We start from the raw sequence: 115,343 nt of genomic DNA on the forward strand, positions 1-115,343 counted from the left end.
GGTTCGGCGTGCGGGCGCCTATGCCCTGCTCCCGGGCTCTGCAAGCAAATGGCACAGATGTCGTCCTCCTAGTATGGCGGCGAAGAACAAACAGCGCACAATCGGGGGCATGTTCCATGTACATGGGAGGACGCCTCGTCCACCGGATCACCCCGGAGGACGTCGGCCGCAGGGTCTCTGTTCGCATAAGCCTCCCCGACGGAGGGTTCACCGATATCGTCGGTGTCGTGGAGTCCTGGGCCGACGGCGTCATCACCGTCCGCCGGCGCGACGGTTCCGCGGTGGAGGTCGAGGAGTCGACGGTCGCGGCCAGCCGTGTCGTTCCCCCCGTGCCCCCGCGCCGCCGCGGCGGGCGTCCCCCGCGGACGCCCTGAGCTCCGCGCCGTCCCGGCCCCGGTCTCCCCGACGAGCGAACCCGTCCGCCCCGCGGACGGGGCCGGGCGCCCACGCCGCGCCCGGACGGAGGAATTCTTCGCCCCGTGCGGGGTAGGAGACGCACAGTCCCGGAGCGGGTCCCTCAGCCCGACCCGCCCGGGGACCGACGAACGAAGCATCGCGCCCCCCGGCGGCACACCACGCGGCCCGGGTGCGGGTACGCGGGGAGGTGGTGAGCGCCCGTCATGCGCGAAGCAGTTGCGTCCGCCCTCGCCGAGCTGGCCCGGCGGGACGAACGGGCCGCCGACATGGCACGGTCCGCGTTGGACACGCTGGCTCCGGAGCAGGAGCTCGAGAGGCTCAACCAGCACGCCGTCCAGCGGTTCTGCTGGTTCGAGCTCCCGGCCCGCTTCCAGAACTCCACCGGCGAGCAGCTGTTCGCCGTCCGCTCCCTGGGCAACCTCTTCTCCCTCCTCCAGCTGTACCGCTACGCGCAGATCTGCTCCGCCCCGGAGACCGCCGCACTGCTCACCGCCTACACCGACGACCACGCGGCCGGGCTGGCCATGTACGAGCGGCTCATGTGGGAGTCCGGGGTCGAGCCGCCCGACCTTCCCGAGCTCACGTGGGGCACCGCCGTCGGCGACGCCGAGATCCGCGCCCGCGACGAGACCTCGGCCGCCCTGGAGCTCGCCATCTCGCTCGGCGACGTCCGTCCCGGCAAGCGGGGGTGGCGCCCCGCCCAGGAGCAGTTCACCCGCTCCTTCCTCACCCGGCCGGACCAGCGGGGGCTGAGCCACCTGGACCTGGTGCGGGAGGAGCGCGTCCGCGCGTGGCTCAGCTCGTCGGCGCACCCGCACCGGCAGCGGCTGTGGCCGCTCGTCGGGCAGATCATCGCCGGCGCCGACGTACCGCGCGCCGCCGACCGGGCCATGGCCCCGCTGCAGCGGCTGCTGGACCTGGCCGCCGACGGCATCGCCCTCACCCAGATCGGCTACATCTCGCCGAGTGTGGTCCGCCAGATGTGCGCGGACTTCGGGTGGCGGACCACACCGGAGACTCCGCGCAGCGAGACCGACGCGACCCAGCTGATCGCCCTGCACCAGGCACTGCGGGGCATGCGCGCGCTGCGCAGGTCGGGGCGCCGGCTCGTCCTGACCCGGCGGGGGCGGCAGCTGCGCACGGACTCCGAGGCCCTGTGGCAGGCCTCGACCGAGACCCTGTGCCGGACCGGGGGCCTGGAGCAGGCGGCGGCGGAGACGCTGCTGGGCATGCTGCTGTCCCGCTCCCCGCAGGGCAGCGGGTCGCACGCGCGTCGGCGCGAGTCGGACGTGGAGGCCGCCGAACGGACCCTGACGGAGTCGGGCTGGGTACCGCTGGAGCCGCCGGTGGCGGCGGGTCGCCACGCCGCGTCGCACCGGCGGGCCGCCGAGACGGCGTCGGACCAGATGCGCGCGCTGGTGATGTCGGTGAGCTGGCTGCTGGAGACACTGGGTCTGCTCGGCGAGGACGACGGCGCCGGGCACCGGGAGCTGACCGCGCCCGGCCGGGCCTTCGCGGTCGCCTGCCTGCACCAGTCCGCGGTGGCTCCCCGGGCCGTCGTGTAGACGACGGCCGCGGGCCCCTCCCGGGGCCCCGGGCGCCCGCCCCTGGACGGCACCCGCTGCGAACGGGTACGGCCCAGGGCCTAATCTGGAGCGCGAACCACCCGCGACCAGCAGGAGCGCCATGCCCACGCCCGAACCGCCCCAGAAGGCGGAGACGACCGACGTGCCCGAACCCGAGCGGGGCGCGGACGAGGCACCCGGCGTCGACCCGTGGGACACGATGCCCGAGGGCGCCCTCAACCGCCCCGACCTGGATGACTCCGACGACGCACCCACCGCGTCCGGGGCGGGGGCCGACGGTGCGCCCGCGGCCGAGCAGGGCACGGGCGGCGCTGCGACCGGCCCCGGGGACGGCGAGGCGTCCGGTGGGAGCGCCCCGGCGCCGAGCTGGGTCGACTTCCTGCCCAGCCCGGTGTTCGTCCTGCTGCTGGGCCTGACCGGGTTCGCCGGCTGGCTCTCGTGGCGCGCCGTCGAGCTCGACTGGGCCGCCGAGGGCACCGGCGTCACGCCGCTGATCCCGCCGCTGCTCATCCTGCTCGGGTGGATCGTCTCCGCGGCCGTCCACGAGTTCGCGCACGCGCTCGCGGCCTACCTGGCCGGTGACCGCTCCCTGCGCGGCAGCGCGTACCTGAGGCTCAACCCGTTCGCCTACCAGCAGGCCTTCGCCGGGCTGGTGCTCCCCTCGCTCTACCTGGGCCTCGGCGCCTTCGGTATGACCGGTCCCCCCGTCCACGCCGACCCGGACCGCGTCCCGAGCCGGGGCCGCCGTGTCGTGGTGGCCCTCGCCGGGCCGCTGGCGAGCCTCCTGCTGTCCGCGGTGCTCGCCGTCGTCGTGACCGTCCTGGTCCCCCCCGGCAACGACACCACCAACTGGGCGATCGCCGCGATGGCGTTCCTGTCCTTCGCGAACCTGACCGCCGCGCTCGTGAACCTCCTGCCGGTCCCGGGCCTGGACGGCTTCGAGGTGCTGGCCGCCGCGGCCGGGCGCGCCCGCTGGGTGCCCGCCGCCCGCCGCAACGCCCTGTTCGGCTCCGTGGCCGTGTTCGCCGTCCTCTGGTTCCCCGGGGTCAGGGACGTCCTCGTGAACCTGGTGTACGCCCTGTTCGACCTGGTCCTGCCCAATCCGGTGTTCCCCGGCATCGCCTTCTACGGAGAACTCCTCCTCCAGTTCTGGGCCTGAGTCGGCGAGCGGTGACGGAAGGACCCCGGGGGATCGCCCCCGGGGTCCTTCGCCGTCGTGTCCCTCGGCCGGGTCAGCCCTCGTGCCACGGGCGCGCGCCCGCCGAGGGGCCCACCTGCGGGCGCGCGCCGTCGGGCGCGTTCGCCTGGGGGACGCGCACGGCGGGGAACGGGAGGGCCCCGCTGCGGATCACGGAGACGACCAGGACCAGCATCGTCCCGAAGAGGTAGGCGTTGTGCATGATGTGGTTGGTGAGGACGACGTCGCCGCCGGGCATGAGGCCGACGAGGGCGATCAGCACCGACAGGAAGCCCAGTGCGAAGGCCAGCCCCCCGGACGTCCGCCGGCTCCCCCACGCGCAGAGGCGGCACGCCGTGTACAGCAGTGCGAGGAAGACCAGCAGCCCCGCCGCGGACAGCAGGGGCACGGGCGGACCCGCGTCCCAGTAGCGGGTGAGCCAACCGGCGCCGGTCGTGGACAGCAGGCCCACGAGCGCGCCGAGCAGCAGCAGGACCGCGAAGGTGGCCACGGTGAGCAGCGGCGACAGGAACTCCCGTGCCGGCCTCCGCTCACGGATGTCAGTGGACTCAGGTGTGCTCACAGCAGACGAGGGTAGACGGTCGCCGGCACCGCTCGGGGTCACAGGCCCGCGAACAGGTCCGTCTCGTACTCCCCCGGGTGCACACGCGGAGCCGGTCCCATCAGCAGGGTGAAGTACTCGACGGCGTCGATCTCCTGCGCGATGCCGTTCGACAGGGCGAACCGCTCGCCGTCCACGGTGATCTGCGTGGAGTGCGCCCGCATCGCCATCGCCTTCTCCGGCCAATACGCACCCGCGTCGACGCGTGTGGTCACCAGTGAGTCCGGTGTCCCCCGCGCGATGTCGGAGACCTGCGCGGGCGGTGTGAACGGGCCCGCCTCCTCGTTCAGCCGGGTGATCGACGCCTCGATCACGGACACCGGCTGCGCGATCGCGTAGAGCTTGCCGACCTGCCAGGGCGTCCCCGCCATCGAGCGCTCGCCGGCCCGGACGCACGCGCGCCGGGTGATCCGGTGCGCCCGGACGTGGTCGGGGTGCCCGTAGCCGCCGTGCTCGTCGTAGCTGACCAGCACATGCGGCCTGACCTCGCGGATGACCTCCGCCAGCATCGTCGCTGCCGCCTCGGGGTCGGCCCCCGCGAACGCCTTCGGGTGGTCGGCCGCGGGACCGCCCGCCATGCCGGAGTCGCGGTAGTGGCCGGCGCCGCCGAGGAACCGGTGGTCGCGTACGCCCAGGGCGACACAGGCCTTCTCGAGCTCACCGATCCGGTGGGCTCCGAGAGTGTCGTCGCGGTCGGCGGTGAGGTGCGCGAGGTCGTCGGGAATGACCTCGCCCTCCTCACCGAGGGTGCAGGTCACCAGGGTGACGCCGACCCCCTCGGCCGCGTACTTGGCCAGCGTGGCACCCGTGACGATGCTCTCGTCGTCGGGATGTGCGTGCACCATCATCAGTCGCCTGTCAGTCACATAACGAACGATACCGGCCACATCGGGACACGGCGGGACCTTCGCCCAACCCGTGTCTCCGGGTCGGGGGCACCGCCCGCCCTCCCGCCCCCGGGACCGCGGGAGCGCGGGAGCGCCGCGTGTCGTGGCTGGTGGGCCGAGGGCACGCCTCCCGCGCGTCCGCGACATGGGACACAATCCCCCTATGAGTTTTCCTCGCCAACAGGCCCGTACCCAACGCTTCACGATCGGTGTTCCGCGCGCGTTCCAGATCTCGCCGGACGGACAACGCGTCGCCTTCCTGCGGGGACGCGACGGAGTAGACACGGGCACGTGCCTGTGGGTGCACGAGACGCAGGCCGGGACCGAGTCGGTGGTGGCCGACCCCAAGGCCCTGGGCGCCGACGACGAGAACCTCCCCCCGGAGGAGCGGGCACGCCGTGAGCGGCTCCGTGAGAGCGGCGGCGGCATCGTGTCGTACACGGTGGACGACGCCTTCACCCGGGCCGTGTTCACCCTGTCCGGGCGGCTGTTCTACGTCGACCTGGTCGGTGACGGCGCCGCACCCCGCGAACTGCCCGCGGTCACCCCCGTGGTGGACCCCCGGATCAGTCCGGCGGGCGACAGGGTCGCCTACGTCAGCGGCGGCGCCGTGCACGTCATCGACGTCTCCGCCGCCGAGGCCGACCACGGGGACCGCGTGATCGTGGAGCCCGACGGCGACCACGTCTCGTGGGGGCTGGCCGAACTGGTCGCGGCGGAGGAGATGGGACGCTACCGGGGATTCTGGTGGGCTCCGGACGGCTCCTCGCTCGCCGTCACCCGCGTGGACGAGTCCGCGGTGAACACCTGGTACGTGTCCGACCCCGGCCGCCCCCACCAGGAGCCGACGGCGCTGCGCTACCCGCCCGCCGGGGGCGTCAACGCGGATGTCCGCCTGGCGGTGTTCCCGGTCGGCTCGGCGGGGGCCTACCGGCGGGACGGCCGCCCCTCCCCCGCCTGGGTCGAGTGGGACCGGGACGCCTTCCCCTACCTTGCGACGGTCGGTTGGACCAGCGGCCCCGACGGGAACCCCACCGTCGTCCTCACCGCGCAGGACCGCGGCCAGCGTGCGCTCGCCCTCCTCAGCGCCGACCCCGCGACCGGCCTGGTCGCCGAGGTGCGCACCGACACCGACGACGTGTGGGTCGAGCTGATGCCGGGGGTGCCCGCCCACACCGGGTCGGGGGAGCTGGTGTGGATCGCCCGCGAGTCCGCGTCCGGCGAGCGCCGCGTGTACGTCGGCGGCGCACCCGTGAGCCCCTCCGACGTGTACGTGCGCGGGGTCGTCGACGTGGACGGCGACCGGGTCCTGTACACGGGTTCGCCCGTGGAGAACCCGGGTGACGTGTCCCTGTGGCTGGTGGACCTGGCGACCGGCCTGTCGGCTCCGGTCGAGTTCCCCGGGCACGGCAGCTCCCTGGACGCCGACCCGGGCGCCCACGGCGGCCTGCGGTCGGGACGGCTGCGCGGCGACACCCTCGTCGTCCAGCACCGGTCGATGGACTTCGCGGGCGTGCGCACGGTGGTCCTGCGCAACGCCGGCACCGAGACGCGGCGGGCGCACTCCGAGATCCCCAGCCTCGCGGAGACGCCCGACCTCCCCGAGCCCCGGGTGGAGTTCTGGCGCGCCGGCGAACGGCGGATCCCGACCGCGCTCGTGCTGCCGTCCTGGTACCACGACGACCTCCGCCGGCTTCCCGTGCTGGTCGCCCCCTACGGCGGTCCGCACGCCCAGCGGGTCCTGAACGCGCGCGGGGCCTACCTGACCGCGCAGTGGTACGCGGAGCAGGGCTTCGCGGTGCTCATCGCGGACGGCCGCGGCACCCCGGGGATCGGTGTGGAGTGGGAGCAGGCCGTCCACCTCGACCTCGCCGAGCCGGTCCTGGAGGATCAGGTGGAGGCCCTGAGGGACGCGGCGGCCCGCTTCCCCTTCCTCGACACCTCGCGCGTGGGCATCCACGGCTGGTCGTTCGGCGGTTTCCTCGCCGCGCTCGCGGTGCTGCGCCGCCCGGACGTGTTCCACGCCGCGGTGGCGGGCGCACCGGTCATCGACTGGGCGCTGTACGACACCCACTACACCGAGCGCTACCTGGGCACCCCCGGGGGGAACCCGGAGGCGTACGAGCGCAGCTCGCTCCTGGAGGAGGCGGCCAAGCTGGAGCGCCCGCTCATGATGATCCACGGCCTGGCCGACGACAACGTGGCGTTCGCGCACACCCAGCGGATGTCGTCGGCGCTGATGGCGGCGGGCCGCCCGCACACGGTGCTGCCGCTGTCGGGGGTGACGCACTCGCCGTCCGACCCGACGGTCGCGGAGAACCTGATGCTGCTCCAGGTGGAGTTCCTCAAGGGGAACCTCCGGGGCGAGTAGCGGCGCGGTCGGCGGCCTCCGGCACCCACCGCCGGGGGCCGGGGCCCCGGGCCTCGCGGCCGGACGGAGCGTCCGCGGGCGGCCCGGGGCTACCCGGGGTCAGGGCGTCGGGTACCCGTCGCCGATCTCCGACTCCTGCGGGACCTCCGCCTCCACGGGCTCGTCGAACTGGATGAAGACGAGCTCGTAGGTGTCGACCCGCGGCTCCCCGGACTCGGCCGGCACCCCGGCGTCCTCCGAGGTGTGGAAGCGCAGGGGGCGGCCGTCCTCCCCGATCCACAGGTCGAACTCCAGCTCCCGTGCGGGGCCGCCCTCCTCGCGGGGCTCCTCGGGGAAGGTCCCGGAGTAGTGGTGGCCGGTGCGGGCCGCCATGTCCCGGTCGCCGACCAGGTCCTCCGGAATCCAGTCCGCGGGCACGGCGCTGACACCCTGGTAGGCGGGCTCCGCCCCCGGTCCGACGGTCAGCTCCATGCGCCGCACCTGGCGCTCCCACACGGAACGGGGCCCGCCCTCCATCGTCTGCGTCCGGGCCTCGTCCCGGTAGAACGCGCGGGACGGGCCGTCGCCCGCCCCCGTGTTCAGGTCCACGAAATGGACCACCTCGGACAGGTCTCCTCCGAGCAGGACGTGCCCGGCGACGATCGCCCCGAAAACGTCCGTCTGGTGGTAGACCGGCTCGGGCTCCTCCGTGTAGACGTAGTCGCGGGAGAGCTGGTCGCCGATGTCGTTGGAACCCTCGTGGTCGAAGCCGACGAAGCTCGACGCCCCCAGCGCCAGTTCGACCGCCTCCGGGACCACCGCCCCGACGTCCTCGGGGTCCGCCGCGACGGCCGTCCCCCCGCCGCCCGCGCCTGGGCCCCCGTCTCCGGCCGCGGACCCGTCACCCGCCGCGGATCCGTCCGCACCGGTCGTCTCCGTACCGCCCCCGCCGGCGCCCGGAACGGACTCCGGGGCCACGAGGAACCACCCGCCGAGGAGCACCAGCACCGCGAGGACCGCCGCCCCCGCCAGCAGCGGGGTCCGGGGCCGGCCCGCCCCGCGCACACGGCGCGGAACCGGCGCCTCGATGCCCCGCCACTCCGTCGCGAGCAGGTCCGGAACCACCCTGGTGGGGTGGACGGCCTGAGGGGAGGGGGCGCCCGCCGGCCCGGCCGCCGGTCCCGGAACACCGGTCGGATGGGCAGGGCCGGCTGTCCCCGGGCCACCGGTCGGGGGGACGGGGCCGTCCGGCGCCCCTCCGTCCTCCGGCGGCAGCGCCCCGACCGGCGCGCCCGCGCCCGTGTGCCGTACCCGGGTCGCGCTCCAGCCGTCGGTGATGCGGGCGAGCGCCTCGTCGGCCGTGGGGCGCTCCGCCGGGTCCTTGTCGAACGCGCCGCGCACCACGTCCGCGAGTTCGGCGGGCAGCCCGTCGAGGTCGGGCCGTTCGTTGCGGATCCGGTAGGACACGACGTCGACCGGCCCGGTCCCGAAGGGGTCGCGCCCGGTGGCGGCGAAGACGACCAGCCCGGCCCACGCGAACATGTCCGACCGCTCGGTGGCGGCCTGCCCCTCGTACTGCTCGGGCGCGATCCAGCCGGGCGTCCCGAGGAGCCCTCCGGTCCGTGTGAGGGCGGTGCCCTCCATCGCGCGGGCGATCCCGAAGTCGAGCACCTTCGGGCCGTCCGGGGCCAGGATCACGTTGCCGGGCTTGAGATCGCGGTGCACCACCCCCGCCCCGTGGACGGCGACGAGCGCCTCGGCCAGCCCGGCCGCGAGGGCGACGAGCATGCCGCCGGCGAGCGGCCCGTTCTCCCTCACGTACTGGCGCAGGGTGCGTCCGGGCACGTACTCGGTGGCCATCCAGGGGGTCTCCGCCTGGACGTCCGCCCCGTGGAACGCCGGGGCGCAGGTGGCGCGCACACGGGCGACCATGCCGACCTCGCGGGCGAACCGGGCGAGGAACTCCGGGTCCACGGCGAACTGGGGGTGGATGACCTTGACGGCGGCGCAGGTGCCGTCGGGCGCCAGCCCCGCGTACACCGCGCCCATGCCGCCGGCCCCGATCCGTCCGACGACCCGGTAGTGCCCGAGCTGCCGGGGGTCCGTCTTCTCCGGTGGGGTGATGCCGGGGGGCAGGTGGTGGAGGCTGAACGGGGGTGGGGTTCCTGGGAGCACGCGGGCGCCTTCGTGTCGGAGGGTGGGGCGGGAGGCCCGGATCGGACCTCCCGCCGACGGCGGACGGAAACGGGGGCGGGCGGGCCCGGGCGTGGCGGGCCCGCTTCGGTGACGGGACCGGTCAGGCCCCGCCCCGGTGGACACAGCTGTTCGCGAGGACGCCGTCGACGGGTGAGAGGTCGTGCGGCCCGAACGGGGACCCGCCGGGGAACGTGGCGCCCCCGTCCGCGGCGTGGAGGCAGAAGCCGCCGGAGTAGTCCACGGCGACCCTGCCCTCCGCGTCCGCGACGTCGGAGGGCAGGTAGTAGACGGCCCTGGTCCGGATCCCCTCGATTCCGATCATCGGGAGCTCGACGGTGGGGTTCCGGGGGCTGAGCACGTAGGCCAGTCCCGCCCCCTGGCGCTCGAACTCCAGGGACCCGTGTTCGGGCCGGATCTCGTCGACCCACCCGAAGTCGCTGGTGCGCAGCTGGATCTCGCCGAAGTCCGGCAGGTACTCCACCGTCGCCGCCATGGCCATCCAGTCGTTGGAGAAACCGCCGTCCGAGGCGAAGGTGATCGACAGCTGGTCCAGCGGTTCGCCGTCGCCGCCCTCGGGCACCAGCGTGCGGGTCAGCACGGGCGCCTCGGAGGACGGCTCGACGACCACGCTGCCGTTCTCGTACAGGTCCCGGTAGGCGGCCGGGGCTCCGTCCAGCTGGCCGGAGGCGTCTCCCGGCCCGGCGCCGGCCGAGGTCGTCCCCGTCCCTCCCGCCGGGTCCTCCCCGCCCTGCCCTGGCCCTTCCCCGGCACCCTCCCCGGCGGCCAGGTACCCGGCGCCGGTCCCGGCGAGGACCACGAGCGCGACCGCCGCCGAGGCGACCGCCAGCGGTGTGCGGTGCCGCACCGCCCACGGCCTCCGCCGGGGGGCGTGGGCTCGCCAGAGCTCGATCCCACCTCCCGGTTCGGCGGACACGCCGGACCACGCCCGGCCCATGGCGCGGTCGGCGCCGTCCGCGTCCGCGGTTCCGGGGCCCTCCCGGAGGAGCGCGGCCGTCGCGGCCATCGCCCCGGCCGCGTCGGGACGGCCGCCGGGGTCCTTGTCCAGGGCCCTGGCGAGCAGCCCCCTCAGGTCGGCGGGGACCCCGTCCAGCTCCGGCGGGTCGGAGAGGATGCGCGACGCCATGACGTCGGGGCCGCCCGCACCGAAGGGCCCCCGGCCCGTGGCGGCGAAGGCGACCAGACCCGCCCACGCGAACATGTCCGAGTGGGGGCCGGCGTCCTGCCCGAGGTACTGCTCGGGCGCGATCCAGCCGGGGGTCCCCACGAGCCCGCCGGTGCGGGTCAGGGCGGTCTCCTCCACCGCTCGGGCGATCCCGAAGTCCAGCACCTTCGGGCCGTCCGGGGCCAGGATCACGTTGCCGGGCTTGAGATCGCGGTGCACCACCCCCTCCGCGTGGACCGCGCCGAGCGCCTCGGCGACACCGCAGGCGAAGGCGGTCAGGTGCGGACCGGTCAGCGCGCCCCTGGCCCTCACGTGCGCGTCCAGGGTGAGACCGGGCACGTACTCGGAGGCCAGCCAGGGGAGGTCCGCCTCGGTGTCGGCGCCGAGGAAGCGCGGCACGCAGGCCGCGCGGACCCGGCGCACCAGCGAGACCTCGCGGGCGAACCGGGAACGGAAGTCGGGGTCGGCGGCGAACGTCCTGTGCACGCACTTGACCGCCACCCGGTTGTCGTCGTCGTCCAGTGCCGCGTAGACCACGCCCATGCCGCCCGCCCCGAGCCGTCCGACCAGACGGAACGGGCCGACGCGGTCCGGCTCGCCCGCGGCGAGGGGGGCCACCCCCTCGGGGAGCGGTGGGGGCACGGGACCGTGGCCGGCGGGAGAGGGGGGAGCGCTCATGACTGCGGGCAACCTTCTGGCGTGGGGGTGCGGCGTGCCGGGCGTGGTCGGGCTGTCTCCTTCCGCGACCGGCACCGAGCTTAGGACACCGGCCCGACGGGGGTCCCCCTCCCGACGCGGGCTCCGCCCCGCCCCGTCCGACGGCGCGACCGCCGGAGCGGACTCCGACCGGACCGCCTCCGGGCCCGGAACGGCGCTGCCGCCGCCGGGCCCCACCCGGCGGGAGGAGCGCGGGCACCGGGTCTAACCTGGCGTCATGCGTTCGTATGCGGCGCCGCTCGCCTTCGCGGCCGACCTGATCTGTGTGCTCGCCTTCGTCGTGATCGGCAGGATCGACCACGAGTCCGGCACCGCCCTCGCGGGGATCTGGGGCACGGCGTGGCCGTTTCTGGCCGCAACGGCCCTGGGCTGGGCCGTCACCCTCGCCTGGAGGTCTGCTGGCCGGATCTGGCCGGTCGGCGTGTTCGTCTGGGCCGTGACGGTGGCGGGCGGGATGGCGTTGCGCGTGTTCACCGGCGAGGGGGCGCCGCTCAGCTTCGTCGTGGTCACGTCCCTGTTCCTCGCGGCCACCATGCTCGGCTGGCGCGTGGCGGCGCTGCTCGTCGCGCGGGCCCGGGGGGACAGGCGGCAGGGCGCCGCCTGAGGGGGACCGCCCGGGTTCCGCCGCGGAGGCGGTCCCGCCGCCGCGGCCGTCGTCACCGGCGCGAGACCCGGGAGACCCGGGCGGGGGACGCCGTGCTCCACGGCTCCGCGCACGGCGGACCACCGGCGCGCAGCCCCGCGGGGACACCGGCCCGTGGTCTCCTCACGCCGGGACCGGCGGCTCTCCCCAAGGAGGTGACGGGGGTTCGTAAGCTGGAACGGATGAACGAGCACCCCGCACCCCAGGCCACCCTCCCCTCCGCGGCCGCGCCCGCCGCGCCCGACGGCAACGGCGAGGACGAGGCACGCGAGGTGGGGGTGGGCCCCTGGTCGGGCCCCTGGCCCCAGGGCGACCACTACGACCCCGAGCTCCTGGCCGGCGGCGACCGCCGCAACGTCGTGGACCACTACCGGTACTGGCGGCGCGAGGCGATCGTCGCCGACCTCGACGCGGTCCGGCACCCCTTCCACGTCGCCGTGGAGAACTGGTCGCACGACTTCAACATCGGCTCGGTCGTGCGCACCGCCAACGCGTTCGGGTGCGCGGCGGTCCACATCGTGGGCCGCCGCCGGTGGAACAAGCGGGGGGCCATGGTCACCGACCGCTACCAGCACGTCCACCACCACCCCGACACGGACGCCCTGGTGGCGTGGGCCGGGGAGCGCGGGCTGCCCCTGATCGGGATCGACAACCTGCCCGGCGCGGTGCCGTTGGAGACCTACCCGCTGCCGCGCGACGCCGTGCTGGTGTTCGGGCAGGAGGGGCCCGGGCTGTCGGAGGAGGCGCGGAAGGTGTGCCGGGCGGTGCTGTCGATCGCCCAGTTCGGTTCGACGCGGTCGATCAACGCCGGCGCCGCCGCCGCGATCGCGATGCACGCCTGGGTACGGGCCCACGTGTTCGACCAGCCGGTGGCCGGAACGCCCGCCGCGACACCCACCACCGCACTGCCGTGATGGTTCCGTGATCTACCATGTGCGAGAGGCCGCCCCCTACCAGAGAGCAGTGCGAATGATCGTCACCTCCGCAGCCCGTCCCGCCACGATCGACGACGTCGCCGGCATCGCCCGCGTCCTGAGCAGGTCCGCCCACGACGACCCGTTCTTCCGCTGGCTGTTCCCCGACGACGAGCTCCGTATGGCCAGGACGCGGCGCTTCTTCGCCCTGACCGCAGGGTTCGGCTACGTCCCCGCGGGCGACACCCGGGTCGCCGAGACCAGGGACGACCCGGAGTCCGCGCCGGTGGTGCGGGGGGCGGCGCTGTGGGCGCCGCCCACGGCGAACCCCGAGGGGCAGCTGGTCTCGCTGCGCACATGGCCGCACTGGGGTTCGCTGGTCGGCCGGTCGCGCATCACCGCGTTCGTGCGGGTGTTCGCCGAGTGGAAGCTGGCCGCACCCCAGGAACCCCACCTGTACCTGGCCACCCTGGGGGTCGATCCCGTGGTCTCCGGAACAGGCGTGGCGGGCGCCCTTCTCGCCGACGGGCTGGACCGCGCGGACTCCGAGGGGATCCCCGTGTTCACCCAGACCCTCGACGACAAGGCCGTCGGCTTCTACGAGCGGTTCGGCTTCCGCGTGTCCCGCGAGGTGGAGAGCCCGGACGCGGGGACCCACTACTACCTGCTCCGCGACCCCTCCTGATCCGCGGCGGGGCCGGGGGCGCCCGGCCTCCGTGACGGGGCCGGGCCCGGCGGGTCTGTCGGAATCTTCCTGGAAAACACCCCACCAGTGACGATTCGGCGATCTACCATGAACGGTGACCAGAGCCCCGTGACGAGGGAAGAGGCACCACCCGTGACTCCCACGGCATCGGCGCGGGCCGTCCGCACCGCGACCATGAACGACGTTCCCGGAGTGGCCCGGGTCCTGGGGCGCGCCTTCCAGGGCGACCCGTTCTTCCGCTGGTTCTTCCCCGACGAGAACCTGCGCATGGCGCAGACCACGCGCGCGTGCGCGCTCATGGCGGGGTTCGGCTACGTCCCCAGCGGTTACACCACGGTCGTCGAGCGCCGTGAGGACTCCGCGCGCGGACCGGTGGTCCGGGGCGCGGCCCTGTGGGCGCCGCCCGGCGCGTCCTCGGAGGGGTTCGCCGTGATGCTCCGCTCGCTCCCCCACTGGATCCACCTGGTCGGCCTGTCGCGCCTGCCCGAGATCGCCCGGTACACGGCCGAGCTCAGGGCGGCGGCCCCCGACGAACCGCACTGGTACCTGTCGATGCTGGGAACCGACCCGGTGGCACGCGGGACAGGAGTGGGCGCGCACCTGCTGCGCGCGGGCCTCGCCCGCGCCGACGCGGACGGCGTCCCCGTCCACCTGGAGACCATGAACTCCGCGAACCTCGGATACTACGAGCGGTACGGCTTCCGGGTGGTACGGGCGATCAACGACCCGCGGGCCCCGTCGGCGTACTGCATGGTCCGCCCCGCGGCGTCCTGAGGCGGGCGCCGTCCGGCCCCTCGCGGCAGGCGTCCCCGATCCCGCGGGCAGGCGCGTCCTGTCGCCCGCGACCGCTCACGCAGCCCCAGCCGTCTCCGCCCCGACCGGGACCGGGACACGCGACGGGGCCGCACCCCGCAGGGGTGCGGCCCCGTGTGACCGGACCGGGGTGTTCCCCCGGAAGCGGTCGCGCCTAGCCGATGCCCTTGCTGAGCGAGCCCAGCAGGTCACGGTTGAGCTGGGAGATCGTGTCCAGCGGGATGCCCTTCGGGCAGACCGCGGCGCACTCACCGATGTTGGTGCAGCCGCCGAAGTCCTCCTCGTCCTGCTGGTTGACCATCTTCACCACGCGCGACGCCCGCTCCGGCTGCCCCTGCGGGAGCATGCCGAGGTGGGTGACCTTCGCGGCGGTGAACAGCATGCTGGACGCGTTCGGGCAGGCCGCCACGCACGCGCCGCAGCCGATGCAGGTCGCGGCGTCGAAGGCGCGGTCGGCGTCCGGCTTCGGGATCGGGTTGGCGTGGGCGTCCGGCGCGGTACCCGTCGGGGCGCTGATGAAGCCGCCCGCCTGGATGATGCGGTCGAACGCGCCCCGGTCCACGACCAGGTCCTTCACGACGGGGAACGCCGTGGCGCGCCACGGCTCCACCGTGATGGTGTCGCCGTCCTTGAAGCTGCGCATGTGCAGCTGGCAGGTGGTGGTGCGCTCGGGACCGTGGGCCTCGCCGTCGATCACGACGCCGCAGGCTCCGCAGATGCCCTCGCGACAGTCGTGGTCGAACGCGACCGGGTCCTCGTTCTCCAGCGTGAGCTTCTCGTTGAGGACGTCGAGCATCTCCAGGAAGGACATGTCCGGCGAGACGTCGGTGAGCTTGTAAGTGACCATGCGACCTTCGTCGTCACGGCCCTTCTGGCGCCACACGCGCAGGGTGATGTTCACTTGTAGCTCCGCTGCTTCATCTCGACGTACTCGTACTCCAGGTCTTCCTTGTGGAGCACGGGCTTGCTGTCCACGCCACCGAACTCCCAGGCCGCGACGTAGGCGAACTCGTCGTCGTGACGCAGGGCCTCCCCGTCCTCGGTCTGGCTCTCGGAGCGGAAGTGACCGCCGCAGGACTCGCGCCGGTGCAGGGCGTCGATGCACATGAGCTCGCCCAGCTCCAGGAAGTCGGCCACGCGGTTGGCCTTCTCCAGAGCCTGGTTGAACTCCTCGTTGGCCCCGAGCACCTTGACGTCGCGCCAGAACTCGGCGCGCAGCTCGCGGATGAGCTCGATGGCCTTGCGCAGGCCCTCCTCGTTGCGCTCCATGCCGCAGTAGTCCCACATGATGTGGCCGAGCTCCTTGTGGAAGGAGTCGACGGTGCGGGAGCCGTTGATGGAGAGCAGCTTGTCGATCCGCGCGGTCACGTCCGCCTTGGCCGCGACGGCCTCGGGGTGGCTCTCGTCGATCGGATCGAAGGGGCCGGCCGCGAGGTAGTCGTTGATGGTGTTCGGCAGGACGAAGTAGCCGTCCGCCAGACCCTGCATCAGCGCGCTCGCGCCCAGGCGGTTGGCGCCGTGGTCGGAGAAGTTGGCCTCACCCGTCACGAACAGGCCCGGGATGGTGCTCTGGAGGTCGTAGTCGACCCACAGCCCGCCCATCGTGTAGTGCACGGCCGGGTAGATGCGCATCGGGAGCTCGTACGGGTTCTCTCCGGTGATGCGCTGGTACATGTCGAAGAGGTTGCCGTACTTGGCCTCGACCGCGTCGCGGCCCAGGCGCCCGATGGCGTCCGCGAAGTCCAGGTACACGCCGAGGCCGCCGGGGCCGACGCCGCGGCCCTCGTCGCAGACGTTCTTGGCGGCACGGGACGCGATGTCACGGGGCACCAGGTTGCCGAAGGACGGGTAGATGCGCTCCAGGTAGTAGTCGCGCTCCTCCTCGGGGATCTGGCGCGGGTCCCGGTCGTCACCGCCCACCTTGGGCACCCAGATTCGGCCGTCGTTGCGCAGCGACTCGCTCATCAGGGTCAGCTTGGACTGGTAGTCGCCGCTGACCGGGATGCAGGTCGGGTGGATCTGCGTGTAGCAGGGGTTCGCGAAGTGCGCGCCCTTGCGGTGGGCGCGCCACGCGGCGGTGACGTTGGAGCCCATGGCGTTGGTCGACAGGAAGAACACGTTGCCGTAACCGCCGGTGGCCAGGACCACGGCGTCGGCGAAGTGCGTCTCGATCTCGCCGGTGACCATGTCACGGGCGATGATGCCGCGCGCCTTGCCGTCCACGACGATGACCTCGAGCATCTCGTGGCGCGTGTTCATCTGGACGGTGCCGGCCGCGATCTGCCGCTCCTGCGCCTGGTAGGCGCCGATGAGGAGCTGCTGACCCGTCTGGCCGCGCGCGTAGAAGGTGCGGGACACCTGCACGCCGCCGAAGGAGCGGTTGTCCAGGAGGCCGCCGTACTCGCGGGCGAACGGGACGCCCTGGGCCACGCACTGGTCGATGATCTCGACGCTGGCCTGCGCCAGGCGGTAGACGTTCGACTCGCGGGAGCGGAAGTCACCGCCCTTGACGGTGTCGTAGAACAGCCGGTAGATGCTGTCGCCGTCGTTGCGGTAGTTCTTCGCGGCGTTGATGCCGCCCTGCGCGGCGATGGAGTGCGCGCGCCGGGGGCTGTCCTGGTAGCAGAACGAGGTGACCTTGTAGCCCGCCTCGCCCAGGGTCGCGGCCGCGGAGGCGCCGGCGAGGCCGGTGCCGACGATGATCACCGAGAGCTTGCGCCGGTTCGCGGGGTTGACCAGCTTGGCGCCGAAGCGGCGCTTGTCCCAGCGCTCGTTGATCGGTCCCTCGGGGGCCTTCTCGTCCCGGATCGGGGCGCCCTCGATGTACAGGTCGTTCTCAGACAATTAACTCACCAGTCCAAAGGTGACCGCCAGGGGCGGAAGCAGGAAGCCGACGGTCACGACCACGGCGATCGCCACGGCGACCGCGTTGATCTTGCCCTGGCGGCTGGCCTTGTTGAGGCCGAGCGTGGCCATCCCGCTCCACACACCGTGCCGCAGGTGGAAACCGACCGCGATCACGGAGGCGACGTAGAACAGCGTCACGTACCAGAACTCGGGCTGGAAGCCGTTCACGAGCCGCTCGAACGGGCTGTCCGACTTGCCGCCGGGAGCGATGACGTTCACCGTCAGGTGCAGGATGTGGAAGATCACGAAGAGCGCGATGAGCACGCCGCCGTAACGCATGGTGTACGAGGCGTAGGTGCGCTGCACCCGCTTCTTCACCTGGTAGCGCTCGGTGCGGGCCCCGCGGGCGCGGATCGTGAGGACCGCGGCGGAGTAGATGTGGATGAGGATGCTCGCCAGCAGGACGATGCGCGCGATCCACAGGAAGCCGCTCTCGGGCAGGAGCGGGTAGCCGAGCTCACGGAGGCCGTGCGCGTAGCCGTCGAAGGCTTCCTGGCCCGAGAAGACTTTCAGGTTGCCGTACATGTGCGCGATCAGGTACAGCACAAGGATCACGCCGGTGACCGCCATCGCGGACTTGAGCGCCACCGTGGACCTGTAGGCCGTAGATCGCTTCTTGGTCAAGGTACTGTTCGCCACAGCCTGCCACTTTAAATTCGAGTTCACCCTGACGTCCAAGTCATCAGGACCCTGGTGTCCATAGACGTAGGCTATGAAGCATGCAGTTCCAGCAGCTGGCGTACTTCGTCGCCGTGGCCCGCACACGCCATTTCACCCGCGCAGCCGAGCTTTCACGCGTCGCCCAGCCGAGTTTGAGCAAACAGATCCGCAGTCTTGAGCGGGAGTTGGGCGCGCCGTTATTCAGTCGTGCCCGGGGAAACATCACACTCACTCCGGCGGGCGAGGCGCTGCTTCCGCTCGCTCAGCGCATGCTCACGGACTTGGAGACGGCCCGCCGGGAGGTGGCGGAGCTGGCCGGCGTGCGCCGGGGCCGGGTGCGTCTCGGCGCGACCCCGTCGCTGTGCGCGGGGCTGCTGGCGGACGTGCTCGCGGACTTCCATACCCGCTTTCCCGGGATCGAACTCCAGGTGGAGGAGAGCGGTTCGCGCGACCTCATCCGCGACCTGGGGCGGGGCGAGCTGGACCTGGCCCTGATCATCCTGCCGCTCCAGAGCAGCGACCCCGACTTCTCGACCACGCCGATCCTGCGCGAGAACCTGGTCGTGGTGAGCCCGATGTCGCAACCCTCCCCCAACGGGAGGGCGTCGATCCGCATCACGGAGCTCCGGCAGCGGGCGCTGGTGATGTTCCGGCGCGGCTACGACGTCCGGGAGGCGACGCTGCGGGCGTGCCGGGCGGCGGGATTCGAGCCGGACCTGGCGGTGGAGGGCGGGGAGATGGACGCCGTCCTGCGGTTCGTGGAGGCGGGGCTGGGGCTGGCGGTGGTGCCCAGCATGGTGCTGAAGAACCGGCCCGGCCTGCGGGGGACGCCGCTGGCCAGGCCGCGCCTGCTCCGGACCGTGGCTCTGGCGCGGCGCAAGGACGTGGAGCCCTCGCACTCGGCGGACGCGTTCCGGCGGCACTTCAACGAGTACCTGCTGGGGATGTCGAAGGAGGACCTGGGGCCGGACCTGGAGGTGCTGATCTCGGACGCGGGCGCGGGCGGACCCGAGGAGGAAAGGCTCTCCGGCAGGAATGCCGAGGAAAGCAACTGAGCGTCCGCCGAGGGGACACAGGGCAATATCGCCCCCACCCGCCACTCAGTTGTCAAAAGCAACGAACATGACATTCATGGACGTTCATTTGCTTTTAATGACAAAAGGCCACAAATAAAATGCTAAAAGTGGCCTATTTCACATAGGCCTCCCAGGGGTTTCTCCGAAGCCGGGACGTGACCGTGATCACAACGTCCTAACGTTGCGTTGCAGACCGGTCCTACAGCTTCTCCCGCAGCCGTCCAGCACTCACGGAGAGCGTTCACCGCCGGGGAACGGGGTCCCGCCCCCGTTCCGGTCCCGACGGCGCCCTCTCCACAGGAGGTGGAGACCTCGGTGACCCCGAACGACAGCGCGCGCCCCGGCGGCGTCCGGGCGCGCATCCCCCGACGAACCCTGCGCACCGACCGATGGTGGCTCAGCCCGGTCCTCACGACCCTGGGCCTGGCCACCTTCGTCGTCTACGCCACCCTCAGGGTGCTCCAACAGGACCACTACTGGGTGGCGGAGCACCACTACCTGACCCCGTTCTACTCACCGTGCCTGGCCCAGCAGTGCGCACCCGAGGCCGCGCTGTTCGGGCGGCTCCCCTTCGAGTTCCCGCCGCTCATCCCCTACGCCCTGCTCAGCCTGCCGTTCCTGCTGCTGTTCCGGGTGACCTGCTACTACTACCGCAAGGCCTACTACCGGTCGATCTGGCAGGCGCCCACCGCGTGCGCCGTCCGCGAGCCGCACGCACGCTACACCGGTGAGACCAGGCCGCTGATGCTCCCCCAGAACGGCCACCGCTACTTCTTCTACGTCGCCCTCGCCATCACCCTGGTCAACACCTGGGACACGGCGGTCCCCTTCTTCCACGGGACGGACGGCGGCTTCGGCATCGGCCTCGGCAACCTGATCATGGTCGTCAACGTGGTGATGCTCTGGGGCTACACGCTCAGCTGCCACTCGTGCCGCCACATCATGGGCGGGCGCCTGCGCAGCTTCGACCGGCACCCCGCCCGCTACTGGATGTGGAGCCGGATCTCGACCCTGAACAACCGGCACATGTACTTCGGCTGGTTCAGCATCGCGTCCCTGATCGCCACCGACGCCTACGTCGCCCTGCTCGCCGGCGGCGCCATCACCGACCTGAGGATCCTCAACTGAGCCCCGGGGAGGGCCGTCCCCTGGAAAGGCACACCCACATGCCCCCCACAGCAGACACCGGCATCACCCGGTACACCTACGACGTCGTGGTGATCGGGGCGGGCGGAGCCGGGCTCCGCGCCGCGATCGCCGCCCGCGAGCAGGGCAAGCGCACAGCGGTGATCTCCAAGTCGCTGTTCGGCAAGGCCCACACGGTGATGGCCGAGGGCGGCGCCGCCGCCGCTCTGGGCAACGCCAACCCCGACGACGCGTGGCGCGTGCACTTCCGCGACACCATCCGCGGCGGCAAGTTCCTCAACGATCCGAGGATGGCGGAACTCCACGCCCGCGAGGCGCCGGAGCGCATTCTCGAACTGGAGCACTGGGGGGCGCTGTTCGACCGCACCGAGGACGGGAGAATCAGCCAGCGCAACTTCGGCGGCCACGAGTACCCGCGGCTGGCGCACGTGGGCGACCGCACCGGGCTGGAGATGATCCGGACCCTCCAGCAGCGGATCGTCGCACTCCAGCAGGCCGACGCGGCCGAGCTGGGAGACCCGGAGGCCCGGCTGCGGGTGTTCGCCGAGACCGCGGTCACCGAACTCGTCACCGACGGGGGAAGGGTCGTCGGCGCGTTCGGCTACCGCCGGGTGGACGGCGGGTTCGTGGTGTTCGAGGCGCCCGCGGTCGTCCTCGCCACCGGCGGCATCGGCAAGGCGTTCCGCACCACGTCCAACTCCTGGGAGTACACCGGGGACGGCCACGCCCTGGCCCTGCGGGCCGGGGCCTCCCTCATCAACATGGAGTTCGTCCAGTTCCACCCCACCGGGATGGTCTGGCCGCCGTCGGTCAAGGGCATCCTCGTCACCGAGTCGGTGCGCGGCGACGGCGGTGTGCTCCGCAACTCCGAGGGCGCGCGGTTCATGTTCGGCTACGTGCCGGACGTGTTCCGCTCCCAGTACGCGGAGACCGAGAAGGAGGCGGACGGCTGGTACGACGACCCCGCGAACAACCGCAGGCCTCCGGAGCTGCTGCCCCGTGACGAGGTGGCACGGGCCATCAACAACGAGGTCAAGGAGGGGCGCGGCTCACCGCACGGCGGCGTGTTCCTGGACGTGTCCACGCGGCTCCCGGCCGAGGAGATCCGCCGGCGGCTGCCGTCCATGCACCACCAGTTCAAGGAGCTGGCGGACGTGGACATCACCGCCGAGCCCATGGAGGTGGGGCCGACCTGCCACTACGTGATGGGCGGGGTGCGGGTGGACGCCGACACCGCGGCCTCCGACGTGCCCGGGCTGTACGCCGCCGGTGAGGTGGCGGGCGGCATGCACGGCTCCAACCGGCTCGGCGGCAACTCGCTGTCGGACCTGGTGGTGTTCGGCCGCCGCGCGGGCCTGTCCGCGGCCGCGTACGTGGACGGGCTGGGCGGCGGGGGAGTGCCGAGGGAGGCCGTGGACCGGGTCGCGGCCGAATCAGCCAGGTACGCGCTGGACTTCCTCAAGCAGGGCGGCGGCGAGAACCCGTACACACTGCACTCCGAGCTCCAGGACACCATGAACGACCTGGTGGGGATCATCCGGCGCGGGCCGGAGATGGAGGACGCCATCGGCCGGCTGGCCGCCCTGGAGGAGCGGGCGCACCTGCTCAGCGCGCCCGGGGACCGCGTCTACAACCCGGGATGGCACCTGGCGCTCGCCCTTCCCAACATGATCCTCGTGTCGCGGGCGATCACCGCGGCCGCCCTGGAGCGCGAGGAGTCGCGCGGCGGGCACACCCGGGACGACTTCCCGGCCATGTCGGCCGAGTGGCGGCGGGTGAACCTGGAGGTGAGGGCCGACCGGGCCGACCGGGTGGCGCTGTCCCGGCGCCCGGTCGCCGACATCCCGGCCGAGCTCCTCGCCCTCTTCGAGCGCGAGGAGCTGTCCAAGTACCTGACGGAAGCGGAGCTGCCCGAGGAGGGCCGGTCATGAGCGAGCGCGTGTTCAGGGTGTGGCGGGGTTCCGGCGAGGGCGGACTCGCCGAGTACCGGGTCGAGGTCAACGAGGGCGAGGTGGTGCTGGACGTCCTGCACCGGCTCCAGGCCACGCAGACCCCGGACCTCGCGGTGCGGTGGAACTGCAAGGCGGGCAAGTGCGGCTCGTGCTCGGTGGAGATCAACGGGCGGCCGAGGCTGTCGTGCATGACCCGCATGAGCGTCTTCGACGAGGACGAGGTGGTGACGGTGACGCCGATGCGCACCTTCCCCGTGGTCCGGGACCTGGTGTGCGACGTGTCGTACAACTACCGGAAGGCGATGGAGATCCCGTCGTTCACCCCGGACCCGAAGTCGTCCCCGGGTGACTTCCGCATGGCGCAGGTGGACGTGGAGCGCTCACAGGAGTTCCGCAAGTGCATCGAGTGCTTCCTGTGCAACAACGTGTGCCACGTGATCCGGGATCACGAGGAGAACAAGGAGCACTTCTCGGGTCCGCGCTTCCTCATGCGGGTGGCCGAGCTGGAGATGCACCCCGAGGACACCGCCGACCGCCGCCTGATCGCGCAGGACGAGTTCGGCCTGGGCTACTGCAACATCACCAAGTGCTGCACGGAGGTGTGCCCGGAGGGCATCCACATCACCGACAACGCCCTGATCCCGATGAAGGAGCGCGTCGCCGACCGCAAGTACGACCCGCTGGTGTGGCTGGGCTCGAAGATCGGCGTCCGCCCGAAGGACACGCCGATCGTGCCCAACCTCCGCCCACCGACGGACGGCTGACCCGGGACGCCGTGGTCCGACGACGGCCGCCGGGGGCCGGCCCCCGGTGGTCGTCGTGCGCGGCCCTCCCCCGGCACGGCGGGGGCGGCGCACGGCGGGATCAGCGGGCCGCCGACCCCTCGTCGGGGCACGGGGACGGCGGCCCTGCGGCTGTCCCGAACAGCCGGCCCGCGTGTCAGAAGCCCCGCGCGGCCCAGGAGTCCAGGTGTTCGGCCGCCTCGGCGATGGTCGTGGACTCGCCGTGGCCGGGGTGGACGACCGTCTCCCCCGGCAGGTCCACGAGCTGGTCGCGGATCGAGGAGATGATCGTGGGGAAGTCGGAGAAGGGCTGCCCCGTGGCGCCCGGACCGCCCGGGAAGAGGGTGTCCCCGGTGAAGACCGCGCCCAGTTCCGGCGCGTAGAGGCACACGCCGCCGGGGGTGTGGCCCGGGGTGTGCAGGATCTGGAGTTCGACGCCCCCGGCCAGCAGCGCCTCGCCGTCCAGCAGCGGGGCGTCCGGTTCGCGGTGCGGGTGGGCCTGGTGCCACAGGTCCGCGTCGTCGGGGTGCAGCAGGATGGGGCAGTTCGTGAGGTCGGCGAGCGCGACGGCGGCGTTGACGTGGTCACTGTGCCCGTGGGTGGACACGATGGCCATCAGCTCACGGTCGCCGAGACCTCGCGCGATCGCCTGGTGGTCGTGCGCGGCGTCGATCACGATCGCGCTGTCCTCGTCACCGACGATCCACACGTTGTTCTCGACATCGAACTCGCCGCCCTCCAGGCTGAAGATGCCTGAGGTACGCAGGCGTTGGATGGGAGGAAGCACGCTCACAGGGCTCATCACCTGACGTCTTGTGGGCCGGTACGGCGGTTCCGAGCCTATCCCTCCCGCACCGCCCGCACATGCCGGTTCGGTAAGAGGGGAGTGAGAGTCAGAGCCCCGTGGGCTCGAAGTTGCGGCGCAGCGCGTAGGGCTGGATGAGCCCGAGCCCGTGCGCGTGACGCGCCCTCACCCTCACCACCTGGAGGCCGTCCTCGTCGGCGAGGCTCTCCGCCAGGCTCTCGTCGATGAGGACCGTGCCGGGGCGGGCGAAGGAGGTCAGTCTGCTGGAGCGGTTGACGGTCGTGCCGAACACGTCGCCGTGGAGGGTGAGCACCGGCCCCGCGGCCAGACCGACCCGCACGTCGGGCACCTCCACATGGGTCTTGACCCCGGAGGCGAGGCGAAGGGCGATGTCGGCGGCCTCGGCCGGGGAGTCCGCCACGTAGAGCACCTCGTCGCCGAGGGTCTTGACGACGCGCCCGCCGCCGGAGGCGACGATGTCGGCCGCGGTGGCCTCGAAGCCCTCCACCACCCCGGCCAGCTCCACCTCGTCCAGTTCGCGGCTGAGCGTGGTGAAGGAGACCAGGTCGGCGAAGCCGACGACCAGCGGGTAGTAGTTGGGCACCCCGTCGTTGCCGTTGGACATCACGGCGAGGGTGCGGGCGGTGGAGGCGGAGAGCTGACGGCGCCAGATGTGCAGCAGGAGGCGCTCGACGTCGGGCAGCAGCTCCTTGACCTGGTTCATCAGGGGGGTCGCCGAGTCCACGCCCTCCTTGTATATGAGCGTGCTCAGGATGCTGGTCTGCCAGTCCGCGAGGCGGGCCATGGTCTGGCCCATCGCGCGGGCGAATCGGACCACCCCCTCCTCGTCGAGGATTCCCTCCTGGAGCAGGCTGTTGGCGATCCTCAGCGACTCGACGTCGCTCTCTGCGAAGGTGATCGTCTCGTCGCCCTGGTTGGGGAATCCGAGGGCGCGCCAGATACGTCCGGCGAGTTCGGGGTCGGCACCGGCGAGCTCGATCGCCTGTTCCCTGGTGTAGACCGGTTCGCCGCCCAGAAGGGCGGCCTCGATCGCTTTCGGGTCCGGACGCGACGGCATACGTTCTCTTTCACGGATCATCCCCGGATGGCGGGGAGCAATCACCTGGTCACCGTGCCGGGACGCGGCGCGGATCACCTCCAGCTTACGCCTGTGGCCACTCCCCGGTAGGGGGTGGGCGCGCACCGGAGGCGAATGGTCACCTCTGGGGTCCCGCCGGGTACTCCGGCCGCTGGGCGATGTTGACCTGTCTGTAGATCTCCGCCTGGAACCACTCGGGTCTCGGCACCCGGCGCAGGACCATCCCCTCCTGCTCGGAGGCCGACTGTACGGACAACGTTCCGTACCGCATGATGCGTTCCCACAGGGAGATGTTGAAGGCGACGTCGTTCACCCGGGTCAGGGGCATGTCGCGGCCCTGTTTGGAGATGAGGCCCTCGCGCACCATCAGCCGCCGGTTGGAGAGGATGTACACGGTGGTCGCCCACTTGAGCACGGGGACGAGCCAGAGGACCAGCGCGGCGACCAGTCCGACGGCGACGACGACCCCGGCGGCGATCAGGCTCCAGTCCTGGTCCCAGGGCACGAACCACAGGGCGACACCGGCGGCGGCGACGATGGCGAGGAGTGCCGCGCACTCGCCCGCCAGCAGGGTCCAGTGCTGGCGGACGACGTGGACGAGCTCCTCGTCGTCGGAGAGATAACGGTCCGCGATAGCCATAACGGTGATGATGGCACAAGGCGGTCGGCCACGGGAGTGCGCGGAAGCCCTCTTGTGGACGACGGCGACCGCCGCTCCGCCGTCCGGGCGCACGCGGACGGCCCGGCCGGCGGGCCCTCGGGCGTGTCCCGGTCAGTCGCCCGGGCGCACGTGGACGACGTCGCCCGCGCTCAGCGCCCGCTCCCCGCCCGGCCCCCGCACCAGCAGGCGCGCCTGCGAGTCGACCCCGGTCGCGGTCCCGTCCAGGGTCCGGCCCCCGGGCAGGTGGACCCGTACCCGGCGCCCGACGGTGGCGCACATGTCCCGGTAGGCGGGGGCCAGGCCGCCCGCCTCGGCATCGCCGCCGGCCGCGTCCCACTCGGTGTACAGCTCCTCGAACTCCCCGAGGACGGCGGCGAGCAGCGCGCCCCGGTCCAGGGCGGTGGAGCCCTCCCCCCGCAGGGAGACGGCGTTGTCGACGGGCAGTTCGGAGCGCGACTGGGACACGTTCACGCCGATGCCGACGACCACGGCCGGGCTCCCCGAGGAGAAGTCCACCTCGGCGAGGATCCCCGCGAGCTTGCCGTCGGCCCGGCCCGCCCCGGCCCGGAGCCCCGCGGGGACGATCACGTCGTTGGGCCACTTCAGGGACGCCTTCACCCCGGTCAGACGGCGCACCGCTCCGACACCCGCCACACCCATGAGCGGGGACAGCCAGCCGAGCGCGGAGACGGGCGCGGCGGGTCGCACCAGGAGGGACACGGTGAGGGCGGCGCGTGGGGGAACGCTGAACCCGCGCCCCAGCCGCCCCTTCCCCGCGGTCTGGTGCTCGGTCACCAGGACGCTCCCGTGCGGGGCCCCGGCCGCGGCGCGCGCGGCCAGGTCGGTGTTGGTCGACCCGGTCTCGGGCAGCACCTCGATCCGCCGCCACAGGCCTCCCGGCCGGACGAGGGCGGCTTCGAGCGCCGCGGTGTCGAGCGGCGGTCTCGGGAAGGGCTCGGGTTCGCTGGTCATACGCCCATTACAGCAGCGCCGGAACCCGCTCCGGAAACCCGAGTGGGGCAGAGGACGGCCGGATACTCTGGAACAGGCACATCGGTGATCGTGCGTTGCTACGTTCAGCTACTGGAGGTGACGCGGCAGATGAGTATCGCGGCGGTGGAACCCGAGGCACTGCTCTCCTGGCAGTTCATGTTGCGCACCTGGGAAGAACTGGATGTGCCCGAAGGATGTCGGGCCGAGATCATCGAAGGCGCGCTCATCCTCGTGACCCCACCTAAGCCCGAACACAGCCAGATCGTATGGCAGGTCAACAAGGCCCTCACCCGCGAGATCCTGCGCGAGGGCAGTCGGATCGGGGAGGCCGAGGTCCACCAGACCGTCGATGTGCGTGTGCCGCTTCGGAGCGGCCTGTACATTCCCGATCTGCTGGTCCTCCCCCGTCCCGTGCTGGAGTACGACCCGGAGAACCTGGCCGCCGAAGCCCTGCTGGTGGTCGAGGTGACCTCCAGGAGCACCGCCGACCGGGACCGCGGACCCAAGCTCTGGGGCTACGCGCACGCGGGCGTCCCCCTGTACCTGCTGGTGGACCGTTGGGACCCCGAGACGGGCAGGAGCGAGGTCACCCTCTTCTCGGGCCCGGAGAACGGCCGGTACACCAGCGCGACGAAGGTGCCGTTCGGCAAGGAGATCCGGCTGCCCGCGCCGTTCGACCTCACGCTGGACACCGGGGGGTTCCCCGCCTGACGCACCGTGCCCGCCGCGGAGGCGTGCGGGGTCAGCCGGTGTTCTGCAGCCCGGCGGCGACGCCGTTCACGGAGAGCAGGAGCAGCCGCTCCAGGTGCTGCTGGTCCTCCTCGGAGAGCGAGTCGGCCTCCTCCCCCCGCAGCGCCTCCAGTGCGCGCAGCTGAAGGTGGGACAGCGCGTCCACGTACGGGTTGCGCAGGTCCACGGCCCGGGACAGGACGGCCCTGTTCTCCAGCAGGCGGCTGTGCCCGGTCACCCGCAGGACCAGCCTGCGCGTGAGGTCGTACTCGTCCAGCACCCGCGCGGTCAGCTCCGGCCTGCCGCCCAGCGCCAGGTAGCGCTCGGCGATCGCGCGGTCGGTCTTGGCCAGGCTCATCTCCGCGTTGTCGAGCAGGGACGCGAACATCGGCCACTCGCGGTAGGCGGCCTGGAGGGCGGACACGTCCTCGACGGCGGCCAGGCCGGTGCCGAGTCCGAACCAGCCGGGCAGGTTGACCCGGGTCTGCGTCCAGGCGAACACCCACGGGATCGCGCGCAGGTCGCCGAGTCCCCGCGCCGCCCCGCGCCGCGAGGGGCGCGAGCCCAGCCGCAGCTCGCCGAGCTCCTCCAGGGGGCTGACACGGGAGAACCACACCGCGAAGTCCTCGGCGTTGATCAGGTCGAGGTAGGTCTCCTGGGCGGCGCCGGCGATGGTGTCGGCGACCCCCCGGAACCTCTCCTCGGCGGAGCGCTCCCGCTCCTGCACCGCGTCGGTGGAGGCCATGAGCACCGCGTGGCCGACCTGCTCGATGTGGCGGCGGGCGATGGCGGGCTGCCCGTAGCGGGCGAAGATGACCTCGCCCTGTTCGGTGACCTTGAACCGGCCCCCGACCGATCCCGGGGCCTGGGCGAGCAGGGCGCGGCTCGCGGGTCCGCCGCCGCGGCCGAGCGATCCGCCCCGGCCGTGGAAGAGGGTGAGCCGCACGTCGTGCCGTTCCGCCCACGCGGCCAGACGGGCCTGGGCGTCGTAAAGCCGCAGGGTGGCGCTGACCGGTCCGACGTCCTTGGCGGAGTCGCTGTAGCCGAGCATGACCTCGAGACGGCGGCCGGTCCGGTCCAGCCTGCGCTGGATCTGGGGCACCTTCAGCATGCCGTCGAGCACGTCGGGCGAGGCGTCCAGGTCGGCGCCGGTCTCGAACAGCGGGATGACGTCGAGGACGGGCATCCGCTCGGGCGGGAGGGCGTAGGAGGCGAGTTCGTGGACGGCGGCGACGTCCTCCGCGGTGCGGGTGAAGCTGACGATGTAGCGGCGGCAGGCCTCCACGCCGAAGCGCTCCTGGATCCAGGCGATCACCCGGATGGTCGCGAGGACCTCCTCGGTGCGCTCGGAGGGGGCCCTGCCCGCGCGCAGCTCCTCCAGGGCGGCGGCGTGCACCTCGCTGTGCTGGCGGATCTCCAGTTCGGCGAGGTGGAAGCCGAAGGTCTCCGCCTGCCAGACGAGGTGTTGGAGCTCCCCGTAGGCCTGGCGTACGGCACCGGCGTCGACCAGGGAGTCCTGCACGGTGCGCAGGTCGTCCAGGAAGGCGTCCGCGTCGGGGTAGGCCAGGTCTGCGTCGCGTTCGCGGGTGGCGCGCAGGCGGGCGGTGGCCAGCAGCAGGAGCTGGCGGTGCGGCTCGTTGGGCGAGCGTTCGCCGATCTCGGCCATCAGGGCGGGGTGCCCGGCCCCGGCGGCGGCCAGCGCGTCGAGCAGAGCCGGGCTGCCCGGGGTGAGGTTGGAGTAGGCGGTGAGGGTGCGGGCGACGCGGTCGGCGGCCTTCTCCAGTCCGCGCAGCACGTGCTCGGACTGGATGAGCATGGCCTCGCGGGTCACGTCGTGGGTGACGTACGGGTTGCCGTCCCGGTCGCCGCCGATCCAGCTCCCGTAGCGGACGAACGGTGTGGCGCGCGGGGCGCGGACACCGGTGCCGTCGGGGTCGATGGCGGCGTCCAGGGACCGGTAGACCTGCGGGATGACGGAGAAGATGGTCTCGTCGAACGCGGCGAGGGCGGTGCGGACCTCGTCGAGCGGGTCGAGCCGGGTGTAGCGCAGCTGGGAGGTGCGCCAGAGCAGGTCGATCTCCTCCAGCAGGAGGCGGTGGGCCTCGGCGGCGGCACTGCTGCCCTGGTGGGAGGCGTGCCAGGCGTCGAGGTCGGCGCTGATCCTCTGGATGGAGGTGGAGACGGCGCGGCGGCGGGCCTCCGTGGGGTGGGCCGTGAGCACGGGGTGGAACTCCATCCCGGCGACGAGTTCGTTGAGCCGCTCCTCGCCCCCGTCGTCCTCCCGGATGGCGCGCACGGCCGCGGCCAGGGACTCGCGGGGCGGGTTGGCCGCGTCGTCGCGCTCCCGCAGGGCCCGCATCCGCTGGTGTTCCTCGGCCAGGTTGGCCAGGTGGAAGTAGACCGTGAAGGCACGGGCCACCTGCTTGGCGCGTTCGAGGGGCCAGGCGGCCACGATCTCTGTGATCTGCTCGCCCGTGACGGAGCCGTCGCGGGCACCGATCACGGCGTGTCGGAGCTTCTCGACATCGGCGAGCAGTTCCTCGCCGCCGCTTTCGGCGAGGACCGTTCCGAGCATCTCCCCGAGGAGTTTGACGTCATTCCTGAGCTGTTCGGGAACTTCCTGCCGGGCACTGTCGCGTTCTGCGCTTACCGCTGTCATGCGCCCGACCCTACAGAGATCGCACCCTCCTCCAGGTGCGCGGGGGCGCATTTCCGGCGCACTTTGCCCGGGCGTTAAGCATTGTTGCAAAAGGGAAAGGAGCGAACATTTACTCACGCCGTTCCGGCGTCGGAGGGGCCGCGCCCGCACCCTCCGGAGGCGCCCCGACGGGCCTGTGCCGAACCCCACCTACTGGCGAGTAACCAGGGCCGCGTGCCCCGGATCGACAGACGCGCGGTTAACCTGCGTAGTTATGGCCACCGAAGCCCCAGAACCGCTGTCCGCGGACGAGATCGACATCCACACGACCGCGGGCAAGCTCGCCGACCTGCAACGACGCCGGTACGAAGCCGTCCACGCCGGGTCCGCGCGAGCCGTTGAGAAACAGCACGCCAAAGGCAAGATGACGGCCCGCGAGCGGATCGACGCGCTCCTCGACCCGGGGTCGTTCGTGGAGTTCGACGCCCTGGCCCGACACCGCTCCACGAGCTTCGGGCTGGAGGGCAACCGGCCCTACGGTGACGGTGTCGTCACCGGGCACGGCACCGTGGACGGGCGCCCCGTCGCCGTGTTCAGTCAGGACGTCACCGTCTTCGGAGGCTCTCTCGGCGAGGTCTACGGCGAGAAGATCGTCAAGGTCCTCGACCACGCCCTCACCAACGGCTGCCCCGTCGTGGGCATCAACGAGGGCGGCGGCGCGCGCATCCAGGAGGGAGTCGTCGCGCTGGGCCTGTACGCGGAGATCTTCAAGCGCAACACCCACGCCTCGGGCGTCATCCCCCAGATCTCCCTCATCATGGGGGCCGCGGCGGGCGGACACGTCTACTCCCCCGCCCTCACCGACTTCGTGGTGATGGTCGACGAGACCTCTCAGATGTTCATCACCGGTCCCGACGTCATCAAAACCGTCACCGGCGAGGACGTCTCCATGGAGGAGCTGGGCGGCGCGCGCACCCACAACACCAAGTCCGGTGTGGCGCACTACATGGGCGCCGACGAGCAGGACGCCATCGACTACGTCCGGACCCTGCTCTCGCACCTGCCCGACAACAACCTCGAGGAGGCGCCGGTCCTGGCGCCCGAGGACGACCGAGGCGGCGAGGTCACCGACACCGACCTGGCCCTGGACACCTTCATCCCTGACTCCGCCAACCAGCCGTACGACATCAGGACCGTCGTCGAGGCCGTCCTGGACGACGGCGGCTTCCTGGAGGTCCACGCCCAGTTCGCCACCAACATCGTGGTGGGCTTCGGCCGCGTGGAGGGCCGGTCCGTCGGCATCGTCGCCAACCAGCCCATGAGCTTCGCGGGCTGCCTGGACATCGACGCCTCGGAGAAGGCCGCGCGCTTCGTGCGCACCTGCGACGCCTTCAACGTCCCCGTCCTCACCTTCGTGGACGTGCCCGGCTTCCTGCCCGGCACCGACCAGGAGTGGGACGGCATCATCCGGCGCGGCGCCAAGCTGCTGTACGCCTACGCCGAGGCCACCGTTCCGCTGATCACCGTGATCACCCGCAAGGCCTTCGGCGGCGCCTACGACGTCATGGGCTCCAAGCACCTGGGCGCGGACGTCAACCTGGCGTGGCCCACCGCCCAGATCGCGGTCATGGGCGCCCAGGGCGCGGTGAACATCCTGCACCGGCGCACCCTCGCCGCCGCGGACGACGTCGAGGCCGAACGCGCCCGCCTCGTCGGCGAGTACGAGGACACCCTGCTCAACCCGTTCTCCGCCGCCGAGCGCGGGTACGTGGACGGCGTCATCATGCCCTCCGAGACCCGGGACCAGATCTCCAAGGCCCTCAGGGCGCTGCGGAACAAACGCAAGCAGCTGCCCCCCAAGAAGCACGGGAACATCCCGCTGTGAGCGCGCCGAGCAACGCTCCGCACCTGGTCGTCGTCAGGGGCGAGCCGACCGCCGAGGAGGTCGCGGTCCTCACCGCGGTCCTCACCGCGCGGGCGAACGCCGCCCGCGCCGCCGACGACGCGCCCGCGGAGACGCCGCGCCCCTCGGGGTGGAGGGACCGCTCACGGGGCGTGCGCGCCCCGCTGCGCCCCGGGCCCGGCGCCTGGCGCCTGAGCACGAGGTGACGTCCTCCGTGCCCCACCACCACCCAGACGTCGCGGGGAGCGGCCGGTGCGCCTCCGCCCCACGCCACAGCAGAAGGACTTCCCACCGTGCGTAAAGTACTGATCGCCAACCGCGGCGAGATCGCCGTGCGCATCGCCCGCGCCTGCGCGGACGCCGGTCTCGGCAGTGTCGCCGTCTACGCCGGGCCCGACCTGGACGCGCTCCACGTCAAGCTCGCCGACGAGGCCTACTCCCTGGGCGGGTCGACCCCGGCCGACTCCTACCTGGACATCGCCAAGCTCCTGGCCGTGGCCGCGACCTCCGGCGCCGACGCCGTCCACCCCGGCTACGGGTTCCTGGCAGAGAACGCCGACTTCGCCCAGGCCGTCATCGACGCCGGGCTCACCTGGATCGGCCCTCCCCCCTCCGCGATCACTGCCCTGGGCGACAAGGTGCAGGCCCGCCACATCGCACAGAAGGTCGGCGCGCCCCTGGTCGCGGGCACCCCCGACCCGGTGGAATCGGCCGAGGAGGTCGTGGCCTTCGCCGCCGAGCACGGGCTGCCCATCGCGATCAAGGCCGCGTTCGGCGGCGGCGGGCGCGGGCTCAAGGTCGCGCACACCCTGGAGGAGGTGCCCGACGCCTACGAGTCCGCGGTGCGCGAGGCCGTCACCGCGTTCGGGCGGGGCGAGTGCTTCGTGGAGCGCTACCTGGACAGGCCCCGGCACGTGGAGACCCAGTGCCTGGCCGACACCCACGGCAACGTGGTGGTCGTGTCCACCCGTGACTGCTCGCTCCAGCGCCGCCACCAGAAGCTGGTGGAGGAGGCCCCCGCCCCCTTCCTGAGCGCCGAGCAGACCGAGAAGCTCTACGCCGCGTCCAAGGCCATCCTGGCCGAGGCCGGGTACGTGGGCGCGGGAACGTGCGAGTTCCTGGTGGGAGTGGACGGCACCATCTCCTTCCTGGAGGTCAACACCCGCCTGCAGGTCGAGCACCCGGTGACCGAGGAGGTCACCGGCATCGACCTGGTCCGGGAGATGTTCCGCGTCGCGGACGGCGAGGAGCTGGGCTTCGGCGACCCCGAGGTGCGCGGCCACTCCTTCGAGTTCCGCATCAACGCCGAGGACGCCGGTCGCAACTTCATGCCGGCGCCCGGCACGATCACCGAGCTGAAGCTGCCCGGCGGCCCGGGGGTGCGGGTGGACACCGGCTGCGAGGCCGGGTTCACCGTCCCCCAGGCCTTCGACTCCATGGTCGCCAAACTCATCGTCTCCGGGCGCACCCGCGCCGAGGCGCTGCAGCGCTCCCGTCGGGCGCTGGCCGAGTTCGAGGTGGGCGGGATGCCCACGGTGATCCCGTTCCACCAGGCGGTCGTGGCCGACGCGGCGTTCGCGCCCGCCGACCCCGAGCAGCCGTTCGGGGTGTACACACGGTGGATCGAGACCGAGTTCGACAACACGATCGAGCCGTGGTCGGGCTCGCCCGGTGAGGCGGGGGAGCCGGAGCGCGAGACGGTCACCGTCGAGGTGGGCGGCAAGCGGATCGACGTCGTGCTCCCCGCCGGGCTGGGCGCTTCCGCGGCTGCCGCTTCCGGCGGTGACGTCCGCAGGAAGCGGGCCTCCCGCAAGAGCGGGCCGGGTGCCGCCGCCGCGAGCGGTGACTCCCTGGTGTCGCCGATGCAGGGGACCGTGGTGAAGGTGGTCGCCCAGGAGGGCCAGAGCGTGGCCGAGGGCGAGACGGTCGTCGTGATCGAGGCGATGAAGATGGAGCAGCCGCTGACCGCCCACCGCGCGGGCGTGGTGAGCGGCCTGAAGGTCTCCGCCGGGGAGACCGTGGGCAACGGCGCCGTGGTCTGCGAGATCAAGGACGCCTAGGGCCCGGAGACGGGAACACGGGGGGCGCCGAGGCCGGCGTCTCCCCCTCCGTCACCGCGGCTCCGGCCCGGATCGGTGTCGGGGTCGCGGGGGCACCGACCCCGCGGCGCCTCCTGCGGACGGTGAATTCCCCGTACCCGCCCCGGCGCCGCCGCGTGATCCTCGCCGCATCCGGGTGGAGGGGGTCCGCGCAAACGCCCACGGTGTCGACAGTGTGACCTCTGGGACAGGAAGACGTCGACACGCATGTATGGAATAAGTAAGAGATCGAGGCTATTGTCCTTGATCGTGACGAACATCTGGGGACTGACACGACGATGGCACATCGACCTGTGCCGTCGCGGCTGTCAGGCGTGTAGATAGGCCCGCGCGCGCCCGTCCGGGCAGCGCGCCGCCCCACCCCTCCCAGCCGTCACCTTCCCTCGGTGATCCCGCCATTCCCCGAGCCGGACCCACGTCCCACGACACAGACCGTGTCGTCGTGCGCGCCTCCGGCTGCCTTCATCACCTGGAGTCACATCCCGTGTCCGATCAGAGCACCGACGCGCCCACGAAGCGCAGAGGCTTCCGTTTCCCCTTCGCGGCCCAGGTCCTCCTCGGCCTGGTCCTCGGCGTCGTCCTCGGCGTCGTCGCCTTCCAGATCGGCCCGGTCGGCGAGGAGGGTGAGCCGAACTGGCTCGCCGTCACCCTCCAGACCATCGGCTCGACCTTCGTCACCCTGCTCCAGACGATCGTTCCGCCGCTGATCGTCCTCGCCGTCATCTCCTCCATCGCCAACCTGCGCAACGTCACCAACGCCGCGCGGCTGGCCTGGAAGACCCTGCTGTGGTTCGGTATCACCGCCCTGGTCTCGGTGGCCATCGCCATCGTCCTCGGCCTGACCATCCGGCCGGGCCTCAACAGCGCGGTCGACGCCGCCAGCGCGGCCGACCCGTCCCGCACCGGCTCCTGGCTGGCGTTCATCGAGAGCATCGTCCCGGCCAACTTCCTCGGCCTGGCCGCGAACACCTCCGCCGCCGACGACGGCACGCTCAGCACGTCGCTGGGCTTCAACGTCCTCCAGCTGATCGTCATCGCGATCGTCCTGGGCATCGCCGCCGTGAAGGTCGGCAAGGCGGCCGAGCCGTTCATCAACTTCACCTCCTCCGCGCTGGAGGTCGTGCTCAAGGCCCTGTGGTGGGTCATCCGCCTGGCCCCGATCGGCACCGTGGGCCTGCTGGGCAACGCCGTGTACAGCTACGGCTGGACCACCATCGGCGCCCTCGGCAAGTTCACGCTCACCATCTACATCGGCCTCGCCCTGGTGCTGTTCGTCGTCTACCCGGTGGTCACCCGCCTCAACGGCCTCTCCCCGTCGAAGTACTTCAGCGGTGTCTGGCCCGCCGTCCAGCTCGCCTTCGTGTCCCGCTCCTCCATGGGCACCATGCCCGTCACGCAGCGCGTCACCGAGCAGAACCTGGGCGTCCCGCGCTACTACTCCGCGTTCGCGGTCCCGTTCGGCGCCACCACCAAGATGGACGGCTGCGCCGCGATCTACCCGGCGATCTCGGCGATCTTCATCGCCCAGTTCTTCGGGGTGGACCTCAGCGTCACCGACTACCTGCTGATCGTGTTCGTCTCGGTCATCGGCTCCGCCGCGACCGCCGGGACCACCGGCGCGACCGTCATGCTGACCCTGACCCTGTCCACGGTGGGCCTGCCCCTGGAGGGCGTCGGCCTGCTGCTGGCCGTCGACCCGATCCTGGACATGGGCCGCACCGCGGTCAACGTCGCCGGCCAGGCGCTGGTCCCCGCCATCGTCGCCAAGCGCGAGGGCATCCTGGACCAGGCCCGCTACGACGCCAGGCCCGACGCCTCCGGCTTCGTGCCTCTCGACGAGCCCGCCGCCACCGTTTCCGAGTCCGCCGAGTCCGGAGCGGACGACGCCGACGAGGGCGCCGAGCGGGAGACCGCGGCGAGCGGCACACCCGCCAAGGGCTGACACACGCGCCTCCCTGTCGACGGGGCCCGCCGGAAGTCTCCGGCGGGCCCCGTCGCGTACCGGGGCACGCATAGTCTGGTGAGAACGGGCACAGCGGGAACTGTGAGGGACCCTCGTTCGTCCGAGTCAGTGAGGAAGGCGAGAGGAACGACATGTTGCGCCGCTTGGTAACACCCGCAGTGCTGACCGCCGGTATCGCGGCGGCGGTGGTGAGCGCCTCGGTGGTGCCCGCCTCGGCCGACGCGCAGCCGGAGCTACCAGACTCCCAGGCCGTCGTCGAGGAGCTCGAGGGCGACGGCGTCTTCATCGACCCGAGCATCGACGCGATCCCCTCGGCCGAGGAGGGCGCCCTGGAGGCGGCCTCCGCGGACTCGGAGATCCCCGTCTACTACGTGATCCTCCCGTCGGACGCGGTCGCCTCCCAGACCGGTCTCGACGTTCTCATGAACCCGGTCATGGACGACGTCGGCGACGGCGTCTACGCCGTCTTCGCCGGCAACCAGGACTTCCTGGTCCTCTCCCCGAACATCGAGGACACCGCGGGCATCCGTGAGATCGCCGTGCAGCAGGGCGGGGGCAACCAGGTCGACACCCTGGCCGCCGTTCCCGACGCCGCGGCGGAACTGGAGGCCTCCGAGGCCGCCGGCGCCACCTCCGGTCTGGTGCTGCTCGGCGTCCTCGTCCTGGTCGTGGCAGCGGGCGCCCTCTTCGTCCGCAACAGCCGCAAGAAGCGCGCCGCCGAGAAGGCCAAGCAGCTCCAGGAGATCAAGCAGATGGCGACCGAGGACGTCGTCCGGCTGGGCGAGGACGTCTCCCGGCTGGAGATCGACGTGTCCAAGGTCGACGACGCCACCCGTAGCGACTACTCGCAGGCCATGGACGCCTACGACCAGGCCAAGTCGCTGCTGGACACCATCCAGGAACCCGAGCAGGTCCGGATGGTCACCAGCGCGCTGGAGGACGGCCGCTACTACATGGCCTCCACCCGGGCCCGGATGAACGGCGAGGCGGTGCCGGCGCGGCGCGGCCCCTGTTTCTTCAACCCCCAGCACGGCCCCTCCGTGGAGGACGTCACCTGGGCCCCGCCCGGCGGAGCGCCCCGCGAGGTCACCGCGTGTGCCGCCTGCGCCCAGGCGGTGCGCACCGGCGGCCACCCCGACGTGCGACTGGTCGAGGTCGACGGCGAGCGCCGTCCGTACTACGACGCCGGTCCTGCGTACTCCCCCTACGCCAGCGGCTACTTCGGCATGAACATGATGATGGGCATGTTCACCGGCATGATGATGGGCTCCATGATGGGGTCGATGATGGGCATGGGGATGGGCATGGGCGGCGGAGACCTCGGCGCCGAGGGCGACATGGGCGGCGGTGACGACTTCGGCGGGGACTTCGGCGGAGGCGGCGACATGGGCGACTTCGGCGGTTTCGACTTCTGACCCGACCGCGCCGCTCCGAGCGTGGGACACCGAGAGCCCCGGGCTTCGCCCGGGGCTCTTCGCGTGGCCGGATCGGGCCAACCCCTGGCGAGGTAGTTACCCGGTAACTAGTGTGCTGCGTAGTTACCGAGTAAGTAGGGGTCGATCATGTCCGTTCGCCAGGGATTCCTCGCCCTGCTCTCCCACGGTCCCAAGCACGGGTACCAGCTGCGCGCCGAGTTCGAGGCGCGCACCGGGGGCACGTGGCCGCTCAACATCGGGCAGGCCTACACCACCCTGCAGCGCCTGGAGCGCGACGGCCTGGTCACCGCCGTGCGCGACGACGCTCCGGACGCCCCCGAGCGCTACGTCCTCACCGACCCCGGACGCGACGAGGTCGAGTCGTGGTGGCGCAGCCCCGTCACACGCGGAGCCCCCGCCCGGGACGAACTCGCGCTCAAACTCGCCCTCGCCGTCACCACCCCCGGTGTGGACGTCGGGGCCCTGGTGGACGCCCAGCGGGCCGAGACCCTGCGCGGCCTCCAGGACTACACGCGGCTCAAACGGACCGGGGGCCGCCGCGCGGCCGAGGAGGCCGAACCCGACGGCGACCTCGCGTGGCACCTGGTCCTGGACTCGCTGATCTTCGCCGCCCAGGCCGAGATGCAGTGGCTGGACCACGTCGAGGCCCGCCTCTCCCGCGCGGCGGGACGGCGCGGGTCCGCCCCTCCCCCGCCCTCCGGGACCTCCGACTGGCGCCCCGACCGGACCCCGGAGGCGCGCGCGTGAGCGGAACGGGCCCCGAACTCCTCCTGCTCGGCGCCGGCCGGGTCCACGGCCGCGGGGATGCGGCCGTCGTGGCGCTCACCCGCGTCGACCTGTCGGTCTCGCCCGGCGAGCTCGTCGCGGTGATGGGCCCCTCCGGGTCGGGCAAGTCCACGCTGCTCACCCTCGCGGGCGGGCTCGACTCCCCCACCGAGGGACGGGTGGAGGTCGGCGGCCGGGACCTGGCCTCCCTCGACGGCAGGGGCAGGGCCCGGCTCCGACGCCGCCGGATCGGCTACGTCTTCCAGGAGTTCAACCTCATCCCCTCGCTCACCGCCGCCGAGAACGTCGCGCTCCCCCTGGAGCTGGACGGGACGCCCACCCGCACCGCCCGGCGCGAGGCCCGTACCGCCCTGGCAGAGGTCGGCCTGTCCGGAGTCGGCGACCGCTTCCCCGAGCACATGTCCGGCGGCCAGCGCCAGAGGGTGGCCGTCGCCCGCGCGCTGGTCGGCCCCCGGAGCCTGCTCCTGGCGGACGAGCCCACGGGGGCGCTCGACTCCGCCTCCGGAGAGGAGGTCGTGGCGGTCATCCGGGAGCGGGTGGACCGGGGCGCCGCCGGGCTGATGGTCACCCATGACTCCCGGTACGCCGCCTGGGCCGATCGGACGGTGTTCCTGCGCGACGGCCGGATCACCACCTCCACGGGCAGCCGCCTGGGGCTGGAGTCCCTGGTGGGACCCGTGCCGGACGGGGAGGACTGATGGCGGCGCCCCCCATCGCGCGGTGGCGCGCGGCACTGCGCCTCGCACGCCGCGACGCCCTGCGCCACCGGGGCTCGACCGCCCTCGTCGCGGTCGTCATCGCCCTCGTCGTCGGCGGCGCCGTGGCCGCCGGCGCCCTGCTGCGCTCCTCGACCCCCACACCCGAGACGTTCGGCCGCATGATGCTGGGCGAGTCCGCGCAGGCGAGGATCACCTGGCAGATGCCCGGGGTGGTGACCCAGAGTCCGCGCGAGGACGTCGTGCTCGCGGGCAGCGACGCACGGGAGGAGCCGTCCCGCGACGCGTACGAGGACCGGCTCCTGGCCCTGCTCCCGCCGGGATCGGAGCTGGTCGGCGCCTCCTCCGGGGCCGTCCGGGCCACCGCGGGGGACCGGGCGACCGGCGCCCTGGAGGCCCTGGAGGCGGACACCGGCGGGCCGCTCGCGGGGATGTTCGCCCCGGTGTGGGGGAGGGCCGCGGCCGGGCCCGGCGAGGTCGCGGTCAGCCTCGGCCTGGCCCGCCGCCTGGACCTCGCCGAGGGGTCGGAGCTGGAGCTGACCGACGGCGCGGAGGACTCGGCCACCGTGACCGTGGTCGGCGCCTACCGTGCCACCCGGCATCCCGCGGATGTCGTACTGGCCCCGGGAACCCTGGTGGACTCGGGCGGCGCCCTGGAGACGCCCGCCGCCTCCGCCGTCTGGTTCGTCACCGGGGACACCCCGATCACCTGGGACGACGTGCTCCGGATCAACGAGACGGGCTCCTCCGTGGTGAGCCGGGACGTGGTCGCGGCCCCTCCCCCCGACTCCGCCGTCCCCCTGCACTCGGCGCGGCCGTCGGCCGACCGGCCCGACTCGCTGGCCCCGTACGCGGGGTTCGTGGCGGGCGCCTCCCTTCTGGCCTGCCTGATCGTCGGACCGGCGTTCGCGGTGCGCGCCCGGCGCGAGGAGCGCACGCTGGCCCTGGTCGCCGCGCAGGGAGCGGACGCCCGGACGCTGCGCGGGATCGTGCTCTGCGGAGCCCTCGCGACCGGGGCGGTCGGCGCCGCGGCCGGCGCGGTCCTCGGCGCCGGCGGCGCGTGGGCGGTGTCCGCGCTGCTGCGGGCGCGCGGCGACGCCCAGTACCCGGAGCTGGTCCTTCCGGTCGCCGACACCGCTCTGCTCGTGGGCCTGGGCGTCCTCGTGCCCCTGGTGGCGGCGCTCCCTCCCGCCCTGCGCGCGGGGCGGACCGATCCGGCGGCCGTGCTGGCCGGGCGCCCGACCGGACCGCGCGAGCGGGGCCGGGGCCGTGCGGCGCTGTCCGCCCTCCTGCTCCTGTCGGGCGCGCTCCTGGTCGGGACCGGGTTCGCCCTGCCCCGCGCGGACCTGTTCGTACCCGGCGCCGTGGCCTCGGCCCTGGGCGCGGTGCTGTGGGCCCCCACGGGTGTCGGCGCGCTCGCCGGCGCGGCCGGCCGCCTCCCGCTGGCGTGGAGGCTGGCGCTGCGGGACGCGGGACGCCACCGGGAGCGCACGACGGCGGCGGTCACCGTGGTCGCCGCCGCGGTGGCCCTCCTCGTCGCGGTGGCCGTCACGACGGCGTCGGCGGTGGACTTCGAGGGGGCCGAACATCACCCGAGGGCCGCGACGGGGAGCGTCCTGGTGCACTTCCCTGGCCCTGTCGGCGCGGACGACGCGGACGACGCGGCGTCAGCCCTCACGGAGCACCTGCCCGTGCGCTCCCCGGCCACCGTCCTGATGGCGCGGACTCCGCTGTGGGTGCACCCCCTGCCCGACCCCGGCCGGCCCTGCCCCGGCTGGGCGGTGTGGCCGCCGGTGAGCATCCGGACCGAACCGGTGCCGGACGAGGTGCCGCTGGACTCCCCCGACTGCGCGCCGATGAAGCAGAACGGCGACCAGAACCGCCTGCCCTGGTGGGAGACCGAGGGCGGGGTCAACCCGCTGGTCGACGACGGCACCCTCGTGCGGGCCCTGGACCTGCCGGACGCGGAGGAGGCGGCCCGCGCCCTGGAGGAGGGGCGCGTGGTCGTGACACGCGACCTCGACCTGTGGTCGGACGGCAGCGCACGCGTGGAGTTCGCCTGGATGCGCGAGGGCGACCCGCCGGACGGCCCGGGAACCGGGAACGAGGGCCGGGTCCTGGAGGTTCCCGCCGCGGCCGTGGACTGGCCGAGCGCCCAGTACGAGCTGATCGTCCCTCCTGCGCTGGCACGCGAGTGGGGTGTGGAGGCCGCCGCCGTGGGGATGGTGGGCCCGGTCTCCCGGACCCCCTCCGAGGCGGAGGCCGACCGCGCCCGCGCGGCCGTGCGCGAGTCGGCGGGGGCAGACCTGTCCGTGGAGAGCCCCTACTCCTCCCCCCGGACGCGCCAGATGGCCCTGATGCTGGCGCTGGCCGCGGTGGTGGCGACGGGGGCCTGCCTGGTGTCGGTCCGGCTGGCCGCGGCGGACTCCCGTCGGGACGCGGTGGTCCTGGTGGCCGTCGGGGCCGACCCGGGCACCGGGCGGCGGCTGGGCGCCGCCCAGAGCGGCGTCGTGGCGGCGGTCGGCGTGGTCTGGGGAACTGCCGCGGGGATCGGCGTCGGCGCCGCGCGCGTCGCCGCCGAGACCTACCGGGCTGGTTTCGCCAACCCCACCTGGCCCCTGGTCGTGCCCTGGCCCCTGCTGGCCGCCTGCCTGGCGGGGGTGCTGGGGGCGTCCGTCCTCCTCGCCCTGGTCCTCGCACCGTCCCGCTTGCCGTCGGACCGCCGGGCGTTCCGACCGCATCCGGCCAGAACCACTACTCTCAGTAATGGGAACAGGGTTCCATCCGAGGCAGCCGCGACCCACCGGAGCCGCGATGACCGTGCGTGACAGCATCCGCCGACTCCGCCCGGAGTTCCCTCTCCGAACTGACTTTCCGTGACTGGACACAATCGGTCACACCACCCCATTGGATTCACAGATGGGCTGGGGTACAAACGAATTGCAGTACCACGAAGAACCACTTCATCCTGAAAGGAAAAAAGATGTCGAGCCAGACAAGCCCGGGCATTTTGCGCTCCCGAATGGGAACGCGGACGGCCGGCCTGCTGTTCGCCTTCACCCTGCTGATGGGCGGCGGACTCGTCTCCACCGTCGCGACGGCCGCCCCCGCCGAGGCGGCGTGCCGCTGGGGCGCCGCCACCGTCGGTCCGTCCTATTCGTGGGGCCGCACCAACACCGCCGACTGCAGCTACCAGGGCCGCTCCTGGGCGACCCACGGCAGCTACTCGGCCGCCACCGGGTGGACCACGCGCAGCTCCAGCGCCCGCGCGGCGGACAGCTACGGCTCCTACCCCCGTGTGGCCGGATACGCCTTCCGCTAGCACCCGACCGGTCCACGGGCCGCGTCTGCGCCGAACAGCGGGACCGGGCGAAACGCACTCGCCCGGTCCCGCCCCCGGAAGACGCCGCCCCGGACCGCGGGACGACCGAGGGGAACCGCTGACCGCCATGGCGTCGACCACGACCGCACGCGCCCTCTGCGGCGCACTGTTGCTCACGCTCGCCCTCTCCGCCTGCTCGGACCGGGACGCCGAGGCCGAGAGCGCCCTGGGCCCCGGCCTGCTCCGCGAGTTCGAGAGCCTCCGCGAGAGAGCGGCCACCGACTTCGAGCAGGAGGTGCTCGACCGTGCCATCGAGGACGGCGGCATCACCCAGGAGGACTACGAGGAGGCGTTCAACCGGTACACCGAGTGCGCCGACGCGGCGGGCCTGCGGGAGACCTACACCAAGCTCCCCAACGGGCTCTACCAGCTGACCGAGTGGGAGGTGGACGCCGATCCCCGGGACCAGGAGGCCTACGAGGAGGCGACCAACGCCCACATGGAGACCAGCGCCGACTGCGCCGAGGGCACGATCCTGCTGATCGAGAGCGCCTACTCGCTCCAGCTCGGCAACCCCGAGGGCATCGAGGACCCGCGCCAGGCCGCGATCCAGTGCCTGGAGGACGAGGGCCTCGTCGAGCCGGACTCCTACACGCCGGACGAGTTCGACGAGGATCTGGAGGACGCTTTCTCCGGCGCCCCGTTCGACCCTTCCGACGAAGCGACCAACCTGTGTCTCTATATGGCGGGATTCGCCGTCTCCACAGGCTGAGAAAAACGAGGAAAACATGAATAACAATCAGAACCGCATTGTTCGGGCACTCCTCTTCGCGGCCGTCTCGGTATTCGTCGCCGGCGGTTGCTCGGCGGGGGGCGGCGCCACCGAACCGGGCGGATCCGTGACTGTCGATGAGACGGATTCGACCACCCAGGGTGACAATGGGGTGTCCGAGGAGTCCAACGCCGGCGGTGCGGCCGACCTCGGTCCCGAGGGCGACGTCGTGGTGGACTGCCTCGTCGACGCGGGGCTGGCGCCGGAGTCCTACACCGTCGAACAGCTGGGCACCGACATGATGTCCCCGCCCGAGGAGGCCTCCGTCGACGTGGAGAGCGAGGTGTTCGCCGGCTGCATGTCCGAGGCCGGCCTGGAGCACGACTCCGGGGGCGACAACGGCAGCGTGGGTGAGTGATCCTCCCACGCGCCCACCCATCTCTTCCGTTCCGGCGGACCGTCGACGGTCCGCCGACCGACCACGGGAATCGCATGTGAAGACTCGTCCCAGCGGGACGGTGATGCTGTCCGCGGTGCTCCTGCTCGCCGCCGGAGGCACCGCCGGATTCCTGCTCCGTCCCGCAGACCCGCCCGTCGACCTCGCCTCCGCGGCGGACATCGACACGGCTCCGGTCCTCCACGAACCCTTCGACGACGCGCGCAGCGTCGAGGTCGAACTCGTGACCTCTCCCGCGCTCGACCTCGCCTTCGGCGGGTCCGGCCGGGTCACCGCGTCCGCGTGCGTGGACGGGGGAACCCTGTCGTCGGGCGAGGAGGCCGCCCGTGTGAACGACCAGCCGGTCATCGCGCTGGCCACGTCCATGCCCCTGTACCGCGACCTCCACCGGGGGGTGCGCGGGGGCGACGTGCGGGCGCTCCAGAAGGAGCTGGACCGGCTCAACTACCCCGTCGCGGCCGACGGGGTGTACGGATGGCAGACGTCCCAGGCCGTCCGCGAACTCCAGCTGGACGCGGGGATGCGCGATCCCAGCGGCTCCGTCGACCTCGCCCGCGTCATCTGGATGCCCTCCTCCGAGGTGACCTTCGAGGAGTGCGGGGCCGTGCCCGGCTCCGCGGCGTCCGCCGGCGGCACCTTCGCCAGCATTCCCGGCGCGCTGGAGGGGGCGCGCCTCAGCTCGGTCCCCGACCTGGACGTGCCCGGCGAGCGGCGGCTCACCGTCGCCGGGGTCAGCGGACCGATCGACGGGGAGGGGCTGGCGGAGGACCCCGACTTCCTGCGCGAGCTGGCCGACACACCCGAGGCGCGGGCCGCGGTGGCGGGTGAGGGCGAACCCCTCACCGGCTCCGTCGCGCTCACCGAGCACGTGGACGCCTCGCGGGTCCCGCCCGGCGCGCTGTTCGGCGTCACCGGTGACACGGGCTGCCTGCGCTCGGGCGGCTCCCTGCACACGGTCCGGATCATCGGCTCGGGCGTCGGCAGCTCCGTCGTCGTCGCCGAGGAGGACGGTGTCGGCCTGCCCGACAACGTCGACCTGGGTCCAGCCCTGGCCCGGGAGTCCTGCGAGGGGGGCGCGTGAACGCGCGGAGTGTGAGCGCGCGCGGCCTGGGACACCGCTTCGGGGACAACCCGATGCTGTTCGAGGACCTCTCCTTCACCCTGGAGCCCGGACGGATCACCGGGCTGTGCGGCCCTTCCGGCTGCGGCAAGTCGACGCTGCTCTCGATCCTGGCGGGGTGGGTGGACGCCACCGAGGGGAGCGTCGAGACGACCGGGGTGGAGCGCACCGGCTGGGTGTTCCAGAACCCCTACGGAGTTCCGGGGCGCACCGCACTGGACCACGTGACGCTCCCGTTGCTGGCCGGGGGCCGGCGGCGGGACGAGGCCGAGGAGCGCGCCCGCGAGGTCCTGGGCGACTTCCGGCTGGAGGCCGTCGCCGACAGGCCGTTCCGCCAGCTGTCCGGCGGCGAGGCGCAGCGGCTCATGCTCGCCCGCGCCGTGTGCTCCGCGCCCGACCTGCTCCTGGTGGACGAGCCGACGGCTCAGCTGGACCTGCGCACCGCGGAGACGGTCAACGCCACTCTCGGTGCGATCGCCCGGGAGCGGACCATCGTCGTCATCGCCACCCACGACCCGCACACCCGGGACGCCTGCACGCACGTCATCGACCTCCAGGACCGGGTCCGCACCGCCGACTGAACGGCTGCCGCGGGCACGGTGTCCCGTCGCGGTCCGACGCGGCACACGGAACGGGACCGGGCGAAACGCACTCGCCCGGTCCCGCTGCGGCCAGGATAGCGCCTCCGGCCGCCGCTCACCGGCCCCGGAATCGGCGCCCTCTCCACGACCAGACCAGGGAAGAACTCGTGAGAACACACCCCAGGACAGCGCCGCCGACCACGGTGCTCCCCCCACCGGCAGCTCGGGGCGGTGCGGGATGAACGGCCGCGAACTCCTCGGCGAGGTGTGGCGCAACCTGCTCTCCGGCACCACCCGCGCCGCCCTGTTCGGCCTCGCCTTCGCCGCGGTCGTGGGGGCCCTGGCGGTCGCCGACGCGCGCGCGGTCGTGGCTCTGCACCAGCGCGCCGCCGAGTTCGTCGCCGCGGGCGCCTCGGTCCGGGTGCTGAGCGTCGCCGCGAACGTCGACGGCAACGCCTGCGACGCCCTCGGGGACGTCCCCGGGGTCGTGTCCTCCGGGGCGCTCGCCGAGGACGGCACCCTCCTGCTCGCCGCCATGCCCGACAACCCCCTGCCGACCTACCGGGTCACGCCGGGGATGGCGGCGGTGCTGGGTGTGCGCGCGGAGTCGGCGTCGGGGGTGTGGGTGTCCTCCCGGACCGCGGAGACGCTGCGGGCGGGACCGGGGCAGGTCGTGGACACCGACACCGGTCCGGTGACCCTGGCGGGGGTGTTCGACTACCCCGACGACGGACGCGACAGCCGCCTCGGCTACGCCGTCCTCGTGCCCGAGCCCGCGGCCGGGACGTTCGACCAGTGCTGGGCGGACGTGCGCCCGCCGACGGACGGGGCGGACGAGATGCTCCGGTGGGCGGTGCGCCCCGGGGCGGCCCAGGGCCTGTCCGTCACCCAGGGCCAGCTCAACCCGACCCTGGGCGCCGAGTTCGACGGCGCGGCGGAGTTCGCCGGGCGTCCCACCCGGTTCGCGCTGCCCGCGGCGGCCCTGGCCGGGCTGGTGCTGGGCTTCGTCTCGGTGCGGCTGCGCCGGCTGGAGCTGGCCGGTGCGCTGCACGTGGGCGTGTCCCGGGGGGCCCTCCTGGCGGGGGCGGTCCTGGAGACCGCCGCGTGGACACTGGCCGGGCTGGCGCTGGCGCTCTGCTCCCTGGTGGTGGCCGCGCACGTCGGCAACCCCGCGGACCCGTGGGACGCGGTGCTGGTCGACGCGCGCGGACCCGCCGCCGCGGCGCTCGCCGCACTCGCGGGGGCCGCGGTGGCGGCCTCGCTGGTGCGGGAGAGGCACCTGTTCCGCTACTTCAAGGACCGGTGACGACCCGCCTCAGCCCCCGGCGGAATCGGCCCCGTGCAGGTCCTCGATCCAGCGGCACACGGCGTCCGCGGTGTCGGCGGGGGCCGTGTGCGTGGTGTCGACCAGGGTCATCGGCGGTTCGAGGCGGGCTGCCTCGGCGGCCACCCAGGCGGCGAACTCGGCGTTGTCCGCGATCCGCTCCCCGTCCCACTCGCGCCAGGCGGGGCGGGCGCGCAGCCTCTCGGCCAGGGTGTCGGGGTCGCAGGTCAGCGCCAGGTAGTGGATGCCGGTGAACAGGGCGCGCTCGGGCAGGGGCTCGAACTCCGGTGGGACGACGGTCCCGCAGAGCACGACGGGCCGCCCGCTCTGCTGCACCATGGCGGCGGTGCGCAGCCAGGTGGACCGGAAGTGGCGGTGGTGGCCCGCCGGGTCGCGGAGGCCGCTGACCCACAGCAGGTCCTGTTCGAGCACGACGAAGCGGTCCCGGAGGCGTTCGAGCAGCAGGCCGGCGATGGTGGACTTGCCGGTGCCGCTCGGCCCCGAGACGCAGTAGAGGGGCATGCGGAGGAAGGGGCGGGTGTGCCCGCACGAGGCACAGCGCAGCATGGAGACCCCCGCGCCCGTGTCGGGGGTCTCGTCCCACTCCCCGCAGTGTGTACAGATCAGCGGGTGCATGGATGGTCCGGCTGTACTAGTCGAAGAGCTGTTCCAGGAATCCCTTGCGGCGACCGCGGTAGGGACGGGGCGAGTCCCGGTAGCCGCGCGGCGAGTCCTGGTACCCCCCTCGGTAGCCTCCGGGGGAGTCGGGGTAACCGCCTCCGCGCCTCGGGTAGGAGCGGGGCGGGGCCTGGTGGGGGGCCTGGTGCGGGGCCTGGGGGTCGGGGGGCGGGGCGACGCCGTAGTGGCGCTGCTCACCGTCCGCGATGCGCTCCAGCTCTCCCCGGTCGAGGAAGATGCCCTGGCAGCCGTCACAGCGGTCGATGTGGACGCCTTGACGATCGAACGTACGCATGGTGCTTTGGCACTTGGGACAGATCACGTCAAGACATTACTCGATCTGTGTCAAAAACGGTTAAGGATGCCGGGACCACCGCGAATTCCCGCACGCGGCGGCCCCTGCGGGGCGGAGCTGACCGCCCCCTACTCGGGCGAGGCCAGCATCAGCGAGCGGGCGGCCTCGGTCACGCTGCCCGACAGCGACGGGTACACCGAGAAGGTGTGCGCGAGGTCGTCCACCGTCAGGCGCTGCTGCACCGCGATGGACACGCCGAGGATGAGTTCGCTGGCGCGCGGGCCGACGATGACGCCGCCCAGCACGATGCCGGTGTGCTGACGGCAGATGAGCTTGACGAAGCCGTCCGTGACCTCGTTCATCTTGGCGCGCGGGTTGGTGTTGAGCGGCAGGGTGACCGAACGGCCGTCGATCCGGCCGCTGCGCACGTCGTCCTCGCTGGCGCCCACGGCCGCGAGCTCGGGGTGGGTGAACACCGTCGAGGCGACGGTGGACAGCTTCAGGGGGGACACGGCTTCGCCGAGGGCGTGCCACATGGCGATGCGGCCCTGCATGGCGGCGACGGACGCCAGCATGTTCACGCCCGTGCAGTCACCGGCGGCGTACACGCCGGGAACCGTGGTGCGGGAGACCCGGTCGACCTCGACGAACCCGCCCTGCCCCAGCCGGACCCCGGCCTCCTCCAGCCCGAGGCCGTCGGTGTTGGGGATCATGCCGACCGTCATCAGGCAGTGGCTGCCCTCGACGGTACGGCCGTCGGAGAGGGTGACGAGGACGCCCTTCTCGGTGCGCACGACCGACTCGGCCCGCGTCTGGCTGAGGACGGTCATGCCGCGGCGCATGAAGACCTCCTCCAGCACCTCGGCCGCGTCGGCGTCCTGGGTCGGCATGACGCGCTCGCGCGAGGAGACGAGGGTGACGTCGGAGCCGAGCGACTGGTAGGCGCTGGCGAACTCCGCGCCGGTCACACCGGAGCCGACCACGATGAGCTTCTCCGGGAGCTCCTCCAGGTCGTAGATGTGGCGCCAGGTGAGGATGCGCTCGCCGTCGGGCTTGGCGGTGGGGAGTTCACGGGGGTGGGCTCCCGTGGCGATGAGGATCACGTCGGCGCGCAGGCGCTGGTCGCCGACGGCGACGATGTGGGGGTCGACCAGCCTGGCCTCGCCGTTGACGACCTTGATGCCCTCCTTGTGGAGGCGGGCGCCGGTGTCGTCGGACTGTGCCTGGGCCAGGCGTTTGATCCGGGAGTTGATCGCGTCGATGTCCACCCGGACGGGGGTGTCGGCGGTGCCCGGGATGTGGATGCCCAGGCTGTCGGACTCGCGCACGTACGTGGTCCGGGTGGACGTGGCGATGAGGCTCTTGGAGGGGACGCAGTCGGTGAGGACGCAGGATCCGCCGATGCCGTCGCGGTCCACCACCGTCACGTCCGCACCGAGCTGCGCTGCGACCAGTGCCGCCTCGTAGCCCCCGGGCCCGCCACCGATGATCACGACCTTCGTCACTCTGCCTCACTCCCTCTACGTCGGAGCCCCCACGCGCGTTCCCGGTCCGGGCGATAGTCGGGCATGGTGGGGCACCGCCAGTTTTCATCGCTTCCTCCCATTGTCGGCCATGTCAACTGGCGAAATCCTCAGGCACCCCCGGTCAGCGGGTCTACGATGTTGCCCGTGTCCACCTACGCCGCGTACGGAACCAATCTCGATCCCGCGCAGATGGCCCGTCGGGCCCCTCGTTCACCCCTGTTGACCACGGGCTGGTTGGAGGGTTGGCGGCTGACGTTCGGCGAGGGCCTCCCCTCCTCCGCCGGCGCCCTGGCGACCGTGGTGGAGGATTCCGGGCAGCGGGTCTTCGTCGCGCTGTACGACGTCATGGAATGGGACGAACCCCACTTGGACTCGTGGGAGGGCGTCGTGGACAGGGGCGGTTTCGACCCCCGTTCGGGCACGGCCTGCGCGTACCGCAAGGTCACGGTCCGCGCCACGACGACCGACCTGGGGCCCGTGACGGCGTGGGCGTACGTACTCGACGCCTACGAGGGCGGCCTGCCCTCGGCCATCCAGCTGGGGCAGCTGGCCGCCGCGGCGGAGAAGGCCGGGGCGCCCGGGTCGTACGTGTCGGACCTGCTCGCCCGGGAGTGCCTTCCCACCGAGATGTGAGCCCTGCGCCGCCCCGCCCGCCGGGCGCGCGTTGCGTTCCGTCACGGGACGACCACCCGGATATAGCATCCGTCGTGTGAGCGAATCAGAGCAGCGGCCGACGACCACGGGGGACGCGAAGGAACTGGCGGCCGCCGCCGCCCAGGACCTGCTGGCCCGGACCGGCGCCGACAGCTTCGACGCCATGGTGGTGCTCGGATCCGGTTGGGCGGGCGCGGCGGACACGCTCGGCTCCCCCGACATCGAGTTCGACGCGACGGAACTCCCCGGGTTCCACGCGCCCGGCGCGGAGGGCCACTCCTCCAAGGTCCGCAGCATGTGGGTGGGCGACAAGCGGATCGTCGTGTTCATGGGGCGCGTGCACGTCTACGAGGGCTACAGCCCGGCGGAGGCCGTCCACGCGGTGCGCACCGGACTCGCCGCCGGCGCCGGAACGGCCGTGCTCACGGGGTCCGCGGGGTCCTTGCGCGCGGACTTCGCCCCGGGGCAGCCGGTGGTGGTCCGGGACCACATCAACCTGACGTCGCGCTCCCCGCTGACGGGGCCGTCGTTCGTCGACCTGTCCGAGGCGTACAGCCCGCGTCTGCGCCGGATCATCCGCGAGGTGGACGCCTCGCTCGCCGAGGGCGTGTACGCGTCCACGATCGGCCCCCAGTTGCAGACGCCGTCGGAGCTGAACGTGCTGGGCCGGTCGGGCGCGGACGTGGTGGGGCGGTCGCTCGCCCTGGAGACCATCGCCGCCGTGGAGATGGGTGCGGAGGTCCTGGGGCTGACTGTCGTCAGCAACGACGCCGTGGGCTCGGCGCTGGAGCCCTTCGAGGCGGAGCGGGCACTGGAGGTCGTCACACAGAGGGCGCGCAGGCTCGGCGAACTCCTCAACCGGGTGCTCTCACGCGCCTGAGCGCCCCCGCCGGGCGTCGACAGAACAGGGCCCGGCACGTGTGTGCCGGGCCCTGCCGCGCGTGGGACGTCGTGCTCGGGACCCGTTGTCGCGGGGGTCCCCGCGGACCCCGACCGCGTGGGTCGCCCGAAGCATCGCGAAGTGGTGGGGCGCCTCCGACCGGACCCGCCCGGTACCGGCGTGGCGAGCGTACACCCCGAGGCCTTGGGATGGACGGTACCGGCCGTGGTGCGGCCGGAGGCAGTGCTTTGCCCCGGTGTCCTCCGTCGCGCGGAATCCCCGCAGATCCCGTTGGACTCGCGACTCGGACACCCTTCTCTACTTCCCGATATTCAGTTGAACCGCGCGTTGCCCTCGGATCGGGGTTCCGGGCGGATGGCCATCCGCGCGAAGCCCGCCCGCCCGGAACCCTCTCCCTTAGGCATGCCTAACCTAACCAGAACCGGCGGGTTCGCGTCAACCCCGCCCGGGAACACGGCGGACCCGGTCACCCCCGCGGGCGGGGGGCCGGGTCCGGTCGGGTCGGACGCGCCTCAGGCGAGCAGGAACACCGCCACGAGCAGCGCCGCCGCCGCGGCGAGGACCACGATCACCTCGACGGGGACCATCGTCTGCGGCTCGTCCCCGGCCCCGAGCGCGGCGGGGCCCGCCTCGTCGACGTCCCTGATGGGGCCGCTGAGCGGACGGGCCTTGTGCCGTTCGGCGTCCTGGCGCAGCTGGCGCGCTGCCAGGTCGACCGGGCGCATCGTCCTGGGGTCCTCGTCGTCCTGCCCCGGGTCGAGGAAGCCCGAGTCCCGGCGCATGTTGTCCCGGACCCTCTGGCGCTTGGTCTCGCGCAGCGGCCAGGAACGGACGATCCGCCCCGGGGTGTGCACCCGCAGGACGTCGGTGACGTCCACCCACACCACTGCGGGCCACGGCACGAACGTCTCCCGCAGCGGGTTGACGACCCGCAGTCCGCGCTCCGTGGAGACCACCCGCGGGCGCAGCCACGCCAGGTGGACCACCGCGATGCTGGCGACCAGCAGCGCCCCGGCGATCCAGGAGGCCCTCCCCTCGCCGCGCCAGAGCACGTCCAGCAGCAGCAGGACGGCGATGACGATCCAGGCGATCGCCGCCACTCGCGAGAAGGTGGAGTAGTGGCTGGCCGGGTTCTGTCCCTCCATCAGGCCGCCCACTTGAGCTGCGCGAACCCGGGCTTGATGATGCCGTTGATCAGTGCCAGGCGCTCGTCGAACGGCAGGAACGCCGACTTCATGGCGTTGACCGTGAACCACTGGAGGTCGTCCCAGCCGTACCCGAAGGCCTCCGAGAGCTTCGCGAACTCCTCGGAGAGGGACGTGCCGCTCTGGAGGCGGTTGTCGGTGTTGACGGTGACCCGGAAGCGCAGGTCGTGCAGGAGGCCGATGGGGTGCTCCGCGATGGACTCGGCTGCTCCGGTCTGCACGTTGGAGCTGGGGCACATCTCCAGCGGCACGCGCTTGTCGCGCACGTACTGGGCGAGGCGGCCCAGCTGCGGGACCCCGTTCTCGTTCGACGCGATGTCGTCGATGATGCGGACGCCGTGCCCCAGGCGGTCGCACCCGCACCACTGGAGCGCCTCCCAGATGGACGGGAGCCCGAACGCCTCGCCCGCGTGGATGGTGAAGTGGAAGTTCTCGCGGCGCAGGTACTCGAAGGCGTCGAGGTGCCGGGTGGGCGGGTTGCCCGCCTCGGCGCCCGCGATGTCGAACCCGGACACGCCGGCGTCGCGGTAGCGGACCGCGAGCTCGGCGATCTCCGACGAGCGCGCGGCGTGCCGCATCGCGGTCACCAGCTGCCCGGTGCGGATGTTGCGGCCGGCGTCGGCGGCGCGCTTCTCCCCCGTCTCCAGTCCCTCCTGGACCGCCTCCACGACCTCCTCCAGGGTGAGGCCGCCCTCCAGGTGCTGCTCGGGGGCGTAGCGCTGCTCGGCGTAGACGACGCCGTCGGCGGCCAGGTCCTCCGCGGCCTCGGCGGCGACGCGCACGAGGGCGTCACGGGTCTGCATGACCGCGGTGGTGTGGGCGAACGTCTCCAGGTAGCGCTCCAGCGAACCGGAGTCGGAGGCGTCGCGGAACCACCGGCCCAGCTCTACCGGGTCGTAGGTGGGCAGGTCGGTGTAGCCGGCCTCCCTGGCCAGCTCCACGACGGTGGCCGGGCGCAACCCTCCGTCGAGGTGGTCGTGGAGGAGCACCTTGGGCGCCCGCCGGATCTGCTCAACTGTGAGTGGCTGGTTCATGGATTCAGGATGCCACCAGCCCGGGGCGGCCCTCGCCACACCGGGGAGAAGTCGCCGGGTCAGCGGCGGTTACCGGGGGGCGGGCCGGCCCGGACCGCGGACGCGCGGGGGCCGGAGCGGGGCGCGGGCCCGGCCCGCCCTAGGCGAGCGCCTCCTGGCTGTCCGCGCGGACGCCGCGGCCGGCGTCCTCCCCCAGTGCGGTCAGCGCGGTGGTGACCAAGAAGCGGGTCCCCACACCGATCGCGCGCTCGTCCACGTCGAAGGTGCCCCGGTGCAGGTCGAGCATTGGTCCGTCCCAGTCCGGGGAGTGGGTTCCGAGGCGTGCCAGGGCGCCCGGGACGTGCTCCAGGTACCAGGCGAAGTCCTCCCCGCCCAGGCTCTGCGGGGTGGGTGCGGCGGCGTCCGGCCCCAGGGCGAGGGCGACCGCCTCGCGCATGATGTCCACGCTGACCGCCTCGTTGATGGTGGGCGGCACCCCCCGCCGGTAGGTCACCTCGGCCTGGGCGCCGTACGAGGAGGCCACGGACTCCACCAGTTCCCCGATGATGTCGGGAGCGGCGTGCCAGGCCTCGTCGTCCAGGCAGCGCACGGTGCCCTCCGCGACGGCGTCGTCGGGGATGACGTTGGGCGCCGATCCGGCGCTGATCCGCCCCCAGACCAGGCTGAACCCTGCCCGGGGGTCGATGCGCCGGGACAGCGCGGCGGGCAGCTCGGTGACGACCTTGCCCATGGCGTAGACGAGGTCGGCTGTCAGGTGCGGGCGCGCCGTGTGGCCGCCCGGACCCGACAGCCGCACCATGAGCTGGTCGCAGGCGGCGGTGATGCCGCCGGTGCGCAGGCCCACGCGGCCGACCGTCAGGCGCGGGTCGCAGTGCAGCGCGAAGATCCGGTCGACGCCCTCCATGGCCCCGGCGTTGACGACCTCGACCGCGCCGCCCGGAAGCTCCTCGGCCGGTTGGAAGACCAGCCGGACCCGGCCGGGCAGCGCGCCCGCGCGGTCCTGCTGCGCGAGGAAGATCCCCGCCGCCAGCAGGACCGTGGTGTGCACGTCGTGTCCGCAGGCGTGGGCCGCGCCGGGGACGGTCGAGCGGTAGGGGACGTCCTTCTCGTCGGTGAGGGGCAGGGCGTCGATGTCGGCCCGCAGGGCGACGAGCGGCCCCGGCCCGGAGCCGATGTCGCAGATGAGCCCGGTGCCGTGGGGCAGCTCGCGCGGATTGAGACCGACATCACGCAGGCGTTCGGCGATCCGTCCGGTGGTGCGGTGTTCGGCGAAGGCGAGTTCGGGGTGCATGTGCAGGTCCCGGCGGAAGCCGCTGAACTCCCGCTCATGGCGCGCCAGAAAAGCGGTCAACAGTTCCGGCAGGTCACGTCCCTGCATGCGAGGGTCCCCTCTTCATTCACGTCTTGCGTGCACCGGGTCCTCTGATGGCTCCGACCTCCGCGAAGGTGGGACCGCCGCCGTGCAGCTCGGCGGCGAGCATGTCCACGACGTCGTCGAGTGAACCGCCCTCGGCGATGACCGCGCGCTGACGTTCGTAGGAGGCACCCTTGTCCAGGATCTCGGAGACCAGGTCCAGGTCCTCGGCGCAACCCAGGCGGGTCGCGACCGGCTTCAGCTCGCGGACCAGCTCGTACAGGTCGTCACGGATCGGAACGGTGGTTCCGTGCGAGTCCGTGATGACACGAGCGTCGAGTCCGTAGCGGGTGGCACGCCACTTGTTGTCCTTCACGAGCCAGGACGGCGGGCTGGGCAGACCGTACCCGCGGTCGAGCTGGCGATCGAACATCTCCACCAGGCTCTGAGAGAGCGCGGCGGCCATTCCCACCTCGCGCAGGGTGGGAATCCCGTCGAACATCCGGATCTCGATGGTGCCGAAATCCGGGTGCGGACGGATGTCCCACCACACTTCCTTGATAGAGGCGATGGTACCTGCCCTGAGAAGCGTTTCGAGGTATTCCTCGAAAGCCGCCCAGTGCGGCAGGTTCGGAGGCGGCCCCGAGGTGGGGAGCGCACCGAAGACGACGGAGCGCGCGGAGGCCAGACCGGTGTCATGACCACCCCAAAATGGGCTAGAAGCACTCAAAGCAAGAAAATGCGGTAGATACTTCGCAAGTGCATTCACTATGGGCATGGCTTTCTCCTGGCCGCGCACACCGACGTGGACGTGGACTCCACAGGTGAGGATGCGCCTGGCCAGCCACTGCATCTGCTCCACGAGCTCGCCGTACCGTTTGCCGGGGCTGAGCTCCTGGTCCCGCCAGTCGTCGATGGGATGGGTTCCGGAGCAGGTCAGCGTGGTCCCCCAGGGGGCGAGGACCTCCCGCATGCGGTCGATGTTGCGGCCGAGGTCGCTCCTGGCCTCCTCGACCGTCTCGCAGATCCCGGTCACGACCTCCACCTGCGACTGCATGAGCTCGTGCCGCAACGGGGGCGCGGTGCCCTCCGAACTGAGCTCGGGGAGTTCGGAGAGGAGTTTCTGCGCCTCCTGCCGCAGGTGCCGGCTGCGCCGGTCCACGAGTTGGAGCTCCCACTCCACCCCGAGCGTCGCGCGTTCGGATGACGTGAATGCGATTCCCATCTGCCCTCCGAGGGGGGTTCGCCGGCCTTCCTGGCCGACGCACGTTCACGCCCCGGCGAACCGGTCAACCGGGGCAGAGGAGGACTACCCTCCGCACACCACCCGCATACAGGACAAGAGTCTCGCAATAACACGAATTCCCGGGAGGATCGCTCAGTTCACGCGCCGCCCCCGCGACGGTTGCGCAGAGCCCACGCGGCGACCCCCGCGGCACCCGCGGCGCCCATCAGGGACAACGTCCCGGCCAGGGCCCGCTGGGCCCACCTGTGCTCGGCCAGCTCCTTCTCCGGGACCCGCAGGACCGGGACCGGCCTCGTCCAGTCCATCCCGGTCTCCTCCGGCATCGGCAGCGATCCCGTGTAGGGGGGAGGCATCGGCAGCCACGTCGCGGTCCACGCCGCGCTGAACACGGTCAGGCGCATCACCAGGTTGATCCACACCAGGAGCCCCACGAGGACGGCGAAGGAGGCGTAGACCGGATTGCTGAGCGTCCCCGAGAGCAGGAGCGCCGCGGCGGCCTTGAGGATCTCGAACCCGACCGCGCCCAGGAGCGCGCCGCGCCACATCATCCGGATCGGCCGCCCGCTGCCCGACAGGAGCGCGAAGGCCAGCATGAAGATCCCCATGTTGACCGCGACGGCGATCACGAGGGCCAGCAGGCGCAGCGTGAGGTTGGCCGGGAACGAGCCGTCCAGCCCCACCAGGGACAGCAGCCAGTGGGTGGCGGCCTGCGCGACGCTCGTGAACGCCACCGCGAACAGCAGCGCCACGCCCAGCCCGAGCATGACCAGGAGGTCGCCCGCCTTGCGCAGCAGGTAGTTCGGGCCCTCCTTGAGGTTCTTCAGCCAGATCGAGTGCAGCGCCTGGCGCAGCGCCGACACCGAGTTCAGGCCGGCGTACAGCAGGCCCAGCGCACCGATGACGCTCGCGCCCACGCGCGCGTTCGCGATCTGGTCGATCGGCAGCTGGTCCGACAGGCCGGGCAGCACCTCGTCCAGTGCCTTCTGGAGGTAGTCGCCCACCTCCACCTGCATCGTCGCCAGGAAACCGACCGTGGCGAACGCCAGCGCCAGGAGGGGGAAGAACGACAGGAAGGCGAAGTAGGTGACCGCCCCGGCCAGCTGACTGCCGTTGCGGTCGGCGTAGCGCTCGTACGCGCGCACGAGGTGGTCGGTCCCCGGGCTCCGGCGCCGCAGTTCCCAGTAGCCGTCCATCAGGACGTTCCGGTAGTGCCGGGCCGCGCCGGCGGCCCGTTCCCGCACTGAGGCCAAACTCCCTCCCCACACCCGTCCGCCAGTGGACCGCAACCCTAGCGGCGCCGCGCCGACGCCGGGAAGCCTCCACGCCGGGCCGAACACTCCCCCGGTGTGGGCAGACTGGAGGAAACCGGTCAACGGGAGAGGGGCAGCGGTGGGGGGCGCGGGGGCGCGGTTGCGCGCGGTTCTTGGTGTGCGGTCCGCGGGGCCGCTGGGGGCGTGGCCCGGGGAGGCGCCGGACGCCGACGCGCTGGCGGAGGGGTTCCGGGCGCGGTTCGGGGAGGCGCCCGCGGGAGTCTGGCACGCGCCCGGACGGCTCGCGGTCATGGGAGAGCACACCGCCGCCGGCGGGGGCGCCGGCCTCTACACGGCGCTGCCCTGGGGCGTGACCGCGGCGGTCGGCCCCGACCCGGCCCCGGGAGTGAGCGTCGCGACGCTGAGCGGCGCCCTGCGGGCACGCGACACAGCCGCGCGGGCCGCGGCCGACGCGGTGGCCTCCGCGCGCCGGGCGGGCGCGCTGGACGCCTCCGCGGGCCTGCGGGTGCTCCTCGGCGCGGACCTGCCCGCCCACGCCTCCCTGGGGTACGCGGGCGCCGTGGGCGCGGCCGTGTCGCTCGCCCTGGCCGACCTGGACGGCGGTCCTCCGCCGGAGGGCGCCACCGTCGACCAGCGGGTGGCCCTGGCCGCGCGGCCGGGCTGCGCCGTCAGGGTGAACTTCAGGAGCATGCGCACGACCGTCCTGCCCTTCGACCTCGCCGGCGAGGGGATGCGCCTGGTCGTCGTGGACACCGGCGCCCTGCCCCGGCGCGACCTCCGGGCGGTCCGCACAGCCGAACTGGAACGCGCACAGCGGACGCTGGGACCTCTGCGCTCGGTCCAGGACCTTCCCGGGGCGCTGCGGCGCCTGCCCGAGCCCGCCCTGCGCGACCGCGTGGAGTACGCCGTCACGGAGGTGCACCGTCTCAACGCGGCCGTCGGCCTGCTGCGCGCGGGGCGGTTCGGGGAGACCGGGCCCATCCTGTCCGCCTCGCACCTGTCGCTGCGCCGGTTCGGGCTGCCCACGCCGCAGGTGGACCTGGTCGCCGAGACCGCTGCGCGGTCCGGGGCCCGGGGAGTCCGGATGTCGGGGTGGGCCGGGACCGCTCTCGCCCTGGTCGCGGAGGAGCGGGTGGAGGGGGTCGCCACCGCTCTGGCCAGGGAGTTCACGGCAAGCGGCTGGGTCCCCCCGCGTGTGCGCGCCTCCGTCCCCGCGGCCGGGGCGCACCGGCTGCGGTGAGCGCCGGTTCCTCCCCCTAGGGGTGCCTCGGTCCCGGTTCAGGGACATCCGTGCGAACCCGGCTACTCTTTCTGCGATCAGACAGGGTGGAAGCGGCGACGAAGCGCTCCACGGCGCGGAGCAGATAGGCGATTCGATGGCTGACCGACGAAACCGGGGTGAGTCCGGCCCGACCGGCGAGCACGACCGGCAGGGCGTGTTCCGCCGCGGCGGTCCCCCGGGACGTGCGGACGAGTTCGAGAAGCTCTACCGTTCACGCGAGTCCGAGCAGAAGGTGGTCGGCGGGCCCCGGCGGCTCCCCGACGCCGACGAGGTTCCCCCGGTCCGCCCCAAGCGGCCCAAGCGCCGCACCCACCACGCCGGACGCGAGTACGACGGCACGGGGACCAAGCGCCGGGCCCGCGAGAAGCGGCAGAGGCGGGCCCGGAACACCGTCGTGACCGTCCTCGTGGTGCTGCTGATCATCCTCGTGGTGCCCCCCGCCGCCCTGTACTTCTGGGCCGACTCCCGACTGGCCCGCGTGGAGGCCCTGGTCGACTACGAGGGCCGCCCGGACCGCCAGTCCGGCACGACGTTCATGATCGTGGGCTCCGACAGCCGCGACGGGCTGGACGACGACCAGATCCAGGAGCTGGCCACCGGCCGCGCCGAGGGCCGCCGCACCGACACGATCATGGTGCTGTACATCCCCGACGGCGACGGCGAGCCCACCATCGTCAGCGTCCCCCGCGACTCCTACGTGCCGATGGCCATCCCGGGCTACGCCGACAACAAGATCAACACCGCCTTCGCCGACGCCGTGTGCGGCACGGACGAGGGGGGCGAGGAGGTCTGCGGCGGTCCGGCCCCCCTGGTGGAGTCCTTCGAGCGCGCCTCGGGCGTGCGGATCGACCACTACGCCGAGATCGGCATGGGCGGCTTCGTCGACATCGTGGACGCGGTCGGCGGCGTGGAGCTGTGCCCCGAGGAGCCCATGGCCGACCCCAAGGCCGGGCTGGACATCGAGGCGGGCTGCCAGACGATGGACGGCGGCACCGCGCTGGGCTACGTGCGCACCCGCGCCACCCCCCGGGCCGACCTGGACCGCATCGCCCGCCAGCGGGAGTTCTTCTCCGCGCTGGTCGCGGAGGCGAGCGCGCCGTCGACGATGTTCAACCCGTTCCAGGCGCTTCCGCTGGTGACGGCGGGCACGGACACGTTCATGGTCGACGAGGGCGACAACCTGCGGCACCTGGCCACGATGCTGCTCGCGATGCGGGGCGGGACCCAGACCACGGCGATCCCGGTCGGCAGCACTCCCAGCATCGACCAGGTCGGCTCGGTGGTGGTCTGGGACGAGGTCCGCTCGGAGGAGATGTTCTCCGCCATGCGCGAGGGCGAGCCGATCCCCGAGAGCGCCTTCGAGGACTGACGTCCGGCGTCGCCGGGGAGGCCGCTCCGGGCGGCGCGGGAGTCCGGTCCGGGGACGGATCGGCGTCCCGGGTGGAGAAAGGCGAAGGGCCCGCTGCCGAAGCAGCGGGCCCTTCTTCGTGACGTTCCGTACTGTGCGCGCCTACCCCCCAGCGGGCGCACGGCCGGCACGTCGGTCCGTGGTGGCCGAGCGGGCTTTCACCCGCTCTGGCCTGCCGGTTCTCACCGGCGTGTCTCCACAATAGGTCAAAGTTCGCGTAAGGGGCGAATCCAGTTCACGTGTCCTACGTCGCACCGTCACGCCGCCCCGCTGATCCGGCACCGCCATCCTCCCACCGCGAGCCCGCGCGTGTACGCCGAACACGGGAAACACGCGGGGAAACTTCCCTCGGTTTCCGACCACAAACCCCGCGAACGCCGCTTTCCCGACGCCTCGGCCCCGGTTCCGGCGGCCGGACACGCGAACGCCCGGGTACCCCCGTCGCGGGGGTACCCGGGCGTGGTCAAGGTCTCACCCGGACGCGGTCCCGGACCGTCGGCTCAGGACGGTCCGCGCACGCGCCCGGGCGCGGCCTCCACGGGACTCCGCGGACCCGCGGCGGCACGGCCGCGGGCCGGGGCGGAAGGCCCGGGGGGCGGGCCTAGGCCAGACGCTTGGCGAGGTTCTCGTCCAGGGCGGCGAGGAACTGCTCGGTGGTCAGCCACTCCTGCTCGCTGCCGACCAGCAGCGCGAGGTCCTTGGTCATCTGCCCGCCCTCGACCGTCTTGATGACGACGTCCTCGAGGGTGTTGGCGAACTCCAGGACCTTCGGGGAGTTGTCCAGCTTGCCCCGGTGCTCCAGACCGCGGGTCCACGCGAAGATGGAGGCGATCGGGTTGGTCGAGGTGGGCTTGCCCTGCTGGTGCTGGCGGTAGTGACGGGTCACCGTGCCGTGCGCGGCCTCGGCCTCGACGGTGCTGCCGTCGGCGGTGCGCAGCACCGAGGTCATCAGGCCGAGCGAGCCGAAGCCCTGCGCGACGGTGTCCGACTGGACGTCGCCGTCGTAGTTCTTGGTGGCCCAGACGTAGCCGCCCTCCCACTTGAGCGCGGAGGCGACCATGTCGTCGATGAGGCGGTGCTCGTAGGTGAGGCCCGCCGCGTCGAACCGCTCCTTGAACTCGGCGTCGTAGATCTCCTGGAACACGTCCTTGAACATGCCGTCGTACGACTTGAGGATCGTGTTCTTGGTGGACATGTAGACCGGGTAGTCGCGGTCCAGGCCGTAGTTCAGGCTGGCGCGCGCGAAGTCCTCGATCGACTTGCGGAAGTTGTACATGCCCATCGCGACGCCGCCCCCCTCGGGGAAGTTCGCGATGTCGAACTCGACCGGCTGGCTGCCGTCGGCCGGGGTGTAGGTCATGGTGACCGTGCCGGGGCCGGGCACCTTGAAGTCGGTGGCCTTGTACTGGTCGCCGTGGGCGTGACGGCCGATGATGATCGGCTTGGTCCACCCGGGCACCAGACGCGGCACGTTCTCGCAGATGATGGGCTCGCGGAAGACGACGCCGCCGAGGATGTTGCGGATGGTGCCGTTGGGCGACCGCCACATCTTCTTCAGGCCGAACTCCTCGACCCGGTCCTCGTCCGGGGTGATGGTGGCGCACTTGACGCCGACGCCGTACTCCTTGATGGCGTTGGCGGCGTCGACGGTGATCTGGTCATCGGTGCGGTCGCGCTCCTCGATGCCCAGGTCGTAGTACTTCAGGTCGACGTCGAGGTACGGCAGGATCAGTCGGTCCTTGATGAAGGACCAGATGATCCGGGTCATCTCGTCGCCGTCGAGCTCGACTACGGGGTTCTCGACCTTGATCTTGGCCATGGCTGTGTGGCTGTCCCTTCAGTCTTCGCCACCGCCTCGTGCGGCGGAGGCGGCTGCCGGCCCGTGGGCCGGAGCCGGTCCGCGCGCGGCAATCCCCTGATCACGCCCGGCGTCCGTGCCTGCCGGGGAGGCGGTGGCTTGTCAGTGTCGCGGTATCTCGACGTCAAGCTTATTCGACGCCTAGGAGGAGAGTTGCGGCGCCACCCACGCCAGCACGATCAGCAGGACCGCGAGGCCGACGAGGGTGGCCAGATCGATCCAGCGGCGGCGGACCGCGAGCATGCCGATCCAGTCCTTGGGCAGGAACAACCGGAAGGCCGCCGCCAGCAGCAGAGCGCCCGCGATGATCGCCGGACCGCGCTTGAAGTAGGCCGCGGCCACGACCACGATCCCCGCGGCGAGGGCCGACATGACGAGCAGGTACGGGACCTGCGAGAGCCAGTACGGCACCGCCGGCCGGACCGGGCCGCCGCTCCCGGGCCCGCCCCCGGCGGGGGCGGGGGAGGAGCCGGCGCCCGACGCGGTCCCGGGGGCCCCGTCACCGGTCCCCCCGTCCGGGGTCTCCCCCGCGGCGCCGCCGGCCCCGGCCGGGGCCGCTCCCGTGTCCGGGGCCCCCTCGGGGCCGCCCTCGCCGGGCGCCCCCTCGTCGGGGCCCGCCCCGCGGGGGGCCTCGTCCTGAGTCGCACCCGTGTCCGCCACGTCCGTCCGTCCCACGTGTCCTGCCCGGCCTTCCGGCCCCACCCTGTCCACCGCGTCCCGACCCGTTCGCTTCCGAAGTTGCCTGGCCGCCGCGCGGCTCCGTTCACGGTCCTCCCCGGAACTGGCACAGACCGGCCACCCGCCTAAGAGGGGGTGTCCGAAACCGAACCACCCCGGGAACGGCTCATGTTCCTGGTGGCTCCGGCGGTGCTGTGCCCGAAACGCTCCGTTCCGTCCGGGGGAGACAGGGCCCATTGTAGTGATCCGCGTCGCGGCCACCTCAGGGCTCACTGAAACGGACCAGCCCCCCGAGCCCGTGAACCCTGTCCGTTTCCTGGGCCCGGTTCGGACACACAGCCGTAATTCCGCGCCTTATCCGTCTAACTCCGGAGTAAGCGCGTAGAACGCGTGGCTGCCGGGTAACCCAGGTGGAGATGAGTGCACCGGTGAGCGAGGACCACCCCCATGAAGCCCACTCAACGCGTTGACCCGACCCCCGCCCCTCGACAGCCACCCCTCCCCCACCGTCGCCCCCACCCCCACCCGCAGCGTCACCCCAGCCCGGGAGGAGTCACCGTGGACGGGCCCTACATCCGGGTCGAAGAGACAGGGGACATCCGTCAGCTCACCGGCGAGGTCACGACGGTCGGCCGCGGCGAGGGCGCCGACATCCGGCTGAACGAGCCGAGCGTCTCGCAGCTGCACGCCGAACTGGTCCGCCGCGGACCCTACGTCTACGTGGTCGACCTTGGACTGTCCCGCAACGGCACCCGCGTCAACGGCCGCCCCATCGCCCGCCGGGTCCTCGACGAGGGGGACGTGGTGAGTTTCGGCACCGCGCGCTGCCGGATCGGCGGACTGCCCCGCGAGCAGATCAGCCCCGACGTCGAGCTGCGCCGCGGCGCCGCGCCGGAGCTCACCCGCCGGGAGCTGGACGTGCTGACCGCGCTGTGCCAGCCCGCCCTCTCCGAGGAGGCCTTCGTCGCCCCTGCCACCGCCCGCGACATCGCCGAGGCACTGGTCGTCACCGAGGCGGCCGTCAAGCAGCACCTGCTGCGCCTCTACCAGAAGTTCCGCATCCCCGAGGGGCAGAACCGCAGGACCCGGCTGGCCAACGAGGTCGTGGCCCTGGGACTGGTCCGGCCGATGCCGGTGAGCGGTTCGACCCGCCGGGCGAGCTGACCCGGGGCGTCCTCCGCCCGCGGACGCTCCGGAGTTCTCGGACCCCGTGGGCGACGCGGCGTCGGACACGCGGAAGGGGCGGTCACGGACTCCTCCGCGACCGCCCCCGTGTCCGTCTCCGCGGTCAGACCGCGGCGGCGGCCTGCCTCTCGGCGGCCTCCACCACGTTCACCAGCAGCATCGCCCGGGTCATCGGGCCGACGCCCCCGGGGTTCGGGGACAGGTACCCGGCGACCTCGGCGACGTCCGGAACGACGTCGCCGACCAGGCCGGTCTCGGTGCGCGAGACGCCGACGTCCAGCACGGCCGCGCCGGGCTTGACCATGTCCCTGGTGATCAGTCCGGGCACGCCCGCGCCCGCCACGACGATGTCGGCGTTGCGGGTGTGCGCGGCCAGGTCACGGGTGCCGGTGTGGCACAGGGTGACGGTGGCGTTCTCGGAGCGGCGGGTGAGCAGGAGCCCGAGGGGGCGCCCCACCGTGACCCCGCGTCCGACCACGACCACCTCGGCGCCCCTGATCGGCACCTCGTAGCGGCGGAGGAGCTCGACGATGCCGCGCGGGGTGCACGGCAGCGGCGCCTCCTCCATCAGGACCAGCTTGCCCAGGTTGACGGGCTGGAGGCCGTCGGCGTCCTTGACCGGGTCGATCAGGCCGAGGACCCGGTTCTCGTCCAGGCCCCTGGGCAGGGGCAGCTGCACGATGTAGCCGGTGCAGGCCGGGTCAGCGTTGAGCTCGTGGACGGCCTGCTCCACCTCCTCCTGCGTGGCGGTCTCCGGCAGGTCGCGGCGGATGCTCGCGATACCCACCTGGGCGCAGTCGCGGTGCTTGCCGCGCACGTAGGAGTGGCTGCCCGGGTCGTCACCGACCAGCACCGTGCCCAGGCCAGGGGCGATGCCCCTGGCGTGCAGCTTCGCCACCCGCTCGGCGAGCTCCTCGCGAATGGACTTCGCGACGGCCTTGCCGTCCAGAACGATCGCGCTCATGCGTTACCCCTCGCTGCTGTGAAGCGGAATCAGTGGAAGAAGTGGCGGGTGCCGGTGAAGTACATGGTCACCCCGGCGGCCTTGGCCGCGGCGATGACCTCCTCGTCGCGGACGGAGCCGCCGGGCTGGACGACCGCCTTCACACCTGCGTCGAGGAGGATCTGGAGTCCGTCCGCGAACGGGAAGAACGCGTCGCTCGCGCCGACGGAGCCGCTCGCCCTGTCGCCCGCGCGCGTGACGGCCAGCCCGGCGGAGTCCACCCGGTTGACCTGGCCCATGCCGACGCCGACGGTGGCGCCGCCGGAGGCGAGCAGGATCGCGTTGGACTTGACCGCGCGCACCGCCCTCCACGCGAACGCCAGGTCCGCCAGGGTGGCCTCGTCCGCGGCGTCCCCGCTGGCCAGGGTCCAGGCGGCCGGGTCGTCTCCGGGGGCGTCGATCCTGTCGCGCGACTGCACCAGCAGGCCGCCGCTGATCTGGCGGTTCTCGACCCCGGCGCCGAAGCCGTCCGCGCCGGCGACCAGCAGCCGGATGTTCTTCTTGCGGGTGAGGACCTCGACGGCCTCGGGCTCGAAGGCCGGGGCGACGACGACCTCGGTGAAGATCTCGGCGATCTGTCCGGCGAGCTTCGCGCCGACGGGGCGGTTGGTGGCGATGACGCCGCCGTACGCCGACACCGGGTCGCTGGCGTGGGCCCTGAGGTGGGCCTCGGCGTTGTCGGCGCCGATCGCGATGCCGCATGGGTTGGCGTGCTTGATGATGGCCACGCACGGCTCGGCGAAGTCGTGGGCGGCGCGCAGCGCGGCGTCGGCGTCCACGTAGTTGTTGTACGACATGGCCTTGCCGTGCAACTGCTCGGCGCCGGCCAGGCCGGTGGCGGGCGCACCCTCGACCGTGTACAGGGCCGCCTGCTGGTGCGGGTTCTCGCCGTACCGGAGCACGGCCTGGCGCCGGTGGCCGGAGCCGAGGAAGCCCGGCCATCCCGACTCGGCGGTCTGCTCGTCGGGGGCGTAGGCGCCGGAGAACCATCCGGCGACGGCCGCGTCGTAGGTGGCGGTGTGCTGGAAGGCGAGGCCGGCCAGGCGCTTGCGCCGCTCCAGGGTGAACCCGCCGTCGCGGACCGCCTCCAGGGTGGCGTCGTAGGCGGCCGGGTCGACCACGACCGCGACGCTGGCGTGGTTCTTGGCGGAGGCGCGCACCATGGCGGGGCCGCCGATGTCGATCTTCTCGATGCACTCGGCCTCGGAGGCGCCCGAGGCGACGGTGTCCTGGAAGGGGTAGAGGTTGACCACGACCAGGTCAAAGGGGGCGATGCCCAGTCCTTCGATCGTGGCGACGTGCTCGGGGTTGTTCTGGTCGGCGAGGAGGCCCGCGTGCACGGACGGGTGCAGGGTCTTGACCCGGCCCTCCATGATCTCGGGGAAGCCGGTGACGTCCTCCACCGGGGTGACGGGGATGTCCGCGTCGCGCAGCCGCGCGGCCGTGGAGCCGGTGGAGACGATCTCCACTCCGGCCTCGGCCAGGCCGATGCCCAGCTCCTCCAGCCCGGTCTTGTCGTACACGCTGATCAGCGCACGCCTGATGGCCTGCTGGGTCACCGGTTCTCCTTCGTGTCGGTCGCGTCGGCGACGCTCTGCTCGGTGCGGCCGAACCGCACGTGCCTGCCGTCGATGGTCCAGCCCTCGCGCGCGAGGCGGCCGACCGTGTCGACCAGCATCCGCCGCTCGACGGTCTTGATGCGCTCGTGGAGGCTGGACTCGTCGTCGTCGTCCTCGACGGGGACCGCGACCTGGTCGATGATCGGCCCGGAGTCGACGCCCTCGTCGAGGAAGTGGATGGTGGTGCCGGTGACGCGGACACCGTGGGCGAGCGCGTCACGCACGGCGTGCGCGCCGGGGAAGGAGGGGAGGAGCGCCGGGTGGATGTTGACCGCGGGGTGGCTGCCGACGACGGCGGGCCCGAGAATCCTCATGAACCCGGCCGAGACCACCAGGTCGGGCTCGAAACCGCTGATGTGGTCGGCCATGTCGGCGTTCCAGCGGGCGCGGTCGCCGTAGTCGCGGAAGTGCGCGACGAAGGTCGGCACCCCGGCCTTCTCCGCGAGCTCGATGCCGCGGGTCCCTCTGCGGTCTGCTCCGACGGCGACGACGGTCGCCCCGTAGCCGGGATCCTCGGCCGCCTCCAGCAGGGCTGCCATGTTGCTGCCCGTGCCCGATATGAGGACCACAACTCGCGCGGACAAATGCTTCTCCCAGTGTGTAGAGAACGGTGCGGGAGCGGTCTCCCGGTCTCCGGGGGCGCCGGGGGACGGCGCAGCATCCGGAGGTCGCGTACGCCCCGCACGGTCGCCGGGCATGGCCCGGCCCCTCGTGGGGGCGACCCGCCCGCACCCCGTGGAGCGGCCTCCAGGGGCGGTGTCGGGCCACGGCCGGACCCGCTCGGCCCGTCCGCGTTCACACCCTATCGGGCCGGGTAGCGTCTACCCACGGGGAGTGGGCGTTGGCACCACTGTGACGGGGGCCTCTACGACCCCCGGACCAGCCCCGGGACCACAGTCACCCGGCATGCTCCGCGCAGGCGGGAGCGGCCCACCACGCCCCGGAGGGGCGTCCGTAAGGAGAGAACCTTGACCGACAACAGTCCGGAACCGCGAACCGAGGGGCAGCCTCCCAGAGTCGAACGAGGCGGCCTGTGGGGCCTGTTCTTCGGAGCGGCCGGCCTGCTGCTCCCTCCCTACGGGGCCGTGCTGTCCGTGTTCGGCGTCGTGCAGGGGTTCCGGGCACGGCGGGCGGCGAGACGGAACCGGACCCAGGCGCCCGGGGCACTGCTGAGCGTGCTCGTGGGAGTGGTCGGCATCGTGGTGTCGTTGGCGCTGACCTCTGTCTTCGTGGTGTACCGGGACCAGGTGGCGGACTTCCGGGACTGCTCGGCGCGTGCACACACCGTGTCGAGCCAGAAGGTGTGCGACGAGGCGTGGGAGTCGTCCACCGGGCTCCCGCCCACGGTGATCGCGGCCTGACGGCCCCGCACCGCCGCCGTCCCCCGCGGTGACGCCCGTCCCGCCGTCGCCGCCCTCCGCGGCAGCCCCTCGCGGTCGCCGTCCGCCGCCGCGCGATCCGCGCTTCCGCCCGTCGCGCCCCCTCCGCGGTCGCGGCACGGCCCCCTCGACGCCCCGGTGAGCGGGGGCGGCGGAGATCTCCCGCCGCCCCCTCTCCCCTGTGCGCGCGTTCCCCATGTGGGCCGGGCCGTCCCCGACACCCTGAATCCGCCGTTTCCCCGAGCGTCAGCCATACCCAAGGAGACTACGGTTAGTATGCAATCGTTTACTAACAGTATTGCTCACGCATACGCGGAGAGGACTCGATGGACAGCGACGTCCCCGGTTCGTCCGGACCGGAACTCAGGGAGTACACGGCGCTGCTGCGCCGCCGGTGGAGGTTGGCCGGCGCCGGGGTGCTCGGCGGGCTGGTACTCGCCACCGCCGGAGTCCTCGGCCTGCCCTCCGCCTACACCTCCGTCACCGCGGTCCAGGTCCAGCCCACCGGGCTGGGGGAGTTCACGGGCGAGCAGTCCGGCCGCCTGGCCGGGGGCGTCAACCTCGACACCGAGGCCCAGATCCTGGTCTCGGAGCAGGTGTCGGCCGCCGTCGCGCAGATCCTGGCCGACACCGGTCCCGGGCCCGCGCCGACCACGGACGAACTGCGCGAGCGCGTCGACGTGAGCGTGCCGCCCAACAGCAACGTGCTGGAGATCCACTACTCCGCCGGAAACCCGCAGGCCGCGCAGGCGGGCGCGGCGGCCTACGCGGACGCCTACCTCGATCTGCGGCGCGCCCGGGCGGAGGAACTGGTCGGCAGCCAGGTGGAGGCGCTGCGCGCGGAGCAGGAGAACCGCTACGAGGCCCTCGCCGCGGTCCCCTCGGGCGACGCCCGCTCTCCGCGCGACGCGGCCCTGGCGGACGCGCTGCGCCAGGAGATCACCGACCTCGGCAACGGGATCAGCCCGCTCAGCGCCCTCCAGGAGACGGTCCGCCCCGGCACCGTGATCACCCCGGCCGGCCTCCCGGAGAGGGCGAGCAGCCCGGAGCCCGCCCTGTGGCTGGTGGGCGGCGCGGCCCTCGGACTGGTCGCGGGCCTGCTGGCGGCCGTCGTCCGCGACCGCCTCGACCCGCTCCTGCGCGACACCGAGGAGACCGCCCGGATCGGACGGCTGCCGGTTCTGCTCGACCTGGCCGCGGACTCGCCCCGGTCGCCCCGGGGCGTCCGCTCCCCCGGCCTGCTGACCGACGGGGAGGACGGCGGCCAGCGGGTCAACGAGTTCGCACACCTGGTGCGCGCCCGCGTCCGCGTCCCGGACGCCCCCGGCGGCGGCGACGGGACGGAGGGCGCAGCCGGAGCGCTCGGCTCCGACCCCGGCCCGGGAGCCGGGGAGATCGCGGAACTCCCGGAACTCGCCGGCCTCGCCGAGCTGGCGGGGGCCGACGACCGGCCCGGCCCGGGCCGCGTCCTCCTCGTCGCGGCCGGCGCCCCCGGCCGTGCGGGCGCGGCGACGGCCGTCAACCTGGCCGCGGCCCTGGCCCGCACCGGCTCGGAGACCCTGCTGGTGTGCGCGGACCCGAGGACCGACACCGTCGGCGAACTGCTCGGCCTGCCGGAGGGGCCCGGACTGGCCGAGGCCCTGCTGGAGGGCGAGGACCCCGGGGGCCTGGAGGTGCGCCCCGACGCCGTGCCCCGCCTGCGCGTCCTGCGCCACGGGAGCCCGGGGCTCACCGCGCCGGTGCAGGGGACGGCCATGACGGAACTGGTGCGGCTCCTGCGCACGAACGCCGAGTACGTGGTCGTGGCCGTCGCCCCGGTGAGCGAACGCGCCGACGCGCACGCCCTGGCCGGTTCCGCGGACCTCCTGCTTCCCGTGGTCGAACTCGGCCGCACCAGGCGGGTGGACCTGGGCGGTCTGCTCACCCTCGCGGACAGGTTCGGGGTGCCCGTCCCGGGGACCGCCGTCCTGCCGCTCCAGCCGTCGCCCGGGCCCGCCCCGGGGACCGACGCGACCGAGGCAACCGACGCGACCGACGCGACCGACGCGACCGAGGCAACCGACGCAACCGAGGCAACCGACGTGCAGGGTGGAGCCGTGCCCGCCGGCACGGACCCCGCAGCCTCCGACGGCGCCGGTGACGGGGGCCCCGCACCCGCCGGGACCGCGACCGCGCAGGACGGGACCGCGACCGAGGCCGACGCCGAGACCGACGTCGAGGACGCCGGGAACGAGGCCCCGGCGGCTTCCGCCGAGGCCGACGACACCGGGAACGAGAGCCCCGCACCCGTCGACGCCGGGGCCCGGCGCTGATGGCCAGAGGGATGTCCGCCCGCGGTCCCCGGTCGGACGGGACCGCGGGCTCCTGGTCCGCGCGGAGCCCCGGCGCCCCGACCGCGTTCGTCCCCCTCGCGGCGGGGGACTCCTCCCCCGCCTCCGGCCGCCCACTGATCTGGCTGCTGGCCGGGTATCCGCTCTGGTGGGCGCTGGGGATGGGGCAGTTCGCGTACTGGCTGTTCGCGGTACCGATGGCCGCCGAGCTCGTCCGACGCCACCGCACGGCGGGACTGCGGGTCCCTCCGGGGTTCTGGCTCTGGGCCCTGTTCCTGGTGTGGACGCTGCTCGGGCTGTTCCTCGTCCCGCTGGAGATGCCGGGCACCGTCCCGGACAGCGGCGGGTACGGCGGCGCCCTCCTGCGGGTGGTCAACTACCTCGTCCTGACCGTCCTGCTGCTCTACGTCGGCAACCTGACCGAACGGGAGCTGCCCACGGAGTCCGTCGTGCGGGCGCTGTCGGTGCTCTGCCTGGCCACGATCGCGGGCGGGTTCCTGGGCATGGTCGCCCCCCGCTTCGAGTTCACCGCGCCCCTGGAGTACCTCCTGCCCGCGGGCCTGGCCTCCGACGCGTACATGCAGGCCCTCGTCCACCCCGCGTCCGCGCAGGTCATGGACATCTTCGGGTACGACTCGGCCCGCCCCAAAGCCCCGTGGGAGTACACCAACATCTGGGGCTACATGCTGTCCCTGCTGTTGGTGTGGCTGGTGGTGGGCTGGGTGGCCCAGAGGTCCGGTTGGATCCGCTGGGGCGCGCTGACGGCCGCCGCCCTGGCGGTGGTCCCCGCCGTGTACTCGCTCAACCGGGCCCTGTGGGTGGGCCTGGCGCTCTCCCTGGCCTACGGCGCCGTGGTCGCGCTGCGCCGGGGCCGGGTGGTGCTGGTGGGCGCCTGCGCCGCGGTCGCCGTGGCCTCCCTGCTGGTCCTGGCCGCGTCGCCGCTCGCCGACGTGGTCAGAACGCGTGCCGACAACCCGCACAGCAACGACGGCCGGGCCGCCACCAACTCCGCGTCACTGGAGGCGGCCGACCTGTCCCCCGTCATGGGTTGGGGCACCACCCGGGCGTCGCAGGGGAGCTCCGGCTCGATCGCGATCGGCCCCACACCGGAGTGCCCCGGCTGCGGTCAGCACGTCATCGGCAACGCCGGTCAGTTCTGGATGACCCTCATCACGGCCGGATGGGTGGGCACCGCCCTCTCCACCGGGTTCTTCGCGTGGGTCGCGTGGCGCTACCGGGCAACGTCCTCGCCGGTGGGACAGGGCGCACTGCTGACCGTGCTGCTGCTGTTCTGGTACATGTTCTTCTACGTCGCGCTGATGTCCCCTCTGGCCGTCACCATGGTCGCCGTCGCCCTGCTGTGGCGGGACGGCGCACCGGTGCCCGGTCGGGGACGGTTCGCGCGCACACGCGGAGGTCTGCGGTGAACAGCGAGACGACCTATCTGACCGACCTCGCCGCGGTGCTGTGGCCGTGCGGCGGGCTGCTCGGCCCCGGGGACCGGGGCATGCGGCGCCGGGTCCGCCGCGACCGGGGCACCCAGTACCTGCCGGTGCCCAGCGCCCACAACCCCCGGGTGATCCTGCCCGCGTACAACCGGTCCGCCGCCACCCGGGGCATCACGTCCTTCGCCCAGGGCCACTCGTTGCGGGAGAGGGCGCGCACGCTGCTGCTGACCGGTGCGTTCGCGACCGGGATGGCGCCGCTGCTGCTCCGTGACCGGCTCTACGTCGGGGCGGGCCCCGGGATCGAGCACGCGCTCACCGCCGCCCTCGACCGCGAGCTGTCCATCGCCATCCACGTGGGCCCGCCCAGGGCCAACCGCAAACCCGTCCTGCTCCTGCTCACGCCCGGTGGTCGGACCATCGGGTATGCGAAGGTCGCCGTCAACGACCTGACCTCCCGCCTGGTGCGCGCCGAGACGCTGGCTCTGCGCCACCTCGCCGCGTCGTCCCTGAGGGACGTCACCGTGCCGCGACTGCTCCACGAGGGCGAGTGGAACGGCCACCCGCTGCTGGTGCAGGAGGCACTGCCCGTCGGCGACCAGACGGACCGGCCCACGCGCAGGCAGCTGCTGCGGTGCGTCACGCAGATCGTCGGCGTGACGAGGGTGCGGGAGCGGAGGCTCTCCGACAGCCCCTACCGGAGCTCGCTGGAGGAGCGGATCGTGGCGCTCGGCGCCCGGCCCGAGGCCGCGCCCCTCCGCGCCGCCCTGCGGCGGCTGCCGGACGTGCGCGTGCCGTTCGGGGCCTGGCACGGCGACCTCACCCGGTGGAACATCGCCAGCACCGCGCGGCGCGCGTTCGTGTGGGACTGGGAACGGCTCTGCCTGGACGCCCCGGCGGGCTTCGACGCCCTGCACTACGACCTCAACGAGTGCGTGCAGGCGGGGGTCCACCCCGGCGTGCACCGGTGGCTGGACAGCGGGTCGCGGCTCCTGCGCGACCCCCTCGTGTCCGAGACCGGGCTGCGCCCGCACACGGTCTCCACCGTGATGGCGCTGTACCTGATCGACCTGGCCACGCGCTACCTGCAGGACCGGCAGGCCGAGAGCGGCGGCCGCCTCGCCGCCGTGGACGACTGGCTGCTCCCCGCGTTGGAAGGGCTCCAGGACAGAGCCGCCCACGAGGCCGCCCACCCGGGCTGACCCGTACCCCGCCGCGGCCCGCGGCGACGGGACGGCGGGACCGCCACGGCACCCGCACCACCGGCGCCCGGGCCGCGACGTCCGTCGGCACCCGCACCGGCGAACGCCCGCGGCCCGGGCCCCGCGACCGCCCGCCGAAGACCGGCGGACGGACCGAAGCCACAGAGAGGGAACACCCGATGCCACGGAACACCTCCCCCGCACTGGTCCACCGCCTGGCCGTTCCGGCCCGGCGGGCTCTCCTGCCCCTGGCGGACGGCCTCGGCCGGGCGACCGGCCCCGCCCGCGCCCTGCCCGACTTCCTGATCTGCGGCGCCCAGCGCTCCGGCACCACGTCCCTGTTCAAGTCGCTCTGCCGGCACCCCTCCGTGACCGGGCCGACCCTGCGCAAGGGCGTCCACTACTTCGACACCGCGTACCAGCACGACCTGGGCTGGTACCGGTCCCACTTCCCCCTGCGCATGACGCTGCGGGCCCGCTGGGGACGGCCGCGGGTGAGGGTGGTCGAGTCCAGCCCGTACTACCTGTTCCACCCCCGGGCGGCCGAGCGCATCGCAAGCACGCTGCCCGACGTACGGGTGGTCGTGATCCTGCGCGACCCGGTGGAGCGCGCGTACTCCGCCCACGCGCACGAGACGGCCCGCGGGTTCGAGACGGAGCCGTTCGAGCTCGCGGTGGAACTGGAGTCCAAGCGGCTCTCCGGAGAGGAGGAGCGCCTCATGGCCGATCCGGGCTACAGCTCGCACTCCCACCAGCACCACGGGTACGTGGCGCGCGGACACTACGTCGACCAACTGCTGAGGATGGAGCGGCACCTGGGACGCGGCCGGATCCACGTGGTGGACTACGCGGACCTGTTCGACGGGACGGCGCGGTCACTGGCGGGGATCGAGCGGTTCCTGGGGCTGCCCCCCGGCCCCGGGACCGCTCCGGGGCGGCACAACGCCCGCAAGCGCGCGGTGATGCCGGAGGGCCTGCGGGCGGAGCTGACGGAGCGGTTCACCGAGAGCGACGCCCGCCTGGCGGCCTGGTGGGGGCGCACCCCCTCGTGGTGCGGGTGACCGACACCGCGGACCCGCGGGCCGCGGACCAGGGGGCGGGGCAGTCCGCGGGGCTGCGCCGCGTCCTGCGCGGCGGCGTCGTCAACATGGCGGGGGCCGTGGTCGGGGCCGGACTGAACCTGGCCCTGATCGTCGCCATCACCCGGGCGTTCTCGCAGGAGACCGCGGGGCTGCTGTTCTCCGCGACGTCGGTGTTCCTGATCGCGGCGTCGGTGGCGAACCTGGGCGCACCGGACGGACTCGTGTACTTCATCGCCAGGATGCGCGTGTTCGGCCGCGCGGGGGGCGTGCCCCGGCTGCTGGGACTGGCCATGGGACCGGCCGTCGGGGCCTCGTGCGTGCTGGCGGGTGCGCTGCTGGTGTTCGCGGAGCCGATGGCCGGTGCCATGGGCAGCGGGCAGGCCGCGACCTACCTGCGGCTGCTGGCGGTGTTCCTGCCGTTCGCGGTGCTCACCGACTCCGCGTTGGCGGCGACGCGGGCGCACCACGACATGGCGGGCACCGTCCTGGTGGACAGGGTGGGGCGACCGCTGGCGCAGCTGGGGCTGGTGGCGGGGATCGCGGTCACGGGTTCGGCCGGGCTGCTGGCGCTGGCCTGGGCCGGGCCGTACCTGCCCGCCGCGGTACTGGCGTGGTTCTGGCTCGGGAGGATCGTGCGGGGCGCCGCACGGGACGGCGCGGACCCGGACGCGGGAGCGGTCCGGGACGGGGACGGTTCGCAGGACGACGCCGCGGGCGCGGTGGGCCACGGGGACGGGGACGGCCCGGTCACGCCGAGGGCCTTCTGGACGTTCGCCCTGCCCCGCGCGCTGGGCGGGATCGCCCAGATGGGCGTGCAGCGCGGCGGAGTGGTGATGGTCGCCCTGCTGAGCGGCCTGACCGGCGCGGCGGTGTTCACGGCCGCCACGCGGGTCATGGTGGTCGGCCAGTTCGGCACACAGGCGGTGCTGTACGCCGCGCAGCCGAGGTTCGCCGAGCAGGTGGCGACGGGGGACCACGCGGGCATCCGGTCCCTCTACCAGGCGGGCACGTCGTGGCTGGTGTGTGTGACGTGGCCGCTGTACCTGTCCGCGCTGGTGTTCGCCCCGGAGGTGATGCTGCTCTTCGGGTCGGACTACTCGGCGGGGGCGACGGCGCTGGTCGTGGTGTGCGCGGGGCAGCTGCTGTGGTCCGTGCTGGGGATGGGCGACCTCATCCTGACGATGACCGGGCGGACCGGGCTGAACCTTCTGAACAACGTGTTGTCGCTGGTGGCGAACGTGGCCGTGTGCGTGGTACTCGTCCCCTCGGCGGGGGCGACCGGGGCCGCCGCGGCACTGGTCGCGGCGGTGCTGGTCCGCAAGCTGCTGCCGCTGTGGCAGCTGCGGTCCGAGGTGGCGCTGCACCCGTTCAGCCGCCCGGTGGGGGTGGCCACGGCCAGCTCCGTGCTGTGGTTCGGCGCCCTCCCGCTGCTGGTGGACGCGGTACTGGACGGTGGGGTCGCGACGATGGCCGCGGCGATGGCCACGGGCGCGCTCGGGCACCTGGTGACGGTGTGGTCGCTGCGGGGATTCCTGGGTCTGCGACCGCGCGGGTGAGCCGCTCCGTGGGACCGGCCGGCCTCCAGCGGGCCACCCGCATGATTACTCTGAGTTATGAAATGATGACAGCATGTCTGCACCTGTGGTTCTACTGGTGGCCTCCAACGGTGGCCACCTCACCCAGTTGTGCTCGCTGAGGCCCTGGTGGCAAGGGCGCGAGCGCGTGTGGGTGACCTTCCGGACCCCTGACGCCGAGGCGGCGCTCGCCGGCGAGAGGGTCCACTGGGCCTTCCACCCGACGACACGCGACGTCGGCAACCTGCTGCGCAACACGTGGCTGGCCTTCCGCGTGCTGCGTGCGCGGCGTCCCTCCACCGTCGTCACGACCGGCGCCGGGGTGGCCCTGCCGTTCTTCGTCCTGGCCTGGCTGCTGCGGATCCCGACCGTCTACATCGAGGTCTACGACCGGATCGACACACCCACTCTCACCGCGCGCCTGTGCCGTCCCTTCACACGTCTGTTCCTCGCCCAGTGGGAGGAACAGAGGACCTTCATGCCGACCGCCATCACGGTAGGACCACTCCTGTGACAGAACAGACCACACGCCCGGTTCCGGAATCCCGGCGCAGCGACCACCCGGACGTGGTCGTCAGCATCGGTACCGACCACCACGCCTTCGACCGCCTGGTCCGCTGGATCGACGACTACGCCCGCCGCCACCGGGACCTGCACATCCTGGTCCAGCACGGGCACAGCGCCGCACCGGAGGTCGCGGCGGGGACCCGCTTCCTCCCCGGGGAGGAACTCGGCTCGCACATGCGCGAGGCCCGGGTGGTCGTCACCCACGGCGGGCCGGGGACCATCGTCCAGGCACGCGACGCCGGGCACCTGCCCGTCGTCGTCGCCCGCGACCCCGAGCTGGACGAGCACGTTGACGACCACCAGCTCCTCTTCGTCCGCCGGCTGGAGGAGGCGGGCCGGATCCGCGCCTGTTCCAGCCCCCAGCAGCTGTCCGCGCTCATCGACAAGGCGCTCACCTCACCCGAGGACTTCCGTGTCCGCCCCTCCTCCGGCGACGGCCCCGAGCGGGCGGCCCTGCGCGCGGGGCAGCTGATCGACCTGCTGACGGACGCCCCCGCCGAACCCGGCACCACGGAGGTCGTCCGGGACCCCGCCGACACCTGGCCCGAGGTGACCGTCGTGGTCCCCACACGGGACCGGCCCGAGCTGCTGCGCCGCACCCTGCGCGCGATCGAGGAGCAGCGCTACCCGGGCCGCATCACCACGATCGTGGTCTTCGACAACAACCTGCCCGACCCCGCCCTGGCCCGCGCCGACGGCGAGCGCCCGGTGCGCGTGGTCACCAACACCCTGACCCCCGGCCTGGCCGGCGCCCGGAACACCGGGGTCCTCGCCGCCGACACCGACCTGGTCGCCTTCTGCGACGACGACGACACCTGGATGGCGGACAAACTCCGGGCCCAGGTCGAGGTCATGCGCGCCGAACCCGACACCGAGGTGGTCTGCTGCGGCATCAGGGTGGTCTACGACCGCGTCGAGGCGGTGCGGAGCCTGGACCGGACCAGCGTCACCTTCGGCGACCTGCTCGCGTCACGGCTGACCGAGCTGCACCCGTCCACGTTCCTGATCCGGCGCCGCGCCATGATCGACGGCTGCGGGACTGTCAGCGAGGAGATCCCGGGCAGCTACGGGGAGGACTACGAACTCCTGTTGCGGCTGGCCAAACGCACTCCCATCCGCAACATCCCCGAGCCGGGCGTCCGGGTGCTGTGGCACCGCCGCTCCCACTTCTCGGGCCGCTGGCAGACCATCTCCACGGCACTGCGCTGGCTGCTGGAGCGCTACCCCGAGTTCCGGCTGGTGCCGCGCGGCTACGCCCGCGTCGCCGGTCAGATCGCCTTCGCCGAGGCCTCCGCAGGAAGCCGCGGGACGGCGCTGAGGTGGATCGGCACCACACTCCGGCACCGGCCCTCCGAGGGCCGGGCCTACCTGGCGCTCCTGGTGGTCTGCGGTATGCCGCCCGGGTGGATCACACGCGCGCTCCACCTCCGCGGGAAGGGTGTGTAGCCTCGGATCCGGTGTTCCCGGCCGGTCCGGGGCGCGGAGAGGACACGGGGGAAGCACATGGTCAGGGAAGCCGCGGTCGGGGACGTCGGGCGGGCGGCGGACACGCTGGCCGCGGCCTTCGCCGACTATCCCTTCACACGCCACACCATCTCCGCCGACGACCACGCGACCCGGCTGAGGGAGTTCCAGCGGCTCTTCCTCGCCGAGGTCGGCGTCCCGCACGGCCGGGTGTGGGTGACCGGGGGCCTGGACGCCGTCGCGGTCTGGACGACCCCGGACTCCGGCGGCGCGCGGGCCGTCATGGAACGCCTGCTGCCCGCGTTGGTCGAGCTCGCGGGCGACCGGGCCCCGGCCTACGCCGGGGCCGAGGAGGAGATGGACCGCCACCGGCCGACGGAACCCGTGTGGTTCCTGGGCACGGTCGGCGTCCACCCCGACTCGCGGGGGCGGGGCCTGGGCCGCGCTGTCATCGCCGCGGGGCTGCGCGAGGCCGACGCGGCGGGGGTCCCCGCGTTCCTGGAGACGTCCGCGCCGCGCAACGTCGGCCTCTACGAGTCCCTCGGGTTCGGGGTGACGGCCGAGTACGACCTCCCGGACGGCGGTCCGCGCACCTGGTCCATGCTCCGGCCCGTCGGCGCCTGAACGGCCCGGGTCAGTCGCGCCGGGCGGCCTCCTCGGCGAGGCCCCGCACCCGCTCGGGCAGGTGCACGTACGGGTCCTGGCCGGCCAGCTGGAACCCGCGCTGGGCGTACTCGTTGGACCGGATGCGGAAGTCGCACCCCGGCGTCACCTTGTTGTCCCACACCTTGACGGCGCGCACCCGCTCGTAGCGCCGCAGGACGTCGGGGATGTCGGAGTACCACTTCAGGGTCTCCCCGGCCCCGATGTCGGTGGTGCCCATCTCCCCGATCATCACCGGCTTGTCCGGGTCGATGCCGTGCTCGGGCCCCTCGTTCTGGATCCAGTCGTAGGCGGGCCGCAGGGCGTCCTCGAACGAGAGCACCTCGGTCCAGTTCGGCTGGACGTCGCAGCCGGTCATGTTGTACGCCTCCCAGCTGAGCCAGTCGACGTAGTCGTTGCCCGGCCAGAGCCCTGGGAGGCGGTCGAGGTTGGACTCCCACCCGGTCACGTTCCAGACCCAGATGACGTTGTCGGCGCCCTCGGCGCGGTAGAGGTCCACGATGTGCCTCCACGAGGCCACGAACTCCTCGGGAGTGCCGCGCTTGTTGTAGCGCCTGTTGGCGTCGGCCTCGTGGTCGAAGGTGACGAAGTAGGGCACGTCCAGGTCGGCGATGCCACGCGCCTGGGACCGCAGCTGCTGGTCGAAGTCGCCGTCGATGATCGACTCGTAGGGGATGTCCGGGCGTCCGGGGCTCGTGAAGCGGCGCGCCTCGATGTTGGTGTGCACGAACCGCCCCTCCGCGGCCATGCTCTGCTCGCGCCGGCCGGGGACCTGGGCCTGGTCGACACCGCGCCAGGTGTACACGATGTCCATGCCGCGGTCGGCGGACTCCTCCAGGTGCTCCACCTGGTCGCCGTAGGGGCTGGCCCCCCACCAGACCCCGCAGGAGGGCTCCAGGATCTCCGACACGGTGCAGCGGTACTCGGTCGCCGAGGGCAGTCCGAGGAAGGACGCCGTGTTGTCGGGCGGGGCGGACCGGCGGTCGGAGGCCGAGGCCTCCCCGGGCGGCGCGCTCACCGCGCCGACAAGTGCCAGTGCGAGGACCAGTGTCCCCGCGGCTGCCGTTCCCCGTACCGGTCCCCTGTCCACTGCGAGCCCCCTAGCCAGAAAAACGCCACACAGAGTTATTCATTGACTACTATACGTTATGTTTTCGGCATCTAACAGTCTCCCGGGCACAACGCGTACACGTCCGAAAAATCGGACCCCGACGGGGGCGCGTGCCGGGCGGCCCGGGGTGCGCCGGCGGCGCACCCGGGGCGGGGAACGCACGGCCGCGGCGCACCTCAGTACCCGTAGCGCCTGCGGGACGGGGAGGTCACGGCGGTGACCAGGTGGCGCCGCCAGGGCGCCAGGGCCTCCCGCCACCCGTGGTCGGCGCGCACACCGATCCGCCCGGCGGCGAACCTCATGGGGTTCCCCGACACGGCGTGGCCCTCGGTGAGCCTGGCCTGTCCGCCCTCCGCCTCCAGCGGGCCGTTCCCGCCGCCGGTCTCGCCCGCGTAGCCCGCGAACGAGGCGACACGGGCGAACTCCCCGGTCGGATCGGCGACGAAGTCCTCGTAGCGCACCCTCAGCGTGGGTGTGCCGAGTCGGGCCAGCGCGTCGAACGTGGCGTTCTGCGCCATCCACTGCACCGCCGAGCGACCGGCCGAGTAGCGCGCCATCTCCGGCTCGCTGCTGGCCTCGGTCGCGTCCGGCCGGACCACCCGCTTGCCCCAGGCGTGGGCGACCGCGCGGGGGTCGCGCACCACGTGCAGCAGCCGCATCCGGGCGCCGTAGCGCCGGCGCAGGCACGCGGCCAGGGACGCGTGCTTGCTGGCGTCCACGACCACGCGCGCACCGCTGACACGGGACACGGCCGCGTAGAGGCGGTGGTAGAACTCCGTGTAGCGGTCGCAGCGGGCGGCGAGGCGGTCCTCCCTCGCACCGTTGAGCAGGACCGGCAGGAACCGGGTCCGGTCGACCTCGTCCTTGAGCCGCAGCACCTGTTCGGTGTCCAGGCGGTCCCAGCCACCGAAGGCCTCGGCTCCCACCTCGGCCCAGAAGCCGCATTCGGAGAACGGGCGACCGCAGCCGCACCTCTCGTTCTCCAGCAGTCCCCGCCGCCACAGGTGCACGATCTCCCCGATCGAGCAGAACCCCGGCAGCTCACCGAGCAGCCGCTCGATGAGGGTCGACCCGGAGCGGCCCATGCCGCCGACGAACACCAACCGATAACCGTCGTTCACACACCCAGGCTATTACCCCGGGTCATCGGAACACGGCATTGCGTCACAACTCGCCGGTCGGGCCCCTGCGGAGGCCGGAGGGGGCCGCCGCCCCCGGAGACGCCGAACGGCCCCGGTCAGGGAGGTCACGCCCTGACCGGGGCCGTCCGTGTTCTCACTCAGCGGCCGTGGGGCCGACTGTGGACGCGCGGGGTCTCCACAGCCGTTCCCGGGCTACAGGCCGGTGACGTTGAGGAGCAGGTTGACGGTGCCGGAGGGCACGCTGCTCAGCTTGTCGGCGCTGGCGTTGGTGACGAGCCAGTCCTGGATGGTCGCCTGGTCGTCGTCGCCGAGGCTGCTCTTGTAGAGGGCGGCGGCGCCGGCCACGTGGGGGCTGGCCATCGAGGTGCCGTTGAAGGAGTCCGTCCCGCCACCGGGGATGGTCGACTCGACGTCCACGCCGGGAGCGTAGATGTCCACGTCCGCACCGAAGTTGGTGAAGGAGGCGGAGGTGTCGGACTCGTCGGACGCCGCCACCGTGGCCACGCCGTCGGCGCCGCCCGGGGAGGTGTTGCCCGCGTCCTGGCCCTCGTTGCCCGCGGCGACGGCGACGAACACACCGGCCGCGGCGAGGTTGTTGACGGCCTCGTCCAGGGTCGGGGAGACCGGGCCGCCCAGGGACAGGTTCGCGACCGAGTTCGCACCGGCGTTCTCGGCGACCCAGTCGACGCCCGCGATGACGTCGTCGTAGGAGCCGGAGCCGTTGTCGTCGAGGACCTTGACGCCGAAGAGGTCGGCGCCGGGCGCGACACCGTAGGTGTCGGAGCCGATGGTGCCCGCGACGTGGGTGCCGTGGCCGTTGCCGTCGCCGCCGTCGCCGCCGTAGGCGTCGAAGGCGGACGAGGCGCGACCGCCGAAGTCCGGGTGCGTGGCGTCGATGCCGGTGTCGATGATGTAGGCGGAGACACCGGCGCCGTCACCGGTGGTGCTGTAGGAACCGTCCAGGGGGAGGTCCTCCTGGTCGATGCGGTCCTGGCCCCAGGTGACGGTGGTGTGCGCGACGCCGACCTCCTCGACGTAGGCGACACCGTCCTGTGCCCGCAGGTCCTGCACCTCGGCGGCGCTCAGGCTGGCCGAGTAGCCGTTGAGGACCTGCTCGTAGGTGTGGTTCACCTGGTCCGCGGAGATGCCGAGGGACGAGGCACTCACGGAGGAGGTGCTGACCGAGTCCTCCAGGACGACGAAGTAGTCGCCGCCCGCAGCGGCGTCGCTGGTGTAGAGGGGCGCGAGCTCGTCGGCTCCCGCGGAGACGGCGCCGGAGAGCGCGAGGGGAAGGGAGAGGGCACCGGCAGCGGCCACGCTGATGGCCACACGCCGAGTGGTGTGCTTCTGCACTCTTATTCTCCTTGTTGGGGGTTTGGGAGTGGGAGGTACACAGTGAGGCATAACCGAGCGTGTTCGCCCGATTGCACCCTTCCTGCGATTCGCTACCTTAGTAACGATCCGCCCTTTATGCCAGTGTTAGGACGAAGTTTTTTTACGTCCAACGAACACTGTCCTCATACCCCCACAGGGGATCCGAACCCCATGGACCTGCTCACATACCTCAGCGCACCCGACCCAACACGGCCTTGTAGTGGGGAAACACCTATTGCCCCGATGCTTATGGGACTCCGTACCAGAAACGCTGAAACAGGTTTTTACGATGGGAAACCATTTCGTAAGAATGCGAATGTCTTCGCCTTCGTCTCGGAAACGCCCCCGCGAGTCCGCGGCCGCCGCTCCGGAGCGGGCGCCCTCTCCCCCGGCGCCGGACCTGCGCGGTCCCGTCGGCCTCTTCCGCGTGCTCCGGGCCCGGAGCACGCGGAAGGGGCCGCCCGCGGGCGGCCCCTGTACCGGAGGCGTCCTGTCTAGGCTCCGTCCCGTCCCCCACCCCGCTCAGGGGTGGCTCCGGTCGCCCCCGGGATCCGGGGGCGCCTGCGGGCCGGAGGGCCGTCCTAGGGCGTGTTCCGTGGATGCTTTCGGTTGACTCGGCGCTTGCGCCGATCGACGCGAGCGGCTTCCACGCCATCTCTCGCAAGACGGGTAGCGCAGGTCAGCCCGGGTTTGGCTGTCCAAGCGCAGTCGGCGCAGCGAGAGGCAGCCTGGGGGACGCGAGCCCGGAATGATCCGCGGAACGCGGCCTAGTCGGTCTTGACGACCATCCCCGCACCGACGGTGGTGTTCGTGGCCTCGTCGATGAGGATGAACCCGCCGGTCTGCCGGTTGCGGGAGTACTCGTCGACGAACAGCGGCTGGGTGGAGCGCAGCCGCACCCTGCCGATCTCGTTCAGCGCCAGGTGGTCCGCCTGCTCGTCGCGGTGGAGCGTGTTGACGTCCAGCCGGTACCGCAGGTCCTTGACGACGACCTTCGCGGTCCGGGTGGTGTGCTTGAGCAGGAGCTTGGAGCGCGGGGTGAGCTTGCGGGCGTCCGTCATCCAGCAGACCATCGCCTCCAGGTCCTGCGTGGACGCCGGGGTGTTGTTGGGGCGGCAGATCATGTCGCCCCGGGAGACGTCGATCTCGTCCTCCAGCAGGAGGGTGACCGACATCGGCGAGTAGGCCTCGGAGACGTCCCCGTCCGCGGTGACGATCCTGGCGATGCGCGTGTTCAGGCCGGAGGGCAGGTGGGTGACCTCGTCGCCCGGCTTCAGGACGCCGCCCGCGAGCTGGCCCGCGTAGCCCCGGTAGTCGTGCAGCTCCGGGTCGTCGGACTTGTGCGGACGGATCACGTACTGGACCGGGAAGCGCGCGTCGATGAGGTTGCGGTCGGAGGCGATGTGCACGTTCTCCAGGTGGTGCAGCAGGGAGGGCCCGGTGTACCAGGGCATGTTCTCCGAGCGGGTCACCACGTTGTCGCCGTGCAGCGCGGAGATCGGCACGAAGGTCAGGTCGCGCGCGTCGAGCTTGGTGGCGAAGTCGCTGAACTCCGCCTTGATCTCCTCGAACCGCTCCTCGGAGTGGTCCACCAGGTCCATCTTGTTGACCGCCAGCACCAGGTGCGGGACCTGGAGCAGGGTGGTGAGGAACGCGTGGCGGCGGCTCTGCTCCTGGAGCCCCTTGCGGGCGTCCACCAGGATGATCGCCAGGTCGGCGGTCGAGGCGCCGGTGACCATGTTGCGCGTGTACTGGATGTGCCCCGGCGTGTCGGCGATGATGAAGGTACGCCTGGGCGTGGCGAAGTAGCGGTAGGCCACGTCGATCGTGATGCCCTGCTCGCGCTCGGCGCGCAGGCCGTCGGTGAGGAGCGCCAGGTTGGTGTACTCCTCGCCGCGCGCGGCGCTGGTGCGCTCCACCGCGTCGAGCTGGTCCTCGAAGATCGACTTGGAGTCGAAGAGCAGTCGGCCGATCAGGGTGCTCTTACCGTCGTCGACGGAGCCCGCCGTCGCGAACCGCAGGATGTCGTTGCTCATGCTTGCCTGGTCCAATGTGGGAAGTGTGGGCGGCTCAACAACCGGATGGCGGCGGCAGTGGCCTGCGCCGGGAACGTCCGTCAGGAGGCGGGCGGGGTGGCGTGCGGCCGGTTCCGCGCCGCCGGTGTGCGTCGGAGTGGTGGAGCCCGGCGCGGCCCGGGGCCGCGCCGGAGGCGTCCTTCGGAAGGCGCCGGGCGGGCTAGAAGTAGCCCTCCCGCTTGCGGTCCTCCATCGCCGCCTCGCTGGCCCGGTCGTCGGCGCGGGTCTGCCCGCGCTCGGTGATCCTGGTCGCGGCGATCTCGGCGATGATGTCGTCGATCTCCACCGCCGTGGACTTGACCGCCCCGGTGCAGGTCAGGTCGCCGACGGTGCGGTAGCGGACGGTCTCGTCGAAGGGGACCTCGGTCTCGTCCCGCTGGATGATCGGCGAGTCGGCGAGCAGGATGCCGTCGCGCTCGAAGACCCGGCGCTCGTGCGCGAAGTAGATGGAGGGCAGTTCCAGCCGCTCCCTGCGGATGTAGGCCCACACGTCCAGCTCGGTCCAGTTGGAGATCGGGAAGACCCGGATGTGCTCGCCCCGGTCGATGCGGGTGTTGAACACGCTCCACAGCTCGGGGCGCTGGTTCTTGGGGTCCCACTGGCCGAACTCGTCGCGGAAGGAGAAGACCCGCTCCTTCGCCCGGGCCTTCTCCTCGTCGCGCCGGGCGCCGCCGAAGGCCGCGTCGAACCCGTTGTCCTCGATGGCCTCCAGCAGCGCGGACGTCTGGAGGCGGTTGCGGCTCGCCCAGCGCCCGGTCGGTTCGGACACCTTGCCCGCGTCGATCTGCTCCTGCACCGAGGCGACGACCAGCCGCACCCCGGCCTCGGCGACCCTGCGGTCGCGGAACTCGATGACCTCGTCGAAGTTGTGGCCCGTGTCGACGTGCATGACGGGGAACGGGACGGCCCCGGGCCAGAACGCCTTCTCCGCGAGACGGAGCATCACGATGGAGTCCTTGCCGCCCGAGAAGAGCAGCACCGGCCGCTCGAACTCCGCGGCCACCTCGCGCATGATGAAGATCGCCTCGGCCTCGAGGACGTCCAGCTGGGAGAGCTGGTAGCGCCCGGGCGCCTGCTGACTCGCCTGACCCATGAATCCGCCTTAGAAATACCGACACGGCCGACGGCGGAGGGGTCCTTCGGTCAGCCCCCCGCGTGCGGACCCGCGCTGTCCAGGTCCGCCCCGTCGCGGATGCTCGCCAACAACATACCCGACAATTCCGATCGGCATACAAGGACATCGGGGAGTAGCGGGTCGGCTACGTTGTAGCGCAGCTCGGAGCCGTCGATCCGGGATGTGTGCAGGCCGGAGGCCCGTGCGACCGCCACCGGGGCCGCGCTGTCCCACTCGTACTGACCGCCCGCGTGCACGTAGATGTCGGCGATGCCGAGCAGGACCGCGCAGATCTTCGCGCCCGCCGATCCCATCGGGACCACCTCGGCGCCGAGCTGCGTCGCCATCCGCTGCACGAAGGCGGGCGGACGGGTCCGGCTGGCCGTGATGCGCAGGCGCTGTCCCGACGGGCGCTCCTCCGGCAGCCAGGGCGGGTCGACCGTGGAGAGCGTGCTGCCCTGGGCGGGGAGCGCCACGGCTCCCGCGACCAGGTCGCCGTCCTCCCACAGGGCGACGTGCACCGCCCAGTCGGTGCGTCCGGCCTCGGCGAACTCGCGGGTGCCGTCGAGCGGGTCGATGATCCACACCCGCCTGGCCTTGAGCCTGGCGAGGTCGTCGGCGCCCTCCTCGGAGAGCACCGCGTCACTGGGCCTCAGGCGCCCCAGAGCCGAGAACAGGAACTCGTGGGAGGTCCGGTCGCCCAGCGTGCGGAGCACGTCGGGTTCGTCGAAGCCGTGCCTGGCACGCAGGCGCAGCAGCAGCTGCCCCGCCTCGCTCGCCAGGTCGCGGGCGACCTCATGATCGTTTCGGATGCTCTTCACCGGCTAGTATGCTCCCGCCCCACGGATCACCGCTGACCACGTCTTCCACAGGATCTGGATGTCCAGCGTCAGCGACCAGTTTTCCACGTACCGCAGATCGAGGCGGACCGATTCCTCCCACGAGAGGTCGGACCGGCCGCTGACCTGCCACAGGCCCGTCAGCCCCGGCTTGACCACCAGTCTGCGGCGGACGTCGTGCCCGTACTGGGCGACCTCCTCCGGCAGCGGCGGCCTGGGGCCGACGAGCGACATCTCCCCCCGGACCACGTTGATGAGCTGGGGTAGCTCATCGAGCGAGTACCGGCGCAACCACGTCCCCACGGACGTCACCCGGGGATCGCGGCGCATCTTGAACAGCACTCCGTCGTGCTCGTTGCGGGGCTGGAGCATCACCTTCAACGCCTCGGCCCCGACGACCATGGTACGGAACTTGTACACGGTGAACTCGACGCCACCCCGCCCTACACGGGTCTGCGTGAAGAGCGCGGGTCCGCGGCCCTCCACCCGGATGAGGACGAACAGGGCCAGGAACAGCGGTGCCAGCAGGAGCACCGCCAGTGCGGCCGCCGAGCGGTCGAAGACCGACTTGAGGACACGGCGGGCGCCGACCAGCTCCGGGTGCTCCACGTGCAGGAGCGGGAGGCCGGCGACCGGCCGGATGGAGGTCCGCGGTCCGGCGACCTCCATCAGCGCCGACGCGACGATGAGGTCGGTGCCGCTCTTCTCCAGCTGCCAGGCCAGGCGGCGCAGCTCGACCCCGTCCATCTCGGGGCACGCGAGGACCGCCACGGTGTCGGCCCCGACGAGGGCCGCCGCCTCGGCGGCGTCGTCGAAGGCGCCGAGGACCGGACAGTCCTCCACCGTGTCGGTCACCAGGCCGGGGACGATGTCGCTCTGGGGCAGGCACACGCCGACGACGCGCATGCCGTGGTAGATCTCGTCGCGGAACCGCCTGATGAGATCCCCGGCCGCGACCCTGTGCCCGACGACCACCACGCCGCTCATGCACTGGCCCGAGCGCCTCCTCCTGTGCAGCGCCTTGCGGCGCCCGTACCGCAGGGCGAGGCTGACCAGGGCGACGAGCGGGAGCGCCACGAGGGCGTAGCCCCGCGCGAGGTCGAACGTGACCGCGTAGGCGCCGATCGCGACGGACGCCGCGAGGGCGACCCCGGCGGTGGCGACGCGCCGGTACTCCTCGGTGCCCACCCCGAGGAAGCGCCGCGCGTAGCCGCCGCCCAGGTAGACGAACAGGATCCACACGAAGGGCAGGAGGAGGGACAGGTGGACGTGGGTGGCGGCGGTGGCCGCCCCCAGTGAGCCGTGGAAGCGGACGACGGTCCCGACCAGGGTCGCGGCGAAGGCCGCGGTGAGGTCCAGGGCCACGAGGCTCACGACGTACGGGCGCGTCCAGGAGCCCGAGCGCGTGCCCGGACCCGCGCCTCCCCCCGGTCCGTGGAGGCCGGTGTCGGCACCCCGACCCGCGGTGCCTTCCCTGGTGCCGACGACGATGCGCGTCGTCTGGTCGCGGACGGTCTTCACCCCGCTGGTGGTGATCATGCATCCCCCAAGGCCACAGCTGTGGAAGCCTTATATCGAGTCATTCCCCCAGGCGCCACGGGACTCGACGCGGAGATCAGGAGCGGGGCGTCTGGTCGGGAGCGCATGCGAACCAACGACCTGAACAGTAACCAAAAGTAGCTGAAAAGTCACGTTGAGTTGCACATTCCTGGTCAAGAAGCCCTGGTCAAGACACGAATGTGTCCTTCCCGAGCCTCGGACCACCGAAAGCGGCGCGCCGGGGACGGCCGGGCGCGGCTTCCAGAGAACGCCGACCGAAACCGCGCACGGATCGTCACCGTTCCGCGCCGTCCGTCAGCCCCGCGCCGGGCGCGGGCCCGACGGACGGCTGGACCGACGGACGGCCAGGACCGCGACGCGATCGCGGGTCAGGCGTAGTCGGGGACCATCGCCCCCGCCAGGCGCAGGTGCGGGCTTGCGAGCTCCCGCTCACCCTGGCGCTGGAGCGTGCGGCCCAGCAGAAGGCGGGCGTAGGCGTCGTCCGGGGCCTCCTCCACCAGTGCCTCCAGCCCCCGCCGCGCCCGGTTGAGCTGGGCGGACCGGTAGTGGGCGCGGGCCGCGAGCAGGCGCACGCCGCGGTCGGCGGCGTGCTCGTCGAGCATCGGCCGAAGGAGCGAGAGCGCACCGAGGGGGTCGCCCGCGCCCAACAGGGACTCGGCCTGGCGGAAGCGCTCGACCTCCTCGGGCAGGGCCCGCGGCGCGTGCCCCGCCGCGGCGGCGAGGAACCCCCGGATCGCCTCGGGACCCTGGGCTCCCTCCAGCGCGCGGCCGTTGGCCACGAACGTCGGGGAGGTGCGCACGCCGACCGCCCTGCCGCGCAGGACGAGTTCCCGCACGCCCTCCTCCCCCTCCCCCGCCCGGAGGAGCCGGCCCCCGTCCGGGAACCCGGCCGTCCGGGCGATCCGATCGAGGACCTGGGCGGACCCGATGTCGTCGGCCGCCACGAAGTGGGCGTGGAGCACGCCCTCCACCACGGCGCCCTGGAGCGCCGGACCGCCGGCCTCGCCAGCGAGCATGACGAGCCTGTGGGCGTCGTGGCTGCTGACCCGCCAGGAGGCGCCCCAGCGGGGGCCGAGCCCCTCGGCCGCGGCGACCTCGGCGACCCGGATCCGGTTCTCCCCCGGGGTGAGCCCGGGGGCGCAGGCCAGGAGGGCGGTGTCCACGAAGGGGTCGCGCAGAAGTGCGTCCAGGGGCTCCGCGACTGCGGGGGCCGAGGGGTCGATCCGGTACGGACGCCACACCACCTCCGGGACCTCCGCGCCGGGCAGGCCTGCCAGAGCCTGCTCCAGGCGTCGCTTGCCGATGTACGTCCAGGGGCAGACCACGTCCGCCCAGACCTCGATCCTCATGCGGACACACTAAACAACGATTGTTGTTTAAGCAACAGGTGTCTATTTGATGTCGGGTGCCCTAGCCTGGTCCGGTGAATCTCGACGACCCGCGCGCCCGCCGCACCCGCGACCGGCTGCGCGCCGCCCTCCTCTCCCTGGCAGCCGAACGGGAGCTCGGGGACGTGACGATGTCCTCCGTGGCGCGGCGCGCCGAGGTGAACCGGGCGACCGTCTACCAGCACTACGCCGACCTGGACGCCCTGGTCGCCGACGCCATGGACGACGCCGTCGCGCACGTGGCGCGGTGCGCGGCGCTGTGCCCGCTGGACGCTCCGCGCGACCGGGCGCCGGAACCCCTGGTGGACCTGTTCGAGCACGTGTCCGAGAACGCCGTCCTGTACCGGCGGATGCTGTCCGACCAGGGAAGCCCCCGGTTCGCGAACCGGTTGCGGGAACGCCTGGCCGAGGAGCTGGCCGCGCGCTTCGCGGCGGGGACGAGGCCCGCGGGGTTCGGCGACGTCCCGGTGCGCACGCACTCCGCGTACCTGGCCGGAGCGCTCGTCGGCGTGATCGCCGACGGCGTCCGCGCGGGGACCGGGACGGAGACGGGTCCGGGGGACGCGCACCCGGCAGGGGACTCAGCCGACGGCGCACACGGCGCGGGCGGGGCGGACGGGGCGCGCTCCCTGGCGCTGGCCACCTGGCGGCTGCTGCGAGGCTGAGGGCCGCGGCCGGGGGGATCGGCCTCAGCCGGCCCCGTCCAGCCCCGCTTCCCGGAGGATGCGCGCCACGCTCTCGCCCAGCCCGGACCGGTGGTCGATCACGGTCTCCAGGCCGCCGGGCAGCAGGTCGCCAGGGCGCCACCAGGCGCGCAGTTCGGGTTCACCGACGTCCAGGCCCTCCTTGGTGGCGGGCCGACGTCTCCTCGAACGGCACGTCCAGGTAGTAGCACCGCGTCACGCCCCGGTGGTCCGCGGCCGGCCCGGCGAGCATCCCCGCGTAGCGGTCGGCGTACAGGATGCCCTCGACCACCACGTGGAAGCCGTGGGCCAGCGCGTAGCGGGCCATCAGCCCGATCAGGCCGACCGCGGCCCCGCCCGGCACGTCCCGCTCCCTGAGCACGTCACGGCGCACGTTGTCCTGGCCGACGAGCGCGAGGCCGCGCCCGTACGCGGCGCGCAGCCCCGCGGCGACCGAGCTCTTGCCCGAGGCCGAGTTGCCGCGGATCACCACCAGCCGTGTGTCAGCGGTGCCGACAGGGCCCTGGAGCCCGTCCGGGACCGTGCCTCTCCCGTTCGGCGGTACCGCTCCCTCAGGCAGCGGTGTGGTAGATGTTCTGCGCCCGGCCCAGGCCGTCCCGGAGCACCGTGCGCACCGCGTCGGCGGCGCGATCGACGTTCAGGTCCAGTTCGGAGCGCTCCGTCGAGGAGAAGTCCTTGAGAACGTACGCGGCCGGGTCCATGCGACCCGGCGGGCGGCCCACTCCGAACCGCACACGGATGTACTCGGGGCTGGACAGGGACGCCGTCATCGACTTGAGGCCGTTGTGCCCGCCGGGCCCGCCGCCCTTCTTGAGCTTCAGGGCGCCGAAGTCGATGTCCATCTCGTCGTGCACCACGACGATCCGCTCGACGGGCACCTTGTAGAACCTCGCCAGTCCGGCCACCGGGCCGCCCGACAGGTTCATGAAGGTCCTGGGCTTGGCCAGGACCACCGGCACACCCTCCAGGCGGGTCTCCACCACCTCGGCGTGCGCCTTGTGCGCCTTCCAGCGCTCACTCCCGGCGAGTGACTCCACCACCAGGAAACCGGCGTTGTGCCGGTTGCCCGCGTACTTGGGGCCGGGGTTGCCCAACCCCACGACGAGCCAGCGATCGGCCTCGCCCATGTCCTCGCTCCCCCCGTCGGCGCTCTTCCCGTCGCCGCTCCTGCTCCCGGTGTCGCCACCATCGGCTTGCTTCCTGCCCGACAACGCCCTCAACCAGGTCCACATGGAGCACGACCCTACCGATACGGCGAACGCGCGGCCCCCGTGGGGACCGCGCGTTCGTCGAGATCTGTGGATGGCACACCGCCCTACTCGGCGGCGGACTCCTCGGCGGACTCGGCGGCCGCGGCGCTGGTCTCCGGCTCCTCCTCCACGCGGGGCGCGGAGACGGTCAGCAGGAGGGACTCGGCGTCGGTGACCAGGGTGGCGCCCGCGGGCAGCTTCAGGTCGCCGGCGGTCGGGTTGGCGCCGACCTCCAGGCCCTCGATGTCGAACTCGACACCGGTGGGGATGTTGGTGGCCTCAGCCTCGACGGTCACGGTGACGAGCTCCTGGTTGAGCACACCCGGGGCCTTGACCTCACCGGTCAGGTTCACCGAGATCTCAACCTCGACCTTCTCGCCCTTGGACACGACCAGGAGGTCGATGTGCTCAAGGAAGCCCTTGATGGCGTCGCGCTGCACACTCTTGGGCAGGGCGAGGTTGTCCTTGTCCAGGCCTTCGAGGCGGATCAGGACGTTCGGGGTCTTCAGGGCGAGCATGAGCTCGTGGCCCGGCAGGTTCAGGTGGCGGGGCTCGGTGCCGTGGCCGTAGAGGACGGCCGGCACCTTACCCGCGCGGCGGGCGCGACGGGAGGCGCCCTTGCCGAATTCCGTGCGGGGCTCGGCAGCGATACGTACCTCGGACACGACAAAACTCCTCGGGTTCAACCCCGCAGCACGGGGAACACGACTCCAGTAGTACGAACGATTCTCGCCCTCGGCGGAGAATGCGGCGGGGTCTCCCCTGATGCAGGGGACGCGACCGCCCTGGTTCCAGGCGTGCCCGGCGAGCCGTCACCGGACCCGTCCGGCCCGGGAACGCTCGTCGCGCACCCCTGCCCGCACTTCCAGACGAAGCCGAACACGACTCCACCTGGGCACGGGGACACTCGGTCAAGTCTACTGGCTTCACTGACGACTCAGAACACGCCCCGTCGACTGTCACCCTCCGAACCGGGAGGCCGTCAACGGGGCGCGCGGGACATGGTGAGAACTTGGTACCGGTCTACTCGAACAGGCTCGTGACCGAACCGTCCGTGAAGACCTCGCTGATGGCGCGGGCCACCAGGGGGGCGATCGAGAGCTGGGTCAGCTTCTCGAAGGCGCGCTCCTCGGGAACGGGGAGCGTGTTGGTGATGATCACCTCGGAGATCCGCGAGTTCTGGAGGCGTTCGGCCGCGGGGCCGGACAGCACACCGTGCGTGGCGGCCACGATGACCGCCTTGGCGCCCTGCTCGAACAGCGCCTCGGAGGCCTTCACGATGGTGCCGCCGGTGTCGATCATGTCGTCCACCAGGACGCAGACGCGGTTCTCGACCGTGCCGACGACCTCGTGGACCTTGACCTGGTTGGCGACGTCCGGGTCGCGCCGCTTGTGGATGATCGCCAGCGGGGCGCCCAGCCGGTCCGCCCAGCGGTCGGCGGTCCGCACGCGGCCCGCGTCCGGGGAGACCACGGTGATCTCGGAGCGCTCGACCTGGCTGGCCACGTGGTCGGCCAGGATCGGAAGAGCGAAGAGGTGGTCGACCGGGCCGTCGAAGAAGCCCTGGATCTGGTCCGTGTGCAGGTCGACGGCCATCATCCGGTCCGCTCCCGCGGTCCGGAACAGGTCGGTGACCAGACGCGCGGAGATGGGCTCGCGGCCGCGGTGCTTCTTGTCCTGGCGGGCGTAGCCCAGGATCGGCGTGACCACGGTGATCCGCTTGGCGGACGCGCGCTTGAGCGCGTCCACCATGATCAGCTGCTCCATGATCGACTCGTTGACCGGGTCGGCGTGGCTCTGGATGACGAACGCGTCGCAGCCGCGGACCGACTCCAGGTACCGCATGAAGATCTCACCGTTGGCGAAGGTGTCGAACCGGGTGGGGACCACCTCGATCCCCAGCTCCTTGGCTACCTCCTCGGCCAGCCCGGGGTGTGTGCGCCCCGAGAACAGCATCAGGTTCTTCTGGCCGGTGGCCTTCATGCCGGTCACGTGTTTCTCCCCCACAGTCACTGCTTGTCGTCGGCTCTGTGCCGATCGGCCTTGTCCGCCGCCTCGGCGGCGGGCGTCCCCGGGCGCTTGCGCCGGGTCCAGCCCTCCACGTTGCGCTGGCGGTGTCCCTCGGAGATCGCCAGCGCGCCGGGCGGCACGTCGTTCCTGATCACGGTCCCCGCACCGGAGTAGGCGCCGTCGCCCACGTGCACGGGCGCGACGAAGGTGTTGTCGCTGCCGAGCCGCACGTGGTCGCCGATGACGCTCCGGTGCTTGTCGACTCCGTCGTAGTTGACGAACACCGAGGAGCAGCCGATGTTGCTGCCCACGCCGATGTCGGCGTCCCCGACGTAGGTCAGGTGCGGGATCTTGGATCCGGCGCCGACGTTCGAGTTCTTGATCTCGACGAAGGCGCCGGCCTTGGCCCGCCCGGCCAGGCGGGTGCCCGGCCGGAGGAAGGTGTAGGGGCCCACGGAGGCCCCGGGACCGACCTCGGCCCTGTCCGCGGTGGTCTCGCGCACCTCGGCGCCCTGCCCGACGACCGTGTCCCGCAGGTCGGCGCGGGGGCCGACGACGGCCTCCTCACCGATGACGGTGGCGCCCCGCAGGCGGGTGCCGGGTTCGATCACGGTGTCTCGCCCGATCAGGACCTGCGCGTCCACCCACGTGGACGCGGGGTCCACGACGGTGACCCCGGCGAGCATGTGCCCGGTGAGGAGGCGGTCGTTGAGGACGCGGCGGGCCTCGGAGAGCTGGACGCGGTTGTTGACGCCCTGCACCTCGTGCCAGTCCTCGGCGATCCAGGCGCCGACCCGGTGTCCGTCGCCGCGCAGCAGCGCGACCGCGTCGGTGATGTACTCCTCGCCCTTGGCGTTGTCCGTGGACAGGCGCTGTACGACCTCGGACAGGAGCGCGCCGTCGAACGCGTACATGCCCGAGTTGATCTCGTCGATCGCGTGCTGTCCGGGCGTGGCGTCGGCGTGCTCGACGATCCCGGTGAAGTCACCGCCGTCGTCGCGGACGATGCGCCCGTAGCCGTGGGGGTCGGGGACCCGGGCGGACAGCACCGTGACGGCGTTGCCCTCCTTGTCGTGGGCGGCGACCAGCTCGGAGAGCGTGGAGCCGCGCAGGAGCGGGGTGTCACCGCACGTCAGGACCACGGTGCCGGAGAGCTCGGTGCCCTTGGCGGCCAGGTCCTCGACGGCCATGCGCACCGCGTGGCCCGTGCCGTTCTGTTCTTCCTGGACGGCCGTGGCGGCCTCGGGGGCGACCTCGGCCAGGTGGGCTCTCACCTGGTCCCGGGCGTGGCCGACGACCACGACCGCGTGGTGAGGGTCCAGTTCGCCCGCGGCCGCGAGAACGTGGCCGAGCATGCTGCGGCCGTTGAGTTCGTGGAGGACCTTGGGAAGCTTCGACTTCATTCGGGTGCCCTCGCCCGCCGCAAGGACGATGACGGCAGCCGGACGGTTCACGCTCACTGAAGGAGACCCCTCGTGATAGCTGGCATTGAACTGTCGGCTCACCCTTCGGCGGCTCGACCCGCGTGCCGCGCGGGCGGCCGTCGGATGACCAGCGGCCGACATGGGAAGGATACATGCGCGTCACAGCCTCCCAACGGGGGCGTGACGCCGGAGTGAGGGGCCGCACCCGGGGCACGCCTGTGGCGTTGGGTTCCGGGGTGTTCTGTGAGATGCGCCGCGCCGCGCGGCCGGGCCCGGCACGGGCGCGCCACGGGTGGTCGGAGCACGTGAGCGGGGGCGTCGTGCGGCGGCGGCCCCGGGAAGCTCACCGGGGCGTGCGGGCGCACGGGCTTCGTACGGAGCGGCGGACCCGGTCCTGCACCGCAGGTCCTCGCGCGTGCGCGCGCGAAGGCCGGTTCCGGTACGGACGGGGCTGCCTGCGGCTCGCCCACAGGGGCGCGGGGCCTCGCGGGCTGCGGCCCCGGAGACGGGCAGCCGGCTCCCGGACCAGGGCTCGAACCTGGACGATGGGGACCAAAACCCCACATGCTGCCGATTACATCATCCGGGAAGGCAGCGGGCGCGAACGCGTCGCACCCGTACGCCAGGCACCAACATAGCGCCTCCGGTGGAGGGCTTGCCAAACCTACGGGGTCGTAGGTTACGGTTACGTAGGAATAGGTTGGGCCGTCGCGACGGGTGCTCCGCGCCTTTCGGACACCGTCCCGACCGCGACGACGTTGCCGTGACGACGAGGTGTGTACGACCATGACCGCTGCTCCCGAGCTGCCGACCGAGAACGCCGACAAGAAACGCGAGGCGATTCCCGAGTACGAGCCGGAACTACGAGGCCGGGCCGAACGCTTCACGGTCTTCGCGTTCGTCTTCATCCCGCTGATCGCGCTGCTCGCGTCCGTCCCGTTCTTCTGGGGCTGGGGCCTGAGCCTCACCGACATCGCCATCGCGTCGGTCTTCTACCTCATCAGCGGCCTGGGCATCACGGTCGGCTTCCACCGCCACTTCACGCACGGCTCCTTCAAGGCCAACCGCCCCCTGCGCATCGCGCTCGCGATCGCCGGCTCGATGGCCATCGAGGGCAGCGTCATCAAGTGGGTGGCCGACCACCGCCGCCACCACAAGTACGCCGACGCCGAGGGCGACCCGCACTCGCCGTGGCGCTTCGGCGACGACTGGAAGTCCGTCGCCAAGGGCCTGTACTACGCCCACATGGCGTGGATGTACCTGGACGAGAAGAGGACCTCGCCGCGCCGCTTCACCCCGGACCTGCTCAAGGACAAGGACATCGTCCTCGTCGACAAGCTGTTCCTGCCGATCGTGATCTTCTCCCTCGGCGCCCCCGCCCTCATCGGCGGCCTCGTGACCATGTCCTGGTGGGGCGCGCTCACCGCGTTCTTCTGGGCGAGCCTGGTCCGCGTGGCTCTGCTGCACCACGTCACCTGGTCCATCAACTCCATCTGCCACACCATCGGCGAGGAGAACTTCGAGGTGCGCGACCGCTCCCGCAACGTGTGGTGGCTGGCCATCCCCTCGTTCGGCGAGTCCTGGCACAACCTGCACCACGCCGACCCGACCTGCGCGCGCCACGGCGTGCTCAAGGGCCAGATCGACATCTCCGCCCGCGTGATCTGGGCGTTCGAGAAGTTCGGCTGGGCCACGAAGGTCCGCTGGCCCAACAACGAACGGCTCGCTGCCAAGCGGGTCAAGGTCTAGGATCAGTAGCCATCATGGGAGCAGCCGACAGCGAGCAGAAGGCCCGCGTACGCCGCAAACGCATGACGGGCAAGGAGCGTCGGCAACAGCTGGTGGAGATCGGCCGGGAGCTGTTCGCCGAACGCGGGTTCGATGCGACCTCCGTCGAGGAGATCGCCGCGCGGGCCGGGGTGTCCAAGCCCGTCGTGTACGAGCACTTCGGTGGCAAGGAGGGCATCTACGCGGTCGTGGTCGACCGTGAGATGCGCACGCTCCTCGACATGATGGGCGAGGCCCTCACCGCCGACAGCGCCCGGGGCAAGATCGAGAAGGCGGCGCTGGCCCTGTTGCGCTACGTGGAGGAGAACACGGTGGGGTTCCGGGTCCTGACCCGTGACTCCCACGTGGCCTCCGGCACCGGGAGCTTCGCCAGCCTGATCAACGACATCGCCAGCCAGGTCGAGCACATCATGGTGGACGAGTTCGCCGAACGCGGCTACGACCCGGCGCTCGCCCCCATGTACGCGCAGGCCCTGGTGGGCATGTGGGCGCTGACCGGGCAGTGGTGGCTGGAGGTGCGCAGGCCCAGGCGCGAGGTGGTCGCGGCGCACCTGGTCAACCTCGCGTGGAACGGGCTCGCGAGCCTGGAGCCCAAACCGAGGCTGCAGACGAAGCGGCGCGGATCGACCTGATGTCCGGACCCACCCCTCGCACGGGGTGGGTCCACCGCGTTCCGCGCACCGCGCGACGGCCTCCGGACGGCGGCGGCCCCTGGGCGACAGGGATGTTCGACATACCGCCCCCACTATCTTGATGTCAAGAGATAGGCTGTCCCCATGCGCGATGAGGTGGATGGGCTGATCGAGGCGTGGCGCTCCGAACGCCCGGACGTGGACGTGACACCCCTGGAGGTGTTCAGCCGTGTGTCCAGGCTCGCACGCCACCTGGACCGTGCCCGGCGCACGGTCTTCACCGAGCACGCACTGGAACCCTGGGAGTTCGACGTGCTCGCCGAGCTGCGCCGCTCGGGCCCCCCGTACGAGCTGAGCCCCGGCCGACTGCTGCGCGCCACACTGGTGACGTCGGGGACCATGACCAACCGGGTGGACCGGCTGGCCGCCGCCGGACTGGTCAAGCGGCGCCCCGACCCCGACGACAAGCGCGGGGTGCTGGTCCGGCTCACCGAACGCGGCGCCGAACGCATCGACACGGCCCTGGAATCGCTCCTCAGCTACGAGGAGACCCTTCTCGCCCCCATGCCCGCCGGCGACCGGGAACAGCTGGCATCGTTACTGAGATGCCTTCTGGCCCCCCTCGACAGGGACCCGGCGCGGCCGCAGAGCTAGTCACCCAGCGGTGTCCGCCTCTCACCGGGACCGCTGCCGGGCGCGAACCACATTCCGGGCTTCGGTGGGAGAACACAGAGTGAGAATCCGGTGGATGGCCGCGGCCGCCGCGACCGCGTTGGCCACGGGGTGCGTCGGCGGCGACGGCGCCGAACCGACGACCGCGCAGAGCTACTACCTGTCCCTGGGCGACTCCCTGACCGTGGGCGTACAGCCCGACGGGAACGGGACGCCCCAGGAGACTCCGGACGGGTACACGGACATCCTGTACCGCGCCCTCTACGACTCCGACTCGACGCTGCGGCACGAGCGCATGGGCTGCGGCGGGGAGGACACCACGAGCTTCCTCGAAGGCGGCGTCCCCCACTGCGACGAGCAGTACGGGGACACGTCGCAGATCGAGGCCGCCGAGGACTTCCTGTCCGAGCACGCGGGCCGGGTCGACCTGGTCACCCTCACCATCGGCGGGAACAACTTCACCGGCTGCGTCGCGGGACTGGACGGCGGTACGGGACCGACGGTCGACACCGCGTGCGTGGACGACGGGCTGGAGCGCGTCGAGTCGGAGATCCCCGAGATCGCGAACCGGCTGCGGACGGCCGCGGGCCCGGACACCAGGATCGTCGCCATGACGTACTACAACCCGTTCCTGGCGGCGCAGCTGCTCGGCGGCGGGGCCGAGGACCCCGACGGCCCGGCCGCCCCCGGGGACGGCCCGCGCCTGGGGGAGGCCGAGGGCGAGCTGCCCTTCGACGCGAGCCTGGCCGGCTACGCCACCGACGTCCTGGAGCAGCTGAACGAGTCGCTGCGCTCGGGCTTCGCCGCCGAGGACATCGCCGTCGCCGACGTGGAGTCGGCCTTCGACTCCCTGGACGGCGGGGTCCCCGCGGACAGCTCCACGGGCATGCCCGCGAACCTCCGGTCCGTCTGCGACCTCACCTGGATGTGCGACGCGGACCGGGGACCGGACATCCACACCAACCGGGCGGGCGCACAGGTGATCGCGACCGCCTTCGAGGAACTGGTCCGCTGACCCGGGCCCGGGCCCGTCCCCGAGGGGTCCGCGCGCGCTGACGCGGGCCCCGCCGGGGCGTCCCCGGGACGGTCCCGGTCCGCCGCACCCCGGTCCGCCGCCCGCTGTCCGGGGTGCGGCGGGAGGGGTGCGCGCCCCGGGCGGGCCCGGCTCTCCCGGCGGCCTTCCGGCGCGGTCCCCCACCCCGGACTCGACCGGGACCCGTGGCTGCTGGCATGGTGGCCCGGACGCCTTCCGGTTCCCCCACGTGAAGGGCCCGGCGGGTCCCGGGGAGCTCGGCGGGTCGCGCCGGCTCCCCGCACGACCCCCGGGCACGTACCTGTAGCCGACCCGGGTGGGAGAAGACAGTGCGAATCCGCTGGATCGCGGCCGCGGCCGCAGTGGTGCTGACCGCGGGATGCTCGGGCGCCGACGGAGGAGGGGCTTCGGACCAGGAGCCCTCCGGGGCCGACGGGGGCCACTACCTGTCGCTGGGCGACTCGCTGGCCGTGGGCGTGCAGCCCGACGGGAACGGGATGCCCGGCGAGACCGAGCAGGGGTACACGGACATCCTGTACCGCACCCTGCTCGAGGAGGACCCCGGCCTCGAACACGAGCGGATGGGCTGCGCGGGCGAGGACACGACCACGTTCCTGGAGGGCGGCCTGCCCCGCTGCGAGGAGCGCTACGACGACGGCGAGCAGCTCCAGGCCGCAGAGGACTTCCTCGCGGACCACGAGGGGGAGGTGGACCTGGTGACCCTCACCATCGGGGCGAACAACTTCACCCGCTGCGTGCGGGGGGTGAACGCGCCGGACGGCCGGGCCGACGGCTCCGAGGACATCGACATCGACGCGGAGTGCGTGGCCGACGGCCTGGAGCGGCTGGAGGAGGACGTCCCCGAGATCGCGGAGCGGCTGCGCACCGCGGCCGGGCCGGACACGCAGATCGTCGCGATGACCTACTACAACCCGTTCCTCGCGTTCTTCCTCCTGGACGACGACCCCGCCGGTCAGGCGTCCGCGTCCGCGGAGGAGGCCGAGGAGGTCTTCCCGGAGCAGGAGGCCAGGGGCGGGCTCGCCGAGGAGGCGGTCGAGATCCTCACCGAGGTCAACGGGACGCTCACCGACGCCTACGAGGCCCAGGGCATCGACGTCGCCGACGTGGACTCCGTCTTCCAGGCCACCAACCAGGAGGTTCCCGAGGGCAGCGAGACGGGCATGCCCGCGAACCTCCAGAACGTGTGCGACCTGACCTGGATGTGCGACGCGGAGCGGGGGCCGGACATCCACCCGAACGAGGAGGGCGCCCGGGAGATCGCCTCCGTCTTCGCCGAGGAGGTGCGCTGAGGAGCAGCCGCCGGTGGCGGGAGGGGCCGCGACCCGGCCCCCTCCCTGGCGGGACCGGTGCGGGGCGCCGGGCCGTCGGGGGCCGCGGCGCTCCGGGTGCGGGGCTACGCGGTCCGGCCGGGCAGTGACTCCTCGATGAGCGCGACGATGGCCGGGTCGTCCGGGCTCGTCCTGCTGCGGAAGCGGTGCACGGCGCCGTCCGGGAGGACCAGGAACTTCTCGAAGTTCCACTTCACGTTCCCGGCGGCGCCGTCCTCGTCGGCGGCCTCGGCCAGTTCGGCGTAGAGGGGGTGGCGGTGGCGGCCGTTGACCTTCACCTTGCTCATCATCGGGAAGGTCACCCCCCACGTGGCTGAGCAGTACTCGGCGATCTTCCCGTCGTCGCCGAACTCCTGGAGGAACTGGTTGCTGGGGAATCCCAGCACGGTGAAGCCCCGGTCGGCGTACTGGTGCTGGAGCTTCTCCAGCTGCTCGTACTGCGGCGTGAAACCGCACCGGGAGGCGACGTTCACCACCAGCCGGACCTTCCCGGCCCACTCACCGAACGTCGTCTCGCGTCCGTCGATCAACGTCACCGGGATCTCGTCGACAGCGGTCATGCGTGTTGGCTCCTGTCCTCCGGGGATCCGGCGCCCGGCGCACGTTCGGCCGGGGCGGTCCCAGGACCTCGGAGGTTACTCGACGGTGGACCGCGGCGCCGGGCCGGTCCGCGCGGTCCCTCGGCCGCCGGGAGGGGTGGCCGGGCGCCGGGCGCTGCGCCGGACAGAGCCGAGCAGGGCGGGAGCACACGGGGAGGGGCCGGCGCATGCCGACCCCTCCCCGTCGTCCCGGTGCCGCGTGGGCCGTCAGTCGCCGACGACCTCCGCCTGCTCCAGCCAGACCTCCTCCAGTTCGCCGCGCTCGGTCGCCAGGGCCTTGGCCTCGGCGTCGAGTTCGGCGAGCCTGGCGTAGTCGTTGGCGGCGGCGGCCATCAGCTCGTGCAGTTCGGACTCGCGCTTGGCGATGCGGTCCATGCGCCGTTCGACGCGCTGGAGCTCCTTCTGGGCCGCGCGCCGTTCGGCCGCGGACACCGCGGGCTGCTCCGGCGCGGCCTCGACGGCCGCGGTTTCGGAGGCGCCGAGGGGCACGGTGGCCTCCCCCGCGGTCGCGGCGCGGCGCTCCAGGTACTCGTCGACCCCGCCGGGCAGCCACGCGAGACCGCCGTCGCCCATGAGGGCGAGCACCCGGTCGGTGATGCGCTCAAGGAAGTAGCGGTCGTGGCTGACCAGTACGAGCGAGCCCGGCCAGCCGTCGAGGAGGTCCTCCAGCTCGGTGAGGGTCTCGATGTCCAGGTCGTTGGTGGGCTCGTCCAGCAGCAGCACGTTGGGCTCGCCCATGAGCAGGCGCAGGAGCTGGAGGCGGCGGCGCTCACCGCCGGACAGGTCGCCGATCGGCGTCCACTGCCGGTCGCCCCGGAAGCCGAAGCGCTCCAGCATCTGGCTCGCGGTGTAGTCGCGCTTGCCGATGGTGATGTGCTCGCGGATCTCCATGACGGCCTGGAGCGGGCGCGCCCCGGGGTCGAGTTCGGCGACGTTCTGCGACAGGTGGGCGAGCTTGACGGTGCGGCCGGTGCGCACGCTTCCCGAATCGGGTTCGCGCTCCTCGGCGAGGATCTTGAGGAGCGTGGACTTGCCGGCGCCGTTCACCCCCACCAGGCCGACCCGGTCGCCGGGGCCCAGCTGCCAGGTGAGGTGGTCCAGGAGGGTGCGGTCCGGGATGGCCACCGACACGTTCTTGAGGTCGATGACGGTCTTGCCGAGCCGGGAGCTGGCGAACCGCACCAGTTCGACGCTGTCGCGGGGCGGCGGCTCGTCGGCGATGAGCTGGTTGGCCGCCTCGATGCGGAACTTGGGCTTGGAGGTGCGGGCCGGGGCGCCGCGGCGCAGCCAGGCCAGCTCCTTGCGCATGAGGTTCTGGCGGCGCTCCTCGGAGGCGGCGGCCTGGCGGTCGCGTTCGGCCTTGGCCAGGACGTAGGCGGCGTAGCCGCCCTCGTAGCGCTCGACGGTGCCGCGCCCGACCTCCCAGGTACGGGTGGTGACGGCGTCGAGGAACCAGCGGTCGTGTGTGACGACCACGAGCGCCTCGGGACGTCCGCGCAGGTGCTCGGCGAGCCAGGCGATGCCCTCGATGTCCAGGTGGTTGGTGGGCTCGTCCAGCACGATGAGGTCGTGGTCGCCGATCAGCAGCCGCGCCAGGCCGGATCGGCGGCGCTCGCCTCCCGAGAGCCCGGACATGGGGGTGTCCAGGTCCCAGCCGCCGAGGAGTCCGCGCAGGACGTCGCGGATGCGGGAGTCCCCCGCCCACTCGTGCTCGGCTCGGCCGTCCAGCACGAACCCGCCCACGGTGGTGTCGGGGAAGGTGTCGCGCTGGTGCAGGAAGCCGATGCGCAGCCCGCGGTTGTGCACGACACGACCGGAGTCGGGTTCGGTGATGGCGGAGAGCACGGAGATCAGCGTGGACTTACCGCCGCCGTTGCGGCCGACCACGCCGATGCGTTCGCCCTCGTCCACACCGAGCGACACCTTGTCGAGGAGTACGAGCGGCCCGTAGGCCAGGGACACGTCCTGAAGGTTGACCAGATTCGTCATCACCTTCCATTGTCCGGGGTCCGACCCAGTGCCCTGGCCGCCCGGCCCCTCGGGAGAGTGAGGGGCCCGCGCCGGGCTGCGTGCGCGCCGGACCGCGCCCGGGGCCGCACCACGCAGGGCCCCGGACGCGTTCCCGGGCGCCGGGCTCCCGGCGCCCGGTCTACACCAGGAAGAAGTCCCTGGCGGCCTTGGCGACGCCCTCCGCGTCCACCCCGTGCGCCCGGGCGTGCTGCTCGGGCGTGCCGTAGGCGCGCAGCTCCCGGTCGCGGGAGACGCCCAGCCCGAGCTGGCGGTGGCGCCGGTCGGCGAGCGCCGCCGCGACCTCGTGCGCGGAGGTTCCGGCCAGGTAGGGCTCGACCACGAGCACGTCGGCGTTGCCCGCCGCGCCGACCAGGGCGCTGAGCCCCGTGCGGTCGAACGGTCGCACGGTGGAGGTGTAGGCCACGGTCACGTCGAGGTCGGCGGTGGCCTCCAGGACGCGGTCCAGCATCGGCCCGACCGCGACCACCACGCCCGCGGAGCGGGGCGTCCCCGCGCGCACCACCGACAGCCGGCCGCCCACCGGCAGGGACGCCCGGTTCGAGGTGCCGGAGAGCCGGACGTACACGCGGTCCTCCCCTGGGATCGCGGCCTCCAGGGCGCCGCGCACCTCGTCCGGGTGGCCCGGCACGTGCACGGTCCACCCGGGGAGGGTGTCCAGCAGCGCAACGTCGCCGGGCGCCTGGTGGGTGCGCCCCTCCTCCGAGGCGTCGTAGGAGCCGCCGATACTGACCAGGACCGCGCCCACGTCCTGGTGGGCGAAGTCGAGCTTGACCTGCTCGAACGGGCGCTCGACCAGGAACGGCGCGTAGCTGTGCACGATCGGCCGCATGCCCGTGAGGGCGAGGCCCCCGGCCACGCCGATCATGGCCTGTTCCCGGATGCCCACGTCGATCACCCGCCCCGGGTGGCGGATCGCCGTGGAGCGGAACATGCCCGCGGAGATGGCGGCGAGGACGACCGCGACACGCGGATCGCGGTCCATGGCCTCGATGACTGTGGCGGCGAAGGTCTCGCGCATGGCCGTGTCTCCTGTCACTCAACTGGTCCGGACGCGGGCGACGACGACCAGCGGCCGTCCCGTGTGGGGCCGGGTGAGGGCCTCGTGGAGGGCGTCGTGGTCGCGCCCGGGGACCTCCCGCGCCGCCCACCCCTCCGTGGCGAACCGGGCGCCGATGCCGCCGGGCCAGCCGTGGCTACTGGAGGCGTTGTCCACGACGACGACGGTGAGGTTGTCCGCGCCGAGCCTCCCGGCGACGGCGACGGCCTCGTGGTTGCTGCCCTCGTCGAGTTCGCCGTCGCCGATGAGCACGACCACGCGGGGAACGGAGCCGTCGGGGCGGCGGACGCCCTGGGCCCGCAGCCCGAGGGCGCTGCCCAGGCCGAGGGGGAGTCCGTGGCCGAGGGAGCCGCTGCCGATCTCGGCGCCGGGCACGAGGACGCGGTCGGGGTGGTGGCCCAGCCGGGAGCCGAAGGCGGTCCAGCCGCGCAGCGCGGACACGTCCACGAACCCCTTGGCGGCGAGCACGGCGTAGAACGCGGCGGGTCCGTGCCCCTTGGACAGCAGGAAGCGGTCGCGGGCGGGGTCCTCGGCCGTCTCGGGGGTGACGGCCAGGACGCGGTCGTAGAGGACCCACACGACGTCGAGGGTGGAGTGGGCGGCACCCTTGTGCTTCTCATCACCCTCCATGAGGCCGATGAGAGCCGGCAGGTCGGCGTAGCGCGACAAGGCGGGAGCGATCGTCATGCCCACCAGTGTTCGACCTCAACCGTGGTTCAGGTCAACTGGCAGGAACCCCCACAAAACAGGAGAATCATCAGTGATTTACATCACAGAACAACGGCACCGGGCACATCCCCGTGGGCCGTCACCACCTGCTCGCACAGTCCGCTTCCCTCCAGCGCCGCGACGACGGAGGCCTCGCGCTCGGCCACCACAGCACCGTCCTCGGGGCCTCCGCCCACCAGGAAGGCACAGGTCGGCCCCGAGCCGGACACCAGGGCGCCCAGGGCCCCCGCACCCCGGCCGATCCCGAGGGTCCGCTCCAGCTCCGGCAGGAGCGACAGCGCGGCCCCCTGGAGGTCGTTGGTGAGCGCCGCGCCGACGGCCGCGGGGTCCCCGAGCGCGAGCGCGCCGGCCAGGGCCGGGTCCAGGCGGGGCTGCGGGGCGTCGGGGCGGATCCGGTCGTACTCGCCGAAGACCCGCGCCGTGGACAGGCCGTGCGGCGACAGGGCGAAGACCCAGCGGAAACGGCCCGGACTGGCCATCGGGGCGAGGACCTCCCCGCGCCCCGTCCCCACGGCCGTGGCGCCCACCACGGCGAAGGGGACGTCACTGCCGAGTTCGGCCGCGCAGTCGAGGAGCTCCTCGCGCGACAGGCCGGTCCCCCACAGCCGGTCACAGGCGACCAGGGCGGCGGCCGCGTCCGCGCTTCCCCCGGCCATGCCGCCCGCCACGGGGATGTTCTTGTCCAGGTGGACGGTGACGGGGAAGCCCTTCCCGGTCCGCTCCGCCACGAGGGCGACCGCGCGCGCGGCGAGGTTGCTCGCGTCCAGGGGCACGCGGGACAGGTGGGACCCCAGGCCGCCGTCGGCGGTCAGCCCCGCGACGACGGAAGCGCCTCCGTCAGGGGGACTCGGCCGACGCGACCGGGCCTCCCGGACGGTAACCTCATCGAACAGTGAGACGGCGTGGAACACGTTGACGAGGTCGTGGAACCCGTCCTCGCGTCCGGGCCCCACCGCCAACTGGAGGTTCACCTTCGCGGGGACCCGCACGGTTACGGTGGTATTTACGGTCACGAGTCCCCAATCGTAAAGGAACCCCCACCTTGCGTGAACACGTACCCCGCCAGGGGCGCTGGTGTGTTCACCCCCTCCCACCGGCGCGAACGTCATCGCCGGAAGGAATCGGGAACCAAGATCACGATCCGGGGATCGTCACCACTGTCATGTCAGTCACCGCCTGTCCCCAGAACGGCCCGATCAGGCCGCTGAGTGGGAATCAGGGCACAAACACCGCTACCTTGGGGCAAGGCGGGGTTTGGACACCGTCGGGGAGGGTCGCTTGCCGTCGGATGGGCTCCCGAAGAACCTGGAACCGCTGGCCGCCGGAGATCCGGCCACCATCGGTCCCTATGTGCTGTCCGGGAAGCTGGGCAGCGGTGGCATGGGTACCGTCTACCTGGGCAGTTTGTCGGAGAGGAACAACCAGGTAGCCATCAAGGTCATCCGCCCGGAACTCGCCTTCGACGAGGCGACGCGGGCGCGTTTCCGCGATGAGATGGAGAACGCCCGCAAGGTCGCCTCCTTCTGCACCGCCAAGGTGCTCGACCACGGGACGTTCGAGAACCGTCCCTACATGGTCACCGAGTACATCGCGGGCACCGCCCTGGCCGAGCACATAGCCGAGAACGGCCCGCTGGACTCCTCCACCCTGCACGGCTTCGCCCTGGGCGTGGCCGCCGCGCTGGCGGCCATCCACCGCACCGGGCTGGTCCACCGCGACCTCAAGCCCGCGAACGTGCTGCTGTCGCTGTCCGGCCCCCGGGTGATCGACTTCGGCATCGCGCGCGCGATGAACACCGCCACGAACCACACCCAGACCGGCATCGTCATGGGCAGCCCCGGGTGGATGGCGCCCGAGCAGCTGTTGGAGGAGCAGGTCACCACCTCGGCGGACATCTTCGCCTGGGGGTGCCTGGTGGCGTTCGCCGGCAACGGCACGCACCCCTTCGGCAACGGCGACGCCATGACGCTGGGCAAGCGGGTGCTGTTCGCCGAACCCCAGATCGGCAACCTGGACAGCCCGCTGGACCGCCTGGTGACGCGCGCGCTGGCCAAGGAGCCGAACCGCCGCCCCACCGCGCAGGACCTCCTGCTGGAGCTGGCGGGCGGCGAGGACAGCACCAACCCCAACGACATGGTGTCGCACGCGCTGCACCAGTCGTGGCGGCCCAACCTGCCGCCGATGCCGCCCGGTCCGCCCCCGGGGATGCACCCCCAGCAGGGCGCGCCAGGGCACCAGACCATGACGGGCATGCGCCACCAGGCGCCCGGCCAGTACCAGGCGGGCCCGCCCATGCCCCCGCCCGCGCACCAGACGGGCAACTTCCAGCACCCGCAGCCCCCCGCGGGGCCGCCCCCCGGCTACCCGGCGACAGGCCACCAGTCCGGCCCTCCGCCGGGCGCGCAGGCGCAGCAGCCCCGGCAGGCGGGTCCGCCCCCGGTACAGCACCCCGCCTCGACCGGGCCCATCCCGATGGTGCCCCCCGCCGACCAGCAGGCGAACCGTCCGGGACCCCAGCCGTACGTGCCGCCGGTGCCACCGCCCCCGCACCAGCCCGCGGCGCCGAACCGGCGGCGGGGGCTCATCGTCATGGTGGCGGTGGGCGCCACGGCACTCCTGGTGCTCGTGGTCATCCTGGTGACCCTGCTGATGAACATGGACCGTTCACCGTTCTCCGACGCGGACGACGCCCCTCCCGCGGCGGACTCGCAACCGGAGGAGACCCCGCCCGCGGACGACGGGGCCGACGACTCCGACTCCCCGGGCGTTCCTGGAGGCCTGCCCGCGATGTCGGCGGACGGCACGGTCGAGTACCAGGTCACCTCCGTCACCTGCGGGTTGGAGGAGGTGGCGGGCCGCTCCGGCCTGCGCAGGGGCGAGTACTGCGTCGTGGACCTGGAGGTCACCAACCTCCTCAACGGCGCACCCTTCGCCTTCGACAGCAAGGCGCAGTACCTGGTCACCGACACCGAGTCGGAGATCGTCGCGGCGACCCCGTCCAGGAGCGAACAGGAGAGGCCGCTGTGGGACGTCGACGGCCTCGCCCCGGGCAACACGGCCACGGGTGAGCTGGTGTTCATCCTCACCCCGGAGCAGTCCCCGGTCCAGCTCCTGCTCAACAACACCGTCGACGGCGCACCGACCGAGATCGACATCCGGCACATGGTGAACTAGGGCCCGGGCCACGATCGGCCCCACACGACACGGACGGGCCCGGCACACACGCGGTGTGCCGGGCCCGTCCGTGGTGCGGGGAGGTCCGCTCCCCTACTCCCACTCGATGGTGCCCGGGGGCTTGCTGGTCACGTCCAGCGTCACCCTGTTGATCTCGCGGACCTCGTTGGTGATCCGGTTCGAGATCTTCGCCAGCACGTCGTAGGGCACCCGCGACCAGTCCGCGGTCATGGCGTCCTCGCTGCTGACCGGGCGCAGGACGACCGGGTGGCCGTAGGTGCGGCCGTCGCCCTGCACGCCCACCGAGCGCACGTCGGCGAGGAGCACCACCGGGCACTGCCAGATCTCACGGTCCAGGCCGGCGCGGGACAGTTCCTCACGGGCGATCGCGTCGGCCTCGCGCAGGATCTCCAGGCGGTCGCGGGTCACCTCGCCGATGATGCGGATGCCCAGACCCGGTCCCGGGAAGGGCTGGCGCCACACCATCTCGGCGGGCAGGCCCAGCTCCTCGCCGACCTTGCGCACCTCGTCCTTGAACAGCTCGCGGAGGGGCTCCACCAGGGTGAACTGGAGGTCGTCGGGGAGACCGCCCACGTTGTGGTGCGACTTGATGTTGGCGGTGCCGGTGCCGCCGCCGGACTCGACCACGTCCGGGTACAGGGTGCCCTGCACCAGGAACTCGACCTCGGCCCCGCCCTCGCCGCCCTCGGAGACGACCTCGCGGGCCGCCTGCTCGAACACGCGGATGAACTCGCGGCCGATGATCTTGCGCTTCTCCTCGGGGTCGGTCACCCCGGCCAGCGCCGACAGGAACCGCTCCTCGGCGTCCACGACCTTGAGCTTGGCTCCGGTGATCGCGACGAAGTCCTTCTCGACCTGCTCGGCCTCACCCTTGCGGAGCAGGCCGTGGTCGACGAACACGCAGGTCAGCTGGTCGCCGACGGCGCGCTGCACGAGGGCTCCGGCCACGGCGGAGTCGACGCCGCCGCTCAGCGCGCAGATGACGCTCTTGTCGCCGATCTGCTCGCGGATGCGCTCCAGCTGCTCCTCGACGATGTTCACCATCGTCCAGGTGGGACGGCACCCGGCGCCCTCGTACAGGAACCGGCGCAGCACCTCCTGGCCGTGCTCGGTGTGCATGACCTCGGGGTGGAACTGCACGCCGAACAGGCGGCGGTCGGTGTCCTCGAACGCGGCGACCGGGGCGCCCGCGGTGCTCGCGGTCGTGGTGAAGCCCTCGGGGGCCCGCACCACGGAGTCGCCGTGCGACATCCACACCGACAGGTCGGCGGGGATCCCCGTGAACAGCAGGGAGTCGGTGACGGCCGACAGTTCGGTGCGGCCGAACTCGCTCAGGTCGGTCCGGTCGACGGTTCCTCCCAGGGCCCGGGTCATGGCCTGGAAGCCGTAGCAGATACCGAAGGTCGGAACCCCGGTCTCGAACAGCTCGGCGCCGACGTGGGGGGCGCCCTCGGCATAGACCGACGACGGGCCGCCGGAGAGGATGATGGCCTTGGGTTTCTTGGCGAGCATGTCCTCGACGGGCATGGTCGAGGGCACGATCTCGCTGTGCACATGGCATTCGCGGACGCGTCGTGCGATCAGCTGCGCGTACTGCGCGCCGAAGTCCACGACGAGAACGGTGTCGAACGTGCTCTCAGCACCAACGGACACGACGGAGGACCTTCCGCAGGGAGTACAGGGATAGGCACCCAGTCTAGGGCGTTCCCCGTGCTCAACCGCTCCCCCGCCGTGTGCGGTGGGGCTCAGCCCCCGAAGCCGTCGGGGTTGGCCGACTGCCACCGCCACGAGTCACGGCAGGCGTCGTCCACGCTGCGGGCGGCCTTCCACCCCAGGTCGCGGGCGGCGGCGGACGGGTCGGCGAAGCACGAGGCGATGTCGCCGGGGCGCCGGGCGGCCACCGTGTACGGGATCGGCGCCCCGGTGGCCCGCTCGTACGCGCGCAGGCCCTCCAGGACGGAGGTGCCGTGGCCCGTCCCCAGGTTGTACACGCGGCAGCCGGCGGAGTCGCCCAGGTGGTCGACGGCGGCCAGGTGGCCCTGGGCGAGGTCGACCACGTGCAGGTAGTCGCGGACGCCGGTGCCGTCGGGGGTGTCGTAGTCGTCGCCGTACACGTTGAGCCGCTCACGGCGCCCGGCCGCGACCTGCGCGATGAACGGGAACAGGTTGTTGGGGACTCCCCGGGGGTCCTCCCCGATCAGGCCGCTGGAGTGGGCGCCGATCGGGTTGAAGTAGCGCAGGGTGATGATGCGCCAGCGCGGGTCGGCGACGGCCAGGTCCTCCAGGACGCGTTCGATGAACAGCTTGGTGGCGCCGTAGGGGTTGGTCACGGAGAGGGGGCTGTCCTCGGTGAGGGGCAGCCGCTCGGGGTCTCCGTAGACCGTCGCCGACGAGCTGAACACCAGGTCGCGGACGTCGCGTTCGTCCATCACCTCGGCGAGGGCGAGCAGCGCGTCGAGGTTGTTGCGGTAGTAGCGCAGCGGCTGGGCGACGGACTCGCCCACGGCCTTGAGCCCGGCCAGGTGGATGACCGCGTCGACGTCGTGGGCGTCGAAGACCCGGCGCAGCGCGGCGGGGTCGGTGCAGTCCTCCCGGTGGAAGGCGACGGTCCGCCCGGTGATGCGCTCGACCCGGCGGACGGCCTCCTCGCTGCTGTTGACGAGGGAGTCGACCACGACGACGCCGTGCCCGGCCTGGAGCAGTTCGACGGCGGTGTGCGAGCCGATGTACCCGGCCCCACCGGTGAGCAGTACGTTCATCTCTCGCTTCCCTGGCTGGAGGAGCGCCCGCCGCGTCGCGGACGCTCCCCAGGATAGGGGGCGGCCCGGCCGGAAGCCTGTGACACGCGCCACCGGGTTCCGTCCCGGAACCCGCCGGTCCGCGGAAGGGGCGGGCGCCGTCGGCCCCGGCCCCTCCCGCCCCGTGCGGGTCAGCCGCGCCCCGGCGGGGTGCTGCGGCGGGTGTCCAACCACAGGACCTGCGGGTCGTGGTCGCTGACCTGGTCGTGGAACTCGGAGTTGAGTCGCGCGACCTCGTAGTCGACCCGGCCGGCGAGGGCCCGGTTCACGAGGATGTGGTCCAGGGCCTGGGAGTTGCCGTCGAACACGTAGTTGTAGCGCTCCCCCTCCGGCAGGTCCGTCATGGGGTTGTGCAGCCGGCCGTCACCGGTGAGGATCTCCAGGGTCCGTGAGAACTGGAAGTCGTTCAGGTCGCCCATGACGACCAGGGCGGCCTCCGGGTCCGCCGCGAGCAGCTCGTCGGCGAACGCTCCGACCAGTGCGGCCTGGGCGTGGCGCTGGACCTCGCTGGTGCGGTTCGGCGGCTGGTGGACGCCGTGCAGCGGCTGGTCGCCGCCCTTGGAGTTGAAGTGGTTGGTGACCACGTAGATGTCCCGGTTCAGGGCGCGGAAGTGGCCGACCAGCGGCTTGCGGCTGGACTCCCACGCCTCGTCGGTCGGGCTGATACGGCCCGGGGAGACCGACAGCTCGGCTCCCCGCTCGCCCTCCACGATCTCGACGGCGGTCGTGGCGTCACCGCCGGCCCGGTCCACGAACCGGACGCGCTCGGGGTCGAACAGGAAGGCGTTGCGGATGTTGCCGCCCGGCTGCCCGCCGTCCTGCTTGTCCTCGGGGCTGATCTGCCGCCACTCGTAGGCGGGGCCGCCCTGCGCGGCGACGGCCTCCACGAGCCGGTCGAGGGTGAGGCCCGCGTCGACGGTGCCGTCGTCCTCGGGGCCGCTGTCGTCCTGGATCTCCTCCAGTCCGATGATGTCGGGCGTGTCCAGGTGGTCGACGATGCCGGTCGCGAGGGCGTCGAACCTGGCCTGGTCGTCCCGGCCGCCGAGGTTCTCGACGTTGTAGGTGGCGATACTGACCTCGTACCGTTCCGTGTCGCGGACCGCGGTGCGCTCCAGGTCGCCCGGGACGTGCTCGCCCAGGGTCGTGGCGCGGATGAGGTAGCCGCCGAACTGGCTGTGGCCGACGGGACCCTCGGTGACCCCGGCGAGGGTGTCGCCCACGTTCGCCGTCGGGAAGGGGTGCTCGGCGCGGTCGAGCAGGGACTCGACCTTGACCCGTCCCGAGTTGGGGCCGCCGTAGGAGCCGTAGGCGGTGCCGCCGTTGACGGTGGGGTTCTGGTCGGGCTTGGTGGTCACCCACAGGGCGTGGTAGCCGTCGGTGGCGGCCACGACGGGGGCGTCCTCGACGCGGACCGTCATGTGCTCGTGGGCGGCCCAGAAGTCGAGGGCGTACTCGTCGGGCTCCAGTTCCAGCCCGGACACGTCGCCTCCGTGGTCGGGGGCGTACGCCTCGGGCAGGGCGTCGGCGTCGAGGAGGACGGCCCCGGGGAGGTCGTTGCCGGTCGACAGGACCGTCCAGCGGGCCTGGTCGAGCTGGGTGACGGTCTGCTGGCCGGACGCGGACCGGTACTCGCCGACCCTTCCGGCGACCAGGACCTCGTCGCCCGCGGCGACGGGGGGTGTGGTGGAGCCGGTGAAGACGAACAGCGCCTCGCTCGTGCGGGGGTCGCCGTCGCCCTCGGTGTCCTGGAACCAGAATCCCCGGGCGCTGCCGAAGGCGTTGACCGCCGTCACCACTCCGGGCAGGCCGGTGACCTGGCGGCCGGCGTAGGGGGAGGTGCGGGTGGTGCCCTGGACGTCGTGGACGCGCAGGTCGCCGGGCTCGACGGGCTCCTCCGGGCCGCCGCCGTCGCCGACGGTCTCCCCCGCCGCGTTGGTGGGGGTGGGGTCTCCGGCGGTGAGGTCGGCCGCGTTGTCGCCGGTGTCGGTGAAAGCGGCGTCGCGTGAGGCGGAGGCGGTGTTGGAGAGCCCCGTGACGGGCGACCCGGCGTGGACGACGGCGTTGCCGTAACCGACCACGTCGACGACGGCGCCGTCCTCCGCGCACGCCGCCGCGGTCCGGCAGGCGACGGGGTCGGTGCCGGACACGAGCAGGACCGTGCCCGCCGTCGCGGACATGTTGGTGCTCCCCGCGGTGTCGGGGGCGGGGAGCTCGGTGCTGCCCCCGGCTCCCACCGCCTGGCGGACCAGGTGGTGGCCTCCCGCGGGGATCTCACCGGTCAGGGCCGTGACCTGCACCCGGGTGGCCGGTCCCGGGCTGGCGGGGAGGTACTGGACACTCCACCCGTCGAGGTCGGCGGCCTCGCCCGTCGGGTTTCCCAGCTCGACGAAGTCGTGGCGCAGGTGGGCGCCGCTGTTGCCGCCCCCGCCGTACACCTCGCTGATCACCGGGGCGACGGCGTCGGCGAGGGCGGCGGGCACCGCTCCGAGGCCGACGCCCAGGAGGACCGCGGCGGCGGCGGACGTGGACGCGATCAGGCGTCCGGGTGGGGTGGGGGACACATCTGCTCCGGGGTTCGCTGGGGGTTCGGGGGCCTGGACATCATGACCCGTGCGGATGTCCGATCGAAAGAGATCGCATGAAATGGAGGCGACGCGACCGGCGGTTGGTGCGATCCGCCCACCGTCGCGCCCGCCCCGCCCGGTGCGAACGTCCGAGTCCGGGCACGCGGGCGGCAGCGGTCCTCAGAGGGCCGGGCCGGTCCCGTCCGGACGGGACCGGCCCGCACCGGTGCGGCGCGCGGGCCCCTCCCGGCCGGGCCCGGCGTGCCCGGGGCCTCGGCCGCCGTGCCCGGCCCGCGGGCTACAGCCGCGGGTCGACCGGCTCCGAGGCCAGTCCCAGGATCGCGAACACGGGTTCGTGCACGCGCCACAGCGGTTCGCGGCGCGCGTGCCGCGCCAGGGCCTCCAGCCCCAGTTTGTGCTGCCGCATGGCCAGGCTGCTCTTGCGGCCGAGGTTGCGGTCCTTGAGGACGGCCAGCCTCTCGGGGTCGGTGTAGTCGGGGCCGTAGACGATGCGCAGGTACTCGGGTCCGCGTACCTTCAGTCCCGGCTGGGTCAGGCCCTTGCGGCCCCTGGCCCGGGCACCCAGGACCGGCTTGACCACCATGCCCTCACCGCCCGTGCCGACCATGTCGGTCCACCAGTCGGCGGCGGAGCCGCAGGCGGCCGGGTCGGTGGTGTCGACCACCCGGTAGCGGGTGGGGTGCACCATGCCGCCGGTCTCCGCGAGCCGTTCGGCGACCGCCATGTGCCACAGGTGGTCGGCGTCGGAGTACTCCCTGCCCTCGGAGGCCAGGACCGTGAACGGCGCGTACCGGAGCCCCGCCGCGCCGTCGGTGTCCCACGAGTAGCGCCGGTAGACCCGGCTGAACGCCTCGGTCTGCTCGGCCCGCCGGTCCACCTTGTCGACCAGGCCGTCCACGGGCACGCCGCGTGCGGCCGCCGCGCGGAGCGCGTCCGCGGCGGCGGGCAGGGAGGCGCGGGCTGCGGCGCCCACCGACGCGTACTGCTCGCGGATCAGCGACCGGGCCTTGGCCGACCACGGCAGCAGCTCCCCGTCCAGGGCCACCCAGTCGGTGCCGAGGCGGTCCCACAGGCCGGCGTCGGTCACGGCGCGGCGCAGCCGGTCGACGACCTCCGCCTGGAGCGCGGGGTCCTGGAAGAACGGGCGGCCGGTCCGGGTGTGGACCACGCCGAGTTCGCCGGGCACGAAACGCCGTTCGGCCGCGGCCCCGTCCCTGCACAGCACGGCGACGGCGCGCGAGCCCATGTGCTTCTCCTGGCACACGACCTCGCCGACCCCGGCGCCCCTGAAGTACGCGAACGCCTCGTTCGGGTGCTCCAGGAACCGGGGGTCCGCGGCGGTGGGCGCCGGGGCCATGGTCGGCGGCAGGTACAGCAGCCAGCGCGGGTCGACGGCGAACCGGCTCATCACCTCCAGCGCGGCGAGCGTGCCGCCGCTGTCGGTGCGCACGGCGCCGTCGGCGGTCTCCACGAACAGGCCGGGGGCCGTGTCCGCGGCGCCGATCCCGACGTCGGTGATGTCGATGGTGTCGTCGGTGCGCCGGTCCGCGTCCTCCGCGGGCGTGGCCGACAGCGGCCGGGCCGGCTCGTACCAGGTGCGGTGGGCCTGCACCTCGACCAGTTCGCGCTCCGGGTAGCGCAGCGCGGTGAGCTTGCCGCCGAACACGCAGCCCGTGTCCAGGCAGATGGTGTTGTTGAGCCACTCGGCCTTGACGGTGGGGACGTGGCCGTAGACCACGGCCGCCCTGCCCCGGTACTCGCGGGCCCACGGCAGACGTACCGGGAGGCCGTACTCGTCGGTCTCCCCTGTGGTCTCGCCGTACAGGGCGAAGGAGCGCACGCGGCCGGAGGCCCGGCCGTGGTACTCCTCCTTCAGCCCGGCGTGGGCGACGACGAGCCGTCCCCCGTCGAGGACGAGGTGGCTGACCAGGCCGTCGCAGAACGCGAGCACCCTCGCACGGAACTCCTCGCTCTCCCGGCCCAGCTGCTCCACGGTCTCGGCGAGGCCGTGGGTGAGCTGGGCCTTGGCGCCCTTGAGCACCCGGATCAGCTTGTTCTCGTGGTTGCCCGGCACGCACAGGGCGTCGCCGTCGGCGACCATGCCCATGACCAGGCGCAGCACGCCGGGGCTGTCGGGTCCACGGTCCACGAGGTCGCCGACGAACACCGCGGTGCGCCCGTCGGGGTGGCGGGCTCCCACGGGGCGCCCCCCGCCGTCACGGGACAGTTCGTAGCCCAGCCCTCCGAGGAGTTCCTCCAGCTCCTCCCGGCAGCCGTGCACGTCGCCGACGATGTCGAACGGGCCGGTGAGCTCGGTCCGGTCGGTCCAGGCCCGTTCCAGCGCGACGGTGGCGCCGTCGATCTCCTCGGGTCCGTGCAGGACGTGGGTCCTGCGGAAGCCCTCGCGGGACAGCCGCTTCAGCCCCTGTCGGAGGTCGCGCCGCTGCCGCCGGATGACGTGGTCGCCGAAGTCCCGGTCGGGCCGTTCGCGGTTGCGCTCCCTGGCCAGCGCCTCGGGGACGTCGAGCACGATCGCGGTGGACAGGACGTTGTTGTCCTTGGCGATGCGCACCAGTTCCCCGCGTGCCCTGCTCTGCACGTTGGTGGCGTCCACGACGGTGAGGAGGCCCCTGCGCAGGCGGATGTCCACGATGGTGTGCAGCAGGGCGAACGCGTCCGCGCCGGCGGACTGGTCGTTCTCGTCGTCGCTGACCATGCCGCGGCAGTAGTCGGAGCTGATCACCTGCGTGCGCGCGAAGTGCCTGGCGGCGAAGGTGGACTTGCCGGAGCCGGACACCCCGATCAGCACGACGAGGCCCATCCTGGGCACGCCGAGCACACGCGGCTCGGGGGCTCGGGCCCCCTCTGTCGTACTCACCGGGTGAAGACTCCCATCTGGGTCGGGGCGCCGGTCCGCGGGTCCTCGGGCCCGACCGGCAGGCGGCGGACGGTGTAGCCGTGCTTCTCGGCGACCCGGTCCGTCCACAGGGTGAACTCGGCGCGCGTCCACTCGAAACGGTGGTCGCCGTGCCGGAGGGCGCCGTCCTCCAGCCCCTCGTAGTGCGTGTTGTACTCGACGTTGGGCGTGGTCACCACGACGACCCGGGGCCGGGCCGCGCCGAACACGCTCTGCTCCATCGCCGGCAGCCGCGACGGGTCCAGGTGCTCGACCACCTCCATCAGGACGGCGGCGTCGTACCCGGAGAACCGCCGGTCGCGGTAGACGACGGAGCCGACCAGGAGTGCGGGCCGCGACGGTGTCCGGCCCCCGCCCGCGGCCCCGGGGGCGGTGGAGGACAGCGGGCGGTGGCGCCTGCTCCCGCTCGGGTCGCAGCCCCGGCAGAATCTGCGGTGGGCGTGTTCGAGGGTGACGGCGCTGACGTCCACGCCGGTCAGGCGTGTGAGGGAGCGGTCTCCGGCCAGCCGCTCCAGCAGGCGGCCGGAGCCGCATCCGAGGTCGATGACGCTGGTGGCGTTCTCCGCGTCCAGCACCGCCATGACCGCACCGGCCCGCTGGTCGGCCAGACGGGGGGCGCGCTCGCCGCCCGCCCCGGCCGCGGGGTCCGCGGCGACTTCCTCCACGACGGGGTCGTCCGCGTCCTCGGCCGTGTCCTCGGCCTCGGCGAACCGGGCCATCGCGGTCCGCACGTAGGCGTCGCGCCGGTTGAGGTAGCGGCGGGTGATCCAGTCCCGTTCGGGGTGTCCGGCGAGCCAGCCGACGTCCGCGACGGGCCCGTCTCCGCCCCCGGTCGCGGGCGCTTCGGCCGGGGGCACGGCCGCCCCGTCCGCCTCCCCGGCAGGGGGAGGTCCGTCCGCGTCCGTCCGAGGCGCGGCGCCGGGCAG

General features: G+C 72.6%; 96 protein-coding genes (1 of these 96 running past the window's edge). 48 read left to right on the forward strand and 48 right to left on the reverse strand.

The features are described from left to right. Positions 1 to 116 precede the first annotated feature (116 nt). From Q8791_RS03800 to Q8791_RS03810, 3 genes are all read left to right on the forward strand, one after another. Positions 117 to 374: a putative acetyltransferase gene (locus Q8791_RS03800; RefSeq protein WP_330090157.1), complete on the forward strand. Its 258-nt coding sequence runs from the start codon at positions 117 to 119 to the stop codon at positions 372 to 374. Positions 375 to 620: 246 nt separating this feature from the next. Further along, positions 621 to 1,982 carry a hypothetical protein gene (locus Q8791_RS03805; protein ID WP_330090158.1) on the forward strand — a complete coding sequence of 454 codons (1,362 nt, stop codon included), beginning with the start codon at positions 621 to 623 and terminating at the stop codon, positions 1,980 to 1,982. A 121-nt stretch (positions 1,983 to 2,103) separates the two neighbouring features. Further along, a complete protein-coding gene (locus Q8791_RS03810; RefSeq protein ID WP_330090159.1) occupies positions 2,104 to 3,162 on the forward strand; it encodes a site-2 protease family protein in 1,059 nt (352 codons plus the stop codon). A 73-nt stretch (positions 3,163 to 3,235) separates the two neighbouring features. On the opposite strand, the gene Q8791_RS03815 is transcribed toward Q8791_RS03810, so the two are convergent. Both Q8791_RS03815 and mshB read right to left on the reverse strand, forming a co-directional pair. After that, positions 3,236 to 3,763, reverse strand: a complete 528-nt coding sequence (locus tag Q8791_RS03815; protein ID WP_330090160.1) for a hypothetical protein — start codon at positions 3,761 to 3,763, stop codon at positions 3,236 to 3,238. 38 nt (positions 3,764 to 3,801) lie between these two features. Further along, a complete protein-coding gene (mshB, locus tag Q8791_RS03820) occupies positions 3,802 to 4,668 on the reverse strand; it encodes an N-acetyl-1-D-myo-inositol-2-amino-2-deoxy-alpha-D-glucopyranoside deacetylase (protein WP_330090161.1) in 867 nt (288 codons plus the stop codon). 184 nt (positions 4,669 to 4,852) lie between these two features. On the opposite strand from mshB, the gene Q8791_RS03825 reads away from it, so the two are divergent. After that, entirely contained in the window at positions 4,853 to 7,060 is a 2,208-nt protein-coding gene (locus Q8791_RS03825; RefSeq protein WP_330090162.1) for a S9 family peptidase, read from the forward strand. A 99-nt stretch (positions 7,061 to 7,159) separates the two neighbouring features. Here Q8791_RS03825 and Q8791_RS03830 read toward each other — a convergent pair whose 3' ends face one another. Then, positions 7,160 to 9,214: a serine/threonine-protein kinase gene (locus Q8791_RS03830; protein ID WP_330090163.1), complete on the reverse strand. Its 2,055-nt coding sequence runs from the start codon at positions 9,212 to 9,214 to the stop codon at positions 7,160 to 7,162. A 121-nt stretch (positions 9,215 to 9,335) separates the two neighbouring features. Beyond that, on the reverse strand, positions 9,336 to 11,096 hold the full coding sequence (locus Q8791_RS03835; RefSeq protein ID WP_330090164.1) for a serine/threonine-protein kinase: 1,761 nt from the start codon (positions 11,094 to 11,096) through the stop codon (positions 9,336 to 9,338). Positions 11,097 to 11,352: 256 nt separating this feature from the next. Here Q8791_RS03835 and Q8791_RS03840 point away from each other — a divergent pair, with 256 nt between their 5' ends. From Q8791_RS03840 to Q8791_RS03855, 4 genes are all read left to right on the forward strand, one after another. Next, positions 11,353 to 11,739, forward strand: coding sequence for a DUF3054 domain-containing protein (locus Q8791_RS03840; RefSeq protein WP_330090165.1), 387 nt, complete (start codon positions 11,353 to 11,355; stop codon positions 11,737 to 11,739). A gap of 221 nt (positions 11,740 to 11,960) precedes the next feature. After that, positions 11,961 to 12,692, forward strand: a complete 732-nt coding sequence (locus Q8791_RS03845) for a TrmH family RNA methyltransferase (RefSeq protein ID WP_330090166.1) — start codon at positions 11,961 to 11,963, stop codon at positions 12,690 to 12,692. 49 nt (positions 12,693 to 12,741) lie between these two features. Further along, complete coding sequence (locus Q8791_RS03850; protein WP_330090167.1) at positions 12,742 to 13,377, forward strand: GNAT family N-acetyltransferase; 636 nt, start codon at positions 12,742 to 12,744, stop codon at positions 13,375 to 13,377. Positions 13,378 to 13,530: 153 nt separating this feature from the next. Continuing rightward, positions 13,531 to 14,172 (forward strand): GNAT family N-acetyltransferase, encoded by a 642-nt coding sequence (locus Q8791_RS03855; protein WP_330090168.1) that lies wholly within the window; start codon positions 13,531 to 13,533, stop codon positions 14,170 to 14,172. A 193-nt stretch (positions 14,173 to 14,365) separates the two neighbouring features. Here the strand turns inward: Q8791_RS03855 and Q8791_RS03860 are convergent, their stop codons facing one another. Genes Q8791_RS03860 through Q8791_RS03870 form a run of 3 tightly spaced genes read right to left on the reverse strand, consistent with a single transcriptional unit; the run spans position 14,366 to position 17,706 of the window. Continuing rightward, positions 14,366 to 15,112, reverse strand: a complete 747-nt coding sequence (locus Q8791_RS03860) for a succinate dehydrogenase/fumarate reductase iron-sulfur subunit (protein WP_330090169.1) — start codon at positions 15,110 to 15,112, stop codon at positions 14,366 to 14,368. Next, the gene (locus Q8791_RS03865; RefSeq protein ID WP_330090170.1) at positions 15,109 to 17,055 is read right to left on the reverse strand and encodes a fumarate reductase/succinate dehydrogenase flavoprotein subunit; all 1,947 of its coding nucleotides are present in this window, start codon (positions 17,053 to 17,055) and stop codon (positions 15,109 to 15,111) included. The genes Q8791_RS03860 and Q8791_RS03865 overlap by 4 nt, the downstream gene beginning before the upstream one ends. Then, complete coding sequence (locus Q8791_RS03870; protein WP_330090435.1) at positions 17,056 to 17,706, reverse strand: succinate dehydrogenase cytochrome b subunit; 651 nt, start codon at positions 17,704 to 17,706, stop codon at positions 17,056 to 17,058. Between the two features lie 131 nt (positions 17,707 to 17,837). Here Q8791_RS03870 and Q8791_RS03875 point away from each other — a divergent pair, with 131 nt between their 5' ends. The 4 genes from Q8791_RS03875 to Q8791_RS03890 all read left to right on the forward strand — a co-directional run bounded on the left by Q8791_RS03875 (position 17,838) and on the right by Q8791_RS03890 (position 22,716). Further along, positions 17,838 to 18,833 carry a LysR family transcriptional regulator gene (locus tag Q8791_RS03875; RefSeq protein ID WP_330090171.1) on the forward strand — a complete coding sequence of 332 codons (996 nt, stop codon included), beginning with the start codon at positions 17,838 to 17,840 and terminating at the stop codon, positions 18,831 to 18,833. 336 nt (positions 18,834 to 19,169) lie between these two features. Further along, the gene (locus Q8791_RS03880) at positions 19,170 to 19,982 is read left to right on the forward strand and encodes a hypothetical protein (protein ID WP_330090172.1); all 813 of its coding nucleotides are present in this window, start codon (positions 19,170 to 19,172) and stop codon (positions 19,980 to 19,982) included. Positions 19,983 to 20,020: 38 nt separating this feature from the next. Next, positions 20,021 to 21,931, forward strand: coding sequence for a fumarate reductase/succinate dehydrogenase flavoprotein subunit (locus Q8791_RS03885; protein WP_330090173.1), 1,911 nt, complete (start codon positions 20,021 to 20,023; stop codon positions 21,929 to 21,931). Further along, positions 21,928 to 22,716: a succinate dehydrogenase/fumarate reductase iron-sulfur subunit gene (locus tag Q8791_RS03890; RefSeq protein WP_330090174.1), complete on the forward strand. Its 789-nt coding sequence runs from the start codon at positions 21,928 to 21,930 to the stop codon at positions 22,714 to 22,716. The genes Q8791_RS03885 and Q8791_RS03890 overlap by 4 nt, the downstream gene beginning before the upstream one ends. A gap of 175 nt (positions 22,717 to 22,891) precedes the next feature. Here Q8791_RS03890 and Q8791_RS03895 read toward each other — a convergent pair whose 3' ends face one another. From Q8791_RS03895 to Q8791_RS03910, 4 genes are all read right to left on the reverse strand, one after another. Beyond that, positions 22,892 to 23,536, reverse strand: coding sequence for an MBL fold metallo-hydrolase (locus Q8791_RS03895; RefSeq protein ID WP_407941951.1), 645 nt, complete (start codon positions 23,534 to 23,536; stop codon positions 22,892 to 22,894). 91 nt (positions 23,537 to 23,627) lie between these two features. Continuing rightward, entirely contained in the window at positions 23,628 to 24,617 is a 990-nt protein-coding gene (locus tag Q8791_RS03900; RefSeq protein ID WP_330090175.1) for an adenylate/guanylate cyclase domain-containing protein, read from the reverse strand. Between the two features lie 139 nt (positions 24,618 to 24,756). Then, positions 24,757 to 25,278, reverse strand: coding sequence for a PH domain-containing protein (locus Q8791_RS03905; RefSeq protein ID WP_330090176.1), 522 nt, complete (start codon positions 25,276 to 25,278; stop codon positions 24,757 to 24,759). Positions 25,279 to 25,410: 132 nt separating this feature from the next. Then, complete coding sequence (locus Q8791_RS03910; RefSeq protein ID WP_330090177.1) at positions 25,411 to 26,271, reverse strand: biotin--[acetyl-CoA-carboxylase] ligase; 861 nt, start codon at positions 26,269 to 26,271, stop codon at positions 25,411 to 25,413. A 129-nt stretch (positions 26,272 to 26,400) separates the two neighbouring features. Between Q8791_RS03910 and Q8791_RS03915 the strand changes: the two genes are divergently transcribed. After that, on the forward strand, positions 26,401 to 27,003 hold the full coding sequence (locus tag Q8791_RS03915; protein ID WP_330090178.1) for a Uma2 family endonuclease: 603 nt from the start codon (positions 26,401 to 26,403) through the stop codon (positions 27,001 to 27,003). Positions 27,004 to 27,034: 31 nt separating this feature from the next. Here the strand turns inward: Q8791_RS03915 and Q8791_RS03920 are convergent, their stop codons facing one another. Next, positions 27,035 to 29,596 (reverse strand): phosphoenolpyruvate carboxylase, encoded by a 2,562-nt coding sequence (locus Q8791_RS03920; RefSeq protein ID WP_330090437.1) that lies wholly within the window; start codon positions 29,594 to 29,596, stop codon positions 27,035 to 27,037. A 337-nt stretch (positions 29,597 to 29,933) separates the two neighbouring features. Between Q8791_RS03920 and Q8791_RS03925 the strand changes: the two genes are divergently transcribed. The 14 genes from Q8791_RS03925 to Q8791_RS03990 all read left to right on the forward strand — a co-directional run bounded on the left by Q8791_RS03925 (position 29,934) and on the right by Q8791_RS03990 (position 46,120). Next, the gene (locus Q8791_RS03925; protein ID WP_330090179.1) at positions 29,934 to 31,544 is read left to right on the forward strand and encodes an acyl-CoA carboxylase subunit beta; all 1,611 of its coding nucleotides are present in this window, start codon (positions 29,934 to 29,936) and stop codon (positions 31,542 to 31,544) included. Further along, entirely contained in the window at positions 31,541 to 31,768 is a 228-nt protein-coding gene (locus tag Q8791_RS03930) for an acyl-CoA carboxylase subunit epsilon (RefSeq protein ID WP_330090180.1), read from the forward strand. The genes Q8791_RS03925 and Q8791_RS03930 overlap by 4 nt, the downstream gene beginning before the upstream one ends. An 87-nt stretch (positions 31,769 to 31,855) precedes the next feature. Next, complete coding sequence (locus Q8791_RS03935; RefSeq protein ID WP_330090181.1) at positions 31,856 to 33,622, forward strand: acetyl/propionyl/methylcrotonyl-CoA carboxylase subunit alpha; 1,767 nt, start codon at positions 31,856 to 31,858, stop codon at positions 33,620 to 33,622. 523 nt (positions 33,623 to 34,145) lie between these two features. Beyond that, a complete protein-coding gene (locus tag Q8791_RS03940; RefSeq protein WP_330090182.1) occupies positions 34,146 to 35,603 on the forward strand; it encodes a dicarboxylate/amino acid:cation symporter in 1,458 nt (485 codons plus the stop codon). 179 nt (positions 35,604 to 35,782) lie between these two features. Beyond that, a complete protein-coding gene (locus Q8791_RS03945; protein ID WP_330090438.1) occupies positions 35,783 to 37,039 on the forward strand; it encodes a chemotaxis protein CheA in 1,257 nt (418 codons plus the stop codon). A 147-nt stretch (positions 37,040 to 37,186) separates the two neighbouring features. After that, the gene (locus tag Q8791_RS03950; protein ID WP_330090183.1) at positions 37,187 to 37,807 is read left to right on the forward strand and encodes a PadR family transcriptional regulator; all 621 of its coding nucleotides are present in this window, start codon (positions 37,187 to 37,189) and stop codon (positions 37,805 to 37,807) included. Next, the gene (locus tag Q8791_RS03955) at positions 37,804 to 38,544 is read left to right on the forward strand and encodes an ABC transporter ATP-binding protein (protein ID WP_330090184.1); all 741 of its coding nucleotides are present in this window, start codon (positions 37,804 to 37,806) and stop codon (positions 38,542 to 38,544) included. Before Q8791_RS03950 ends, Q8791_RS03955 begins: the two co-directional genes overlap by 4 nt. After that, on the forward strand, positions 38,544 to 41,390 hold the full coding sequence (locus tag Q8791_RS03960; protein WP_330090185.1) for an FtsX-like permease family protein: 2,847 nt from the start codon (positions 38,544 to 38,546) through the stop codon (positions 41,388 to 41,390). Before Q8791_RS03955 ends, Q8791_RS03960 begins: the two co-directional genes overlap by 1 nt. Positions 41,391 to 41,545: 155 nt before the next feature. After that, complete coding sequence (locus Q8791_RS03965) at positions 41,546 to 41,884, forward strand: hypothetical protein (protein ID WP_330090186.1); 339 nt, start codon at positions 41,546 to 41,548, stop codon at positions 41,882 to 41,884. Positions 41,885 to 42,011: 127 nt separating this feature from the next. Next, positions 42,012 to 42,656 (forward strand): hypothetical protein, encoded by a 645-nt coding sequence (locus tag Q8791_RS03970; protein ID WP_330090187.1) that lies wholly within the window; start codon positions 42,012 to 42,014, stop codon positions 42,654 to 42,656. A 127-nt stretch (positions 42,657 to 42,783) separates the two neighbouring features. Continuing rightward, positions 42,784 to 43,074 carry a hypothetical protein gene (locus Q8791_RS03975; protein WP_330090188.1) on the forward strand — a complete coding sequence of 97 codons (291 nt, stop codon included), beginning with the start codon at positions 42,784 to 42,786 and terminating at the stop codon, positions 43,072 to 43,074. 76 nt (positions 43,075 to 43,150) lie between these two features. Continuing rightward, positions 43,151 to 44,194, forward strand: coding sequence for a peptidoglycan-binding domain-containing protein (locus tag Q8791_RS03980; protein ID WP_330090189.1), 1,044 nt, complete (start codon positions 43,151 to 43,153; stop codon positions 44,192 to 44,194). Then, positions 44,191 to 44,814, forward strand: coding sequence for an ABC transporter ATP-binding protein (locus tag Q8791_RS03985; protein ID WP_330090190.1), 624 nt, complete (start codon positions 44,191 to 44,193; stop codon positions 44,812 to 44,814). The genes Q8791_RS03980 and Q8791_RS03985 overlap by 4 nt, the downstream gene beginning before the upstream one ends. Before the next feature lie 238 nt (positions 44,815 to 45,052). After that, positions 45,053 to 46,120, forward strand: a complete 1,068-nt coding sequence (locus Q8791_RS03990; RefSeq protein ID WP_330090191.1) for a hypothetical protein — start codon at positions 45,053 to 45,055, stop codon at positions 46,118 to 46,120. Between the two features lie 9 nt (positions 46,121 to 46,129). Here the strand turns inward: Q8791_RS03990 and Q8791_RS03995 are convergent, their stop codons facing one another. The 3 genes from Q8791_RS03995 to Q8791_RS04005 form a co-directional block, all read right to left on the reverse strand. Then, positions 46,130 to 46,774: an AAA family ATPase gene (locus Q8791_RS03995; RefSeq protein WP_330090192.1), complete on the reverse strand. Its 645-nt coding sequence runs from the start codon at positions 46,772 to 46,774 to the stop codon at positions 46,130 to 46,132. A 16-nt stretch (positions 46,775 to 46,790) separates the two neighbouring features. Next, positions 46,791 to 47,138 (reverse strand): TFIIB-type zinc ribbon-containing protein, encoded by a 348-nt coding sequence (locus Q8791_RS04000; RefSeq protein WP_330090193.1) that lies wholly within the window; start codon positions 47,136 to 47,138, stop codon positions 46,791 to 46,793. A gap of 101 nt (positions 47,139 to 47,239) precedes the next feature. Beyond that, positions 47,240 to 48,616 carry an NAD(P)H-quinone dehydrogenase gene (locus tag Q8791_RS04005; protein ID WP_330090194.1) on the reverse strand — a complete coding sequence of 459 codons (1,377 nt, stop codon included), beginning with the start codon at positions 48,614 to 48,616 and terminating at the stop codon, positions 47,240 to 47,242. A 156-nt stretch (positions 48,617 to 48,772) separates the two neighbouring features. On the opposite strand from Q8791_RS04005, the gene Q8791_RS04010 reads away from it, so the two are divergent. Together Q8791_RS04010 and Q8791_RS04015 are read left to right on the forward strand one after the other, a co-directional pair. After that, positions 48,773 to 49,270, forward strand: coding sequence for a gamma-glutamylcyclotransferase family protein (locus Q8791_RS04010; protein ID WP_456238146.1), 498 nt, complete (start codon positions 48,773 to 48,775; stop codon positions 49,268 to 49,270). Between the two features lie 76 nt (positions 49,271 to 49,346). Next, positions 49,347 to 50,171: a purine-nucleoside phosphorylase gene (locus tag Q8791_RS04015; protein ID WP_330090196.1), complete on the forward strand. Its 825-nt coding sequence runs from the start codon at positions 49,347 to 49,349 to the stop codon at positions 50,169 to 50,171. A gap of 533 nt (positions 50,172 to 50,704) precedes the next feature. Here Q8791_RS04015 and Q8791_RS04020 read toward each other — a convergent pair. From Q8791_RS04020 to Q8791_RS04040, 5 genes are all read right to left on the reverse strand, one after another. Then, positions 50,705 to 51,337 (reverse strand): PH domain-containing protein, encoded by a 633-nt coding sequence (locus tag Q8791_RS04020; protein WP_330090197.1) that lies wholly within the window; start codon positions 51,335 to 51,337, stop codon positions 50,705 to 50,707. After that, positions 51,337 to 52,431, reverse strand: a complete 1,095-nt coding sequence (locus Q8791_RS04025) for an adenosine deaminase (protein ID WP_330090198.1) — start codon at positions 52,429 to 52,431, stop codon at positions 51,337 to 51,339. The genes Q8791_RS04020 and Q8791_RS04025 overlap by 1 nt, the downstream gene beginning before the upstream one ends. 139 nt (positions 52,432 to 52,570) lie before the next feature. Beyond that, positions 52,571 to 53,809, reverse strand: a complete 1,239-nt coding sequence (locus Q8791_RS04030; RefSeq protein WP_330090199.1) for a M20 family metallopeptidase — start codon at positions 53,807 to 53,809, stop codon at positions 52,571 to 52,573. A gap of 19 nt (positions 53,810 to 53,828) precedes the next feature. Then, on the reverse strand, positions 53,829 to 55,010 hold the full coding sequence (locus Q8791_RS04035; RefSeq protein ID WP_330090200.1) for a glutamate--cysteine ligase: 1,182 nt from the start codon (positions 55,008 to 55,010) through the stop codon (positions 53,829 to 53,831). Between the two features lie 158 nt (positions 55,011 to 55,168). After that, positions 55,169 to 56,272 carry a YihY/virulence factor BrkB family protein gene (locus Q8791_RS04040; RefSeq protein WP_330090439.1) on the reverse strand — a complete coding sequence of 368 codons (1,104 nt, stop codon included), beginning with the start codon at positions 56,270 to 56,272 and terminating at the stop codon, positions 55,169 to 55,171. Between the two features lie 148 nt (positions 56,273 to 56,420). Between Q8791_RS04040 and Q8791_RS04045 the strand changes: the two genes are divergently transcribed. Continuing rightward, positions 56,421 to 57,542, forward strand: coding sequence for a galactokinase family protein (locus Q8791_RS04045; protein ID WP_330090440.1), 1,122 nt, complete (start codon positions 56,421 to 56,423; stop codon positions 57,540 to 57,542). A 136-nt stretch (positions 57,543 to 57,678) separates the two neighbouring features. Then, the gene (locus Q8791_RS04050) at positions 57,679 to 58,953 is read left to right on the forward strand and encodes an LCP family protein (RefSeq protein ID WP_330090201.1); all 1,275 of its coding nucleotides are present in this window, start codon (positions 57,679 to 57,681) and stop codon (positions 58,951 to 58,953) included. Between the two features lie 640 nt (positions 58,954 to 59,593). Here the strand turns inward: Q8791_RS04050 and Q8791_RS04055 are convergent. Beyond that, the gene (locus Q8791_RS04055) at positions 59,594 to 60,811 is read right to left on the reverse strand and encodes an NADP-dependent isocitrate dehydrogenase (RefSeq protein ID WP_330090202.1); all 1,218 of its coding nucleotides are present in this window, start codon (positions 60,809 to 60,811) and stop codon (positions 59,594 to 59,596) included. Positions 60,812 to 60,991: 180 nt separating this feature from the next. Next, positions 60,992 to 61,510, reverse strand: coding sequence for a DUF3017 domain-containing protein (locus Q8791_RS04060; RefSeq protein ID WP_330090203.1), 519 nt, complete (start codon positions 61,508 to 61,510; stop codon positions 60,992 to 60,994). 576 nt (positions 61,511 to 62,086) lie between these two features. On the opposite strand from Q8791_RS04060, the gene Q8791_RS04065 reads away from it, so the two are divergent. Next, on the forward strand, positions 62,087 to 62,692 hold the full coding sequence (locus Q8791_RS04065; RefSeq protein ID WP_330090204.1) for an FHA domain-containing protein: 606 nt from the start codon (positions 62,087 to 62,089) through the stop codon (positions 62,690 to 62,692). A gap of 124 nt (positions 62,693 to 62,816) precedes the next feature. On the opposite strand, the gene Q8791_RS04070 is transcribed toward Q8791_RS04065, so the two are convergent. The 3 genes from Q8791_RS04070 to purN are packed head-to-tail and all read right to left on the reverse strand — an operon-like array spanning position 62,817 to position 65,919. Continuing rightward, positions 62,817 to 63,677 carry a bifunctional methylenetetrahydrofolate dehydrogenase/methenyltetrahydrofolate cyclohydrolase gene (locus Q8791_RS04070; RefSeq protein ID WP_330090205.1) on the reverse strand — a complete coding sequence of 287 codons (861 nt, stop codon included), beginning with the start codon at positions 63,675 to 63,677 and terminating at the stop codon, positions 62,817 to 62,819. Positions 63,678 to 63,706: 29 nt separating this feature from the next. Further along, positions 63,707 to 65,275: a bifunctional phosphoribosylaminoimidazolecarboxamide formyltransferase/IMP cyclohydrolase gene (gene purH / locus Q8791_RS04075; protein WP_330090206.1), complete on the reverse strand. Its 1,569-nt coding sequence runs from the start codon at positions 65,273 to 65,275 to the stop codon at positions 63,707 to 63,709. Then, positions 65,272 to 65,919, reverse strand: a complete 648-nt coding sequence (gene purN / locus Q8791_RS04080; protein WP_330090207.1) for a phosphoribosylglycinamide formyltransferase — start codon at positions 65,917 to 65,919, stop codon at positions 65,272 to 65,274. Before purN ends, purH begins: the two co-directional genes overlap by 4 nt. Before the next feature lie 384 nt (positions 65,920 to 66,303). Between purN and Q8791_RS04085 the strand changes: the two genes are divergently transcribed. The 9 genes from Q8791_RS04085 (at position 66,304) to Q8791_RS04125 (ending at position 77,002) form a co-directional block, all read left to right on the forward strand. After that, positions 66,304 to 66,696 carry a DUF4190 domain-containing protein gene (locus tag Q8791_RS04085; protein WP_330090208.1) on the forward strand — a complete coding sequence of 131 codons (393 nt, stop codon included), beginning with the start codon at positions 66,304 to 66,306 and terminating at the stop codon, positions 66,694 to 66,696. A 344-nt stretch (positions 66,697 to 67,040) separates the two neighbouring features. After that, positions 67,041 to 69,026 (forward strand): hypothetical protein, encoded by a 1,986-nt coding sequence (locus Q8791_RS04090; RefSeq protein ID WP_330090209.1) that lies wholly within the window; start codon positions 67,041 to 67,043, stop codon positions 69,024 to 69,026. Then, positions 69,026 to 70,471, forward strand: a complete 1,446-nt coding sequence (locus tag Q8791_RS04095) for a ligase (protein WP_330090210.1) — start codon at positions 69,026 to 69,028, stop codon at positions 70,469 to 70,471. The genes Q8791_RS04090 and Q8791_RS04095 overlap by 1 nt, the downstream gene beginning before the upstream one ends. After that, positions 70,468 to 71,691 carry a phosphotransferase gene (locus Q8791_RS04100; protein ID WP_330090211.1) on the forward strand — a complete coding sequence of 408 codons (1,224 nt, stop codon included), beginning with the start codon at positions 70,468 to 70,470 and terminating at the stop codon, positions 71,689 to 71,691. Before Q8791_RS04095 ends, Q8791_RS04100 begins: the two co-directional genes overlap by 4 nt. Positions 71,692 to 71,870: 179 nt before the next feature. Further along, positions 71,871 to 72,752, forward strand: coding sequence for a sulfotransferase family protein (locus Q8791_RS04105; protein ID WP_330090212.1), 882 nt, complete (start codon positions 71,871 to 71,873; stop codon positions 72,750 to 72,752). Beyond that, positions 72,722 to 74,329, forward strand: a complete 1,608-nt coding sequence (locus tag Q8791_RS04110; protein WP_407941952.1) for a lipopolysaccharide biosynthesis protein — start codon at positions 72,722 to 72,724, stop codon at positions 74,327 to 74,329. The genes Q8791_RS04105 and Q8791_RS04110 overlap by 31 nt, the downstream gene beginning before the upstream one ends. Positions 74,330 to 74,402: 73 nt before the next feature. Beyond that, positions 74,403 to 74,861 carry a UDP-N-acetylglucosamine--LPS N-acetylglucosamine transferase gene (locus Q8791_RS04115; protein ID WP_330090214.1) on the forward strand — a complete coding sequence of 153 codons (459 nt, stop codon included), beginning with the start codon at positions 74,403 to 74,405 and terminating at the stop codon, positions 74,859 to 74,861. Beyond that, a complete protein-coding gene (locus Q8791_RS04120) occupies positions 74,858 to 76,360 on the forward strand; it encodes a glycosyltransferase (RefSeq protein ID WP_330090215.1) in 1,503 nt (500 codons plus the stop codon). Before Q8791_RS04115 ends, Q8791_RS04120 begins: the two co-directional genes overlap by 4 nt. Positions 76,361 to 76,417: 57 nt before the next feature. Continuing rightward, positions 76,418 to 77,002 carry a GNAT family N-acetyltransferase gene (locus Q8791_RS04125; protein ID WP_330090216.1) on the forward strand — a complete coding sequence of 195 codons (585 nt, stop codon included), beginning with the start codon at positions 76,418 to 76,420 and terminating at the stop codon, positions 77,000 to 77,002. A 10-nt stretch (positions 77,003 to 77,012) separates the two neighbouring features. On the opposite strand, the gene Q8791_RS04130 is transcribed toward Q8791_RS04125, so the two are convergent. The 8 genes from Q8791_RS04130 to Q8791_RS04165 form a co-directional block, all read right to left on the reverse strand. Continuing rightward, positions 77,013 to 78,131 carry a glycoside hydrolase family 26 protein gene (locus tag Q8791_RS04130; RefSeq protein WP_330090217.1) on the reverse strand — a complete coding sequence of 373 codons (1,119 nt, stop codon included), beginning with the start codon at positions 78,129 to 78,131 and terminating at the stop codon, positions 77,013 to 77,015. 197 nt (positions 78,132 to 78,328) lie between these two features. Then, positions 78,329 to 79,252, reverse strand: a complete 924-nt coding sequence (locus Q8791_RS04135; RefSeq protein ID WP_330090441.1) for a sulfotransferase — start codon at positions 79,250 to 79,252, stop codon at positions 78,329 to 78,331. A 234-nt stretch (positions 79,253 to 79,486) separates the two neighbouring features. Continuing rightward, positions 79,487 to 80,647, reverse strand: a complete 1,161-nt coding sequence (locus Q8791_RS04140) for a S8 family peptidase (protein WP_330090218.1) — start codon at positions 80,645 to 80,647, stop codon at positions 79,487 to 79,489. A gap of 788 nt (positions 80,648 to 81,435) precedes the next feature. Then, the gene (cysN, locus tag Q8791_RS04145) at positions 81,436 to 82,704 is read right to left on the reverse strand and encodes a sulfate adenylyltransferase subunit CysN (RefSeq protein ID WP_330090219.1); all 1,269 of its coding nucleotides are present in this window, start codon (positions 82,702 to 82,704) and stop codon (positions 81,436 to 81,438) included. A 199-nt stretch (positions 82,705 to 82,903) separates the two neighbouring features. Continuing rightward, the gene (cysD, locus tag Q8791_RS04150) at positions 82,904 to 83,836 is read right to left on the reverse strand and encodes a sulfate adenylyltransferase subunit CysD (protein WP_330090220.1); all 933 of its coding nucleotides are present in this window, start codon (positions 83,834 to 83,836) and stop codon (positions 82,904 to 82,906) included. 50 nt (positions 83,837 to 83,886) lie between these two features. Then, a complete protein-coding gene (locus tag Q8791_RS04155) occupies positions 83,887 to 84,678 on the reverse strand; it encodes a 3'(2'),5'-bisphosphate nucleotidase CysQ (RefSeq protein ID WP_330090221.1) in 792 nt (263 codons plus the stop codon). Positions 84,679 to 84,681: 3 nt separating this feature from the next. Further along, positions 84,682 to 86,235, reverse strand: coding sequence for a sugar transferase (locus Q8791_RS04160; protein WP_330090222.1), 1,554 nt, complete (start codon positions 86,233 to 86,235; stop codon positions 84,682 to 84,684). 389 nt (positions 86,236 to 86,624) lie between these two features. Then, complete coding sequence (locus Q8791_RS04165; RefSeq protein WP_330090223.1) at positions 86,625 to 87,605, reverse strand: DsbA family oxidoreductase; 981 nt, start codon at positions 87,603 to 87,605, stop codon at positions 86,625 to 86,627. A 74-nt stretch (positions 87,606 to 87,679) separates the two neighbouring features. Here Q8791_RS04165 and Q8791_RS04170 point away from each other — a divergent pair, with 74 nt between their 5' ends. Then, positions 87,680 to 88,309: a TetR/AcrR family transcriptional regulator gene (locus Q8791_RS04170; protein ID WP_330090224.1), complete on the forward strand. Its 630-nt coding sequence runs from the start codon at positions 87,680 to 87,682 to the stop codon at positions 88,307 to 88,309. A gap of 160 nt (positions 88,310 to 88,469) precedes the next feature. Here the strand turns inward: Q8791_RS04170 and Q8791_RS04175 are convergent, their stop codons facing one another. The 5 genes from Q8791_RS04175 to glmU form a co-directional block, all read right to left on the reverse strand. Continuing rightward, positions 88,470 to 88,820, reverse strand: coding sequence for a P-loop NTPase family protein (locus tag Q8791_RS04175; RefSeq protein ID WP_330090225.1), 351 nt, complete (start codon positions 88,818 to 88,820; stop codon positions 88,470 to 88,472). Between the two features lie 79 nt (positions 88,821 to 88,899). After that, positions 88,900 to 89,475 (reverse strand): aminoacyl-tRNA hydrolase, encoded by a 576-nt coding sequence (gene pth, locus Q8791_RS04180; RefSeq protein ID WP_330090442.1) that lies wholly within the window; start codon positions 89,473 to 89,475, stop codon positions 88,900 to 88,902. Positions 89,476 to 89,663: 188 nt separating this feature from the next. Next, positions 89,664 to 90,263 carry a 50S ribosomal protein L25/general stress protein Ctc gene (locus Q8791_RS04185; protein WP_330090226.1) on the reverse strand — a complete coding sequence of 200 codons (600 nt, stop codon included), beginning with the start codon at positions 90,261 to 90,263 and terminating at the stop codon, positions 89,664 to 89,666. 358 nt (positions 90,264 to 90,621) lie between these two features. Then, entirely contained in the window at positions 90,622 to 91,590 is a 969-nt protein-coding gene (locus Q8791_RS04190) for a ribose-phosphate diphosphokinase (protein ID WP_330090227.1), read from the reverse strand. A gap of 17 nt (positions 91,591 to 91,607) precedes the next feature. Next, entirely contained in the window at positions 91,608 to 93,068 is a 1,461-nt protein-coding gene (gene glmU, locus Q8791_RS04195; protein WP_330090228.1) for a bifunctional UDP-N-acetylglucosamine diphosphorylase/glucosamine-1-phosphate N-acetyltransferase GlmU, read from the reverse strand. 750 nt (positions 93,069 to 93,818) lie between these two features. Between glmU and Q8791_RS04200 the strand changes: the two genes are divergently transcribed. From Q8791_RS04200 to Q8791_RS04220, 5 genes are all read left to right on the forward strand, one after another. Then, entirely contained in the window at positions 93,819 to 94,781 is a 963-nt protein-coding gene (locus Q8791_RS04200) for an acyl-CoA desaturase (RefSeq protein ID WP_330090229.1), read from the forward strand. A gap of 14 nt (positions 94,782 to 94,795) precedes the next feature. Beyond that, positions 94,796 to 95,452, forward strand: a complete 657-nt coding sequence (locus Q8791_RS04205) for a TetR/AcrR family transcriptional regulator (protein WP_330090230.1) — start codon at positions 94,796 to 94,798, stop codon at positions 95,450 to 95,452. 144 nt (positions 95,453 to 95,596) lie between these two features. Continuing rightward, positions 95,597 to 96,106, forward strand: coding sequence for a MarR family winged helix-turn-helix transcriptional regulator (locus Q8791_RS04210; protein WP_330090231.1), 510 nt, complete (start codon positions 95,597 to 95,599; stop codon positions 96,104 to 96,106). Positions 96,107 to 96,200: 94 nt separating this feature from the next. Then, the gene (locus Q8791_RS04215) at positions 96,201 to 97,139 is read left to right on the forward strand and encodes a GDSL-type esterase/lipase family protein (protein WP_330090232.1); all 939 of its coding nucleotides are present in this window, start codon (positions 96,201 to 96,203) and stop codon (positions 97,137 to 97,139) included. A 362-nt stretch (positions 97,140 to 97,501) separates the two neighbouring features. Beyond that, positions 97,502 to 98,467, forward strand: coding sequence for a GDSL-type esterase/lipase family protein (locus Q8791_RS04220; protein WP_330090443.1), 966 nt, complete (start codon positions 97,502 to 97,504; stop codon positions 98,465 to 98,467). A 104-nt stretch (positions 98,468 to 98,571) separates the two neighbouring features. Here the strand turns inward: Q8791_RS04220 and Q8791_RS04225 are convergent, their stop codons facing one another. The 5 genes from Q8791_RS04225 to Q8791_RS04245 form a co-directional block, all read right to left on the reverse strand. After that, on the reverse strand, positions 98,572 to 99,066 hold the full coding sequence (locus Q8791_RS04225; RefSeq protein ID WP_330090233.1) for a glutathione peroxidase: 495 nt from the start codon (positions 99,064 to 99,066) through the stop codon (positions 98,572 to 98,574). A 246-nt stretch (positions 99,067 to 99,312) separates the two neighbouring features. Beyond that, on the reverse strand, positions 99,313 to 101,094 hold the full coding sequence (locus Q8791_RS04230; RefSeq protein WP_330090234.1) for an ABC-F family ATP-binding cassette domain-containing protein: 1,782 nt from the start codon (positions 101,092 to 101,094) through the stop codon (positions 99,313 to 99,315). Between the two features lie 160 nt (positions 101,095 to 101,254). Next, positions 101,255 to 102,154: a transketolase family protein gene (locus Q8791_RS04235; RefSeq protein ID WP_330090235.1), complete on the reverse strand. Its 900-nt coding sequence runs from the start codon at positions 102,152 to 102,154 to the stop codon at positions 101,255 to 101,257. Between the two features lie 18 nt (positions 102,155 to 102,172). After that, entirely contained in the window at positions 102,173 to 102,880 is a 708-nt protein-coding gene (locus Q8791_RS04240; RefSeq protein WP_330090236.1) for a thiamine pyrophosphate-dependent enzyme, read from the reverse strand. Between the two features lie 83 nt (positions 102,881 to 102,963). Continuing rightward, complete coding sequence (locus Q8791_RS04245) at positions 102,964 to 103,935, reverse strand: 4-(cytidine 5'-diphospho)-2-C-methyl-D-erythritol kinase (protein WP_330090237.1); 972 nt, start codon at positions 103,933 to 103,935, stop codon at positions 102,964 to 102,966. Positions 103,936 to 104,200: 265 nt separating this feature from the next. Between Q8791_RS04245 and Q8791_RS04250 the strand changes: the two genes are divergently transcribed. Further along, positions 104,201 to 106,096, forward strand: a complete 1,896-nt coding sequence (locus tag Q8791_RS04250; protein ID WP_330090238.1) for a serine/threonine-protein kinase — start codon at positions 104,201 to 104,203, stop codon at positions 106,094 to 106,096. 93 nt (positions 106,097 to 106,189) lie between these two features. Here Q8791_RS04250 and guaA read toward each other — a convergent pair whose 3' ends face one another. From guaA to Q8791_RS04275, 5 genes are all read right to left on the reverse strand, one after another. Next, positions 106,190 to 107,770: a glutamine-hydrolyzing GMP synthase gene (guaA, locus tag Q8791_RS04255; RefSeq protein ID WP_330090239.1), complete on the reverse strand. Its 1,581-nt coding sequence runs from the start codon at positions 107,768 to 107,770 to the stop codon at positions 106,190 to 106,192. Between the two features lie 92 nt (positions 107,771 to 107,862). Continuing rightward, on the reverse strand, positions 107,863 to 108,876 hold the full coding sequence (gene galE / locus Q8791_RS04260) for a UDP-glucose 4-epimerase GalE (RefSeq protein WP_330090240.1): 1,014 nt from the start codon (positions 108,874 to 108,876) through the stop codon (positions 107,863 to 107,865). A 170-nt stretch (positions 108,877 to 109,046) separates the two neighbouring features. Next, entirely contained in the window at positions 109,047 to 111,476 is a 2,430-nt protein-coding gene (locus Q8791_RS04265) for an endonuclease/exonuclease/phosphatase family protein (protein WP_330090241.1), read from the reverse strand. A gap of 301 nt (positions 111,477 to 111,777) precedes the next feature. Then, positions 111,778 to 114,378: a polynucleotide kinase-phosphatase gene (locus Q8791_RS04270; protein ID WP_330090242.1), complete on the reverse strand. Its 2,601-nt coding sequence runs from the start codon at positions 114,376 to 114,378 to the stop codon at positions 111,778 to 111,780. Further along, positions 114,375 to 115,343 carry the 3' portion of a 3' terminal RNA ribose 2'-O-methyltransferase Hen1 gene (locus tag Q8791_RS04275; protein WP_330090243.1) on the reverse strand. The gene runs 633 nt beyond the window's last position, so 969 of the gene's 1,602 nt are visible here — the last part of the coding sequence; its start codon lies beyond the right edge, outside the window — the gene reads right to left on this strand; the stop codon is at positions 114,375 to 114,377. The genes Q8791_RS04270 and Q8791_RS04275 overlap by 4 nt, the downstream gene beginning before the upstream one ends.

Origin of the sequence: Nocardiopsis codii (genome assembly GCF_036327455.1) — a bacterium.
Taxonomy (GTDB): Bacteria; Actinomycetota; Actinomycetes; order Streptosporangiales; family Streptosporangiaceae; genus Nocardiopsis; species Nocardiopsis codii.

What these genes read in the sequence shown, in the direction of transcription:
- Q8791_RS04215 (WP_330090232.1), top strand. Translation starts at nt 96,201, where the DNA reads ATGGCCGCGGCCGCCGCGACCGCGTTGGCCACGGGGTGCGTCGGCGGC.
- Q8791_RS03970 (WP_330090187.1), top strand. Translation starts at nt 42,012, where the DNA reads ATGGCGTCGACCACGACCGCACGCGCCCTCTGCGGCGCACTGTTGCTC.
- Q8791_RS03810 (WP_330090159.1), top strand. Translation starts at nt 2,104, where the DNA reads ATGCCCACGCCCGAACCGCCCCAGAAGGCGGAGACGACCGACGTGCCC.
- Q8791_RS04230 (WP_330090234.1), bottom strand. Translation starts at nt 101,094, where the DNA reads ATGACGAATCTGGTCAACCTTCAGGACGTGTCCCTGGCCTACGGGCCG.
- Q8791_RS03875 (WP_330090171.1), top strand. Translation starts at nt 17,838, where the DNA reads ATGCAGTTCCAGCAGCTGGCGTACTTCGTCGCCGTGGCCCGCACACGC.
- Q8791_RS03800 (WP_330090157.1), top strand. Translation starts at nt 117, where the DNA reads ATGTACATGGGAGGACGCCTCGTCCACCGGATCACCCCGGAGGACGTC.
- Q8791_RS03845 (WP_330090166.1), top strand. Translation starts at nt 11,961, where the DNA reads ATGAACGAGCACCCCGCACCCCAGGCCACCCTCCCCTCCGCGGCCGCG.
- Q8791_RS03890 (WP_330090174.1), top strand. Translation starts at nt 21,928, where the DNA reads ATGAGCGAGCGCGTGTTCAGGGTGTGGCGGGGTTCCGGCGAGGGCGGA.
- Q8791_RS04205 (WP_330090230.1), top strand. Translation starts at nt 94,796, where the DNA reads ATGGGAGCAGCCGACAGCGAGCAGAAGGCCCGCGTACGCCGCAAACGC.
- Q8791_RS04225 (WP_330090233.1), bottom strand. Translation starts at nt 99,066, where the DNA reads ATGACCGCTGTCGACGAGATCCCGGTGACGTTGATCGACGGACGCGAG.
- Q8791_RS03840 (WP_330090165.1), top strand. Translation starts at nt 11,353, where the DNA reads ATGCGTTCGTATGCGGCGCCGCTCGCCTTCGCGGCCGACCTGATCTGT.
- Q8791_RS03900 (WP_330090175.1), bottom strand. Translation starts at nt 24,617, where the DNA reads ATGCCGTCGCGTCCGGACCCGAAAGCGATCGAGGCCGCCCTTCTGGGC.
- Q8791_RS03920 (WP_330090437.1), bottom strand. Translation starts at nt 29,596, where the DNA reads ATGCTCGGAACGGTCCTCGCCGAAAGCGGCGGCGAGGAACTGCTCGCC.
- Q8791_RS04165 (WP_330090223.1), bottom strand. Translation starts at nt 87,605, where the DNA reads ATGAGGATCGAGGTCTGGGCGGACGTGGTCTGCCCCTGGACGTACATC.
- Q8791_RS04070 (WP_330090205.1), bottom strand. Translation starts at nt 63,677, where the DNA reads ATGAGCGCGATCGTTCTGGACGGCAAGGCCGTCGCGAAGTCCATTCGC.
- Q8791_RS04105 (WP_330090212.1), top strand. Translation starts at nt 71,871, where the DNA reads ATGCCACGGAACACCTCCCCCGCACTGGTCCACCGCCTGGCCGTTCCG.
- Q8791_RS03965 (WP_330090186.1), top strand. Translation starts at nt 41,546, where the DNA reads ATGTCGAGCCAGACAAGCCCGGGCATTTTGCGCTCCCGAATGGGAACG.
- Q8791_RS03960 (WP_330090185.1), top strand. Translation starts at nt 38,544, where the DNA reads ATGGCGGCGCCCCCCATCGCGCGGTGGCGCGCGGCACTGCGCCTCGCA.
- Q8791_RS04090 (WP_330090209.1), top strand. Translation starts at nt 67,041, where the DNA reads ATGGACAGCGACGTCCCCGGTTCGTCCGGACCGGAACTCAGGGAGTAC.
- Q8791_RS03910 (WP_330090177.1), bottom strand. Translation starts at nt 26,271, where the DNA reads ATGACCAGCGAACCCGAGCCCTTCCCGAGACCGCCGCTCGACACCGCG.
- Q8791_RS03995 (WP_330090192.1), bottom strand. Translation starts at nt 46,774, where the DNA reads ATGCACCCGCTGATCTGTACACACTGCGGGGAGTGGGACGAGACCCCC.
- Q8791_RS03885 (WP_330090173.1), top strand. Translation starts at nt 20,021, where the DNA reads ATGCCCCCCACAGCAGACACCGGCATCACCCGGTACACCTACGACGTC.
- Q8791_RS03950 (WP_330090183.1), top strand. Translation starts at nt 37,187, where the DNA reads ATGTCCGTTCGCCAGGGATTCCTCGCCCTGCTCTCCCACGGTCCCAAG.
- Q8791_RS04210 (WP_330090231.1), top strand. Translation starts at nt 95,597, where the DNA reads ATGCGCGATGAGGTGGATGGGCTGATCGAGGCGTGGCGCTCCGAACGC.
- Q8791_RS04125 (WP_330090216.1), top strand. Translation starts at nt 76,418, where the DNA reads ATGGTCAGGGAAGCCGCGGTCGGGGACGTCGGGCGGGCGGCGGACACG.
- Q8791_RS04095 (WP_330090210.1), top strand. Translation starts at nt 69,026, where the DNA reads ATGGCCAGAGGGATGTCCGCCCGCGGTCCCCGGTCGGACGGGACCGCG.
- Q8791_RS03805 (WP_330090158.1), top strand. Translation starts at nt 621, where the DNA reads ATGCGCGAAGCAGTTGCGTCCGCCCTCGCCGAGCTGGCCCGGCGGGAC.
- Q8791_RS03905 (WP_330090176.1), bottom strand. Translation starts at nt 25,278, where the DNA reads ATGGCTATCGCGGACCGTTATCTCTCCGACGACGAGGAGCTCGTCCAC.
- Q8791_RS03835 (WP_330090164.1), bottom strand. Translation starts at nt 11,096, where the DNA reads ATGAGCGCTCCCCCCTCTCCCGCCGGCCACGGTCCCGTGCCCCCACCG.
- pth (WP_330090442.1), bottom strand. Translation starts at nt 89,475, where the DNA reads ATGGGCGAGGCCGATCGCTGGCTCGTCGTGGGGTTGGGCAACCCCGGC.
- Q8791_RS04200 (WP_330090229.1), top strand. Translation starts at nt 93,819, where the DNA reads ATGACCGCTGCTCCCGAGCTGCCGACCGAGAACGCCGACAAGAAACGC.
- Q8791_RS04035 (WP_330090200.1), bottom strand. Translation starts at nt 55,010, where the DNA reads ATGGGAATCGCATTCACGTCATCCGAACGCGCGACGCTCGGGGTGGAG.
- Q8791_RS04115 (WP_330090214.1), top strand. Translation starts at nt 74,403, where the DNA reads ATGTCTGCACCTGTGGTTCTACTGGTGGCCTCCAACGGTGGCCACCTC.
- galE (WP_330090240.1), bottom strand. Translation starts at nt 108,876, where the DNA reads ATGAACGTACTGCTCACCGGTGGGGCCGGGTACATCGGCTCGCACACC.
- Q8791_RS04235 (WP_330090235.1), bottom strand. Translation starts at nt 102,154, where the DNA reads ATGCGCGAGACCTTCGCCGCCACAGTCATCGAGGCCATGGACCGCGAT.
- Q8791_RS03990 (WP_330090191.1), top strand. Translation starts at nt 45,053, where the DNA reads ATGAACGGCCGCGAACTCCTCGGCGAGGTGTGGCGCAACCTGCTCTCC.
- Q8791_RS04010 (WP_456238146.1), top strand. Translation starts at nt 48,773, where the DNA reads ATGTTGCCCGTGTCCACCTACGCCGCGTACGGAACCAATCTCGATCCC.
- Q8791_RS04030 (WP_330090199.1), bottom strand. Translation starts at nt 53,809, where the DNA reads ATGCAGGGACGTGACCTGCCGGAACTGTTGACCGCTTTTCTGGCGCGC.
- Q8791_RS03825 (WP_330090162.1), top strand. Translation starts at nt 4,853, where the DNA reads ATGAGTTTTCCTCGCCAACAGGCCCGTACCCAACGCTTCACGATCGGT.
- Q8791_RS04025 (WP_330090198.1), bottom strand. Translation starts at nt 52,431, where the DNA reads ATGAACCAGCCACTCACAGTTGAGCAGATCCGGCGGGCGCCCAAGGTG.
- cysD (WP_330090220.1), bottom strand. Translation starts at nt 83,836, where the DNA reads ATGGGTCAGGCGAGTCAGCAGGCGCCCGGGCGCTACCAGCTCTCCCAG.
- Q8791_RS04240 (WP_330090236.1), bottom strand. Translation starts at nt 102,880, where the DNA reads ATGACGATCGCTCCCGCCTTGTCGCGCTACGCCGACCTGCCGGCTCTC.
- Q8791_RS04160 (WP_330090222.1), bottom strand. Translation starts at nt 86,235, where the DNA reads ATGATCACCACCAGCGGGGTGAAGACCGTCCGCGACCAGACGACGCGC.
- Q8791_RS03895 (WP_407941951.1), bottom strand. Translation starts at nt 23,536, where the DNA reads ATGAGCCCTGTGAGCGTGCTTCCTCCCATCCAACGCCTGCGTACCTCA.
- Q8791_RS04050 (WP_330090201.1), top strand. Translation starts at nt 57,679, where the DNA reads ATGGCTGACCGACGAAACCGGGGTGAGTCCGGCCCGACCGGCGAGCAC.
- Q8791_RS04055 (WP_330090202.1), bottom strand. Translation starts at nt 60,811, where the DNA reads ATGGCCAAGATCAAGGTCGAGAACCCCGTAGTCGAGCTCGACGGCGAC.
- cysN (WP_330090219.1), bottom strand. Translation starts at nt 82,704, where the DNA reads ATGAGCAACGACATCCTGCGGTTCGCGACGGCGGGCTCCGTCGACGAC.
- Q8791_RS03925 (WP_330090179.1), top strand. Translation starts at nt 29,934, where the DNA reads ATGGCCACCGAAGCCCCAGAACCGCTGTCCGCGGACGAGATCGACATC.
- Q8791_RS04020 (WP_330090197.1), bottom strand. Translation starts at nt 51,337, where the DNA reads ATGGAGGGACAGAACCCGGCCAGCCACTACTCCACCTTCTCGCGAGTG.
- Q8791_RS03915 (WP_330090178.1), top strand. Translation starts at nt 26,401, where the DNA reads ATGAGTATCGCGGCGGTGGAACCCGAGGCACTGCTCTCCTGGCAGTTC.